The organism is Longilinea arvoryzae (assembly GCF_001050235.1).
GTDB lineage: Bacteria > Chloroflexota > Anaerolineae > Anaerolineales > Anaerolineaceae > Longilinea > Longilinea arvoryzae.
Genome location: NZ_DF967972.1, coordinates 3720352 through 3835694 on the forward strand (window position 1 = coordinate 3720352; position 115343 = coordinate 3835694).

Annotated in this window: 107 protein-coding genes, 1 tRNA gene and 1 riboswitch (1 of these 109 running past the window's edge); of the genes, 53 read left to right on the top strand and 55 right to left on the bottom strand. The window is 58.6% G+C overall.

The features are described 5' to 3' along the window. On the top strand, positions 1–213 hold the 3' portion of the coding sequence (locus LARV_RS16690; protein ID WP_075074705.1) for a hypothetical protein. The gene continues 1269 nt to the left of window position 1, outside the view; the window shows 213 of its 1482 coding nt (coding positions 1270–1482); the start codon falls outside the window, past its left edge; it ends in the stop codon at positions 211–213. Between the two features lie 349 nt (positions 214–562). Here LARV_RS16690 and LARV_RS16695 read toward each other — a convergent pair whose 3' ends face one another. Further along, the gene (locus tag LARV_RS16695; protein ID WP_236709998.1) at positions 563–1309 is read right to left on the bottom strand and encodes an RsmE family RNA methyltransferase; all 747 of its coding nucleotides are present in this window, start codon (positions 1307–1309) and stop codon (positions 563–565) included. A gap of 125 nt (positions 1310–1434) precedes the next feature. Between LARV_RS16695 and LARV_RS16700 the strand changes: the two genes are divergently transcribed. After that, positions 1435–2109 carry a queuosine precursor transporter gene (locus LARV_RS16700; RefSeq protein WP_075075279.1) on the top strand — a complete coding sequence of 225 codons (675 nt, stop codon included), beginning with the start codon at positions 1435–1437 and terminating at the stop codon, positions 2107–2109. 15 nt (positions 2110–2124) lie between these two features. Here the strand turns inward: LARV_RS16700 and rsmI are convergent, their stop codons facing one another. Continuing rightward, complete coding sequence (rsmI, locus tag LARV_RS16705) at positions 2125–2868, bottom strand: 16S rRNA (cytidine(1402)-2'-O)-methyltransferase (RefSeq protein ID WP_075074707.1); 744 nt, start codon at positions 2866–2868, stop codon at positions 2125–2127. 328 nt (positions 2869–3196) lie between these two features. Between rsmI and LARV_RS16710 the strand changes: the two genes are divergently transcribed. Continuing rightward, complete coding sequence (locus LARV_RS16710) at positions 3197–5017, top strand: PAS domain-containing protein (protein WP_236709999.1); 1821 nt, start codon at positions 3197–3199, stop codon at positions 5015–5017. A gap of 42 nt (positions 5018–5059) precedes the next feature. Here the strand turns inward: LARV_RS16710 and LARV_RS16715 are convergent, their stop codons facing one another. The 5 genes from LARV_RS16715 to LARV_RS16735 all read right to left on the bottom strand — a co-directional run bounded on the left by LARV_RS16715 (position 5060) and on the right by LARV_RS16735 (position 9286). Next, positions 5060–6514 (bottom strand): S8 family peptidase, encoded by a 1455-nt coding sequence (locus tag LARV_RS16715; protein ID WP_075074709.1) that lies wholly within the window; start codon positions 6512–6514, stop codon positions 5060–5062. Positions 6515–6576: 62 nt separating this feature from the next. Next, a complete protein-coding gene (locus LARV_RS16720; protein ID WP_083522654.1) occupies positions 6577–7359 on the bottom strand; it encodes a nucleoside phosphorylase in 783 nt (260 codons plus the stop codon). A gap of 21 nt (positions 7360–7380) precedes the next feature. Continuing rightward, the gene (locus LARV_RS16725; RefSeq protein WP_075074710.1) at positions 7381–8070 is read right to left on the bottom strand and encodes a DNA alkylation repair protein; all 690 of its coding nucleotides are present in this window, start codon (positions 8068–8070) and stop codon (positions 7381–7383) included. Beyond that, positions 8033–8905 carry a DNA-methyltransferase gene (locus tag LARV_RS16730; protein WP_075074711.1) on the bottom strand — a complete coding sequence of 291 codons (873 nt, stop codon included), beginning with the start codon at positions 8903–8905 and terminating at the stop codon, positions 8033–8035. Before LARV_RS16730 ends, LARV_RS16725 begins: the two co-directional genes overlap by 38 nt. Positions 8906–8935: 30 nt before the next feature. Beyond that, a complete protein-coding gene (locus LARV_RS16735; protein WP_075074712.1) occupies positions 8936–9286 on the bottom strand; it encodes a hypothetical protein in 351 nt (116 codons plus the stop codon). Between the two features lie 194 nt (positions 9287–9480). Between LARV_RS16735 and LARV_RS16740 the strand changes: the two genes are divergently transcribed. Beyond that, complete coding sequence (locus LARV_RS16740; RefSeq protein WP_075074713.1) at positions 9481–9741, top strand: DUF1952 domain-containing protein; 261 nt, start codon at positions 9481–9483, stop codon at positions 9739–9741. 3 nt (positions 9742–9744) lie between these two features. Here LARV_RS16740 and LARV_RS16745 read toward each other — a convergent pair whose 3' ends face one another. Continuing rightward, entirely contained in the window at positions 9745–10308 is a 564-nt protein-coding gene (locus LARV_RS16745) for a GNAT family N-acetyltransferase (protein ID WP_075074714.1), read from the bottom strand. Positions 10309–10323: 15 nt separating this feature from the next. Further along, positions 10324–10758, bottom strand: coding sequence for a hypothetical protein (locus tag LARV_RS16750; RefSeq protein WP_152031833.1), 435 nt, complete (start codon positions 10756–10758; stop codon positions 10324–10326). Between the two features lie 147 nt (positions 10759–10905). Here LARV_RS16750 and LARV_RS16755 point away from each other — a divergent pair, with 147 nt between their 5' ends. Next, positions 10906–11613 carry a cysteine hydrolase family protein gene (locus tag LARV_RS16755; RefSeq protein ID WP_075074716.1) on the top strand — a complete coding sequence of 236 codons (708 nt, stop codon included), beginning with the start codon at positions 10906–10908 and terminating at the stop codon, positions 11611–11613. Between the two features lie 75 nt (positions 11614–11688). Here LARV_RS16755 and LARV_RS16760 read toward each other — a convergent pair whose 3' ends face one another. Both LARV_RS16760 and LARV_RS16765 read right to left on the bottom strand, forming a co-directional pair. After that, positions 11689–12666, bottom strand: a complete 978-nt coding sequence (locus LARV_RS16760) for a hypothetical protein (protein WP_075074717.1) — start codon at positions 12664–12666, stop codon at positions 11689–11691. A gap of 113 nt (positions 12667–12779) precedes the next feature. After that, a complete protein-coding gene (locus LARV_RS16765; RefSeq protein WP_075074718.1) occupies positions 12780–13265 on the bottom strand; it encodes an adenosine-specific kinase in 486 nt (161 codons plus the stop codon). A gap of 127 nt (positions 13266–13392) precedes the next feature. On the opposite strand from LARV_RS16765, the gene LARV_RS16770 reads away from it, so the two are divergent. The 3 genes from LARV_RS16770 (at position 13393) to LARV_RS16780 (ending at position 17002) form a co-directional block, all read left to right on the top strand. After that, positions 13393–14316 carry a ribonuclease Z gene (locus LARV_RS16770; RefSeq protein WP_075074719.1) on the top strand — a complete coding sequence of 308 codons (924 nt, stop codon included), beginning with the start codon at positions 13393–13395 and terminating at the stop codon, positions 14314–14316. Between the two features lie 119 nt (positions 14317–14435). Then, a riboswitch (SAM riboswitch) is annotated at positions 14436–14544 on the top strand. A gap of 71 nt (positions 14545–14615) precedes the next feature. Then, positions 14616–15827 carry a methionine adenosyltransferase gene (gene metK / locus LARV_RS16775; RefSeq protein ID WP_330219128.1) on the top strand — a complete coding sequence of 404 codons (1212 nt, stop codon included), beginning with the start codon at positions 14616–14618 and terminating at the stop codon, positions 15825–15827. 275 nt (positions 15828–16102) lie between these two features. Next, a complete protein-coding gene (locus tag LARV_RS16780; RefSeq protein ID WP_075074720.1) occupies positions 16103–17002 on the top strand; it encodes an NAD(P)-dependent oxidoreductase in 900 nt (299 codons plus the stop codon). A gap of 111 nt (positions 17003–17113) precedes the next feature. On the opposite strand, the gene LARV_RS16785 is transcribed toward LARV_RS16780, so the two are convergent. The 4 genes from LARV_RS16785 to LARV_RS16800 all read right to left on the bottom strand — a co-directional run bounded on the left by LARV_RS16785 (position 17114) and on the right by LARV_RS16800 (position 20747). Then, on the bottom strand, positions 17114–17554 hold the full coding sequence (locus LARV_RS16785) for an NUDIX hydrolase (RefSeq protein ID WP_236710000.1): 441 nt from the start codon (positions 17552–17554) through the stop codon (positions 17114–17116). 57 nt (positions 17555–17611) lie between these two features. Then, positions 17612–19486: a S9 family peptidase gene (locus LARV_RS16790; protein WP_075074722.1), complete on the bottom strand. Its 1875-nt coding sequence runs from the start codon at positions 19484–19486 to the stop codon at positions 17612–17614. 247 nt (positions 19487–19733) lie between these two features. Beyond that, positions 19734–20048: a thioredoxin family protein gene (locus LARV_RS16795; RefSeq protein WP_075074723.1), complete on the bottom strand. Its 315-nt coding sequence runs from the start codon at positions 20046–20048 to the stop codon at positions 19734–19736. Positions 20049–20123: 75 nt separating this feature from the next. Next, complete coding sequence (locus LARV_RS16800; RefSeq protein ID WP_075074724.1) at positions 20124–20747, bottom strand: SixA phosphatase family protein; 624 nt, start codon at positions 20745–20747, stop codon at positions 20124–20126. A 162-nt stretch (positions 20748–20909) separates the two neighbouring features. Here LARV_RS16800 and LARV_RS16805 point away from each other — a divergent pair, with 162 nt between their 5' ends. From LARV_RS16805 to LARV_RS16820, 4 genes are all read left to right on the top strand, one after another. After that, the gene (locus tag LARV_RS16805) at positions 20910–21278 is read left to right on the top strand and encodes a DUF6504 family protein (RefSeq protein WP_152031835.1); all 369 of its coding nucleotides are present in this window, start codon (positions 20910–20912) and stop codon (positions 21276–21278) included. Positions 21279–21478: 200 nt separating this feature from the next. Beyond that, entirely contained in the window at positions 21479–21919 is a 441-nt protein-coding gene (locus tag LARV_RS16810; protein WP_075074726.1) for a DUF2089 domain-containing protein, read from the top strand. Positions 21920–21921: 2 nt separating this feature from the next. Further along, positions 21922–22314 carry an SHOCT-like domain-containing protein gene (locus LARV_RS16815; RefSeq protein ID WP_075074727.1) on the top strand — a complete coding sequence of 131 codons (393 nt, stop codon included), beginning with the start codon at positions 21922–21924 and terminating at the stop codon, positions 22312–22314. 147 nt (positions 22315–22461) lie between these two features. After that, the gene (locus LARV_RS16820; protein WP_075074728.1) at positions 22462–23793 is read left to right on the top strand and encodes an MFS transporter; all 1332 of its coding nucleotides are present in this window, start codon (positions 22462–22464) and stop codon (positions 23791–23793) included. Between the two features lie 74 nt (positions 23794–23867). Here LARV_RS16820 and LARV_RS16825 read toward each other — a convergent pair whose 3' ends face one another. The 4 genes from LARV_RS16825 to gmk all read right to left on the bottom strand — a co-directional run bounded on the left by LARV_RS16825 (position 23868) and on the right by gmk (position 28101). Then, positions 23868–24944, bottom strand: coding sequence for a fatty acid desaturase (locus tag LARV_RS16825; protein ID WP_083522655.1), 1077 nt, complete (start codon positions 24942–24944; stop codon positions 23868–23870). 117 nt (positions 24945–25061) lie between these two features. Next, on the bottom strand, positions 25062–26699 hold the full coding sequence (locus LARV_RS16830) for an aspartate:alanine exchanger family transporter (protein WP_075074729.1): 1638 nt from the start codon (positions 26697–26699) through the stop codon (positions 25062–25064). 14 nt (positions 26700–26713) lie between these two features. Then, complete coding sequence (locus LARV_RS16835) at positions 26714–27466, bottom strand: rhomboid family intramembrane serine protease (protein ID WP_075074730.1); 753 nt, start codon at positions 27464–27466, stop codon at positions 26714–26716. After that, complete coding sequence (gene gmk, locus LARV_RS16840) at positions 27463–28101, bottom strand: guanylate kinase (RefSeq protein WP_075074731.1); 639 nt, start codon at positions 28099–28101, stop codon at positions 27463–27465. The genes LARV_RS16835 and gmk overlap by 4 nt, the downstream gene beginning before the upstream one ends. A gap of 100 nt (positions 28102–28201) precedes the next feature. Here gmk and LARV_RS16845 point away from each other — a divergent pair, with 100 nt between their 5' ends. Next, the gene (locus LARV_RS16845; RefSeq protein ID WP_075074732.1) at positions 28202–28594 is read left to right on the top strand and encodes an FmdB family zinc ribbon protein; all 393 of its coding nucleotides are present in this window, start codon (positions 28202–28204) and stop codon (positions 28592–28594) included. Here LARV_RS16845 and LARV_RS16850 read toward each other — a convergent pair. After that, positions 28591–29871 carry a hypothetical protein gene (locus tag LARV_RS16850; protein WP_075074733.1) on the bottom strand — a complete coding sequence of 427 codons (1281 nt, stop codon included), beginning with the start codon at positions 29869–29871 and terminating at the stop codon, positions 28591–28593. The two genes, LARV_RS16845 and LARV_RS16850, sit on opposite strands and share 4 nt — an antisense overlap. Before the next feature lie 141 nt (positions 29872–30012). Here LARV_RS16850 and LARV_RS16855 point away from each other — a divergent pair, with 141 nt between their 5' ends. From LARV_RS16855 to LARV_RS16910, 12 genes are all read left to right on the top strand, one after another. Next, a complete protein-coding gene (locus LARV_RS16855) occupies positions 30013–30570 on the top strand; it encodes an RNA polymerase sigma factor (RefSeq protein ID WP_075074734.1) in 558 nt (185 codons plus the stop codon). Continuing rightward, positions 30563–30970: a hypothetical protein gene (locus LARV_RS16860; protein WP_075074735.1), complete on the top strand. Its 408-nt coding sequence runs from the start codon at positions 30563–30565 to the stop codon at positions 30968–30970. The genes LARV_RS16855 and LARV_RS16860 overlap by 8 nt, the downstream gene beginning before the upstream one ends. Before the next feature lie 2 nt (positions 30971–30972). Next, positions 30973–31647, top strand: a complete 675-nt coding sequence (locus tag LARV_RS16865; protein WP_075074736.1) for a hypothetical protein — start codon at positions 30973–30975, stop codon at positions 31645–31647. Continuing rightward, positions 31644–33056: an efflux RND transporter periplasmic adaptor subunit gene (locus tag LARV_RS16870; protein ID WP_075074737.1), complete on the top strand. Its 1413-nt coding sequence runs from the start codon at positions 31644–31646 to the stop codon at positions 33054–33056. The genes LARV_RS16865 and LARV_RS16870 overlap by 4 nt, the downstream gene beginning before the upstream one ends. Next, positions 33053–33748 carry an ABC transporter ATP-binding protein gene (locus LARV_RS16875; RefSeq protein WP_075074738.1) on the top strand — a complete coding sequence of 232 codons (696 nt, stop codon included), beginning with the start codon at positions 33053–33055 and terminating at the stop codon, positions 33746–33748. The genes LARV_RS16870 and LARV_RS16875 overlap by 4 nt, the downstream gene beginning before the upstream one ends. Continuing rightward, the gene (locus LARV_RS16880; RefSeq protein WP_075074739.1) at positions 33745–34974 is read left to right on the top strand and encodes an ABC transporter permease; all 1230 of its coding nucleotides are present in this window, start codon (positions 33745–33747) and stop codon (positions 34972–34974) included. Before LARV_RS16875 ends, LARV_RS16880 begins: the two co-directional genes overlap by 4 nt. A 119-nt stretch (positions 34975–35093) precedes the next feature. After that, positions 35094–35606 (top strand): RpiB/LacA/LacB family sugar-phosphate isomerase, encoded by a 513-nt coding sequence (locus tag LARV_RS16885; RefSeq protein WP_075074740.1) that lies wholly within the window; start codon positions 35094–35096, stop codon positions 35604–35606. Positions 35607–35626: 20 nt separating this feature from the next. Continuing rightward, entirely contained in the window at positions 35627–36568 is a 942-nt protein-coding gene (locus LARV_RS16890) for a hydroxyacid dehydrogenase (protein WP_075074741.1), read from the top strand. Positions 36569–36767: 199 nt separating this feature from the next. After that, positions 36768–38270, top strand: a complete 1503-nt coding sequence (locus LARV_RS16895; protein WP_075074742.1) for a carboxypeptidase M32 — start codon at positions 36768–36770, stop codon at positions 38268–38270. A gap of 13 nt (positions 38271–38283) precedes the next feature. Next, on the top strand, positions 38284–38655 hold the full coding sequence (locus LARV_RS16900) for a response regulator (RefSeq protein ID WP_075074743.1): 372 nt from the start codon (positions 38284–38286) through the stop codon (positions 38653–38655). Next, positions 38652–39524, top strand: a complete 873-nt coding sequence (locus tag LARV_RS16905; RefSeq protein WP_075074744.1) for a TIGR03619 family F420-dependent LLM class oxidoreductase — start codon at positions 38652–38654, stop codon at positions 39522–39524. The genes LARV_RS16900 and LARV_RS16905 overlap by 4 nt, the downstream gene beginning before the upstream one ends. A gap of 4 nt (positions 39525–39528) precedes the next feature. Then, complete coding sequence (locus LARV_RS16910; RefSeq protein WP_075074745.1) at positions 39529–40557, top strand: hypothetical protein; 1029 nt, start codon at positions 39529–39531, stop codon at positions 40555–40557. Between the two features lie 44 nt (positions 40558–40601). Here LARV_RS16910 and LARV_RS16915 read toward each other — a convergent pair whose 3' ends face one another. Next, positions 40602–41768 (bottom strand): L,D-transpeptidase, encoded by a 1167-nt coding sequence (locus tag LARV_RS16915; RefSeq protein WP_075074746.1) that lies wholly within the window; start codon positions 41766–41768, stop codon positions 40602–40604. A gap of 210 nt (positions 41769–41978) precedes the next feature. On the opposite strand from LARV_RS16915, the gene LARV_RS16920 reads away from it, so the two are divergent. Next, entirely contained in the window at positions 41979–42893 is a 915-nt protein-coding gene (locus LARV_RS16920; RefSeq protein WP_075074747.1) for a 1,4-dihydroxy-2-naphthoate polyprenyltransferase, read from the top strand. A gap of 144 nt (positions 42894–43037) precedes the next feature. Here the strand turns inward: LARV_RS16920 and LARV_RS16925 are convergent, their stop codons facing one another. From LARV_RS16925 to LARV_RS16935, 3 genes are read right to left on the bottom strand one after another with little or no spacing between them, the layout of a single operon-like run. Continuing rightward, entirely contained in the window at positions 43038–43781 is a 744-nt protein-coding gene (locus LARV_RS16925) for an ABC transporter permease (protein ID WP_075074748.1), read from the bottom strand. Further along, positions 43778–44539, bottom strand: coding sequence for an ABC transporter ATP-binding protein (locus tag LARV_RS16930; protein WP_075074749.1), 762 nt, complete (start codon positions 44537–44539; stop codon positions 43778–43780). The genes LARV_RS16925 and LARV_RS16930 overlap by 4 nt, the downstream gene beginning before the upstream one ends. A gap of 49 nt (positions 44540–44588) precedes the next feature. Continuing rightward, a complete protein-coding gene (locus LARV_RS16935; RefSeq protein ID WP_075074750.1) occupies positions 44589–45554 on the bottom strand; it encodes an ABC transporter substrate-binding protein in 966 nt (321 codons plus the stop codon). Positions 45555–45820: 266 nt separating this feature from the next. On the opposite strand from LARV_RS16935, the gene LARV_RS16940 reads away from it, so the two are divergent. From LARV_RS16940 to LARV_RS16965, 6 genes are all read left to right on the top strand, one after another. Continuing rightward, entirely contained in the window at positions 45821–46168 is a 348-nt protein-coding gene (locus tag LARV_RS16940) for a roadblock/LC7 domain-containing protein (protein ID WP_075074751.1), read from the top strand. Positions 46169–46233: 65 nt separating this feature from the next. Next, positions 46234–46812, top strand: coding sequence for a V4R domain-containing protein (locus LARV_RS16945; protein ID WP_236710003.1), 579 nt, complete (start codon positions 46234–46236; stop codon positions 46810–46812). Positions 46813–46825: 13 nt separating this feature from the next. Then, positions 46826–47689 (top strand): response regulator, encoded by an 864-nt coding sequence (locus tag LARV_RS16950; protein ID WP_075074753.1) that lies wholly within the window; start codon positions 46826–46828, stop codon positions 47687–47689. Then, complete coding sequence (locus LARV_RS16955) at positions 47686–48423, top strand: polyprenol monophosphomannose synthase (protein ID WP_083522656.1); 738 nt, start codon at positions 47686–47688, stop codon at positions 48421–48423. Before LARV_RS16950 ends, LARV_RS16955 begins: the two co-directional genes overlap by 4 nt. A 137-nt stretch (positions 48424–48560) precedes the next feature. Further along, on the top strand, positions 48561–49280 hold the full coding sequence (locus tag LARV_RS16960) for an AzlC family ABC transporter permease (protein ID WP_075074755.1): 720 nt from the start codon (positions 48561–48563) through the stop codon (positions 49278–49280). Further along, the gene (locus tag LARV_RS16965) at positions 49277–49606 is read left to right on the top strand and encodes an AzlD domain-containing protein (protein WP_075074756.1); all 330 of its coding nucleotides are present in this window, start codon (positions 49277–49279) and stop codon (positions 49604–49606) included. The genes LARV_RS16960 and LARV_RS16965 overlap by 4 nt, the downstream gene beginning before the upstream one ends. Positions 49607–49641: 35 nt before the next feature. On the opposite strand, the gene rsmA is transcribed toward LARV_RS16965, so the two are convergent. The 3 genes from rsmA to LARV_RS16980 form a co-directional block, all read right to left on the bottom strand. Then, on the bottom strand, positions 49642–50484 hold the full coding sequence (gene rsmA / locus LARV_RS16970) for a 16S rRNA (adenine(1518)-N(6)/adenine(1519)-N(6))-dimethyltransferase RsmA (RefSeq protein WP_075074757.1): 843 nt from the start codon (positions 50482–50484) through the stop codon (positions 49642–49644). Next, positions 50481–51863 carry a ubiquitin-like domain-containing protein gene (locus LARV_RS16975; RefSeq protein WP_075074758.1) on the bottom strand — a complete coding sequence of 461 codons (1383 nt, stop codon included), beginning with the start codon at positions 51861–51863 and terminating at the stop codon, positions 50481–50483. Before LARV_RS16975 ends, rsmA begins: the two co-directional genes overlap by 4 nt. A 97-nt stretch (positions 51864–51960) precedes the next feature. Continuing rightward, positions 51961–52033: transfer RNA gene (locus LARV_RS16980), tRNA-Phe, on the bottom strand. A 165-nt stretch (positions 52034–52198) separates the two neighbouring features. Between LARV_RS16980 and coaE the strand changes: the two genes are divergently transcribed. The 4 genes from coaE to der are packed head-to-tail and all read left to right on the top strand — an operon-like array spanning position 52199 to position 56919. Then, positions 52199–53350, top strand: a complete 1152-nt coding sequence (gene coaE / locus LARV_RS16985) for a dephospho-CoA kinase (protein WP_075074759.1) — start codon at positions 52199–52201, stop codon at positions 53348–53350. A gap of 53 nt (positions 53351–53403) precedes the next feature. Beyond that, entirely contained in the window at positions 53404–54282 is an 879-nt protein-coding gene (cdaA, locus tag LARV_RS16990; RefSeq protein ID WP_201785935.1) for a diadenylate cyclase CdaA, read from the top strand. 3 nt (positions 54283–54285) lie between these two features. Next, positions 54286–55527, top strand: coding sequence for a CdaR family protein (locus LARV_RS16995; RefSeq protein WP_075074760.1), 1242 nt, complete (start codon positions 54286–54288; stop codon positions 55525–55527). Positions 55528–55551: 24 nt separating this feature from the next. Further along, positions 55552–56919 (top strand): ribosome biogenesis GTPase Der, encoded by a 1368-nt coding sequence (der, locus tag LARV_RS17000; RefSeq protein ID WP_075074761.1) that lies wholly within the window; start codon positions 55552–55554, stop codon positions 56917–56919. Between the two features lie 57 nt (positions 56920–56976). Here der and LARV_RS17005 read toward each other — a convergent pair whose 3' ends face one another. After that, a complete protein-coding gene (locus LARV_RS17005) occupies positions 56977–60111 on the bottom strand; it encodes a GAF domain-containing protein (RefSeq protein WP_075074762.1) in 3135 nt (1044 codons plus the stop codon). Positions 60112–60347: 236 nt separating this feature from the next. Further along, complete coding sequence (locus LARV_RS17010; protein WP_075074763.1) at positions 60348–61577, bottom strand: GTPase; 1230 nt, start codon at positions 61575–61577, stop codon at positions 60348–60350. A 60-nt stretch (positions 61578–61637) separates the two neighbouring features. On the opposite strand from LARV_RS17010, the gene LARV_RS17015 reads away from it, so the two are divergent. Both LARV_RS17015 and LARV_RS17020 read left to right on the top strand, forming a co-directional pair. Further along, the gene (locus LARV_RS17015; RefSeq protein ID WP_075074764.1) at positions 61638–63122 is read left to right on the top strand and encodes a M1 family metallopeptidase; all 1485 of its coding nucleotides are present in this window, start codon (positions 61638–61640) and stop codon (positions 63120–63122) included. A gap of 226 nt (positions 63123–63348) precedes the next feature. Further along, a complete protein-coding gene (locus LARV_RS17020; protein WP_075074765.1) occupies positions 63349–63603 on the top strand; it encodes a hypothetical protein in 255 nt (84 codons plus the stop codon). A gap of 74 nt (positions 63604–63677) precedes the next feature. Here LARV_RS17020 and LARV_RS17025 read toward each other — a convergent pair whose 3' ends face one another. Continuing rightward, on the bottom strand, positions 63678–64589 hold the full coding sequence (locus LARV_RS17025) for a hypothetical protein (protein ID WP_075074766.1): 912 nt from the start codon (positions 64587–64589) through the stop codon (positions 63678–63680). 31 nt (positions 64590–64620) lie between these two features. Continuing rightward, complete coding sequence (locus tag LARV_RS17030) at positions 64621–67065, bottom strand: GH36-type glycosyl hydrolase domain-containing protein (RefSeq protein WP_075074767.1); 2445 nt, start codon at positions 67063–67065, stop codon at positions 64621–64623. 290 nt (positions 67066–67355) lie between these two features. On the opposite strand from LARV_RS17030, the gene LARV_RS17035 reads away from it, so the two are divergent. Further along, positions 67356–68966: an alpha-amylase family glycosyl hydrolase gene (locus tag LARV_RS17035; protein ID WP_075074768.1), complete on the top strand. Its 1611-nt coding sequence runs from the start codon at positions 67356–67358 to the stop codon at positions 68964–68966. A 44-nt stretch (positions 68967–69010) separates the two neighbouring features. Beyond that, positions 69011–69568 carry an ECF transporter S component gene (locus tag LARV_RS17040; RefSeq protein WP_075074769.1) on the top strand — a complete coding sequence of 186 codons (558 nt, stop codon included), beginning with the start codon at positions 69011–69013 and terminating at the stop codon, positions 69566–69568. A 208-nt stretch (positions 69569–69776) separates the two neighbouring features. Here LARV_RS17040 and LARV_RS17045 read toward each other — a convergent pair whose 3' ends face one another. From LARV_RS17045 to LARV_RS17055, 3 genes are all read right to left on the bottom strand, one after another. Continuing rightward, positions 69777–70598: an energy-coupling factor transporter transmembrane component T family protein gene (locus LARV_RS17045; protein WP_075074770.1), complete on the bottom strand. Its 822-nt coding sequence runs from the start codon at positions 70596–70598 to the stop codon at positions 69777–69779. Then, positions 70595–72346, bottom strand: a complete 1752-nt coding sequence (locus tag LARV_RS17050) for an energy-coupling factor transporter ATPase (protein ID WP_075074771.1) — start codon at positions 72344–72346, stop codon at positions 70595–70597. The genes LARV_RS17045 and LARV_RS17050 overlap by 4 nt, the downstream gene beginning before the upstream one ends. A gap of 65 nt (positions 72347–72411) precedes the next feature. Next, positions 72412–73248 carry an alpha/beta fold hydrolase gene (locus LARV_RS17055; RefSeq protein ID WP_075074772.1) on the bottom strand — a complete coding sequence of 279 codons (837 nt, stop codon included), beginning with the start codon at positions 73246–73248 and terminating at the stop codon, positions 72412–72414. Positions 73249–73397: 149 nt separating this feature from the next. Between LARV_RS17055 and LARV_RS17060 the strand changes: the two genes are divergently transcribed. Both LARV_RS17060 and LARV_RS17065 read left to right on the top strand, forming a co-directional pair. Continuing rightward, a complete protein-coding gene (locus tag LARV_RS17060) occupies positions 73398–75026 on the top strand; it encodes a PfaD family polyunsaturated fatty acid/polyketide biosynthesis protein (RefSeq protein WP_075074773.1) in 1629 nt (542 codons plus the stop codon). An 85-nt stretch (positions 75027–75111) separates the two neighbouring features. Then, complete coding sequence (locus LARV_RS17065) at positions 75112–75843, top strand: signal peptidase II (protein ID WP_172797907.1); 732 nt, start codon at positions 75112–75114, stop codon at positions 75841–75843. A gap of 12 nt (positions 75844–75855) precedes the next feature. Here LARV_RS17065 and LARV_RS17070 read toward each other — a convergent pair whose 3' ends face one another. Both LARV_RS17070 and LARV_RS17075 read right to left on the bottom strand, forming a co-directional pair. After that, positions 75856–76569, bottom strand: coding sequence for a 4'-phosphopantetheinyl transferase family protein (locus tag LARV_RS17070; RefSeq protein ID WP_075074775.1), 714 nt, complete (start codon positions 76567–76569; stop codon positions 75856–75858). A gap of 61 nt (positions 76570–76630) precedes the next feature. Beyond that, entirely contained in the window at positions 76631–84940 is an 8310-nt protein-coding gene (locus LARV_RS17075; RefSeq protein ID WP_075074776.1) for a type I polyketide synthase, read from the bottom strand. A 398-nt stretch (positions 84941–85338) separates the two neighbouring features. Between LARV_RS17075 and LARV_RS17080 the strand changes: the two genes are divergently transcribed. Then, positions 85339–85596, top strand: coding sequence for a GlsB/YeaQ/YmgE family stress response membrane protein (locus LARV_RS17080; protein ID WP_075074777.1), 258 nt, complete (start codon positions 85339–85341; stop codon positions 85594–85596). Positions 85597–85655: 59 nt separating this feature from the next. Here the strand turns inward: LARV_RS17080 and LARV_RS17085 are convergent, their stop codons facing one another. Further along, positions 85656–86411 (bottom strand): DeoR/GlpR family DNA-binding transcription regulator, encoded by a 756-nt coding sequence (locus tag LARV_RS17085; protein WP_075075284.1) that lies wholly within the window; start codon positions 86409–86411, stop codon positions 85656–85658. Positions 86412–86547: 136 nt separating this feature from the next. Here LARV_RS17085 and LARV_RS17090 point away from each other — a divergent pair, with 136 nt between their 5' ends. Together LARV_RS17090 and LARV_RS17095 are read left to right on the top strand one after the other, a co-directional pair. Then, positions 86548–87765 carry an MFS transporter gene (locus tag LARV_RS17090; RefSeq protein WP_075074778.1) on the top strand — a complete coding sequence of 406 codons (1218 nt, stop codon included), beginning with the start codon at positions 86548–86550 and terminating at the stop codon, positions 87763–87765. Positions 87766–87833: 68 nt separating this feature from the next. Then, positions 87834–88346 carry a nitroreductase family protein gene (locus tag LARV_RS17095; protein WP_075074779.1) on the top strand — a complete coding sequence of 171 codons (513 nt, stop codon included), beginning with the start codon at positions 87834–87836 and terminating at the stop codon, positions 88344–88346. A gap of 56 nt (positions 88347–88402) precedes the next feature. On the opposite strand, the gene bfr is transcribed toward LARV_RS17095, so the two are convergent. The 4 genes from bfr to LARV_RS17115 form a co-directional block, all read right to left on the bottom strand. Then, the gene (gene bfr / locus LARV_RS17100; RefSeq protein ID WP_075074780.1) at positions 88403–88870 is read right to left on the bottom strand and encodes a bacterioferritin; all 468 of its coding nucleotides are present in this window, start codon (positions 88868–88870) and stop codon (positions 88403–88405) included. Positions 88871–89014: 144 nt separating this feature from the next. Continuing rightward, complete coding sequence (locus LARV_RS17105; protein ID WP_075074781.1) at positions 89015–89413, bottom strand: OsmC family protein; 399 nt, start codon at positions 89411–89413, stop codon at positions 89015–89017. A 24-nt stretch (positions 89414–89437) separates the two neighbouring features. Further along, a complete protein-coding gene (locus LARV_RS17110) occupies positions 89438–90745 on the bottom strand; it encodes an MFS transporter (protein WP_172797908.1) in 1308 nt (435 codons plus the stop codon). Continuing rightward, on the bottom strand, positions 90738–91829 hold the full coding sequence (locus tag LARV_RS17115) for an ArsR/SmtB family transcription factor (protein WP_075074783.1): 1092 nt from the start codon (positions 91827–91829) through the stop codon (positions 90738–90740). Before LARV_RS17115 ends, LARV_RS17110 begins: the two co-directional genes overlap by 8 nt. 181 nt (positions 91830–92010) lie before the next feature. On the opposite strand from LARV_RS17115, the gene LARV_RS17120 reads away from it, so the two are divergent. Next, a complete protein-coding gene (locus LARV_RS17120; RefSeq protein WP_075074784.1) occupies positions 92011–92505 on the top strand; it encodes a Crp/Fnr family transcriptional regulator in 495 nt (164 codons plus the stop codon). Continuing rightward, positions 92502–92756, top strand: coding sequence for a NifU family protein (locus LARV_RS17125; RefSeq protein ID WP_075074785.1), 255 nt, complete (start codon positions 92502–92504; stop codon positions 92754–92756). Before LARV_RS17120 ends, LARV_RS17125 begins: the two co-directional genes overlap by 4 nt. Before the next feature lie 61 nt (positions 92757–92817). On the opposite strand, the gene LARV_RS17130 is transcribed toward LARV_RS17125, so the two are convergent. The 8 genes from LARV_RS17130 to LARV_RS17165 form a co-directional block, all read right to left on the bottom strand. Next, positions 92818–93210: an SHOCT-like domain-containing protein gene (locus tag LARV_RS17130; RefSeq protein ID WP_075074786.1), complete on the bottom strand. Its 393-nt coding sequence runs from the start codon at positions 93208–93210 to the stop codon at positions 92818–92820. A gap of 65 nt (positions 93211–93275) precedes the next feature. Further along, the gene (locus tag LARV_RS17135) at positions 93276–93959 is read right to left on the bottom strand and encodes a hypothetical protein (protein WP_075074787.1); all 684 of its coding nucleotides are present in this window, start codon (positions 93957–93959) and stop codon (positions 93276–93278) included. Beyond that, on the bottom strand, positions 93959–94804 hold the full coding sequence (gene mutM / locus LARV_RS17140; RefSeq protein ID WP_075074788.1) for a bifunctional DNA-formamidopyrimidine glycosylase/DNA-(apurinic or apyrimidinic site) lyase: 846 nt from the start codon (positions 94802–94804) through the stop codon (positions 93959–93961). Before mutM ends, LARV_RS17135 begins: the two co-directional genes overlap by 1 nt. A gap of 40 nt (positions 94805–94844) precedes the next feature. Further along, positions 94845–95840, bottom strand: coding sequence for a ribose-phosphate diphosphokinase (locus tag LARV_RS17145; RefSeq protein WP_236710004.1), 996 nt, complete (start codon positions 95838–95840; stop codon positions 94845–94847). An 18-nt stretch (positions 95841–95858) separates the two neighbouring features. Next, positions 95859–96401, bottom strand: coding sequence for a GNAT family N-acetyltransferase (locus LARV_RS17150; RefSeq protein WP_075074790.1), 543 nt, complete (start codon positions 96399–96401; stop codon positions 95859–95861). A gap of 67 nt (positions 96402–96468) precedes the next feature. Next, the gene (gene aspS, locus LARV_RS17155; RefSeq protein WP_075074791.1) at positions 96469–97788 is read right to left on the bottom strand and encodes an aspartate--tRNA(Asn) ligase; all 1320 of its coding nucleotides are present in this window, start codon (positions 97786–97788) and stop codon (positions 96469–96471) included. A 53-nt stretch (positions 97789–97841) separates the two neighbouring features. Next, complete coding sequence (gene meaB, locus LARV_RS17160; protein ID WP_075074792.1) at positions 97842–98882, bottom strand: methylmalonyl Co-A mutase-associated GTPase MeaB; 1041 nt, start codon at positions 98880–98882, stop codon at positions 97842–97844. A gap of 14 nt (positions 98883–98896) precedes the next feature. Further along, positions 98897–99307, bottom strand: a complete 411-nt coding sequence (locus tag LARV_RS17165; RefSeq protein WP_075074793.1) for a cobalamin B12-binding domain-containing protein — start codon at positions 99305–99307, stop codon at positions 98897–98899. Positions 99308–99652: 345 nt separating this feature from the next. On the opposite strand from LARV_RS17165, the gene LARV_RS17170 reads away from it, so the two are divergent. From LARV_RS17170 to pfkA, 3 genes are all read left to right on the top strand, one after another. Continuing rightward, the gene (locus tag LARV_RS17170; RefSeq protein WP_075074794.1) at positions 99653–100552 is read left to right on the top strand and encodes a hypothetical protein; all 900 of its coding nucleotides are present in this window, start codon (positions 99653–99655) and stop codon (positions 100550–100552) included. Between the two features lie 146 nt (positions 100553–100698). Continuing rightward, positions 100699–104610, top strand: coding sequence for a DNA polymerase III subunit alpha (locus LARV_RS17175; protein WP_075074795.1), 3912 nt, complete (start codon positions 100699–100701; stop codon positions 104608–104610). A gap of 17 nt (positions 104611–104627) precedes the next feature. Further along, entirely contained in the window at positions 104628–105611 is a 984-nt protein-coding gene (pfkA, locus tag LARV_RS17180) for a 6-phosphofructokinase (RefSeq protein ID WP_075074796.1), read from the top strand. Positions 105612–105860: 249 nt separating this feature from the next. Here pfkA and dnaA read toward each other — a convergent pair whose 3' ends face one another. The 6 genes from dnaA to LARV_RS17205 all read right to left on the bottom strand — a co-directional run bounded on the left by dnaA (position 105861) and on the right by LARV_RS17205 (position 112165). Then, on the bottom strand, positions 105861–107192 hold the full coding sequence (gene dnaA / locus LARV_RS17185; RefSeq protein ID WP_075074797.1) for a chromosomal replication initiator protein DnaA: 1332 nt from the start codon (positions 107190–107192) through the stop codon (positions 105861–105863). Between the two features lie 562 nt (positions 107193–107754). Beyond that, positions 107755–109053, bottom strand: coding sequence for an NAD(P)/FAD-dependent oxidoreductase (locus tag LARV_RS17190; protein WP_075074798.1), 1299 nt, complete (start codon positions 109051–109053; stop codon positions 107755–107757). Positions 109054–109082: 29 nt separating this feature from the next. Next, entirely contained in the window at positions 109083–110096 is a 1014-nt protein-coding gene (locus LARV_RS17195) for a lysylphosphatidylglycerol synthase transmembrane domain-containing protein (protein ID WP_075074799.1), read from the bottom strand. Positions 110097–110177: 81 nt separating this feature from the next. Beyond that, positions 110178–110318 carry a hypothetical protein gene (locus LARV_RS20430; protein WP_172797910.1) on the bottom strand — a complete coding sequence of 47 codons (141 nt, stop codon included), beginning with the start codon at positions 110316–110318 and terminating at the stop codon, positions 110178–110180. 99 nt (positions 110319–110417) lie between these two features. Then, positions 110418–111761: a GNAT family N-acetyltransferase gene (locus LARV_RS17200; RefSeq protein WP_075074800.1), complete on the bottom strand. Its 1344-nt coding sequence runs from the start codon at positions 111759–111761 to the stop codon at positions 110418–110420. A gap of 89 nt (positions 111762–111850) precedes the next feature. After that, complete coding sequence (locus LARV_RS17205; protein WP_075074801.1) at positions 111851–112165, bottom strand: FmdB family zinc ribbon protein; 315 nt, start codon at positions 112163–112165, stop codon at positions 111851–111853. A gap of 388 nt (positions 112166–112553) precedes the next feature. Between LARV_RS17205 and LARV_RS17210 the strand changes: the two genes are divergently transcribed. From LARV_RS17210 to LARV_RS17220, 3 genes are all read left to right on the top strand, one after another. Further along, the gene (locus LARV_RS17210; protein WP_075074802.1) at positions 112554–113948 is read left to right on the top strand and encodes a sodium-dependent transporter; all 1395 of its coding nucleotides are present in this window, start codon (positions 112554–112556) and stop codon (positions 113946–113948) included. Between the two features lie 118 nt (positions 113949–114066). After that, complete coding sequence (locus tag LARV_RS17215) at positions 114067–114522, top strand: bactofilin family protein (protein ID WP_075074803.1); 456 nt, start codon at positions 114067–114069, stop codon at positions 114520–114522. Next, positions 114519–115238 (top strand): CPBP family intramembrane glutamic endopeptidase, encoded by a 720-nt coding sequence (locus tag LARV_RS17220; protein ID WP_075074804.1) that lies wholly within the window; start codon positions 114519–114521, stop codon positions 115236–115238. Before LARV_RS17215 ends, LARV_RS17220 begins: the two co-directional genes overlap by 4 nt. Positions 115239–115343 lie beyond the last annotated feature (105 nt).

Here is a 115343-nt window from a genome sequence, read left to right on the forward strand (position 1 = left end):
GAATGGGCAGCGCGCTTCGGGCTGCGTTTCCAGAACGGGGTCTTGACGCTGGACGAAATACAATCCCAGGCCTGGCTGCGCGGCGAAGACTTGCCTTTGTCTGCCGCCCACCCCGACGGCGCCACGCTGGTCATCCGCGACGAATGGGATCGCAACCTCGGCCGCGGCCGCGTGCAGGGGGAACGCTTGAAAAATCTATATCCGAGAAGATAACCACCGAGACTCAGAGGGCACTGAGAAGAATTTTGTATTTATAGAAAGAGAAAACGCACCACTGAGTATCGCGTAGGATGGGTTGAGGGGTGGAATTGCGCGGATTCTGGATTTAAAAATCTCCCAACCCGAAACCCATCATTACGGCTGCTGCAAGGAAGTTTAGCCGGGCAGTTGAGAGCCGCGGCAAGAACTGGGGAGACTAACCATGAGACACGGAGAATGTGGAAGAAAGAAAAATTATACCTGGTAATCACCGCCGACTTCAAAAGAATTGTAAAATCACAACTTCTTTCTTTTCTTCTCATTTTCTTCGTATTTCTTCTCTGCGAGCTCGGTGTTTCTGTGGTTATCCCTCTTCCAACTCATCCAATGCCAATGCCGTAGCCACCACCGCCGCGGTTTCCATGCGCAGGATGCGCTCGCCCAACGACACCGCCTGCACACCGGCCGCGCGTCCGGCGGCAATTTCTTCTTCCGATAAGCCACCTTCCGGCCCGATCAACATGCCCAGTTTCGGCGCCGGCGCCGCTTTCAAATTTGCCAGCGCATCCCGCAGGCGCAGGCTGTGCTCGCCCTCCCAGGCCACCAGCGTCAGGTCGTTCTCAGCGCGCGCGCTGCGCAGCGCCGCCGCCCAGTTCAATGCCGGGTGCAAGGCCGGGATGCGTCCGCGGCCGCACTGTTCAGCCGCTTCGCGCAGAATGGCTTCCCAACGGGCGCGTTTGCGTTCCACTTCACGCCCATCCTGCACCAGGCTGCGCTGCGTCACCAGCGGAACGAAAGCCGCCGCGCCCACCTCGGTGCATTTTTGCAGCATCCATTCGAATTTCTCGCGCTGCGTCAGCCCAAGGTACAGCGTCAAACGGGTTCGAGGTTCACCCCGGGCCGGCAGTCGTTGAAGGACTCGGCCGCTTACCCTTTCCGGCGCCACCATTATTAATTCGATATCCGCCTGCCGACCCTGATTATCCAACGCAATCACCTGCGCGCCCGATTTCAGGCGCAGCACGCGCGCAATTTGATGCCCGATTTCATCCGGAAACTGAAATTCGTCGTTTTTCAACAATTCAGGAGGTAAAAAGAATCGATGAGTCATAGTCATTCCGCTGTAAAACGATTATACTTGCATGCCTTGAATTCGATCCTCTTGAGTGTACTGAAGAACAAAAATTGAACCAACCCTCTTCTGAAAACCGTATTTACCGCTATCTCGACCTGGTGATGGTGCTTTTTGTGACCGTCCTGCTGGTCAGCAACATTGCCTCATCGGCCAAAATCGTCGATTGGGGCGTTTCCATCTTCGGCGTTCCGCTGGCCTTCGACGCCGGAACCATCCTCTTCCCGGTCAGTTACATCTTCGGGGATGTGCTTACCGAAGTCTACGGCTTCAAGCGCTCCCGCCGGGTCATCTGGGCCGGGTTTGGCTGTCTGACTCTGGCTGCGCTGGTCTTCGCCGTCGTGCGGGCACTGCCCGGTGAAGCCGCCTGGCAGGGCTACGCCGGCCAACCGGCTTACGACGCCATCCTGGGCGGCATGAGCAGCGGCGGTATTGTGCTGGCCTCTTTGTCCGCCTACCTGGTGGGCGAGTTCAGCAATTCGGTCATCCTGGCCCGGGTGAAGGTGATTACGAACGGCAAATGGCTTTGGGTGCGCACCATATCCAGCACGCTGATCGGCGAGGGGTTCGACTCGTTCATCTTCATCCTGATCGCCTCCCTGTTCGGCGTGTTCCCCTGGGAGCTGTTCGGCACGCTGGTGCTGACCAATTACATCTTCAAGGTCAGCGTGGAAGTGCTCATGACCCCGGCCACCTACGCCGTGGTGACGTTCCTGAAACGCGCCGAGAGCGAAGACTACTTCGACCGCCACACGCGCTTCAACCCCTTCGCGCTGTAAATTCGCCCGATTCGATCAGTCGACGCCGCGCCCGCTGGACGCGGCGTTTTCATATTTATTCCTGTGTACGGGCTTTGCCGACCCCGCGGGGATTTCTTCTTTACCGGCGATGACCACGCAATATTCTCCGCGCGGCGCGTTGGCTTTGACCCATTCGATCAATTCGCTCAGGCGACCGCGCTGGACGGTTTCGAAGAGTTTGGTGAGGTCGTTGGCCACGGCAGCCGGACGGTCGCCGTAGACCGAGAGCGCGTCCTCCAAAAAAGCCAGGAGGCGAAAAGGACTTTCATAAAAGATCAAGGTGTGCGGCGATTGGCTGTCGATTTCCAAAAAGCGACGCCGCGGGCCGCCCTTGTGGGGTGAAAAACCTCTGAAGGTGAAGCTGTTGACCGGCAGCCCGGACAGGATCACCGCCATGATGAGCGCCGTCGGCCCGGGGATGGCAGTCAATTCCAGCCCCTCCGCGATCACGCTGCGCACCAGGATGAAACCCGGGTCAGAGACCGAAGGCGTGCCCGCGTCCGTCACCAGCGCCACGTTCTGTCCGGCGCGCAGCGCTTCGAGGATCTTCGGCAGCACGCGCTCTTCATTGTCTTCACGGAAGGAGAGCTGCGGTTTGTGAATCTCGAAGTGTTTGAGCAGAAAACCGGTCTTGCGCGTGTCCTCGCTGATGACCAGGTCCGCGTTCTTGAGCGTATCCAGAGCGCGCTGCGTGATATCTCCCAGGTTACCGATCGGAGTTGACACCAGATAAAGCATGGCAGAAATCCATTGGAAAGATTCTTACTTGAAAAACACCTGACGAGAGTATATCATGGTTTTATTCCCGGTTTTTTTAAAAATCGTTTGTTTGAACATGTCCCAACAGCCTTCCTTCTGGCCTGTCTTACCCGCCTGCTGTCTGGCGCGATCTGCCCAGGAACACAGCCAGTTGATTGCACGCCTGGAAAGAGCGGCTGATCTCGAAGGCAAGCATGTATTATGGATCCAAGCGGATCCTTGCAACCATCCAGACGACCGACCGCCCGGCCGGTTTCATTGTCTGAGTTTTCCCGAATTTTCCACTTTTTCACATCAAGATCTGCTGATGTTCTATCAGTCGACCTTGCCGGGGAATGTGGTCGTTCTGGCCGATTCACCCAACCTGGAGCAGGATCACCAGTTGCATTTCATGGCGGTGGCGACGGGGATCTCACCCATTTGCATTTATCGCCAGGATCAGATCGATCCAAACCGCCTGCTGCAGGTCATCGCCGAGCACCGGCATATTCTGACTCTGGACGGCTGGATCGATCAGCTTGCCGAAGATTCACGGACACTCGAAGAAATCCCCGAATTTCTCAACGGCCCGGCGCGTTTTCGTTTGGTGACCAACAGCATCCCGTATCTGCTGGCTTACCTGGACCGGGATGTTACCTATCGTTTCATCAACGATCCCTTCTGTCAGTGGTTCGGACTGCCCCGTTCAGCCATTCTGGGCCATCGCATGCGTGAAATTATCGGTGAGACGGCTTTCGAGAACGCCAGGCCTCACATTCAACTGGCGCTAGCCGGGCACAAAACCAGTCTGATCAATCACATCCGGCACGCGGATGGTTCCATTCATATCGCACGCCTCACCTACATTCCCGACCGCCAGCCGGATGGACAGGTGCGCGGTTTTATCTCCAGCATCGATGACATCACTCGCCAGGTCGAAATGGAAGAGCAACTTCGCCAGAGCGAACATCGCCTGCGTACGGTCATCACCAATATTCCCATCGTGGTCTTTACCCTGGATAAAGATGGTATTTTTACCCTTTCCGAGGGCAAAGGGCTGCAAACCCTCGGATTGGAGCCCGGCCAGATGGTCGGGCAATCCGTTTTCGAAGTCTACCGGGGCAACGAATCCTTATTGGATTGTGTCCGGCGCGCCAGTTCGGGTGAATCATTCCGGGACCTGGTGGGTGACCTGGATGGCCATATCTTCGATACATGGTATTCTCCGCTGGTGGACGGCCAGGGCCAACAACAGGGTGTTCTGGGAATTGCAGCGGATGTTACCGAACGGACGCAGACGGAACTGGCCCTGAAAAACAGCGAAGAACGGTACCGTGCCCTCGTTGAAAATCAAGACGAAGCGGTCTTGATCGTGGACGCCGAATTGCGGATCGAGTATCTCAACCTGGCCGCGGAAGGGGTTCTCCGGCGTCCGGTATCTCAAATGATCGACCAAAAGTTGACAGACTTATTTCCCCCTGAGCAGCGTGCGATTCTGCTCGAGCAATTCGACGCCCGCAAGAAGAACGAGCGCAGTACATATGAATTGAGCTATCTTTTACCGGCCGGCGATCAGGTCCATTTACTCATCACCGCCACACCGCGATTCGATCCAAACGGTAAATTTCAGGGCAGCTTTGCGGTGATTCGCGATATCACTGAGCGGAAACTGGTGGAGGAAGATTTACGTTATCGCAGTACGCACGACGCCCTGACCGGCCTGCATAACCGTTTCTTTTTCGAAGAGGAACTCTCCCGCCTGGAGGAAAACCACCGCCAATCGATCAGCATGCTGATGGTCGACCTGGATGGCCTCAAGAAGATCAACGACACCCGCGGACATTTTGCCGGCGATGAGGCGCTGCGTCTGGTGGCCCAACTGCTGCGCGCCTGCCTGCGCGGTGAGGATCTGGTAGCCCGCCTGGGGGGCGATGAATTTGCCGTGCTGCTGCCCAACACGCGATCCGCTGAAATGGAGCGTATCATCGCGCGCATGCGCCGGATGATCCGAAAATTCAATCAAAGGCGCCCCGAAATGCCGATTTCCCTATCGATCGGCGGCGCCACCGCCCTGCCCGGCGCTTCGCTGCGCAGAGCCCTCGAAAAAGCGGATCAGCAGCTTTATGAGGAAAAGAAGCAAAAGATTTAGCTTCTGCTTCTTCGGGATTGAAACCCCGGCCGGACGATTTTTTTATTTTCCAATCAGTGGAAAATAAGTTTTTTGAGTTAAAAATGGCTCCAGGATCTTAATCAGCGCCGGCACCAGGCGGATGCGAGGCTTGGTGATGTAGTTGCGCGAATCAAAGACCGGCAGCCCGGTATTGACCAGCGCAGCCTGGATATCATCTGGGGTGGCCAGTGGATTCACCGACATCAACACCGCCCACGCGCCGGCCACATGCGGAGCCGCCATGGAGGTGCCGCTCTTCATTCCAAACCCTCCGCCAGGAATGGAAGAATTGATCACTGCGCCCGGCGCCAGCAGGGTCAGGAAAGAAGCGCTATTGGAATAATAGGAAATGGCATCCACCGTTGCGCCGGAACTTCCGTCTCCGGTGGATCCGACGCTGACGGCGCTGGATATGCAGGCCGGCGCGCTCAGGGCGCTGGAATAGCCGTTATTGCCCGAGGCGATCACAGTAACGATGCCTGCCGTGCGCAGTTGGTCGATGATCAGCTTTCGATCGTCGCTGTCGCACGGTGTGGTAAAGCTGCCCCCACCCAGGCTCATATTGACGGCAGCGATATCATACGTATCGCGCAGCTCGTAGACGCGTTCCAGCCCTTTGATCTGGTCGGACGTCCAGGTCAGGGCGCAGGGTTGGGTGCTTCCGCAGTAATCGACGCTGTCGAATCTGGAAAAGATTTTTATGGCGATCAGGGTGGCATCTTTGGCCACCCCGGAAAAGGACACACCGTTTCCGGCCGCGATACCGGCCACGTGCGTCCCGTGATCGCAGCCGCTGATTTCCAGGCTGCACGGCAGCCCCGCTCCTGTATCGATCGATTCGCTCACCCCACCCGGGCAAACGCTGCTGGAATAATGAACTGCATCGGTCGTCGAGTAACAGGCTTCCGATACCACTTTACCCGCCAGGAAGGGATGGGTCTTGTCGACGCCCGTATCCAGAATGGCGATGGTCTGGCCCGCGCCGGTGTAGCCGATGGCCCAGGCAGAAGTTGCGCCGATCAACGGCGTGCTTTCGGCCAGCGTTGGCGCCACCGGAATATCCTCCTGGATGTCGCTGACCAGCCCGGACGCCAGTGCGGTTTGCAGCCCTTTGGCCGTCAGGGTGGCCGCCACTAGAGGCAGCGTCGCGAACCGGAAGGGAGAGCCGAGTGTCATCCCGGCCAAATGCGCGACCAACGCCTGCTGGGCGGCCCCGATCTGGGCGCGTTGGGCCGCAACGGCCGCTGCGTTGCTCAATAGTCCTTCCGGCTTGAACGCGCCCTTCACCCGCAGGAGAACGCGCAGGCTGCCCTGCTGCCCGGCCTTTTCCAGGAGCGGCTGGACCTGGGCGGTTAGTATTGAATCCGGTCCGTCGCCCGGATCGGACTGTGCTTTTACCGCGCTTGCGCCGGACAATGCAAATATCAGAATGATTAATCCAAACAATAAGCGCTGAAATACCGTTAAAAATCGCATTGCTACTTTAGGACTCTCCAGAACTCCATATTACTCGATTCCCTTTTTCATTTCCAGGGCTGTCATCCCAACTTGCTGCACGCCTCCACAGCCAACCAGAAGAGCGCCGTGCGGACATCGCCGCGCGCAATCCAATCCCGAAAATCCCACCCCTCCGGCGTCACCAGATCGCCGCCGTAGACCACCTGCCCGCAGGTCACGCCGCGGAATTGCGCCAGCGCGAAAAAGGCGGAGGCTTCCATCTCCACCACCAGGCAGCCCTCTTCAACGCGCCGGGTGCGCCGCGCCTTCGTCTCGCGGTAAATGGCGTCCGTCGTCCAGCTCTTCCCCAGGCGGTAATCCACCTTGCGGTTCCGCAGGGTCTCTTCCAACGCTGCCACGGCCGCGGGACTGGCCGCTGCCTCGCGGGTAGGCGGAAGATAGTGATACGAGGTGCCCTCGTCGCGCACCGCCGAGGTAATCACCACCGGGTGACCGACGGCAATATCGCGTTTGAGCACCCCGCAGCCGCCGCAGGCAATGAAGTGCCGCCCGCCGCAGGAAATGGCTTCTTCCATAAAGCCAACCGCCAGCGGCGCCCCCACCCCGGGGTGCATGACCAGCAGGCTGGTTCCGTCCTGCTCGACCTGGTAAATGGGATTGGCGCCGGCCTCCGAACGCAGCTCGCCGACCTTGCGCAGCTCGCCGGATTGAGCCAACGAGTCCAATACCTCCCTGAAAAAGCACAGCACCCAGCGTTGGGGCGGATTTTCGAGGCGCAATTTGACCTGCGGGTTGAGGATCGCCGCGGGGTCGGGATCGAATTCGAACAGCGGAAATTCAGGGTTCAAATCAGAGGGTGTCATTTGGCCGCCTTGAAAGTAAAATCATCGAATGCGTTCTGGCTTTTCGAGTTCGCGCAGCGCGTCCCGGGCAATCCAACGCGCGCTGGGAGATTCAATGGCCAGCATCTGCTGCGCGGTCTGGATGGCGCCCTGGCACAGGGCGGCATTGCGTTTGCCGATCTGGCGCAGCGCCCAGTTGATCGCCTTGCGGACGAAATTACGCTCGTCGTTCGCGTATTCTAGCATCAAAGGGAAATAATTCTGGAAAGACTGGTCCGGCAGATCCCGGCGGTGGACCGCCTGCACGGCCATCAGCACGAATCCGGCCCGGCGGACGAATTCTTCGGGCCGATGGGGCCAGGTCCGTGCCATTTCCAATCCCAGCGGATGCTCGCCGAACAGGTTCATGCACACCTGATCGCACACGTCCCACGAGTCGAAATCCTGCACCCAGGCTTCCATTTGCTCGCGGGTGATCGATTGCGGATCGTCCACCAGGCTGGCCAGGATGCGCGCTTCGTGAATACGGGTCGCCCACAACTGCAGCGCCAGATCATGGCTGCGCTGGCGCCCTTTGGCCAGCCCGCGCAGCGCCGGCATGGAGATGCCCAGTTGATGGGCCGGGCGAATGCCAAACCGCCGCTGGCCTTCCACGTTCCGCGGGTCGGCCAGCGCGTTCAGGCGCGCCAGAATTTCATCCAGCGTCAGGGGTGGTTGTTTGGGTGGGGTCATAGCCGATCCATTCGATGGCGTCGCAGCCGACGAAGCGTTTCGCCATCACCTGCAGCGCCTGGGGATTGTCGTCGATCAGGATGAACTGGCGTCCCGACTCCAGGCAGGCCGCGCCGGTGGTGCCGCTGCCGGCGAAGAAATCCAACACCACCCCGCCCTGGGGTGAGGAAGCCTGCACGATGCGGCGCAGGATTCCCAGCGGCTTCTGGGTGGGGTAGCCGGTCTTTTCGTGGCTGTTGGTCGGCACGATGGTGTGCCACCAGGTATCCGTGGGCAGCTTGCCGCGCGCGGCCTTCTCGGGTCCCACCAGCCCGGGCGCCATGTAAGGGATGCGCTCGATGGCTTCCAGGTTGTAAATATAATCGTGCGGATTCTTCGCATACCACAGGATATTGTCGTGTTTGGCCGGCCACTTCTTTTTGGTGCGTCCGCCGTAATCGTACGCCCAGATGATCTCGTTCAGGAAGGAATCCCGCCCGAAGATGCCGTCCAGCAGCACCTTGCAGTAATGTACTTCGCGGTAATCGATGTGAAAGTACAGGCTGCCGTTGGCCTTCAACAGCCGCCGAGCTTCGATCAGGCGCGGCTCGAGGAAGCCCAGGTAATCGTCGAACTGATCGTGGTAGGCGCGCTCGCCGAGCGAAACTGTGCGGTAGCTGTGGCCTTGAAAACCCACCCGATCCCCGTTCTCCTCGTCACGCACAGTCTGAATCTGGGTGCGCGCCTGCACCCGCCCCGTGTTGAAGGGCGGATCGATGTAGATCAGGTCGATGGACTCGGATGGGAGCGTTTTTAGGATGGATAAATTGTCAGCGAAGTAGATTTGGTTGGCCATGCGAGAATTTTAACACAGGAATACAAACGCTTATCCCTTCAACGCGCGTATCTCTTCCTCTAACTGCGCCACGCGCTCCATCAACCCGGCCTGCCGCGCGACCAGCCGCCCGAAGCCGAACAGCAGTCCCGCCAGCCCGCCCATCACGATCACCCCGATGATGCCGGCGTTGATCAGGACACCCTTCATGGGGCCCAGAACCATGCCCGCGATCGGTCCCAGGCCAAGCATCCCGGCCGTGGCGCTGATGTTTTCCAGCGCGCCGGGAATGCTGATCACGCCCCACAGGAGGACCAGCGTCACCAGTCCCATGATCCCGGCCAGAATGTAAAAAATGATGCTCAAAACAGAAATGTTCGACTTTCGTAAACTGGCATCCATTCCATATTTCCTTTTGAGTTCAAATGCACTTATCTGTGAATTTTAATAAATCGCCGGCGCTGCGATTTCATCCATCACCCCCATCACCGTACTTTCATTCTACTCAATGATTCTCGATTTGAGTTAGAATCTCATCCGGCCTCGATCCGATTGCCGCTCGAAGCCGGATCCTGTTCGATGAAACGCTGAAACGCATGATCGAAACCATCACTCGCGAATTACGTGGCCTGCCGGAATGGGTGCTGCGCGAATACTTTACCAAATTGGGCGGCTTGCCGCAGCCGGACGGCAGTTACGCCGGCGACGGCTGGCAGGCGCGCCTGATCCAACAGCCGGACCTCAAGCGTGGGGGAATGACTTTTTGCGTCTACCGGCTCGAGTTCAGCGGCGAGCAAGACGTTTTGCGCGTGGTCTGGCCGCAGTTCGAACTCAAGATCCTGCGGCCCGGCGGTTAATTCCTAAACCCGCACCACGCTGGCAAATCGGGCCCGGAATTCGTCCTCCAGCAGGTCCATGAGGATACCGTCGTAGGCTTTGCCGCAGATCCAGCGCGCGTCCCGCCGCCGTCCGATTTCCTGAAAGCCCAGGCTGCGGTAGCAACGGATGGCGGGCTCGTTGAACGCGAACACGCCCAGCATGATACTGTGCAGGTTGAGCAGGTTAAAACCGAAATCGAGCAGCAGGCGCATGCTCTCCCGACCGTAGCCCTTGCCGCGGCAGTCCTTTTCACCGATGAAAATACCTGCCATGGCGCTGCGATCTACCAGGTTCACGTCGAACAGCAGGCAGCGCCCGATGGCGCGCCCGCTTTCATTTTCCAGGATGGTAAACACGCGTCCCTGGCGCTCGGCCGTTTCGCGCACATCCATCTGCGCCCGTTCGGCTCCATACAGAATGTAAGCTTCGTCCCCCAGCGGAAGGGTGACTTCCGGATCGTTCAGCCATTTTGCCCACAGGGCAGCGTCCTCGGGCGCAACCGGCGCCAGAAAGACCCGTTCACCGCTTATTTTTGGATCATGCATTGCTCTTCTCCGATTTCAGTCATGCCGCATGCTATCCAGCGTGCGAATAATGCCGATCAACCCGGCCACCCCCAACCCCAACCCGGCTATCAATTGCGGCACAAACAGCGGCACGGCAAGTGCGCTTTGCAAAAGCACCCACACCGTAAAACGCTCGTGGATTCGAGATAACACGGGATAAAAAAGCAGATAGTACGCCGATCCGGATTGCCACAGTCCGATGATCAGCGCGCCCAGGCTGAGAATCAGCAGCGCGGGCCCTTTGCGGCGGTTGATATGCGGCGCTTCATCCTGTTCGACCAGTTCGATGTACGCCTCTGCCTGTTGCCAGGTGCAGCCCTCGAGCCGGCACAATTCCAGAATCAAATCGTCCCGGTTGGCGTCATTACCAAGCCGGCGGATGAGCCAGGCTGTCCGTTCTGCTTCGTCCATAGAGTTCAATTTTAGCATACCGCGCCGCATCCTCCGGCCGTTTTTGGCCTGCACTTGACAGGTGCGCCGAAGCAGGTACAATTTGTGTAGATTTTACACAAAGCACAACAACACGCTGGTCAAAGCGCCATACAGCGGATCACTACAAATCGAGGAGTCGTGAACATGTCCGAAAATCTGGAATCCACAGGACAATCTTTCCTGGCTTATTTAGATGAATGGATGTCTGCATTACCCGAGAAAACCCTGGAACAGGCTGCGCCCGTTCCAGGTGAGGCGGCGGTCATCTCGGTCGATCTGGTAAATGGTTTTTGTTCGGTCGGGCCGCTGGCCAGCCCGCGCGTCAACGACATCGTTCCCGCGTGCGTGGCCCTGTTCAAGCGCGCCTGGGCGCGCGGCATTCGCCATATCGTCCTCGCCCAGGACACCCACGAGCCGGATGCGCTCGAGTTCGAGGCCTGGCCGCCCCATTGCGTTCGCGGCACACAAGAATCCGAAGCCGTGGATGCCATCCGGGCGCTGCCGTTCTACGCCGAAATGACCACCATAAAGAAGAACAGCATTCACTCCTGGTTGAATACATCCCTGGCGGCCTGGATGGAGGACCATCCCGAGATCCAGACCTATATCGTCGTCGGCGACTGCACCGACCTGTGCGTCTACCAGATGGCCATGCACTTGCGCCTGGAAGCCAACGCCAAACACATCCAGCGCCGTGTGATCGTTCCGGCCAACTGCGTGGCCACTTATGATTATCCGGTCGACATCGCCCGCCAACAGGGCGCCCTGCCCCACCCCGGCGATTTTCTGCACGCCACTTTCCTGTACCACATGGCATTGAACGGCATCGAAATCGTTTCGAAAATCCTTTAATCCATACTCATGGGATATCAAAAGGGCTGGAGGCACTTACACCTCCAGCCCTTGTAATTTATCCTATTCCGCTGGTTATGGCTGCGGATTGTTCCAGTAGCTCATCTCTTCGATGCGGATGGTGAATTCCTTCTGCTCCTTGCCCTGCGCGGCAAAGACGCCGAAGTAACCTTCCTTGAAGGTGCTGTCCTTGACTTCCTTGATCAGTGAGCCGTTGAGATAGACCAGCAACCGGTCGCCGATCATCATCGCGCCCACCCGATTGAGTTGATCGGCGCCAGAAACGATCTTGTCGCTGGCCGTCCAGGGGATGAGCGTGGTCATCTTGCCGCTTGTGCCCTCGCGCCCGTTCCACAGGCGCAAAGAGTACTTGCCGTCGCAACTGACGCTCAACAGATAGCCCTGATCGGGATCGTTCAGATCGGGCACGCGGAAGATGATGCCGTAATAGTCATTGGAGTTGCAATTGCCCGAACGCACCGACATTTCGATGTAAGCGTCGCCGATCTTTGGCCAGGTCAACCGCCAGCCAGCGATCGTCTTCAGGGCCGTCAATTGCAGACTGCCGCCGGAAAAGTCGATCTTGGTGAAATCGCTGTCGCCCGTCGGCCAGTTATCGGAGCCGTCCATCGTATCCGTCCAGGCCGGTTTGCCCAGTTTTGCGCGTGGATCATCGCCGGAAGGCACCGCGGTTGGGGCCTGGGTGGCTCCGCCCTGCGGCGTAAAGGTCGCCACGGGGGTCAGGTTTTCGGTTGGCGTACCCTGCGGAGCCTCGGTGGTTGCGGTAGGCGCGGGCTGCGTGAGCGTGGCTACGGTAGTCGCCACCTCCAGGGTGGCCGAGGGGGCCAGAGTGGGCAGCGTTTGAGTCTGCGCGGCTTGTTGAGGCGCCTGACCGGTGACGGTCGGCATGGCGGTCAGAATACTGGCCACGCGTGTGGCCATATCACTATCCGATTCGGAAGTCGGGGCAGTGGAACCACCCGGCAAGGGCAAACCGCTGCAGGCCGAGAGGAGAAAAACCAACGCCAGGAACAGGGGTAAAACCTTCTTCATAAGAACGCTCCTTCGTGTTGAAACAATACCAGACAGGTCGGCTTGACCCGTCTTGTTTTAGACGAGCGCGATGACGCGAAAGTTCCCATGCAAGAGTCCTGCCAGATCACTGGTCAAAGTTTATAACCGATCTTACGCAGCAGTCCTTTACGCCAGGCGATCCCCTCTTCGTCTTCGATACCCTTGGGCGCGACTCCATCGATTACGCCCAGAATGCCGCGTCCCTGGCCATTGTCAGCCAAAATGACCTCGGTATCATTGGCCGTTGCGCAAAATACGTTGACCACTTCCGGCACGTTGAGGACTGTTTTGAGAACATTGATGGGGTAGAAGCCTTCCCCCAGAAAGAGGATAAAACTGTGTCCGGCGCTGATGGCCAACGCGTTCTTTTTGGCCAGCTCGATTAAATCTGCGTTCGTCCCGCTCCAGCGCACCAGGCACGCTCCGGAGGCTTCGCAAAAAGCCAGCCCGAACTGGATGCCAGGGACAGCGCCGACCAGCGCTTCATGGATATCCTCGACGGTCTTGATAAAATGGGATTGTCCCAGTATAAAATTCATGTCTTCCGGTTTTCCGATCCGGACGCTCAACACTTCCATGGCGATCCTCCTTGGGTTATTGCATCGAATCCAATTGTACACTCGCTTGGGCCTTTAATTGCTCCAACGGGCGGATGCAACTTGGGGTAAAATAAGGCACACTTCTTGAAAGGAATCATCCAAGCCCTTGTTCGAAGTCGTTTTTCTTGGCACATCGGCATCCGCGCCTTCGGCGAAACGCAATTTACCCGCGCTGGTTGTCAAGCACGATGAATACCGATTCCTCATCGACTGCGGCGAAGGAACCCAGCGCCAGATTCTGCAATCCGGCATCGGATTCAAGCGCCTCAACCGTATTTTAATCACCCACGGCCATCTCGACCATATCCTCGGGCTGGCCGGTTTGCTGTCTACCTTCATGCGTTGGGAATCGATCGAAGAACTTGAAATTGCAGGCGCCGCCAGCGCCATCGATCGCATCCGCGAACTGCTGTATGGCGTGGTGCTGCGCGGAACGCGCCCGCCCATGCCGGTGCAGCTGCATGCCATCGAACCGGGCCTGTATTTCGAAGGTGAAGATTTTACCATCACGGCCTTTCCGGTGCACCACCGCGGAGCCGAAAGCCTGGGGTATGTGTTCGATGAAAAAGGGCGCCGGCCTTTCCTGCCGGATAAAGCCGAAGCGTTGGGCATTCCGCCCGGCCCCTGGCGGCGCGACCTGGTGGATGGCCGGCCCGCCACCCTGCCGGATGGCCGGATCATCCAACCCGAGGAAGTGTTGGGGGATTTCCATCCCGGCACGCGCCTGGTGGTGATTGGCGATTCGGGCGAGACCGACAGCCTGGTGGAATTCTGCCGCGGCGCGGACGCACTGATCATCGAATCGACCTATCTGGATGAGGAAGCGGATATGGCCAAACAATTTGGCCATCTCACAGCTCGCCGTTCAGCCGACCTGGCCGTGCGCGCCGGGGTGGGCCAGCTCTTGCTCACGCACATTTCCCGCCGCTACCGCGAAAAGGATGTCCAGCAGGAAGCCCAGGAAGTGTTCGCCAACACCACGGTGGCCCGCGATTTTGATACTTTCCAGGTCAAACGCTCCGGCGAATAGGGACTTTCATCCTTGTTTCGGATCCCGGAGCCCTTTGACTCGGGCTCTTACAGCGACCTTTGACAGCCGTTGAGGTTTGTGATAAACTGCTGCCTAATCACATATAGCCCCAGATGGCGCTCTTATCCAGAGAGGTGGAGGGACCGGCCCGACGAAACCTCGGCAACCTGCTAAACCAAACGGTTTTTCAAGGTGCCAATTCCGGCAGAAAGTTCTGGAAGATGAGAGGGAAGCGAATCGATGATATAGAATTGCCCCTCCTATCCAGATGGGGCAATTCTTTTTTTGGAGGACACTGGATGAATACCTCGTTTATGAATTCGGCCAAATATCTGTTCACCTCGGAATCGGTGACGGAAGGCCATCCTGACAAGCTGTGCGATCAGATCAGCGACGCCGTGCTGGATGCCTGCCTCGAGCAGGATCCGCGCTCGCGTGTGGCCTGCGAAACCGCGACCAAGACCGGTTTCGTGATGCTGCTGGGCGAAATCACCACCAATGCGACTCTCAACTACGACCAGCTCGTTCGCCAGACGATCCGCGAAATTGGTTATGACGACAGCGCGAAGGGTTTTGACGCCAATACCTGCGCTGTCCAGGTGGCCATTGCCCGCCAGTCCGGCGATATCGCCATGGGCGTGGACAAAGCCCTCGAAGCCAAGGAAGGCGAGGTGACCGAGGCCGAGGTCGAATCCATCGGCGCCGGCGACCAGGGGATGATGTTCGGCTTTGCCTGCAATGAGACCCCCACATTGATGCCCATGCCCATCTACCTGTCGCACAAGCTCACCCACCGCCTGGCAGAAGTGCGCAAGAGCGGCGAACTGCCCTGGCTTCGCCCGGACGGCAAATCGCAGGTGACGGTGGAATACCACTTCGGCAAACCCGTTCGCGTCGATACCGCCCTGATCAGCACCCAGCATTCCCCGGAAGTATCCCATCACGACATCGAAGAAGCCGTCTTCGAGCATGTCATTGTGCCGGTCATCCCCGAAGGTCTGCGCGACGAAGGACTCAAGGTCTTCGTCAATCCCACCGGCCGCTTCGTCATTGGCGGTCCGATGGGAGATGCGGGCGTCACCGGCCGCAAGATCATCGTCGATACCTACGGCGGTATGGGGCGGCATGGCGGCGGCGCTTTCTCGGGCAAGGACCCGACCAAGGTCGACCGCTCGGCCGCGTATGCAGCCCGCTGGGTCGCCAAGAACGTCGTCGCTGCCGGCCTGGCCGAGCGCTGTGAACTGCAGGTCGCCTATGCCATCGGCGTGGCGCACCCGTTGAGCATCAACGTCGAAACCTTCGGCACCGGCGCCGTCCCCGACGATGAGATCGCTGAACTGGTCAAGAAATACTTCGACCTGCGTCCCGGCGCCATCATTCGCGATCTCAACCTGCGCCGCCCGATCTACCGCAAGACGGCCGCCTACGGTCATTTCGGCCGCGAAGATGCCGATTTCACCTGGGAACGCACCGACCGCGCCGATGTTCTGCGCAAAGCCGCCGGTCTGTAATCCTTCATTGCTGCACACAACGCCCGCTTTCACTCGAAGGCGGGCGTTTCTTTCCCAGAGCAGGTGATTTTCACAGGTCGCTTTGCGCGTGGATTTTATAGTATGATTCGCGCTGCGGAGAAGACCCCGATATCCACGAACGACACGGAACTAGAAAAAAGCTTTACAGAATAAATTCCGATTGATTCCCATCATTCTTCTTTCGTGTGTTTCGTGCATTTCGTGGTCGATAAAAAAGCCTTTTTCTCAAGTTTCATCGATAGCGTGGAGGGAATATGCTCAAGGTAGGATATATCGGTCTGGGATTGATGGGGAAATCGATCGCCCGCAACATTCTCAAGGCGGGCTTTCCGCTGGTGGTGCACAACCGCAGCCGGGCTGCCGTGAATGAACTGGTCGCCGAAGGCGCAACCGCGGCCTTCAGCCCGGCCGAAGTCGCCCACCAGGTGGACGTGGTGTTCACCAATTTACCCGATTCGCCGGATATCGAGAAGGTCGTCCTCGGGCCGGACGGGATTTTACAGGGCGCGCATGCCGGCATGATCTACGTCGATAATTCGACCATCAAACCGGCCACGGCGCGCGAGGTTGCCCGTCGCCTGGCCGAAGTGGGCGTGGCTGCTCTGGATGCGCCCGTCAGCGGCGGCGACATCGGCGCGCGCAACGCCACCCTGACCATCATGGTCGGCGGGCCGGCCGAGGCCCTGGAAACGGTGCACCCGATCTTTGCGGCGATGGGCAAGACCATCACCCACGTCGGTGAGGCCGGCAGCGGCCAGGTGGCCAAGGCTGCCAACCAGATCATGGTGGCCGCGCAGATGGTAGCCATGGGTGAGCTGCTCGTTTTAGCGCAAAAGACCGGCACCGACCCGGTCAAGGTCATTCAGGCCATCCAGGGCGGCGCTGCCCAGTGCTGGACGCTGGATGTAAAACCCCAACGTCTGTTTGCCGGCAACCGCCAACCGGGTTTCAAGGCCCGCATGCAGGCCAAAGACCTGAATATCGTCCTCGAAACCGCGCGCGAATACGGCGTCAGTATGCCGAGCACGGCGGTCAACGCCCAGCTCTTCAACGCCATGTCGACTCTGGGCATGGGCGACCTGGATAATTCGGCCGTCATTGCCATCCTCGAACAATTGGCGGACACTCACCTGAAAGAAGAAAAACCCGAATAACTGCGGATCGTTTCGCATCGATCCACCCGGATCATACCGTAAATGAATAATAAAGAGGTACCCACCGAGAGAACAAGCTTCCCGGTGGGTATTTTTACTCGATTGCCAGGTTCAAATCCTTTTCTGCTTGATCTTCTGATCGAGTTCCCATAAAGCTGTCTTATTGCTATCAAATTTGAGCAACTGAATGGCCGGAATGTAATCCACCCAGCGATATTCGCTGTGTTCCGCGGACAAAACGATATCGGTTGTTTTCACTCTTGCCGCAAATGAGTATTCGGGAATCACCAGACAATCGACTCCCCATTCTTTTCTGGATTTCGTCGAGAAGTTCTCTGTGGGGATACTGCAAGTCGATTCGAGCGGATAGAAAAAGGTGTTTTCCTTGATGCCGGTTTCTTCCCATGTTTCCCGCTTTGCGGCTTCGAGGGGTGTTTCTCCAGCCTCGCCGCCGCCCGCGATGAACTGCCAGATTAACATATCGGAACGCCGAAGAATGCAATATTTTGCTGCATCGCCTTCCTGCGTAAAAGGAATGATCAAAACCTGCATTCTTGCCCGTGACATCCAATGCCCTCCACTGGCCTCGGGATGATGTTCCGAGAAACCTTAACCTGCCAGGGATAATTGTTCAATCAGGAACCGCTCCATGCTCAAAATGAAATCCAGCCGGGTTTCACGCTTGCGGAAGCGATGCCCCTCGCCCGCATACAGACGGTACAGGTGCGGCACGTCGTTGCGCCGCAAGGCAGCGACGATTGCCTCCGATTGGCTCTTCGGCACCACCCGATCTGCATCCCCCTGGAAAATGGCCAGCGGGTCTCGAATGGCGTCGGCGTGAAACTCGGGCGACCAATCGTAATATTTCGAATCGGCCTGCGGTCGCGGACCGATCAGGCGCGCATTTGAATAACGCTCGAATTTGTGGGTGTCCTCGTCCAGTTTGAACAGGTTGCTGACCCCATAGGCGTCGATCGCCGCGTGAAACCGGCCCGGATAACGGATTAGGGTATTCAACACGGTATATCCGCCGGCGCTGGAACCATACAGCGCCAGCCGGTTTCCGTCCGCCAGGTTTGCCGCCGCCAATCCGTCTCCGGCTGAAATTGTGTCCAGCACGTCCAGCTCACCCCAGCGGCCGTTAAGCGCACGCTGGTAGGACCGCCCATAGCCCGTGCTGCCGCGATAGTTGACCTCCAGCCACCCAAAACCGCGCGAGGTGAAATATTGCGCCTCCTCGTTGAATTCCGCCACGGCCTGCAGGGTCGGGCCGCTGTGGACGCGGATAATGGCCGGGGGCAGCCCTTCCCAGGTGAAATCCGGGTTGGTCGGCGGGTAATACAGCCCGTGAACCACGCCGCCATCCATACCAATCCAATCCAACGGCCGGGCAGGCGCGAAATAATCGGTTTGAATCGAATCGGCGCCGCCCGTCAGGACCTGTAATCCGTTTGAATCAATGCCCACCAGCCGGGCGGGGTACGCGGAACCGGAGGCAACCAGCGCAATCTTATCTTCCTGAAGGCAGACGCTCAACTGCGCGGCCCAGGTATATCCATCCAGGTTCACGGCCTGACTGTTCCCGCTCAAATCGACAATATTCAAGGAATGGATGCCGGATTGGTTTCGCAAATAGGCCAGACGCCGGCTGTCGCCGTACCAGCCATAGGAGCGGAGTCCCTGCACCCAGGCGGGCGGGACCAATGCAACCCCATCTCCCGATACCAGTTCGCGGCGCTCACCGCGCGAAAGATCCACCAGCACCAGTTGGTCCCATTCGCCGCGATTCGTCAGGCAGCTCAACCAGCGCCCGTCCGGTGAAAAGGCCGGCTGCCCGGCCGGCGCGTCGCTGCCGCCGGCCACCACACTGGATCGGACGATCCTGGGCGGTTCACCGGCCAGCTCGGCCAGGACGACTCTCGAGCCATCCCATGGCATGTCCGGATGATTCCACTCGACCCAGGCCAGACGGTCGCCCGCGGGATGCCAGACCGGGTCCATGTAAAAATCCGCGCCCCAGGCCAGCCGGTCAGGCGCCTGCTTGCCCTGCGCATCGACCCGGTAAAGCGCGTCCATTTCGCCGTCGCTGGCAATGAATACCACCCACCGGCCATCCGGTGATAGCGCCGGGGAGGCCACCGCACCCAGCGGGGGTGTGATCGACCGCGCATCCCCGCTGGCCGTATCCAACCGGAAAAGCTGCCGCCCCTCCCCGACGAAGATCACCGTTCCAGCCTGCACATCGAAGTCGCCCCCGCCGTAGCCAACCCCGCCGCCGATTTCAAATACGGCGCTCAAGATTCGTCTCTCTCCGCCGGCCGGCAGGATCATCAATTGCGTCCCGGCCGGGCCGCGTTCCAGCCAGACTAGATCGCCGGTCTGTCTGTCCCAGCGCACGTCCTGCAAACGGATGCGCCCGGCGCGCGCTTCCGCGGAGAACGGGCTTTGCCACAGGCCAAAGGGTTTCTTTTGAGCCGCCATCATTCCACATTTCCTTCCAGGAGCAGATGGGAAATACGTGCCACAGAGATCACAGAGAGCTCAGAGGAAGAGGAAGATAAGAAAATTGAGAGGGTTAAGTAAAACATCATCCATTTCATATCTTATCGATCGTTTCTCTTCCTTCGAACATTCCTCTCTGAGAACTCTGTGTCCTCTGTGGCTATTCTTCTTCGTTCTCGAATGTTAAAACAAAAATCGAGGCCTCTATTCAACCTCGATTTTCGATGGATCAAAGGTAAGCTTCGAATTTCTGCACCAGGCGATCCATGGGCTGATATCCCATGGCGCGTTGTTTGGCTTCCCCGTTGACGAACAGGATGATCGTTGGAACGCTCATCACATTCATGCTGACCGCCAGATCGCTGCTCTCGTCGATGTCCATATGAACCAGGCGCACGCGATCTTTCCATAACTGCGCCAATTTCTCCAATTCCGGTTCCATGCGTTTGCACGGCCCGCACCATACCGCGCCGAATTCCACCATCACCGGGATGCTGGATTTCAGCACTTTTTCATCGAATTGTTCGCGATGAATGTTCTCCATACGACTTTTCAATTCCCCTTCTATTCGGATTCCGAACGAATGGATTTAAGCTTTATTCATCCTGTCGAATCCGGATTATTTTTTCGAACCCGTGTTCTTTCCTTTCGAGCCCTTGCCGTTCTTCTCTTTGCCTTCCTTGACTACCTTCTCTTCCTTTGCCGGTTTAGCAGTTTTGTCTTCCTTGGCCGGTTTGGTTTCTTTTTCTTCCTTCAATTCACGCGGTGTCCAGAGGGCAATCAATTCACCGGGATCTTCATGGGCCCGGATATCTTTCCAACTGTGGATCGGAAGCGAAAGGTAGGCTATGGCTGCGGTGGGTAGAGATTCGACGCGCCCGCTGAGGATCTGCAGTAATCCTTCCAACCCGGGATTATGCCCAATGATGAGGATGCGTTCCAGATCATCCGGCATCAAGGACAATAATTCCAGATAAATTTCCGGTTCTGCCATATACAACGAATCAAGAAAGGATACCTCGCCACTAAAACCTGTCGTTTCGATGACCGCAGCGACCGTCTCGCGCGACCTTTCGGCGGTGGAGGTCAGAATCCGTTGCGGCACCAGCTCATTGTCGACCAATAGTTTGCTCATCCGCGGCGCATCTTTCTTCCCGCGTTTATTCAGGCCGCGTTCGTGGTCTTTGACCTCGGGATGTTTCCAACTCGATTTCGCATGGCGCATCAAAAGCAATGTTTTCATACGACCCATCCATCGTAATTGGCATCAGAAAATGAAGGATTACATCACTTGTCTAAAAGTATATCACAACTGAAACGCGCTCATCCCGGTCAGACACGGAATTTTGTCTGGGTCTGGATTCTCCGGGTTTTCAAAATCCGAAAAAAATTCTACAATGAAACCATGAACGATCATCCATTGCATTTTATCGATGAGCCTATCGAAGTGCGCTACGACCAGCCGCCTTTGCTGGAGAAGAAACCCGACTGCCCTCAGGGGTTTTGCTGGCGCGGCGAGGATCTTCGGATCATCGAAATGCTGGCTGAATGGCAGGATTTTCGCCGGCGTGGCCGTATGTCGCGCAACATGATCCCGGCTCATCTTCAGCATGCCTCGCGCGCGGGTTCGTGGGGCGTCGGACGATTCTTCTTTCGCGTTCGGGTCCAGGATGGGCGGATCTTCGATATCTATTACGACCGCGCGCCCGAGGACTCACTGCACCGGAAAGGGAACTGGTTTGTATTTTCAGAGCGGGATAAGTCCGACCAATAAATATTGAAGTCAAACATTAATATTATTCAATAATTTGCAAAATAGTTGAATAATATTGAATTTATATATTGACATTTCTGGAATTCGTGCTAGAATGACAGCGAAAGACGAAAAAGCTTCCCGGAAGGGCCTGGGCTCATTCACCCCGGCTCGTTCCCCCAGGTTCCGGCTGCTGATCGTTTGACCAGAATGGAGAACGCATGAATTCAATTTTGACAAAATGCCCGATCTGCGGCAACGAACTGGCCGTGACCCGCCTCTACTGCCCGCAATGCGATACGACCATCGAAGGCCATTTCAGCCAGGGTCGCAATCCCTTTGCCAACCTCACCACCGAACAGATGCAATTTGCGCTCACGTTCATCCGCTGCGAAGGGCGCTTCAACCGCATGGAAGAAGAGCTCAGCCTCTCCTATCCGACGTTGCGCAACCGGCTCAACGAAGTCATCCGCGCGCTGGGTTTTGATCCCGGGCGGGAAGAACCGCAGCCTGCGGTGACGCGCCTGAGCGCGGAAGACCGGATGCGCATTCTGGACGACCTTGCCCAGGGCAAAATTACCTCGGAAGAGGCTCAACAACAGCTTCGCGGCGTCAAGACCGCCGATAGCGTTGAGCCCAATCCTGCTGACAGGAAGGCATAACCATGGTACAGACAGAAGAACGCCTGCGTGTTTTAAAAATGCTTCAGGAAGGCAAGATCTCCGCGACCGAGGCGGCGCAGATTCTCGAAGCCCTCGAAGAAATTCCTTCCCCCAGCGCGCCCAAGACGCCCGCATCGGCGTCGATACCCAGCCGGCCCGGAAAGTGGTTTCGCGTTCAGGTCACAGACACCAACACCGGCAAAACCCGCGTCAATGTGCGCCTGCCGCTGAACATGGTCTCGGCGGGTGTGAAGATGGGTATGAAGTTTTCGCCCGAGGTCGAAGGCCTGGACGTGAACGAGTTAATGGCCTTCATCAATTCCGGCGAGGTCGGCCAGATCGTCGACGTGACGGATATTGAAGACGGCGAGCACGTCGAAGTCTTTATCGAATAACCTTCCCGGATCATTCCGGCTGCCGGTCAGCCGATCAAGTCAAGCACACAATCGATCGAAAGGATAATAGCCCCCGGGCTCCCGTAGCCAGACTGGACGCGGCTGTGGAAGTGATCTCCCGGTTTGGATGGCTTTGGTTTTAATCCGATGACGAACACAGAAATTCCTCAAACTTCAAAAGAATCAAAGGGCTGGCTGAAGTTGTTTGCCCCCATCTGGATCGGGCAGGCCTTCTCCCTGTTTGGAAGCGCGCTGGTGCAGTTCGCACTGGTGTGGTGGATGACGCAAAAAACCGGCTCGGCGGCCGTGCTGGCGACGGCATCGATGGTCGCCATGCTGCCCGAAGTCTTCCTGGGGCCATTTGCCGGCGCGTTGGTGGACCGCTGGAACCGCCGCCGGGTGATGATCATCGCCGATGGCAGCGTTGCATTGGTGACGCTGGGGTTGGTCTTACTCTTCGCCACCGGTCATGTCGAAATCTGGCATGTCTACGTGGCGCTGTTCCTGCGTTCGCTGGGCGGATCCTTCCATTGGCCGGCCATGCAGGCGTCGGTAAGCCTGATGGTGCCCGAGAAGCATCTCGCCCGCGTCTCTGGCGCCAACCAGGCGTTGCAGGGCCTGCTGCGCATTGCAGCGCCGCCGCTGGGCGCCTTGCTGCTGATGGCGCTGCCCATGTTCGCCGTGCTCATGATCGACATTGTCACCGCCGCCATTGCCATCCTGCCCCTGGCGCTGGCGCATATTCCGCAGCCAGTACGCTCGGACAGCGAAGCCACCGTCACTCCGAGACAGGTGCTGCGCGACGTGAAGGAGGGCATCCGTTATCTGGTTGCCTGGCCCGGATTACTGGGAGTCATGCTGCTGGCCTGTATGATCAATTTCTTCCTCTCCCCCACCGGCGCTTTCCTTCCGCTGCTGGTCACCGACCACTTCAAGGGTGGCGCGTTTCAACTCGGCTGGTTGGAATCCGTTCAGGGAATTGGACTGCTGGCCGGTGGACTGCTGCTCAGCGTTTGGGGCGGTTTCAAACGTCGCATCATCACCAGTCTATTGGGAGTGATTGGCGTTGGAGCAGGGATTCTTCTGGTCGGGTTGGCGCCAGCCAATCTGTATGTGCTGGCGCTGGTCGGCCTGGCCATCACCGGTGTGATGCTGTCGCTGGCCAACGGACCGTTGTTTGCCATCTTCCAAACCTCCATTGCGCCTGAAATGCAGGGACGCATGTTCACCCTCATCACCAGCCTGGCCGGGCTCATGTCGCCCCTGGGCATGGCCATCTCAGCCCCCATTGGCGAGTACCTGGGTGTACGCTCCTGGTATATACTGGCCGGCGGGTTGACTGTCTTTATGGGCGTGGTGGGGTTGATGATCCCCACCATCCTGAAGATCGAAGAACAGGCCAGGGACCGTATCCAAAACGCGAACCTGGGGCTGCAGCCGGCCAGTGAGAAGGTCGCCTCCCAACCAGCCGCCGATTAATTCGCAGCCTGTGATGTAAATGACCGGGGCAGCAGTCGATGGATTGCCGCCCCATTTGCTTCTATTTTTATGCGTTAGAGCATATCGTGAAAGCTGAGCATCCGGTTGCGGTTACCCTCATCGATCAAAGCCAGGCGTACGGTTTGAAACCCGTCCCGGAAACGGATGACCTGCGAATATTTTTGGATCAGGGGATTCTCGCGGTAGCAAGCCTCCAGGTTGTAATTGGGGATGCGCGGGCTGAGATGGTGAACCTGGTGGAAGCCGATGTTGCCGGAGAGCCATTGCAGAACCCGGGGTAATTTGTAATAGGATGCACCCAACAGCGCCGAAGCGACATAATTCCACTGGTCATCTCGCGCCCAGTAGGCGCCTGCGAACTGGTGCTGGATGTAAAACATCCAGATGCCGCCCATGCCCGCGATCCACAACACGGGTAAAAAGATTCTGGCGTAATTCCAAAAGCCACCCAACAGGAGACTGCTGACCGCTCCGACCGCCACGATGGCCAGGTCAGCCCATAGTACGTTCATGTTTTCTTTACGACCAAATCTGGGTATGGGGAAACGGTGCAGGATGAAAAAGGTGAAAACCGGTCCCAGGCCGAACATGATGAGCGGGAACCGGAAAAGCCGGTAGCCGATGCGCTGAATCAGCGGCAGGGCGCGGTATTCTTTCACGGTCAGCGTGGTCACATCGCCAATACCGCGTTTATCCAGGTTGCCGCTGGTGGCATGATGGATGGCATGCGCGTGCCACCAATGCTCACTCGGCGTCCAGACCAGCACGCCCAGCAGAAACCCGACGATTTTATTCGCCTGGCGGGAGGGCAAAAACGAGTTATGCCCGCAGTCGTGAAAGAAAATGAACAGACGCACCAGTAAACCGGCCGTTGGAATCGCCAGGCCCAGGGTGAGCCAATAAGAGAATTCCAGGCTGCGATACATTGCGTACATCAGGGCATAGAAAGGCACCAGGGTATTGACCAGTTGCCAGACGGCCTTGCGGGTGTCGGCGCGCTGGTAAGGTGCCAGGAGCGGCGCAAGCTCCTTCATCGTTGGCAGCGCCGGAGTTGCTGGCGCGGTTGGTTGTGGATCAGGGGATACCTCTTCCACCCGGGGTGGGATCGTATCAATAATATTGTTTATCATAAATATCTCCTTATTCGTTACTTAGTGTAACGAAACAGGCTGCCTGACAAAACGCCCCGCCTTCACATTCGCGGGGTGTCTTTGGGCCTGGGAGACTGTGAGGGTCACATGACCCGGTTACAGAAAAAGGATCAACAGCACCTGCGCCAGCAGGATCTTCACGATCATGGCCACCGGATAAACGGTGGCGTAACCGATATTGGGGAGTTCATTCCCGCTTTGTTCCAGGCCGAAACCCAGCACAGCCGGTTGGGTTTGCAGCCCCGCCAGCACGCCCACCATCAGGCTCATCGGAATGCGCAGCACCTTGTGCCCCATCCACAGGGTTGCCAGCCCGGTGATGCAGGTGATTGCCGCGCCGGCTCCCAAAACCAGCCAACCGTCGCCCTGTCGCAGGGTCGAAAAAAAAGCGTAACCGGCGCGCGTACCCACGCCGGCCAGGAACAGGACCAGGCCCACCTGGCGTAGGGTCAAGTTGGCGCTGTAGGGAATTTCCCACATAATCGGGCCGGTGCGTCCCAGCGCGCCCAGCGCCAGCCCAACCACCAGCGTTCCGCCGGCCAGTCCCAGGCGCAGGGTCACGCCCCCGGGCAGTGGAATGGGAATCATGCCTACCAGCAATCCGAGCGCCACCCCGAGTCCGAAGGCCAACACATCGATCTCACTGACAGCCCGGTAGGAATCCCCGAAGAAATTCGCCACCGGCGTCAACTGGTTGTGCGGCGCCAGGATGCGCACCTGATCTCCCAGCGCCAGCAGGGTATCACCGTGCGGCAGAATCTCCAGATCGCCGTGCCGCACCCGGCTGACGATGGCGCCGAAGCGTTCACCCAGGTGCAAATCACGCAGTTTGCGGCCGGCCACCTCCGGATCGGAAACAAAGACCCGCCGCCGGTCGAAAACGCGCATATCGAATTCGAGCCGCTCTGCCGCCGGTTGGCCCAGTACCGCCGCCACCCGTTCCAATTCGTCGCGCCGTCCCACCATACTGATCAGGTCGCCCACCGCCAGGTGGTCCTGGCCGTTCACCAGATGCACCTGTCCGGCATGTTTCAGGCGGCCAAATATGACATCCCAATCGTTGCCAGAAACCAGTTCTGCGATGGAAGCCTGTTGATCGGCCTGCACGCGCACCGTGCAACTGTCCAGCGGTTCAAGATCCACGCCGAATTCATGCGCCCGCTCCATTTCGGCGTGATAATCGATCCTCCATAACCGCTGCAGCAGGTAGATCACCAGGATCATGCCCAGGACGCCCATCGGGTAGGTCAGCGAATAGGCGATCACCGGCTCGGCGGTCATCTGATCGACCAGGGCAGCCGGCGCGGTCGCGCGCACATGCTCCAGAACGCCGGCCAGCGCCGGCGTATTGGTCAGGCTGCCGGCGAACATACCGGCGGCCAGGGGTGTTTTGATTTGAAAAATCACCTTTGCGGCGGCGACGAGTCCGCCGGCCAGCGCCAGCATACCCGCCACCAGCAGGTTGGTCTTCATGCCCTGCCGGCGCAGCGAACCGAAAAATATCGAACCGCTGCTCAAGCCGATCGTGTATACAAAAAGCACCAGTCCCAGGTTGTACACGACCTCGGGCAGTTTCAGATCGGGATCCAGCGCGCCGAATGCCAGGCCGACGAACAGCACCGCGGCTACGCCCAGGCTGGCGCCGCCGACCTTCAACCGGCCCAGCGGGTAACCGATGGCTGCCACCAGAAAGAGCAGCAGCAGCGGATTATCGCGTAATATTTGAAGGAACATACCAGAAGGTTCGCTTATTTGATCAGAAACGCCATGACCCCGAAGAGCAGCGTCACTGCCGCTCCGACCAGGATCGTCAGGTTGCTGTCGCGCTGGTCCACCAGTTCGAACCCACCCGGGATCTCGGTCACTTTCCAGAGCGGACCGCCGAACCACGCCAGGAGGAGGCCGCCCATCAGCCCGCCCAGGTGGCCGTTGTTATCGACGCTGCCCATCAACCCCATGGCGAGGTTGATCACCACAATGACGATCGTGTTCGCCAGCATGGCCCTGGCATTGCGAAACAACTTGCGGTTCTGATAGATGAAAATTCCTTCGGCCGCGACCAGGCCGAAAATGGCCGTGGAAGCGCCCAGGGAGGGGTTTGCCGTGAGTAAGAACGACATCACGTTCCCGGCAAAACCGCTGACCATGTACAGGATTGTGTAGCGCAGGTGGCCGTATTGTTGCTCGAGCCCACGCCCGATGGCAAACAGCGCGTACATATTGAAGAAGATATGCGCCACCGATCCATGCAGCCACATGGGTGTAATCAGCCGCCAGTACTGTCCGGCCACGATATATTCATTGATTTTCATGCCGTACAGCGCCGGAATATCATATCCGGTGAGCGCTTTGGCGATCACCTGGGCCAGATAAACCAGGACGCAGGATCCGATCAAGAAATAAGTCACGTACGGTTTTTGAGCCGGTAAACGCCAGCGAACGATGGGTTGAGGCGGGGGGTTGACCGGGCCTTCGCTTGTTCCCGAATAAGGGTTGTTCATAAATTGACCTTCCGGTGCGGATTGCGCATATGCTCGCTGGTGATGATCGAAATGATCTTATCCACCGTCTCGCCCAGGCAGCAGCGCTTGTTGGTGACGATATAGTCGAAAATTGGCAGCAGGGCCAGCTCCCCCGGCGCGGCCGTGATGCGGCGTTCGATCTGCTCGGGCGTATCGGTCCGGCGCCCCAGCAGCATCTCGCGCCAGTCCTGCTCGTTGGCCGGCGTGATGAAGATGAGCAGCGCTTCCGGGATCAATTCACGGAACTTGCGCGCACCCTGCACGTCCACCCGCATGATCACATCCAGGCCGCTGGCCATGGCATCCTGAATCTGCCGGCGTGGAACGCCCTTGTAATCGTTGTACACCAGGGCGCATTCAATGAGTTCGTTGTTTTGAATCATTTCCTGAAAACGTTCTTTGGTCAGAAAATGATAATCCACTCCATCGCGTTCGTTGACTCGCGGCGCGCGCGTGGTGGCAGTGACCACTTTATGCAGGGGCATACCGCGCTTGAGCAGTTCCTCGATCACGGCATCCTTCCCGACCCCGGACAGCCCGGAGATTACGATAAAAAGCGGTTGCGGTTTTTGCAGGTTGAAATCCAGGGTCGCCTTGCTCGCGTTTGATTCCATAAGTGAAAAGCGCCGGCTCCATCTTTCGAAAATCTACAAATTTCTAACAGTAGCATGATTATAATTGATTTAGGGACGAACAAATATCGGAGGATTGTGCATGCCGACTTATGAATATCGTTGTCTCGATTGCCGCAGGCGCTTCGAGCTCTTTATGAAGTTTTCTGAATATGGGACGAAACCCGTCACCTGCCCGCACTGCCAGAGCAGCCACGTGGAACGGCGCATCGGCAGGGTTCGCGTTGGGCGGTCGGATGAAAACCGGCTTTCCAATCTGGCTGACCCGGCCAACCTGGCCGCCATCGATGATAATCCACGCGCGCTGGGGAAGATGATGCGCGAAATGAGCCATGAAGTCGGTGAAGACATGGGCGGTGAATTCGACGAAGTCGTCTCGCGCCTTGAATCCGGGCAAAGCCCGGATGATATCGAACGGGAATTGCCCGATCTGGGCAGTGATTCCGGCGGCGGCCCGGGGGGCGCCGATCTCTAATTCGAGTTTGGCGTGCTTTTCACCAGACTTTGCAATTTACCGAAGGACGTCAGCCAGGATATCCGGTTGAGAAAATCGGCCAGGGTCGATGATTCGGCGCGCAGTTGGTTCACCGCCGGGCCAACCGGATCGCGACCAAAAGCCCCCACCGGCGCATCGGCGTAAGCCCCGTGGAAGGCAAAATAGGCCTGATTCAAACGCCGGATCTGGTAGCCGTGATCCCAGAAGAAACGCCGCCGCAGTTCCATGTATTGTTCGGCTTCATCGATCTTCCCTTCAGCCAGCAGTTCATCCACCCTGACCCGCGTGGTGTGCATTTCGGCGCGGTAATCAAAAGTCTGAGTCACAGAACTGGATCGCATCCAGGCCGGCGGTGAAATTTTTTCGACAAAATCCAGTTGTGGAACCTGATCGGGATAATATTCACGCATGACCAGCCGCCCCACCTCGCCGCCGACGATCGAAGCCGTCGTTTCATTCATCGTACGCAGCTCGGAGGTCGTCGAATAATTCCAACCCAACGGGCGGAAATCCAAAAAATTATGGGTCCATTCGTGGATGATCGTATCGCTCACCCAGGCCAGGTCGGAGGTGGATTGCACCATCGGAGGGTAGGTGCCCATCCCGCCAATTTCGGTGACCAGCGCTGAAACACCGAGGTTCTGTTCCACACGTTTTTCGAGCTCCGTGATCTGTTCCAGCGTCAAATCCGGCAGCAGTGAAATGAGGGCATCCTGATGGATGGTGTTGCGGGGCGAAATAATCAGGGCCAAAGGCAGGGGAGAAACGTGATACAGCAGCGGTGGCAGGGTTTGGCCGCCAAGCGTCAATCCCATTTCGGCCAACGCCTGACTGGCTTCTTCCTGGAGGATCGATTCGCAGATGGGTTCGAGTTTCCGGCGGCGAGCCTGCAGCTCGGTTTGTTGGATGACCAGATCGTGGGCAGTCTTTTTCGGGTCCGTTACTGTGGGATCGGCGTAGATCTTTTCGATTTGACTTTGGGTATCGTCCAGCTCGGAGATTAACGACATGCAATCCTGCACCGTGCGGGATTGATCGGCGACCGAAAGGTAACGCTGCGCGCCGAGCGCGCTCTGTTCGAGTTTTAGGAAAATCGCGTTCCATTCCCAACTTGTATAATCGAACTCGATGCCGCGCGTGAAACTGCGCACACGTTCGGTAAAATCCGCCGGCATATACACGCTGTTGGCCAACGTCAGGATGCACAGCACGCCTGCCAGAAGGACCGAATCGAAGTAACGCAGGAAGATTTTCATGCGAAGGTGATTATACCTTATGCCTCTTTACCGGTAACCCGCACGGAAATGATATGATAGGGTTATCCAGGCTGTCCTTTTTGATGACTTTTTCAACAGGATGTAACTTTTTCGCCGCGGCTTCGTGTAACAGGTAGACCTATGTCGTTAAGCCTCGCCGCCGAACAGGAACTGATCCACCGGGCCCAGTGGGGAGATGATTTGGCTTTCGAGGAATTGATCGAGGCCAATTCCCCACGCCTTTTTCGTACCATCCGGCGGCTGTGCCAGGATGACGGCGAAGCCGAAGCGGTGCTGCAGGAGACTTTTTGGCGGGTCTGGCGCAATTTGGCTCATTATCATGACGACCGGCCGCTTTTTCCATATCTGGTGACCATCGCGGTCAACCAGTTGCGCGATTCGTGGCGGACGCAACGCTGGCTGGACGACACCGGGCTGGATGAGTCCGCCGACCAGATTGCACAGGATGCGCCATCACCTGAGGGCCAATTGCTGGCGTTGCAGGACCGCGAACAGCTCGCCCGTGCGCTGCAGCAACTGACACCGGCCTATCGCGCAGTGATTGTGCTGCGTTACCAGGCGGATATGAGCTATGAAGAAATCGCCAGCGCGCTGAAATTGCCCGTCAACACCGTGCGCGTTCACCTGCACCGGGCGAAAACGCTGCTGCGCCAATCGATGGAGAATGAGAATGGATGATCTCGACCGTCTGCTCAAATCCCTGCCGCAGACCGATCTGCCGGGCGGGCTGGCCGGTCGCGCGTGCGCCAATTTCAAGCGCCGCCGCCAGCATCAGCAACGCCTGCACGTCGCTGCCAGCCTGACGCTGCTTGTTGTGGGCCTCTGGCTGGGCGGGCCGGCGCTGCTTACCCTGAGTGCCCAGATTCAATCCGGCGCTTCCGGTCCGGGGTTCTTGAACGTGCTGTATGCGAGTCTGTTCGATGCCGGCACGGCGCTGGCAGCCTACACCCACGGCAGCAGCAGCGTTCAGGCGGCGCTCAACAACTCCCTTGGGCTGACCGCCTGGGTCGGAATACTGGCGTTGGCCGCCGGTGCACTGCTGGGCATCAGTGGGATGGTATCGCGTTCTTTGAGGTGATGATGAAACAAAAACGATGGCTTGCCTTCTTATGGTTCGCGGCGGACCTGGCCATTCTGGCTGCCTCGGCGCTGTTCAAATGGCAGCGCTGGGTGGAGCTTCCGCAAGGTTCGTACCTGCCAACCCTCATGCGCGAGCACTGGGCCGGCACACCCGTTCTGGTGACCAATCTGGCGGGCATGCTCAGCTTTTTCCTGACCAGCCTGGTGATCTATTTTCTCTTGCCGCGCACGCTGCGTTCCATCGGCGGCGCACCCGCCAGACGCGGGGGTGTGATCCGGGCGGCTTTATTGGGATTGTTCACCGGCTTGCTGGTGTTCTTCATTGTTCTCAGTTCCGCCGTGGGCAGCGGCACCTTCCCCTTTGCCATGGTCGTTCTCGCGCTGGTCTTACTCGCCAGTGTGGTCGGTATGGTGGCGCTCGAGCTGCGCATTGGCGCCTGGCTGGCCGCTCTGGCCGGCTGGCCGGAGAGCTCGCCGGCGATTCATCTTCTGATGGCCGTCCTCGTGCTGTATCCGTTCACCATCCTGCCAGCCATCGGGGGCCTGTTCATGGTGATCTATGTGCTTTTCGGCCTGGGTACCGTGGTGCTGGCCCGGGTGAATGTACTCTATCCCTGGAATCACGAATTACCGCATTCGAATGAAAAACAGTTGGAAAAGGAATTAACGGAATGAAACGCAAAACCGTCATTACCCTCGTCATTATCGCGGTTGTGCTGGTCGGGGCTCTTCTCTTCTACCGTAGCTATCGCAATGCCCAGGCAGCCGCTTCGCAAAATTACCAGACGGCAGTCGTCGAACGCGGCAGCCTGACCGCCATCGTCGGCGCCACCGGCACCGTGCGCGCCAATCAGAGTGCCGTGCTGGCCTGGCAAACCAGCGGGCAGGTCGAATCCATCAAGGTCAAACTGGATGAGAAGGTCAAGCAGGGTCAGGTGCTGGTATCCCTGTCCAAGGGCTCGCTGCCGCAAAATGTCATCCTGGCCGAAGCGGATCTGGTCACGGCGCAGCGCAACCTTGAAGATCTGAAAAATTCCAACGTGGCCGCCTCGCAGGCTGAAATGGCATTATTGAACGCGAAGACCGCGCTCGAAGATGCTCAGAAAAATCGAACCAGCAAACAATATGGGCGGGCCTCTTCCGACACCATCGAAGCCGCGCGCGCCAGTTATTACCTGGCGGAAGATAAGGTGAAAAAAGCGCAGGATTTCTACAACCTGTTCTCCAGCAAGCCCGATAACGATCTCGGCCGCGCCAACGCGCTCACACTGCTGGCCGGCGCCAAACGCGATCGCGACCACGCGCTGGCCAACCTGAACTGGCTGGTCGGGCTGCCGGATACCGAGGAAGTGACCAAAGCCGATGCGCAGGTCAAATTGGCCGAAGCTCAGGTGGCAGACGCTCAACGCGCCTACGACCGCTATAAGGACGGCGCTGATCCAGACGAAGTCCGGGCAGCCGAAGCGCATGTGGCAGCCCTCCAGGCGACCATCGACCTGGCGCGCCTGGAAGCTCCATTTGCCGGAACGATCACCGAATTGAACTCCATGGTTGGCGATGAGGTCAGCATGGGCAGCATGGCCGTGCGCATCGATGATCTCAGCCATCTGCTCGTCGACGTTCAGGTCCCTGAAATCGACATCAACAGCATCCAGGTCGGCCAGGAAGCCCGCCTGACGTTCGATGGCATCCCCAACCAGGAATACACCGGCAAAGTGACCCAGGTGGGCCGGGTGGGCACCGATGTGGCCGGCGCGGTGAATTTTAATGTCACCATCGAGCTTACCAATGCCGATGAGGCGGTTCGACCTGGCATGACCGCGGCCGTCAACGTCATTGTGAAACAACTCAATGATGTCATCACGGTCCCCAACCGCGCCGTGCGCCTTTTGAACGGCGAGCGCGTCGTCTATAAACTTGTCAACGGCAAGCCGCAGGCGGTCAAAATCACACTGGGCGCCACCGCCGACACCAACAGCGAAATTGCCTCCGGAGATATCAAGGAAGGCGATACAGTCATTCTCAACCCACCCAGTTCGTTCCTGAACAACATGTCTGGTGGTGGTTTTATGAGGGGACAATGAGCGACAACGAGGTCGTCATTCGCGCGATCAACCTTACCAAGACCTACCGCATGGGCGAAATGGAGGTGAACGCGTTGAACGGCGCCTCCCTGGAAATTCGCCGCGGTGAGGTGGTCGCCATCACCGGGCCATCCGGTTCGGGCAAATCGACCATGATGAACTGTCTCGGCTGCCTGGACCGGCCAACCAGCGGCGAATATTATCTGGATGGCGAGCTGGTTTCCAGCCTGAATGATGATCAGCTGGCGACCGTGCGCAACCGGAAAATCGGTTTTGTTTTCCAGAGCTTCAATCTTCTATCGCGAACGACCGCACTGGCCAACGTCGAACTGCCGCTGCGCTACGGAGGCGTTACCCAGGGCCGCACCGATCGCGCCCGGCAGGCGCTGGTGGCAGTCGGCCTGGCCAATCGCATTCATCACCGGCCGACCGAGCTTTCGGGTGGGCAGCAGCAGCGCGTCGCCATTGCGCGCGCCCTGGTGAACGATCCGGCCATGCTGCTGGCGGACGAACCCACCGGCAATCTGGATTCGCACTCCGGCAAAGAAATCATGGAATTGATCCTGACCCTCAACAAAGAGCGTGGCACGACGGTGGTGATCGTCACACACGATCCCGCCATCGCCGCCCAGACCCAACGCACCATCCGCATCAAGGACGGCAAAGTGCTCGAACCGGAGGCGGCGTCATGAACTTCTTGCAGGCAATTCACGAGGCCGTCGAAAGCCTGAGCGCCAATAAGATGCGCTCGGGCCTCACCATGCTGGGCATCATCATCGGTGTCGCGGCCGTTATCGCCATGTTGGCGGTGGGCGCCGGCGCGCAAAACACCATCACCGGTTCGATCAGCGGTATTGGCTCGAACTTGTTGTTTGTCTTCTCCGGCAATACGCAGGGGAATGTCCGCAACCAGCAACCTCTGACCCTGGAAGACGCCGATGCGATTGCCGATCCATTTCAGGCTCCCTCGGTCGCGGCGGTCGCGCCGGTCATCCAGGGGAATGCCGAAGTAAGCTTCTCCGGTGAGACGACCAATACCAGTATCATGGGCATCACTCCCGATTATCAAACAGTGCGCAATTACGAACTGACCGAAGGCGATTTCATCAACGAAGATGACATGCTGGCCCGCGCGTCAGTGACTGTTTTAGGTCCCGACCTGGCCGATAAACTCTTCAGCCGGCACGATGGTATTGTCGGCGAGACCATTCGCGTCGAAGGGCAGCCCTTCCGGGTGATCGGCGTGTTGCAATCCAAGGGCGGCAGCACCTTCGGCAGCCAGGACAATGTATTGTTAACGCCCATGACCACTGCCACGGCTCGTCTCATCCGTCGCACCAACCGCGACCGGGTGGACGTCATCTATGTCCAGGCCACCAGCCCGGATACGGTCCAACAGGCCAGCGATGAGATATCGGAGATCCTGCGCCAGCGCCACCGCACCCAGCTTGGGGAGGATGATTTTACAGTTTTCAGCCAGCAGGATTTCGTTACCACCGCCAAGACGATCACCAACGTGCTGACGATCTTCCTGGGCGGCGTGGCGGCGATCTCGCTGCTGGTGGGTGGAATTGGCATCATGAACATCATGCTGGTCTCGGTGACCGAACGCACCCGTGAAATTGGCCTGCGCAAAGCCATCGGTGCCCGCCGGCGCGATATTCTGATCCAGTTTCTGACTGAATCATCCCTGCTGAGCCTGGCCGGCGGCCTGGTGGGCATCGGCCTGGGGTATTTGATCGCCTTCATCGTTGGACGGATCGCAGCCGCCAGCGGAACACCTTTCACCCCCCAGGTTGGGCTGGGTTCCATTTTGCTGGCAACCCTCTTTTCGACAGCCGTCGGCCTCTTCTTCGGCCTTTATCCGGCCAACCGCGCTGCGGGGCTGGAACCCGTCGAAGCGCTGCGCTACGAATAGTGTCCGCCGGTTTCTTCCGGAGTTGAATTGTCAGGCAAATACCTTACACACGGCATGGAATAAACTCACTTGAAAATGTGACCTCTTCTATGGCACAATAGAAATAATCGGAGGACTCGATGAGGCTTTCGGTGGGCGCAGATGAACGCAAACCCGTTGTCGATGCGGTGCTGAAACTGCTCAAACGCGATGGACACCGCGTGATCTTCTACGGCCCAACCGGACGATCCAGCGTTCCCTGGCCGGAAGTGGCCGCCTGCGTGGCGCATGATGTGGCCGGCGGGGCAGCCGATGAGGGCATCCTTTTTTGTTGGACTGGGACCGGCGTCAGCATGGCCGCCAACAAGGTACCCGGCATCCGGGCCGCCCTGTGCGGAGACGCGGAAACCGCGCGCGGGGCACGCCAATGGAACGACGCCAATCTGCTGTGTCTTTCGCTGCGCACCACCACCGAAGCCCTGGCGCAGGAGATCATCGAAGCCTGGTTTACGACCCAATACCGGCCAACCCCCGAGGATGAAGCCTGTCTGGCCGTGCTGCGCCGGCTGGAATACGAAGCCAGTCACCCCGAAGAAGTACCCGAACACCGCTGTGAGGGGGAAGGTACCCCACAAGAAACCCAAACCAAGTGAAACGATAAGGAGACATTGGTATGAGTGCATGGAAAGTCCTGTTGACGGATGGACTCGAAGAAAATGGGATCGCCATTTTACGCGCCTCGGCCGAAGTTGCCGATAAGAAGGGCATTTCGGCAGACGACCTCCTTCAAATCGTGGGCGATTACGATGCCCTGATCGTACGCGGTCGCACCAAGGTCACCCCGGCGGTGTTCGCTGCCGCCAAGAATCTCAAGGTGGTCGGTCGCGCCGGCGTTGGTGTGGACAACATCGATTTGAAAGCCGCCAAAGAAGCCAAAGTCACCGTGGTCAATTCGCCGTTGGCTACCACTGTCTCCGTCGCCGAATTGACGATGGGCCTCATGCTGTCGGTGGTGCGTGATATCCCGCGCGCCGACGCCACCATGAAGGAAGGCAAATGGCTGAAGAAAGAATTCGAAGGCAGTGAGCTCTACAAGAAGACCCTGGGTGTGATCGGTTTCGGCCGCATCGGCGTGGCCGTAGCGAACCGCGCCAAAGCCTTCGAAATGGACGTCCTGGGTTACGACCCGTTGATCCCGGCGGACGAAATTCAGAAGCGCGGCGGAACGCCGGCGACCTTCGATGAACTGCTCGCCAAATCCGACATCATCACCATGCACATTCCGCTGACTCCCGATAGCCGCGGAATGCTCAACGCAGACGCCTTCGCCAAGATGAAAGACGGCGTGCGCATTGTCTGCGCTGCGCGCGGCGGTGTGATCGACGAGGATGCCCTGCTGCATGCGCTCGAAACCGGCAAGGTTGCCGCGGCCGGCCTGGATGTTTTCACGGCTGAACCGCCCGGCCTGACCGCCCTGGTCAGCCACCCGCACGTCGTCTGCACGCCGCACGTCGGCGCGCAAACCATGGAAGCCCAGGGTCGGGCTGCCCATGACATCGCCACCGAAGTCGTGGCTGCACTCAAGGGCGAAACCTTGCGCTGGAAAGTAGCCTGAGTCACCAAGTTCTCGATCTGAAAGAAGGCGGGCGGCAAATGCCGCCCGTTTTTTTTACCTTATAATTGTGCTATCTCCCCGGCCGGCCTAAAAATTTGCATACCGGGATCGATTTGGAATAAAATAGCTCTTATCCTTGCCAAAACAAATTTCTGGCAAGGCATCGTCAGGTTCATTTTTTCTAAAAGGACTGCTCTCGATGCAACCTCAACTCGATCAATTGAAAAAAATCCTCAACGAAGTCGCCGACCTGTCCGCCGCCACCAGCGTTTTGAGCTGGGACCAGCAGACCTACATGCCGGAAGGCGGATCGGAAGACCGTGGCGACGCGCTGGCGACGCTTTCGGGTCTGGCACATACGCGCTTCACCTCGGAAGAAGTCGGCAAATTGCTCGACGACCTTTCTACCGGTATCGACCAACTCAATCCCGATTCAGACGAAGCCCGCCTCATCAAGGTGACCCGCCATAATTACGAGAAGAATACCCGCGTCCCCAGTGAGAAGGTGGCCGAGTTCGCACGCGTCACGACGGTGGCCCAGAGCGTGTGGGCCCGCGCCCGCGCTGAGAACAATTATGCCCTCTTCATGCCCCATCTGAAGAAAATCATCGAACTGCGCCAGGAATACGCCGGGCTGTTTACACCGTATGATCATATCTACGACCCTCTCCTGGACGATTACGAGCCCGGTTTGAAGACGGCGGATGTTCAGGCCATCTTCAACGTGCTGCGCCCGCAGCAGGTGGCCCTTTTGCAAGCCATTCATGAGCGCCCCCAGGTCAATGACAACTTCCTGCGCCAGAAATTCGACGAGGAAAAACAATGGCATTTCGGCGTGGATGTCATCACCCGCTTTGGCTACGACTGGAAACGCGGCCGCCAGGATCGATCGGCGCATCCTTTTACCATTGCCTTTGGCACCGGCGACGTCCGCATCACCACCCGGTTCGAGCCGGAATACGGCGGTTCGGCGCTCTTCAGCACCATGCATGAGTGCGGGCACGCCTTGTACGAACAGGGCGTCAACCCGGCCTACCGGCGCACCCCCCTCAGCGGAGGCGCATCGATGGCCATTCACGAGTCCCAATCCCGCCTGTGGGAAAATCTGGTTGGACGTTCGCTGCCTTTCTGGAAATATTTCTACCCGAAATTTCAGCGGACTTTTCCCGAAATCCTCGGCAACGTCGATTTGATGACCTTCTACAAAGGCATCAACAAAGTGGAGCCTTCGTTCATTCGCACCGAGTCCGACGAAGCCACCTATAACCTGCACATCATGCTGCGCCTGGAGCTGGAAATTGCGCTCATCGAAGGCAGTCTGGATGTCAAAGACCTGCCCGAAGCCTGGAATGAACGCATGCATGAGTATCTGGGCATCACCCCGCCCAACAACAAAGTCGGGGTTTTGCAGGACGTCCACTGGGCCGGCGGAATGTTCGGTTATTTCCCCACCTACGCTCTGGGGAACCTGGTTTCGGTCCAGTTGTGGGAATGCATCCAGCGCGATCTTCCCAATCTGGATGATCAGCTCGCCCGCGGCGAATTCAGCCAACTCCTGGCCTGGCTGCGCAAGAACGTCCACGTTTACGGTTCCAAGTACGAACCCCAGGAACTGGTGCAGAAAATAACCGGGTCCAGGATCAATCCGCAGCCTTACATCCGCTATCTCCAGACCAAGTATGGAGAGATTTACCAGCTCTGATCCAAGGTGAAGTATGACCCTGGTCCTCTATGTCGATGATGACGCGATGTCGCTGAAATTGTTGGAGAAAACCTCGCTGTTGCTGGGCTACGAGGTGTTGATCTGTCCATCTCCCAAGCGGTCCATCGCGCTGGCATGTGAAAAGCAACCGAATGTCATCGTCGTAGACATGAATATGCATGAAATGGATGGGGTAACTCTGATCCGCGCGCTGCGGAATCAGGCCGACACCCGGCATATACCGGTACTGGTATTGTCGGCCACGGAAACGGCCGTGGGACAACCCTCCTCCATGGCCGCCGGTGCAAATGGTTATCTTTCCAAACCGGTCGACTTCGATGAGCTCAGCCAGGCCATCGACCGCGTGCTGGCGATGCAAAAATGATGAAATTTGGTGTCGTGTTACCCTCTTATGGAGCCCATTCCGGACGCCTGGCCACGGTGGATACCACCCTGGCGGCGGAAGGAATGGGCTTCGATTCCGTCTGGACGACCGATCACATCGCGCTTCCCAAAGCCGATGCGGAACGCTTCAGTCCCCTGCTCGAATCGATCACCACGCTGGCCTACCTGGCGGGCTTGACCTCTCGAATACGCCTGGGCGTGTCCTCCCTGGTGCTGCCGCAGCGCAATCCGTTAGAAGTGGCCCGCCAGATGGCCACGCTGGACGTCTTATCCGGCGGGCGCGCCATGCTGGCCTGTGGGGTGGGGTGGTCGCGCGGCGAATATGAAGCCCTGGGGAGCGATTTTTCGAACCGCGGCCGGCGCATGGATGAATCGATCCGGGTGCTGCGCTCCTTATGGCGCGGCAGCCGGACGGTGTCTTTTCAGGGAGAGTATTACAACTTTCAAGATATCGATTTTGCGCCCGCGCCCATTCAACCCGGCGGTCCGCCCCTATGGGTGGCGGGTGATTCACCCGCCGCGGCCCGACGCGCCTTTCGGCTGGCCGACGGCTGGCATCCCAATCACACCTCGCCGGAGAATCTGGCGAGCCTGCTGCAGCCCATGCGCCCCTTCATCGCCGCGGGCAGGCCCTTCACCGTCTGCCTGCGTTTGAGCCTGAGCTTCGGCGATTCACCTGACCCAGCCACACCGCTTTCCGGCAATCCCGCCCAGGTCGCCGCGCAGATCCGCGCTTATCGCGATGCCGGAATGAATTACGCCTTGATCCATTTTCTCGCTCAAAGCCAGGCCGAACGGGAGCGCGCCATGCGCACCCTGATGACCCGGGTTGCGCCGGAAGTAGACTGAACCCATGAAACCATCCTCAATCCTTCGAAAAAGCGGCTGGATCCTCCTCATCACGGCCGGGCTGGTGCTGGTTGCCGGCTGCAACGCCAACCGGCAGGGGGCGCCCTTGCTCACCCCGCCGGCCCTGCGGACGGAAATCGCGGCCCAGACCCAAAACGCCGGGTATCTGCCCCAGGCAACGGATGAAATTTCCAGCTCCACATCCATTCCGGAAGATCCGTCCAATCCGGATCCGGCCGTCGCGGAAACCGCCACCCCTCAGGCCACGGTCCCGCCGGCTGAAATATTGCCCCCGACAGACGGTCCCACCCCGACCAAGACCCCCTGGCGGCGGCGGACACCGACCATCACGCCCACTCCCCAACCACCGGAAGCCGTGATGTTCATCCACCGCCCGGGTCTGTTCTCGAAGGTCAAATCGCCGCTGACCATCAACGCCAGCGCCATGACGGGCGCGGACGGCATGGTGTGGGTTGAACTGATCGGCGAAGATGGCCGCGACCTGTTTCAAACCCGTTTGAATTTCAGCGCTTACACCGGCCGCAGCATTTCCATCGCGCCGGAGATCACCTTCGAACTTCAGGCGCCCGCCGAATTGGCCCGGTTGGTCATCAGCACCCGCGACCAGTTCAACCGCATTTCTGCCTTGACCTCCACCGATCTCATCCTGATTCAGATGGGCGACGATCAGATCTTTCAGTCCGGCTATTCGCGTGCGGCCTACATCGTACGCGCGCCGCTGGAAGGCCAGGTCATCAGCGGCGGGGTCCTGCAGGTGACGGCCCTGGTGCGCCCGGTCAACGAGAATCCGCTCATCCTCGAGCTGGTGGATGAGCAGGGCAATGTCGTGGGTTCGACCTCTCTGGACCTGGTCTTCCCGACCGGCGACCTCAGCCATACCCCATTCGACGTCGCCATTCCCTACACAGTCAGCCAGCAGACGGATGCCCGCCTGGTGTTGCGTCAGGAAAGCACCGGCCGCATCCCCGGCACGGTGGCGCTGACCAGCCTCGAATTGACGTTACAACCCTAGAGTCTAAAAAGTCGCGGGCGGTGAATTCACCGTCCGCGTTTTTTTCAAGCTCCGCCGGCGCCATAGGCAGCCGGATCGGTGGGCGTTTGCCCGGATGGATCCCAGACGTACACCCAATCGCCTTCATTGGCCCAGTTGAACAGGTAATGGGCGTCGCCAATCGAAAGATTCACGCAGCCGTGCGAGCCCGGGTAACCAAACACGGCCCGCCAGTAGGCGCCGTGCAGCGCGCGGGCCTCGTCATAATACATGGTCCAGGGCACATCCTGCAGGTAATAATAATCCGAGCGGTCGCTTTCGAACGCGCCGCGCATGGTTTCGCGTTCCAGCTTCTTGTAGATATGGAACAGGCCCGGACGTGTGTAGAATGGCTCCTGCCCGCTGGTGATCAGCGTTGCAAATTTGAGTTGGCCGTTATCGTACACCGATAGCGTTTCTTCGTAGAGATTGACTTCGATCCAGCGGTTGTTATCCACGCCCTCGGGCGCCTGCGTGTTGACGGTTACGATCCGAATGTAGCGCCGTTCGACCCACTGGCTGAGTCCGATGCGGTACCATTTCGTACCGTCCTGCTCCACGATTTCGTACACCTGCACGACCGTTTCACGCGGCAGGCTGATGCCGGTTTCAGGGGCTGCGTAGCCCGGTCCGCTGCGCACATCCGCCATGTCGATGATCCAGCCGAAATTGTTGCGCGGTGTGGAACGAAATTCCAGGCCCTGGAAGGTGGAATAGCGTCCGCGGCCGGCGCGCACCCACTCGCCCGTGGAAAGCTGGACGAAGGTCCTGTCATCCACGTCCTGCGAGTTGATGTACGAGACGTAGCGCAAGAATCCCGGTTCCATGTACCGGGTTGGATTCGATTGTGCAACTGCATCCTCGAGCGTGGCATACACCGGGGCCGGTTCGCTGTTTTCCAGGTTGATCCTGGCAAAACCGATATCCACCGTGGTCAGGCCGGGATCCGGGTGGGTCGCAGGCAGCGGGCGCAGCGGGATCGACAGACCCTGTTGGTCCAATTGCGTAACCGTCTGGGAAGGGCCCATCGAAAGGCAGTTGCTGCCATTTTGCGAATAGGCCTCCGGCAGACATAAAGGATCACCCATAAATGTTTCATCTGCCGGGCCGGATTGCGCCGCCGCCGGTTTGATCCACACGGATAAACCGACCAGCGCCAGCACAATTCCCAGCAGCAAGTTCAATCTTCGCATCAAAATCCTCTCTTAAGCGCGCGGTCATCGATCGCCGTTCTGGTTTTTACGCCCACCCATTGTAATCCACTTCAGCCATTTCTGCACACACGCGGTCAACGTTCTATTTAATCCTTGCACCCGGTAATTGTTAAGAGCACGCAAAGTCAACCTAAACAAACGGAATCCAAACAGCGGTATACTTTACGCGTATTTGTCGGAGTCGCCCAAATGGAAATCTCTGCGAAACCCATCCCAAAATTCAAAGTCTGGCTTCTCGCCGCCCGTCCGCGTACCCTGCCGGCAGCCGCGGCGCCGGTCATCATCGGCGCCGCGATTGCCTTTCAAGAATCCACTTTCCGGCTATTGCCCGCATTGGGCGCGCTGGCCGGGGCGTTGCTGCTCCAAATCGGCGCCAATTTTGCCAACGATGTCTTCGATTATCAAAAAGGCGCCGATACGACCGAACGCATGGGGCCCACGCGTGTGACCCTCTCCGGCATGCTCTCGCCCGCGGAAGTAAAAGCCGGCATGTGGACCATGTTTAGCCTGGCTGCCCTGGTCGGCGTCTACCTGACCCTGGCCTCGGGTTGGCCGGTGATCGCCATCGGCCTGCTTTCCATTGCTGCCGCCATCCTCTACACGGGCGGCCCATTCCCATACGGCTACCGCGGATTGGGCGAACTGTTCGTCTTTCTCTTTTTTGGTCTGGCGGCAGTGGTCGGCACCTACTACGTGCAGGCGGTTCGGGTGAGCATCCATGCCATCATCGGATCCGTCCCGGTCGGGCTGCTCATCGTGGCCATCCTGGCGGTCAACAACCTGCGCGATCTGCCCACGGACCGCGCCACCGGAAAGACAACCCTGGCCGTGCGGCTGGGTGAACAGGGCGCCCGCCAGGAATTTATGCTCCTGGTGCTGCTGGCCTACCTGGTTCCGCTGCTGCTCACGCTTTCCAAAGTCGATTCGTGGTGGATGCTCCTGCCGTTCCTGACCCTGCCCATGGCAATCGAGCTGATCCAGTATGTCAATAAGAATTCCGGCAAACCGCTCAACCGGGCGCTGGCGCGAACCGGCCAGCTCACTTTGCTTTTCAGCTTCACCTATGCGGCCGGTGTGATCCTGTCGCGCCTGCTGCCGCTCTAATATCATGGTTCACCAAGATGCCGCGTCAGACCGACGCGGCATCTTTTTTATCCTCACCTTCTTTTCCCTGCCAGTAATTTTTGCTTCTTTTTTTCGCGTGTTTCGCGTTTTTCGTGGTCGACTTCTTCACGCCTGAAACCCACTTCAAGACTTTGTTTTCCAGGGGCACAGGCGGCGTTCCAGTAAATCCACCCCGAAATACAGCCCCAATCCCAGCAGGCTCATCATCACCACCCCGCCGTACATGGCCGGGTAGTTGAACAACGTGCTGCCGTTGAGATAGATGTAATACCCCAGCCCGCGTTGGGTGGCAAAGAGCTCGGCCACGTACAGCACCGCCACCGCCGTACCCACCGACTGGCGCAGCGCGGTCAGAACCGCCGGCAGGCTGGCGGGCAGGTAGACGAAGCGGAACAATGCCCGTCGTCCGGCGCCCAGACTGCGCACGCTTTGAATCAGCTCTGGGCGCAACCCGGCTGCCGAATCACGCACCAGTACCAGAATCTGGAAAAAGAGGATCAGGAAGATGATGATGATCTTCGGCAAATCACCAATGCCGAAGAAAAGCAAAACAATCGGCACCAGCACGACCTTGGGGATCGGGTACAGCAAATAGATTACCGGAGAAAACAAATCGTTCAAACGCTTCGACTGTCCCAGCAGCATGCCTGCCGGCGCGGCGGTCAAAACCGCCAGCAGCGTGCTGGCGAGCACCCGCCACAGGCTGGCGAGGAAATGAAGCGTGAGGTTGCCGCGCAGCAATTCGGTCCCCAGGGTAGCCAGCACCGCCAGCGGCGTTGGCAGGATCTGTCGGTGAATCAACACGGCCAGGATTTCCCAGATCACCAGCAGCGCCAGGGTGGCCAGCAGCAAATCGCGGCGTTTCATGCACCCTCCATCTGCTCGCGCAACGCCCGCACCCTGCGAACGTAAGCGTCGCTCTCCCGAAAGTGCACATCTGCCGCGCCCGGATTCTCGATCACATGCGCGACCCGATTGGGGGCTTTCTTCAAGAGCAAAATCCGCTGGCCCAGCACGGCCGCCTCCTCGATGGAATGGGTGACGATGACCATCGTCAGGGCCTGTTCGGCCCACAATTCGAGCATCAAACGCTGCAAGCCCTCGCGGGTGGGCGCATCCAGAGAGGAAAAAGGTTCGTCCATCAACAGCAGATCCGGCCGCAACGCCAGCGTGCGCGCGATGGCAGTGCGCTGGCGCTGGCCGCCCGAGATTTGCCCGGGATATTGCCCGGCCACTTCCAGAATTCCCAGGCGATCCAACCACGGATTCACATTCAAAGAGGAATCATACGAACGCGGAGCATGCGTGCCATCCGGGCCGTAGAAATTGCGCACCCGCAGCCCGAGTTCGACATTCTCGCGCACCGTCGACCAGGGTAAAAGCCCATAATCCTGAATGATCAGGCCGGTTTGCGGACGCGGCCGGGTTAAGGGCAGGCCGTCGATACAGACCTGCCCGGAAGAGGGGAACACCAATCCGGCCAGCAGAGAGAGCAGCGTACTCTTGCCGCAACCGGAAGCGCCCAGCACGGCCCAGGCTTCTCCGCGGCCCGCCTTCCAGGAAAAATCCTGAAAGATGGGCGCAGAGCGGACATAGCCGAAAGTGACCCGATCCAGTTCGATCATCAGCACTCACCGGGTAAAAAGACCAGGATGATCCGCTCCCGAAGAGCCCTCATTTGGGTAGATATTGTCCGTCCACACAATCCGAATAACTCACATCCTGGGTGAGCAGACCTTTTTCCCTGGCCCAGGACAGCATATCCTGGAACTGGTCTTTGGTGGGCACGCCGGCGGTGGCGAACTGCGGCACCTTGAAGCTTTCGAGCAGGGGCGCCGGCACCAGGTTTTGATCAGAGAGCAGGCTCGTCCAGCGGCTGCCATCGGCGTTGATCAGCGCCACGGCGTCTTCCCAGGCCGCCAGAAAATTGCGCACGGTCGTCGGATTGGCATCCAAAAACGCCTTGCTGAAGGTCAGGGTCGAAAAGCTGTATTCGGGGTGGCTGGAATCGGCCAGAATCACGGTTGCGCCCTGTTGAACCGCCAGCGTCGAAAGCGGATCCGGCAGCATGGCGGCTTTCAACTGGCCGCTGCTCAACAACGCCATGCGGTCGGTGATGCTGGGCACCGAGGTGGTTTGAATCTCGTCGGGGGCGAAGCCCTCGGCCTGCAGCAGCCGCTCGGTCAGGTAAGCGATGATCGTCCCATCCGAAACGCCCACCGGCACGCCTTTCAACTGATCGAGCGTGGTGATGCCCGAATCCTTGGAGACCAGAATGCGAAAAACCGGCGCAGTGGCGGTGGCCGTGCGCGCGTAGCGAACCGTTTGCATTTGAACCGATTGCTTGTTGGCGAACATGGTGGAAAGGACTTCGTTGATCATGGCATCGGCCTGGCCGGCGGCGATCAACTGGTCGCGCTCCGGCGCCGAAGCCACCGGAATAATTTCGACTTTCACGTTGTGTTTCTCGAACAGGCCTTCCTGCTGGGCCACATACAGCGGCAGGGTATCCAGGACAGGAATTCGAGCCACGCGGACCGTGGTGGTGGCGTCCTTCGCGGCCGGCTGGCAGGCGGTCAAAATCGCGCTGAAGATCAGCAAAACAACAGGCCAGGCGGCGCCAACTTTGCGATGGTTCATATGCTCATCTCCTCGTGTGGATGTTTCAATGATCGATGGATGTGATTATAACCTGTCCGCCGTCCGCCCCGGATGACGATGTCGGGATGCTTTTCAATCTCTTTACAATCGCGCCCCTTAGAGCCGTCCTTCGCTTGACATGCCCTTACCCCTGTGCTAAATTAGACTGAGTTTCTTTATAAGAAGATTAAAACCTCGAGATTTCCATCTCTCAAATTATCCTCAGAATAAGGAGTGCAGCCTTGACGAAGACACGAACTCAGTTAATGGTTGAGCGCCTGCGTGAACTACAGGCTTCCTCACCGGATATCGAAGCAAGCGCGATCGTCAGCGTCGACGGTCTGACCATTGCTTCCGCACTCCCCCAAGGCGTGGAAGAAGATCGTGTTTCGGCGATGTCGGCGGCCATGCTCTCGTTGGGTGAACGGATCGCCACCGAATTAGGCCGCGGCTCACTCGAACAAGTTTACATTAAGGGTGAAAGTGGTTACGTCGTTTTGATGTCCGTCGGCGAAGACGCGGTTTTGACTGCTCTGGCTCGTGAACAGGCAAAACTCGGTCTGATTTTTCTGGACATGCGCCGCGCAGCCGAAGCATTGACAAAACTCATCTGAGGCGCAAAATCATGCAACCCATCCCCAAAAGTGGACTTTATTATCCAAACAAATTCGGGAGAATCATGATTCTCTCCCTCGAAGATGTCATGGGGCGAAACGGTGTCAACGCCATCCTCAACCTGGCCAACCTGCCGACGATGATGGATAACCTTCCGCCCGATAACCTCGAGAAGGAATTTGACTTCGCAGATTTGTCCGCCGTCATGGGCGCGTTGGAAGAAATGTATGGTCCGCGCGGCGGGCGTGGGCTGGCGCTGCGCGCGGGTCGCGCCACCTTCAGCGACGCATTACGGAACTTCGGCGCGCTGGCTGGTGTGGGCGATCTGGCCTTCAAGGTGCTGCCGCTGCAGGCCAAACTGCGCATCGGACTGCCCGCCATGGCAAAAATCTTCAGCCAGATCAGCGACCAACTCTCCACGGTTGAAGAAAAAGACGATCATTTTATCTATTCCATTCACCGCTGCCCGGTCTGTCACGGCCGCCACAGCGATAAACCGGATTGCTACATTGCCGCAGGTTTGTTGCAGGAAAGCCTGAAGTGGGTTTCGGGCGGCAGCGAATTCCGCGTCAACGAATCCAAATGCATTGCCATGGGGGATCCAGCCTGCGATTTCATCATCTATAAAGAACCGATCGGTTAGGACACTTTTTCCCGTGGAAGAGAAAAATACGCTGCTGATCGTCGAAGATGATCTGGATATTGCGGACATGCTCAATGCCTATTTTCGCGGCCAGGGCTACGAAGTCTTGACCGTCAATTGGGGCGAAGACGGCGTCCGTGCGGCCCAGACGAACCTGCCGCAACTCGTCATCCTCGATATCCGCCTGCCGGATATCGACGGTTTCGAAGTCGCCAGGCGCCTGCGCGAAAACCGCCGCACACGGGATATTCCGATCATCTTCCTGACCGAAAAACGCGAACGCAGCAGCCGGCTGCGCGGTCTCGAACTGCGCGCCGATGATTACATTACCAAACCCTTCGACATCCAGGAACTGCGCCTGCGGGTGCAGAACGCCATCGATCGCGCCGGGCGCACCTCTCTCACCGATCCGGTCACCCAGCTCCCCCAGGCCAACCTGGTGGAGGAGCAGTTGGAAAATTGCCTGAAAAAAGGCCAACAGGCGATTCTTCTGGTATCATTACAAAATATCGATCGTTTCCGTGAAGTCTACGGCATCGTCGCAGCCGACGACCTGCTGCGCGCCACAGCTCGCATGCTCCAGGAACTGGCGCGTGTCGATGGCCAACCGGACAATTTCGTGGGGCAATATGACCGTTCCAATTTCATCCTCCTCACGTCATTGGCCGAAAGCGCGGTCCTGACCGAAAAGATCCGGAAACACATCGAGCAATCTTTTGCTTATTTTTATAGTGAAGAAGACCGGACGAAAGGTCGCTTCGAAGAGAAGGGATTAATGTTAAAGGTACATCAGCTTCAAGCTTCTGCCTTTGGTAAACAGGGTTTGACCTCACTGAAGGCAGAGTTGGGAAGGCTAGCCCAACAGAGGTTATCTTGAAAACAATCATTGTCATTCCCACCTATAACGAAGCGGAGAATCTACCCAAAATAGTCTCCGCTTTATTTGCTCTACCGGACGCCGCCGTAGACCTGTTGATCGTCGACGATAACAGTCCGGATGGAACGGGAGCCATTGCCGACAAATTGTGCATCGAGACTGCCGGACGCGTTCAGGTGCTGCACCGCGCCGGGAAAATGGGACTGGGTTCCGCCTACATTCAGGGTTTCAAACGCGCCATCGAACTGGGCGCCGATGCAATTGGGCAGATGGACGCCGATTTCTCGCATCCCGTGGAAAAGATCCCCGAAATGATCCACACCCTGTCCGGCTGCGATGTCGTGCTGGGTTCGCGGTATGTCGCCGGCGGCAAGCTGGATGAAAATTGGCCGTTCTGGCGTAAGGGCCTTTCCGCTTTTGGCAATTTCTACTCGCGCACTATTTTGGGCCTGCACATCCTGGATGTCACCGGCGGTTTCCGCATCTGGAAGCGCGAGACGCTGCAGGGTATGCCGCTCGAACGCATTCGCTCGAACGGTTATGTCTTTCAGGTTGAAATGGCCTACGTCGCCACCCTGCTGGGCTATCGGTTCCAGGAAATTCCCATTTATTTCGCCGATCGCCGCTGGGGACAGTCGAAGATGTCGTTCCGCATCCAAATCGAAGCCGCCCTGCGCGTCTGGCAGCTTCCGGGCATGTACCACGATCTGAAGAAGAACGTCGCCTTAACCTGAGACTGCACGCTAAATGAATCTTCTGGAGAAGGGCAATTTTGTTTATAATTGCCCTTTCTTTTATTACCGGATTTGCCGGCCCGCAGGGCAGCCCATTCCCGGCTGCCCCCGTATTCAGGTCCTTAATGGTGTGAGTATTGGAAACGGAAGAACGAATTAATCCTTCAAACAGACCCTTCTCGACGGGCATTCGCGACTGCCTGCCGGTGGTGCTGGGTTACCTGGCCATCGGTCTGGCTTTCGGCGTGGTGGGCCGCACGGCCGGACTGAGCGTTTTGGAAGTCTTCTTACTGTCGACTTTCCTGTACGCGGGTTCGGCCCAATTTATTTTCGCCAGCATGGCCGCCGCAGCTTCTCCGTTGGTTGTCATCGTTCTGACCATATTTCTGGTCAATATTCGCCATTCGCTTTACAGCGCGGCCCTGGCGCCGCATCTGGGCCGCCAGTCCCTCTGGAAAAACATCCTCATCGGAGCCGAAACGACCGATGAAACTTTCGCCCTGACCACCAGCCTCCTGGCCAAAGGCCGCACGGCCGATCCGGCCTGGCTGTTCGGCATCAACCTGACCGCGCAGTTTAGTTGGGTGGCGGCCACCACGCTCGGCGCTCTGCTGGGGCAGACTGTCTCGAACGTCGGCTCGCTGGGCCTCGATTATGCGCTCACCGCCATGTTCGCCGCGCTGATGGTGCTGCAAATTGCCAACCATCCGCGGCTGCGCACGGCGGTGGTAGTCGCGGCGTTGGCCGCGCTGGTCGCCGTAGGCGGTTCGCTGCTCATCCCCGCTGGTTGGGCCATGCTCATCGCGGCCCTGATGGCCGCCAGCGCTGGCCTGGCGTTGGAAGGAAAAAGCGCATGAGCGTTCGCCCCTGGATTTTGATGCTCATTCTGGCTTCCGCGGCGGTGACCTTTATTCCGCGCGTGCTGCCGCTGGCGCTGCTCAGCCGTTTCAATTTACCAAAATGGCTGATCCGTTGGCTGGGTTATGTGCCCATCGCCGTGCTGGCCGCGTTGCTGGCCCAATCGGTGCTTTTGGCAAACGGTTCGATCGATTTGTCATTCCATAATCTGGCCCTGGTGGCCGTGGTACCCACCCTGCTGGTGGCGCTGCGCACCCGCAGCCTGATCTGGACGGTGCTGACCGGCGTGGCGAGCATGGCGCTGCTGCGCTTATTCCTGGGGTAAGAAGAACGGTACGGTCAAATAAACGCGAACGAAGATTATTTGGCTGTTTCGCGATAGACGCACACCAGCCGGGCCCATTCCGCCAGGCTGAGGGTTTCAGCGCGCCGCATCGGGTCGATTTCTGCGGCCGCCAACATCTGGGCGGCCTTTTCAGGCGCCCAATGCAGCCCGGCCGAAAGGGTGTTGCGTAGCGTCTTACGTTTTTGCGCGAAACCCATCTTGGCCAGGCGAAAAAAGTCGTTCAACTGGTCATTCGGGATGCGGGGTTCGGGATACAAATCCACCCGCAGGACCATCGAATCGACGTTGGGCGGCGGGTAGAAAGCGCCGGCCGGAATGCGCGCCACCGGGCGCGGTTCACCGTAAACCTGCACGCTCAAAGCCAGCAGGCTCAAATCGCCGGGTTTGGCGCAAATTCGATCGGCCACTTCCTTCTGCATGGTCAGCACCAGGCGGGAGGGCCTGACGGGCGCCTCGAGCAGGTGACGAATGACGGCGGAGGTAATGTAGTAGGGAATGTTGGCCACCACAAGGTAACCGGGATCGCTCACCAGCGCGGGAATGTTTTGTTCCAAAATATCCCCGTGGAGAATGGTCACATTTTTCTCCGCCGACAACACTTCCTGCAGCGCCGGGATCAGATTCTGATCCAATTCGACGGCCACAACCCGGTCTGCCGCGCGCGCCAGATGGCGCGTCAGGCTGCCCAATCCGGGCCCGATTTCCAACACGGTTGCCTGGGCAGGGATCTCCGCCGCCGCGACGACCTTTTCCAGGGCTGCTTCGTCCAACAAGAAATTCTGTCCCAGGCTTTTCCTGGCGGATAGGCCGTACTTGCGCATCAACGCCGGAACGGAAAGTTCCGCTGATTTCGTCATGGAAGCCTCACAGGTACATAGGATGGCACCGGGGTCAGAAAATACATGGTCACATTTTGCGACCAGGGCACATAATCGGCATCGCTGTAGGCCACGTCCACCCAGTAGCCGGTCATGCCGCCCGTATCGGCCACAACGGCCACGCCGTAGCCCGGAATATACACGCGCGCGCCGACCAGCAGGCCGTACCAGGCCCGCGGCACGGCGATGACGCCTTTTTGCACTTTCATGCCGCTGGCCGTGCCCGAATAACAACGGGTGCCGCCCGACCGGCAGGGCGAATACGAGGTCACGTAAACGTTGACCGCGCGGTAATATTCCAAATTACCTTGATCGGTCTGGACGGTCTTGATCTCGATCTTGGTGCCCAAACCAACGGTTTGTTCCTGGGCCTCCTGGGCCACCCACTCGCCATCTGAATTGCGCGCGACTTCCTGACCGTCCTCGAAGCGCACCCGTTCGCGGGAGACTTTTATACCCAGCACGCCCGGCACGATGACCTGGCGTTGGTCGAGCGCCACCTGATCGGAATTTTCATACCGGGTGGTATACGGAATCGACGTTTGTTTCAAATCCAGCTCTTCGCGGACGCGTACCACGCGCAGGTTCCCGTCCGCGGGCAGAGGTTGGTCTTCGGCAGGTTGGCTGTAATCCAACCCCTGCAGGGAGATGCCCGCTTCCGCCAGCGCGTCGCCGACGTTTTGGGCGGCGGAGCGCGCGATGACCTCATTTCCATCCACCTGGATGGTCAATTCCATCGCACGGCGCAAAACAGCGTCGACTGGGCCGTTCAGGGGTGTTTCCGCCGCCGGCGTCAGCCGGTCGGCCGGTTCCAGAAGGATGCCGGCCTCAGCCAGGGCTTCTCCCAGCGTCGCCGCGCCGGACGTGATTTGCTGCCGCGAAGCGTCGATCTGAAGATCAATGGTCTGTGCGCGGCGCACCTGCAGCGCCAGGTTCGCGCCCGGCGCCAGTTTCTGCTGCGGCTGAACCTGTTCGCCGTTCGCCCAAATTCGATCCTGCGCGTTCAACGGCACGCCCGCATCCGATAACAAATCCGCCGCCGTGAGATCAGCCGAGACCCACTGACTTGTCTCGCCGCCGGGCAGCACCTGAAGGCTGATATCGCGCGCGCGGGTAATTTCGATCCGGGCGCCCTCTTTCAGCCATGTTCCTGTAGAGGGTTCCAAGACATCGCCCTGCGCGAGCGTGATTCTGGCAGCCTGCAATGCCCCACCGACCGTCAACGCCCGCACCCGGGCCGGATGCTCTTCTCCATTGATGACAAAAGTGACCCGCCGCTGCGCCCCCAAAAATAGAATCAGAGCCGCCGCCAGCGCCACGCTAATGACTGTGAGAATGGTGATCTTTTTATGTCTCATCTACGCGGCATTGTATCAGAAATATCCGATTCGTGCCCGCCAAGGCGGCCGCGCCCAAAACTGAAACAAAAACGCCCCGTTGATCGGGGCGTTCGTGTGCCGAGACACAGAATCGGACTGTGGACACTGCGATTTTCAGTCGCATGCTCTACCAACTGAGCTATCTCGGCTTGCTCTTTGCAGAACGTGGAGGAATTTTACCACGCTCCCCCCGGTTGTCAAGAAAACTAAGCTTTTTGTAATGGCCGGCGGCAATCAAATCCTTTGACATAATTCAGGCGCACGGCTAAAATGAATGGGGAAGGTTGTCAAACATCCGCCCTCGGAGTAAACAGGTGACGAAATGGGCTGGTAAGTATGTAATTGGTCTGACCGGTAATATCGGTACAGGCAAAAGCGTGGTGCGCAGGATGCTGGAACATCTGGGTGCTTATGGCATCGATGCTGACGCGCTCTCTCATCGCGCCATCGCTAAAGGCGCGCCCGGTTACCAACCCATCCTTTCGGCCTTTGGCAGTTGGATTCTGATGCCCGACGGCGAGATCGACCGCGTAAAATTGGGCCGGCTGGTCTTCAATGATCCAGACGCCCTTGTGACGCTCGAACGCATCATTCACCCTCTGGTGAACCAGGCTGTGGGTTTCCTGGCCAAACGAGCCAGCCAGAAGGTTATCGTCATCGAAGCCATCAAGCTGCTCGAGTCGGCTCTGGTTGCAAACTGCGACAGCGTCTGGGTAACGTATGCATCTCCGCAGATTCAAATCGCCCGGCTGGTGCAAAAACGGCACATGACCGACGCCGACGCCCGCCAGCGCATCGCTGCCCAACCTCCCCAGGAAGAGAAGATCGCCGCGGCTACGGTCGTCATTCGCAATGAACTTGACTTCGAAGATACCTGGCGGCAGGTGTCGAATGCCTGGCAGAAGTTCATTCCCGAAGACCTGCAGGCCGCGCCAGCCCCGGCTCAGGAAGCCCGCCCTGCTGCCCGCCTGCAAGGCCAGATCAGCGTCCGGCGCGGCCGCCCGCGCGATTCCGAAGAGATTGCCGCCATCTTCAACCGCCTGAGTAAAAACGGCACTCAGTTGACGCGCGATGATATCATGGCGGCTTTTGGGGAAAAGGCCTTTTTGGTGCTGCAAACCGGCAATCAGACTGCTGGAGTGATGGGCTGGCAGGTTGAAAATCTGGTCGCCCGGGCAACGGACATTTACATCGATCCCGCCGTGCCGGCCGAACAGGCGATCTCCGCCTTTATCAAAGAAATGGAACGTTCCTCGCGCGATCTGCAATGCGAGGCATCGCTGGTTTTCGTCCCGAAAGAACTCGCCACGCTCGACAGTGTCTGGCAAAGCCTGGGCTACGAGCCGCGGGAAGCCTCGAGCCTGGGCGTTCAGGCCTGGCAGGAAGCAGCCGAAGAAACCAAAGTAGCCAACACCGTGTTGTTTTTCAAGCAGCTCCGCCAGGACCGCGTTTTGAGGCCAATTTAGTTCCCCTTATCTGTGAAATACACCTGTTTATTTTCGAATGAAATGAGTAGCAAGTGGCTGACCTGCTGAATGAAATTATCTTTATTTTTCAACGCCTGACCTGGTTGAGCCTGCTTGACCTGGCCCTGGTCACCCTTGTGTTTTTCGTCATCTTGATGGTGCTGCGGGATACCCAGGCCAACGTGCTGATGCGCGGCGTGGTGCTGGTGGTCATCTTCCTGACCGTGCTGACCAGCCTGGTCAATCTGCCCGCATTTTCCTGGCTCATCAAGACCACCCTGCCGGCTTTGCTGCTGGCTATTCCGGTCATTTTTGCGCCTGAAATCCGGCGCGGGCTCGAGCGGCTTGGCCGCGCCGGTTACAGCAACCTTTTCAACCGGCGGGATGAAGCTGCCGTTCAGGCCATGCAACAGACCATCAAAGCCGTTGTCACCGCCTGTGCCCGTTTATCCGCCCGCCAGCATGGCGCTTTGATCATTCTGCAGCGCGCCGACGGCCTGCAAGAATACGTGCGAACCGGCGTTCACCTCAGCGCGCGCGTCACGCCTGAATTGCTGCTGCAGATCTTCTATCCCAACACCCCGCTGCATGATGGGGCGGTTATCATCGCTGACAACCGCATCGTAGCCGCCGCCTGCGTCATGCCGCTCTCCTCCAGCGGAATTCTCAACCGGTCTCCCGAACGTCAGATGGGCCTTCGTCACCGGGCTGCATTGGGCAGTTCCGAAGCCTCGGACGCAATCTCGGTGGTGGTGTCCGAACAAACCGGCGCCATTTCCATCGCCCACAACGGCCGCATGATCCGCCGCCTGGACAGCGAACGCCTGGAGAACATTTTGCTGGCGTTCTACCAACCTTCCGAAGAACAGGGCGTTTCCCTGTTCGTACGCATTTCGCATTGGCTGGACTTTCTACGCCGTCCGGAGGATTAAGCGGTGACTGTATTGCAACGTTTGTTAAAATACTTCCCCACCTTCCTCACCGCGCTGGTTCTGGCCATGGCGGTCTGGATCTCCGCGGTTACCTCGACGGATCCCACCGAGGAGAGCCAATTTTCACAGCCCATTCCCATCGAGGTGATCGGCCTCGATCCAGGATTGATGATCACCAACGAACCGGCGGATCAAATCAATGTGATTCTGAGCGCGCCGCGCTCGATCTGGAACGAATTGAACGCGGATCCGTCCGCCATCCACGCGGTCGTCGATCTGTCCGGTCTCGAACCGGGCAGCCATTCGGTCGCGATCCAGGTCCAGGTCAATCTGCGGCCGGTTAAAATTGTATCCAGCACTCCGCGGTCCGTTACGGTCACCCTTGAACGTCTCACGACGCGGAGTGTCCCCATTAACCTGGTCACAAGCGGCGACCCTGCCATCGGGTATCAGGCGGGTCTGCCCACGCTCAGTCAAACTAGCGCGGTCGTCAGCGGCCCGGCTTCGCAGGTCGAACGCGTCCAGAAGGTCGAAGCTACGTTGGATCTGTCCCAGGTATTCGAGAACATCAATCGCACCATCACCCTGCAAGCGTTGGATGCCAACGGCTCGCCTATCGGTGGATTGACGCTGACCCCCGACCGCGTGACGGTCACCCTGCCCATCAACCAGAAAGGCGGTTATCGCAACGTGGTGGTCAAGGTGGTGACGAGCGGTGAGATCGCCAGCGGGTACCGGCTTACCAATATTTCTGTGTTCCCGGCCGCGGTCACCGTTTTCTCCAGCGACCCGACCGTGATCTCCAACCTGCCGGGTTACGTGGAAACCATGCCGCTCGATCTTTCGAACGTGAAGGACGATCTGGATATCTCCCTGCCGTTGAACCTTCCGGCGGGCGTTACCGTGGTGGGCGACCAGACCGTGTTGGTGCGGGTGGGTATTGCCGCCATTCAAAGCAGCCTGCCGCTTTCCAACCAGAAGATTTCCGTCGTTGGACTGGCTCCCAATATGAAAGCGACTCTCTCACCCGAGACTGTCGATTTGATTCTCTCCGGACCACTGCCGCTGCTGGATGCACTCAAGGAAGGGGATGTAACCATCAGTTTGGATGTAACCGGATTATCCCTGGGCACTTACCAACTCGAACCCAAGATCGAGGTCTCGATCGCCGAAATTAAGGTAGAATCGGTACTCCCGGGGACTATTGAAGTGACAATTACCTACGCGCCCAGATCTACCCCGTAGCGTCGATAGTGAAAGCAGGAAAAAATGAGGAAACCCGTTGTGGCATTGGTCGGAAGACCCAATGTCGGAAAAAGCACGTTTTTCAACCGGTTGGTCGGCGAACCACTGGCCATCGTAGACGATACCCCCGGTACGACACGCGACCGGCTGTTCGCCCAGGGCGAATGGCTTAACACCGTATTCGATCTCATCGACACCGGCGGCATCGACCCATCCAAGACGAAGCAAGGCGAACCCCTGTCGGTCGGTTCGGCTGATTTCATCGACCAGATCCGCACTCAGGCTCAAATCGCCATTCAAGATGCGGATGTGGTGCTTTTCATCGTGGATGCCATGAGCGGGGTGACTCCGGCGGATCAGGAAGTGGCCGAAATATTGCGCCGCAATCAAAAAGTCATCGACGGCAAGCCGTATCCCCCGGTGCTGCTGGTGGTCAACAAAGCCGACAGTGATCGCTACCGGAACATGGTTCCCCAATTTTACGAACTCGGCATGGGCGATCCGTATCCCATTTCGGCGTTACACGGCACGGGCACCGGCGACATGCTGGACGCGCTGCTGGCCGCCTTCCCGGAGCAGGTGAAAGAGGAAGAGGACGATTCGATCAAAATCGCCATCGTGGGCAAACCCAATGTCGGCAAGTCCAGCCTGTTGAACCGTCTCGTCGGGCAGGAACGCTCCATTGTCAGTCCCATTCCCGGAACCACCCGCGACTCGCTCGATACGCACATCGAAGTGGACGGTCTGCCGGTGACCCTGATCGATACCGCCGGCATTCGCCGCCGGGGAAAGATCGAACCCGGCGTCGAGAAATACAGCGTCGTGCGCTCGCTGCGCTCCATCGAACGCGCCGATGTGTCGCTGCTCGTGGTGGATGCAACCGCCGGGTTGAGCGTGCAGGATTCGCACATCGCGGGTTTCATTCTGGAGGTGAACAAGAGCGCGGTCATCATCGTCAACAAGTGGGATGCCGTCGCTAAAGACAACTATACCATGCAGGCGTATACCGAACAGGTGCGGCGTGAGCTGAACTTCATGCCTTACGTACCGGTGCTCTTCATCTCCGCAAAAACCGGTCAACGCGTCGACCAGGTGTTGCCGATGGCGCTTCACGTTCAGGAAGAACGTCTGGCGAGATTGAACACCGGACAGATCAACCGCATCCTGCAGAACGCGCAGGAGGTTCACATGCCATCCTCGAAATCCGGACGTTCGCTGAAGATCTTTTACGGCACCCAGGTACGCAGCGACCCGCCCACCTTTCTGATCTACGTCAACGATCCAAAGCTGGTTCACTTCACGTACCAGCGGTTTCTGGAGAACCAGATTCGCCAATCCTATCCTTTCACCGGCACCCCTATTCGCCTGGTGTTCAAAGGACATCACGACTAGCGGCGATCAAGCCATACCCAATCCGGGGCTGTCTATTAAAGACGGCCCCGTTTTTTTTTATTCTTCTTCTTTTCTCCCGGCAGCTTCCGGCAAATCCAAAGGCGCTTTACCGTGAGCGGGTTCGTGGTCGATCATGTCGAAGAAAGCCGTGACCACGTGCGGGTCGAGTTGCTTATTGGCCAATTCATGGATGTAATCCCGGATTTTTTGCTCCTCCCAGGCTTGCTGGTAAGGCCGGTCCGAAATCAATGCGTCCCAGACGTCCACCACGGCGAAAATGCGCGCGGCCAACGGAATTTGCTCGCCCTTCAAACCCAGCGGATACCCCGTGCCGTCCCAGCGTTCGTGGTGACTGTAGGGAATCTCCAATGCCGGCTGAAGGTAGGCAATTGGCGCCAGCAACTGGTAAGCATGGACCGGGTGCAGGCGCATGATTTCCCATTCGCGCTCATCCAGCAGGCCCGGTTTGAACAGGATACTGTCGGGAATACCCATTTTCCCGATATCGTGCAGCAGCGCCCCGCGGCGAACGTGAACCAGTTGGGCGTCGCTGAAGCCCATCCGTCTGGCCAGACGCACGGTCATCTCGGTGACCCGGCGCGAATGGCCTTCGGTCTCCCGGTCGCGTAATTCCAATGCGCGCGCCCATCCTTCAAGTGTGGATTCGTAGGCCTGCATCAATTCCTGGTTGCTCTGCTGCAATCGTTCGAACAGTTCCGTATTATTGATTGCAATCGCCGCCTGCACCGACAATGCTTCCATCAGTTGCAGCCATTCGTATTCGGGATCCAGGGGGGAGCGGTGGAAGATTTCCAGCACGCCCATCAACTGCCCTTTGGCAACCATCGGCAGGCCAAAGTAAGATTGGATGCCTTCCTCGGCGAAGAAACCTGAACGGGGATACGGCGCATCCTCAGCCATGAAGTTCAATACTTTAAGGATCCGGCGTTCCTGAGCGACCTTCCCGGCGATATCTTCTCCCAGTTGGAAGAAGCGCTGCGGCACGGCGCGCGAACGAAATCCCAGACCGGCGGTATATTCCAACATCTGGGTTTCGGGTCGGAAGAGCAGGATGGCTGCGGCATCCACGTGCAGTTGCACCATGACCTGATCCAGGATGATGTGCAGCGTCACGCGCAGACTCATATCCGCGGTGATCGCCATGTCAATGGTGCGAAGACTTTGCACCTGGCGCAGCCGGCGTTCGGTCTGATCGAACAGGTTGGCGCGTTGAATGGCGCTGGCGACGATATCGGCGATGGTCTCCAGGATGTGCAGTTCATCTTCCGAAAGCGCCAGGTTTCGGCCAATCGCCAGCGTTCCAATGACCTGTTCCTGCGCGATCAGCGCAACCCAGGCCAGGGCCTGCAAACCCGCCGTCAGGCGCGGCGAATCATCGATTTTGGTCCCGGCCAGATCGTTGTTCAGGACGGATTTCCCTTCCGAGACCACCTGACCCATCAAGCCTTTCTCGATCGAAAATCGCCGCCCGGTCAGCGGAATCCAGGCCCCACGCCCCAATTCCACCACCTGGTCCGAAGAGAGCATGTCCTTCAGGGTCATCATCGCGCCATCCGCCTGGAAGAGTTTTACCAGACTGTCCAGTATGATCGGGACCACTTCGGACCGGGTCAACGCTGAGCGCAGGTCGGTGGTAATCTGCACCAGCATCTCCATTTCATGCGTCCAACGGTGCGTATCCTCGAACAGGTGGATGTTCTCCAGTGCAACGGCCATCTGATCGACCAGCACGCCCACGGCTTCGAAATCCGAGCTGTCGAAAGCGGCGGTTTCTGCCGATTGCAGGTCGACCACCGCCAGCACCCGATCGCCGCTTTTGACCGGAAATACCAACTCCGAACGCGTCTCCGGGAATCCTTCCCAGGCAACATAACGCTCATCCTGAAACACATCCGGCGACAGGATGGGCTTTCCCTGCTGGGCGCTGGTTCCCACCAGACCCTGTCCGGGGGCAATGATCAAACCAGCCGGACGGGGATTTTCAAGGTCGCCGCCCGTGCCGGCTTCCCAGCGGAACTTGCCATCCTCGGCCATGAAAACGTTGGCGGTGTAGCAGGATGTGGCTTCCTGCAGGGAATCGACCACCTGCTCGGCCAGGGCGTGCATGTTCAACTGCGCCGTCAGGTTGCTGGCCGAACGTCCGATGACCCTTAATTTGGTCGCCAGGCTGTTGATTTCGCCAGCCGTTCGTTTTCGGTCGGTGATATCGCGAACGGCCCCCAACAGGCGGGGTTCTCCATGGATGAAAATTTGCTTAAACACCACCTCGACCCAAAACGGCCGCCCGCCGGTATCCTTGGCCAGCCATTCCACGACTTGCGGGCCTTCGGAGAGGGTCTTCATGACCTTGCGGCGCAAGGCCTGGATCGTAAAGTGCGAATCCGTGGAAACCAGATCGACCGTGGTCATCTGCAGCAATTCTTCGCGCCGGTAGCCCCACATTTCGCACATTTTGGCGTTCACATCCAGGATGGCGCCGTGGATTGGGTCGTGAACGAAAATCGCATTGGAAGCTTCCTGGAATAGAGTCCGGAAGTAATCGGAAGAGTGTTGCACTGTTTTGAACGCGTCTTCCTGTTCGGTGGCGTCATCCGCCAGCACCGAGACGCCGTCCGGGGATGGATGTGCCGAAAATCGAATCCGTCGCAGGGACCCGCCCACCGAGCATTCAACGGTATTGCGCTGAACCTGCTGATTTCCCAGGGCTTCGAGACACATTCTTTGCAGTTCGGCAGCCAGACCGGGCAGGGATACCTGCGCCAGGGGTTTTCCGATCATGCTGGCGCCGGTATCCTGCAAAAGATCAATGCCGTTTGGATTCCACCAGGTCACGAACAAATCGGTGTTCAAGGCGCATAGAAGCGGATTCAGGCGCTCGACGATGGCGTGATCCGAATTCGCCCGGCTTTGCAGGGCGGCGAATTCGACATCAGAGGCTGAGTGATCCGTGCGCAGAACCTCGAATTTTCTTCCTCCGGCAGCAAACCGGTAACCTCTCCAGGCAGCCAGAGCCACGATCAGCCCGCCCAAAATCCAGCTCCAGATATTCGCTGCCGATCGCAGCAAAATCAATAATAAACAAACAACCAGGCCCGACAGGCACGCATTAAACAGCGGCCGTTTCGTCCAGCTACTGACGATATTTACGATCCTGTCAGGAAAAGGGTTCATTGGAACAAATTACTTTCCTGTGCAACGTCAAACAGAAAATGAATGCTCCATTATTGGAGGAACATCATTGGACATTTTCATCTTGATGCAAGTTATGAACCAATAAGATATACAGGTTTCCCCTCTACAGAAGGCCTTTTCATATTATAGTGAAAAACGAATGACCAACAAACTAAAAATAGGTTAATTTTCCTAACAGTTTTAAAACCAATTTACAACAACAACTGGATGATTGGTTATTCTTCTTCCGCCTGGGAACGATCGATCTCGATTTCTTCCAGCGATTTCTCGATTTGAGCCTGCAGCGCCTTGCGGGCCGGTTTTCGGCTGCCCAGGTTGCGCAGTCCCTGCAACAGCGATTGGGTCACCTGGCCGGATAACTTCTTGAGGGCATCCGACGAGAGTTTCTCACCCTTTTCGAACCAGCGCACGGCGGCGTACCCCATTGCGACCGTGGTGGATGAGGCCACTGCGGCTGCCAGCACCCAGCCCGGAATGCCGCCCAGTTTGCTCAGCTCGTAGAATAACGTGCGGCCAAGAAAGCCAACCCCGAAAGCCGCCACCAGCTCGCGCGCGCGTTCGAGCGTGATGCGATAGTTGTAGATGCGCGCGATGCTCAACACCATCAGCGACTGCGTCGCGATCAAAGGCACAAAATCGATTACCGGCAGCGGCGTGAGCGCAACCCCCGCCGAAATGGTGGCCGCGCTGACAATCGAGCGCCAGGCCAGTTGCCAGCGGTACTGCGGCAGGGCAGCGCCTAACGCCGCCACAATCGAAGGTTCGGCCATGGCTACCGCGGCCAGCAGTTGGTTCAGATTTTCACCCGACCGCGCGGCGATGGGGATGACCTGCTCGACCTTGAGCTGCAGGCTGCCAGCCGTTTGCTCCACAATCGCCTTTTTTTCCTTGCGCACAAGGTCGATCTTATTCAGGGCAACCACATGCGGTTTGCGCAGCGCCTTGAGCTGGGTATACAGTTCCAGTTCGGTCTGTTTCACGCCCTGTATGGCGTCGAACACGATAATGAGGATATCCGCTTTCGCCGCGGCTTCCAGGGCCAGTTTTCGTTCGCGTTCGCCCACCTCACCCACTGCGTCCGCGCCGGGCGTGTCCACCAGTGCAAACAGACCGGCATCCGTTTCCTGATTTTCACGGGTGGTCCCGGGTAACGGGCTGACATCGGCGCGCTCGGCCGGAACGCGCACGAACTGGTTGTACAGCGTCGATTTGCCCACATTGGCCGGGCCAACAATGGCCACACAATGTTTGCGCCCGAATGCCAGTTTGAGCTGGTTTTCAGCGAGTTGCACCAACGACCGGCTGATTTGCGGCTTTCCGGGCAGGCCTTTCATCAGGCTGGTCAGACTGGCCTGTTCTTCAGGCGTCAGGGCATCCCAGATCTCTCGAAAACCGCGGGATTCAGGGATCGAAGGTTGCGTCTCGGCAGCAGGTTCATCCGTCATGGTCCACCTCGTATTTGAGATCAAGCATATCATATTCCGCCGCTGCCGTATAATCAAGCCATGCCTAAAAGCGGATGGGTTCGCCTCCTTCCCTTTCTGATCGTCTGCCTGCTGGTGTCGGGCTGCCTGCCGGCCACGCAAAGCCTTCCTCGATCAGAGCCGGCGCCCACGACGCCGGCCATCCCCCCCACCGAAATTCTCAGCCCGTCCGCCACCCCTTCCGCGCTACCGGAAACCCCGCTGCCGGCAGCCCCGGAAAGACCCCATTACCAGATCGATGCCCGTCTGGCGGAAGATCTGCGCACCTTGCAGGTTCAGGAAGAAATTCGCCTGACCAACCCGACCGACGCAGCGCTGGAATCGCTGCCGTTGGTGGTGGAAGCCAACGGCTTTGCCGGGGCTTTCGAATTGTTGAAGGCTTCCGCGTCGAACGGCATCGAAATCCAGGAGAAAACGATCAAAGACAACCAGCTCAAATTGCAGCTTCAACCGGCCCTGCCCGCCGGAGAGACGCTTACCCTGGCCCTGGAATACAACCTGCACCTGCCGCCCATTCGCCCCGGGGAATCTCAAGTATTCGGCTATACGCAAAAGCAGACCAACCTGGCGGACTGGTATCCCTTTCTACCCGCCTTCACGACTGAAGACGGCTGGCTCGTCCACCCTGCGGCTGAAGTTGGCGAGCACACCGTCTACCCGGCAGCCGATTTCGATGTCCAACTGCATCTTCCACAATTGAATCCCGCGCTGGTCGTGGCCGCGTCCGCGCGAGCCGAAACCATTGCCGATGGCTACGCCTACCACGTCGAGGCTGCCCGAAATTTCACCTGGTCCGCCTCACAGGATTACCGGGTCAGCACCCGGCAGGCCGGGCCGGTCACCGTGACCAGTTATGCCTATCCGGCCACCGAACTGCAGGCGCGCGCCGCGCTCGAATATACCGTCCAGGCGGTCGATTATTTCACGAAACAATTCGCCGTTGAGCCGCCTCACACCCAATTGAGCATCGTCCAGGCCGATTTTCCGGACGGTATGGAATTCGACAGCCTGTATTTCCTCTCCCAGCGCTTCTATTACGGTTTCGACGGCTCGCCGCGCAGCTATCTGGCGCTGATCGCCGTGCATGAGACGGCCCATCAATGGTGGTATGCCCGCGTGGGTAGCGATCAGGCGCTGGACCCCTGGCTGGACGAGGCCCTGTGTACCTACAGCGAGCTGCTGTTCTACGAGAACCTGAACCCGGAATTGGCCAAATGGTGGTGGGGATTCCGCGTCGAGCCCTACGCTGCGTCCGGAAATCTTTCGATGACGATTTACGATTTTTCGGATTTTTTGACCTACCGCAACTCGATCTACCTGCGCGGGGTCAAATTTCTGCAGGCCGTCCGCCAAACGGTCGGGGACGACGCCTTTTTCAGCGCGCTGCAGGCCTATGCCAACCTGAATTCGGGCCGGATCGCCAGCAGCCAGGATCTGCTAAACACCTTCACAGCCTCCACCCACCTCGACCTGGGCGAACTGGAAAGCGAATATTTTCAGCCTTGAAAAATCACCCTTCAGCAAAGGCTGGCTTCCCCGGCGGGTTGCATTCGCGCTTCGAAAGTCTATAATGAAATCAACTTAACCCGTTTGCTCCGCCAGCGTACCGGCCGAGCCTCCCTCCATCGCCCAATCCGAACACCGCGCCGCTCCGCCTGTCGCTGACCCGGGAGCGGTATTTCCTTTCTTCGAATCGGATCATCCGGCCTTTGGTGCGGATTGGAGGGCGACCATGATGCGAGCTGTTTGTCTGGCCTGTGGCGCCATCAAAGAGGACGCGTTCGTTCCCTGTCCCAAATGCGGCCATTTGCCGCGCACGGACGATGACAAAGCCAGGCACCTCATGCTGACCGAATGGTATTTTTCGATGGGCAAGCTGGAATATTTCGCGCAGAAAGTCAAGAACGGCGAAAGGCTGGAATTCAACGAGACCATTCTTGGCCGATTTATCGGTTATGTGCAAAACGGCCAATTGCCTTCCGAATAATTCTGGATTGGGAAAGAATCCAGGAGAGGCCTTTGAAAAATCAACGGGCTGACGATGACAGCCTGTTGAGCGTTTTATGGACGAGCCAGGCCGATCAGGGCGGCGTCGATCACCTCGAGCCGGCTATAGCGTTGGATGATCGGCCGGGCGTCCTGCAGGTCGGCCGCCCGGCCCAGCAGGGTGGCGAATCGGGTCGACTCGCCGGGCGGCAGTGCTCCCAGCCGCAGCAGCAAGGCAGCGATGGCATCCTCGCGCAGCATTTGATGATTGCCCAGTTCGGCATCCTCCAGCGCCAGCGGATGTTGCCAGCTTCCATAACCATTGGCGCCCAAAAAAGCGCGTCGATCCGTTTCGAATGAACTGTTGGTGACGCTGGCGGTGAAATAATTGACCGGGCGCTCGCGCGAAGTCGCCGGAGACTGAAGCAGCACCGTGCGCCCATCCAGCGTCTGCGCGCTCGATTGCATGGGCAGCGGCGAATGATCGGCGGTGTGAAATTGCAGCCCATCCGGATAAGCGTATTCGACCACGGGGACGGCGTCCACCTCGACGGTGTCGTCACGCAAGTTGGTAATGCTCACATCCCGAATTTCGACCGGCGCGTCCAGGGGAATGAATACGGTCACCTCGCAACACAGACCTTCCACCTCGGTCCGCCAGCGCGAATATCCCTGGCCGACGCTGCATTCGAAATGGTCCATCGGGGTCAGTGTGGGAACGAAAAAAGGCGAGAAAATCAAGCGTCCGTCGCCCGAATGCATCCGCAGGTACAGGGTTTCGCCCTTGAAATCCGAATCGGGCAGCTGTGAGATGTACTGGGTGATGCGGTCGAGTCTCGGATCGCCCGTGCAAATCAACGCTCCACCGGTGTGGTCGACAAAACCGCCAAAGGCCGGGGTGCCGATGGAATTGATCCACTTCACAGGGATGAGTGGATCCGTAATGACATATTCGCGATGCGCATCGTCAAAAAAGCCGAAGTTCATCCAACCCTCTCCTCACGCGCCAGGGAACGGTTCACAGCAGAAAAGCGGTTACCTTTACCTCGCGCACTCCCACTGCCGGGATGGGGATCACATTGCCCTCCACGCCAGCGCCGTTCACTTCCAACCGCACCCGGTTACCCCGCCCGCGGCGTTCGATCCGGATGACGTAGCTCACCCCGCGATACAGGCGCCGCGCCTCGAACCCCTGCCAGGCAGCCGGAATGGCCGGAGCAATTTGCAAGCCATCCAACGTGGGGCGAATACCCAGAATCCACTGCGTGATGGCCACAAAATTCCAGGCCGCCGTCCCGGTTAACCAGGAGTTCTTGGCCTCGCCGAAGGACGGAGCATCCTTTCCGGCGATGGTCTGCGCGTAAACGTACGGCTCGCTGCGGTGAACTGCGCTGATCGCCTCGCGGGCCGAAGGATTGATGCGCATGTAATAGTCATAAGCTTGATCGCCGTGCCCCAGGCTGGCTTCGGCAGCCATGATCCAGGGGTTGGTATGGCAAAAGACGCTCGCATTTTCCTTGGTTCCCGGCGGGTACGAGGAAATTTCCCCCAGGTTAAGGTAATAGCGGGTGAAGGCGGGTTGGAGTAAAACGATGCCATGCTGCGTTGCCAGCCGCTCGCGCACCGACGCCAGGGCTTTTTCCGCGCGGCCATCCGTAGCCCCCAGTCCGGCCAGGACGCAGATGCCCTGCGGTTCGATGAAGATCTGGCCTTCCGGGCAGTCCTTCGAACCCACGCGCTCGCCCAGGGCGTCGTAAGCGCGCAGGAACCATTCTCCATCCCAACCGTGCTCCATGACCGTGGCGCTCATCTTCTGGGCCGAGAGCCGGTAGAAATCCGCGTCCGCGCGCCGGCCATACCGGCTGGAAAGCGCCGCCATTTCATTCGCCGCCAGCGCGAAGAGCCCGCCGATGAAGACCGATTCGGCCACTTTCCCCTCCCTGTTGGTGGTGGTTTGGAAGGATTGGCCGGGAGTATCCGAAAAGCAGTTCAAATTGAGGCAGTCGTTCCAATCGGCGCGCCCGATCAACGGCAGCCCATGCGGTCCCAGCCGGTCGATGGTATACCGCAGGCTGCGCTGCAGGTGCTCATAGAGGGGTTGTTCGCTGCCCGGTTGATTGTCGTAAGGGACGCGTTCATCCAGGACGCCCCATTCGCCGGTCTCCTTCAGGTAGGCCGAAACGGCCAGCACCAGCCACAAGGGGTCGTCGTTGAAATCGCCGCCCACATCGTTGTTCCCGCGTTTGGTCAGCGGCTGGTATTGGTGGTAGGCGCCGCCCGTGGGAAGCTGGGTGGCGGCCAGGTCCAGGATGCGTTGGCGGGCCTTGGCCGGGATCATGTGCACGAAACCCAGCAGGTCCTGGTTGGAATCACGGAAGCCCATGCCGCGGCCGATACCGGATTCGAAATACGAAGCCGAGCGCGACAGGTTGAAGGTCACCATGCACTGGTAGGCGTTCCAGATGTTGACCATGCGGTTGGTGTGCTCGTCGGGGGTGTTGACCTGGAAAGCGTCCAGCAACTGGTTCCAGTAGTGCTGAAGCCCGTCGAAGGCCTTCTCGACTTCATCCGGCTGCAGGTAGCGCGCGATGATCGGATGGACAGACTGCTTGTTGAGGGTCTGCGATCCGACCGGGTCGAATTTTTGCTCGGGCGGGTTCTCCTGGTAACCCAACAGGAAAGTCACTGTGCGGCTCTCGCCGGGCTGCAGGCGCAAATTCACCTGGTGCGAGCCGATTGGCGCCCAGCCGTGGGCGATCGATTCGCCGGATTTGCCCTCCTCCACGGCGCGTGGCCGGTCCCAACCCCGGTATGCGCCCAGGAAAGCCTCGCGCTGGGTGTCGAAGCCGGTTAACGCTTCGGAACAGGCAAAATAGGCAAAGTGGTCGCGACGCTCGCGGTATTCGGTCTTGTGATAGATGACGCTGCCTTCCACTTCGACTTCGCCGGTGTTGAAATTGCGCTGAAAATTGGATGCGTCGTCCAGGGCGTCCCACAGGCAAAACTCGATCGCCGAGAACAGCGAGAGCTGCGCGGGGCTGGACCGCCGGTTGGTGATCACCGCCTGCCAGACCTCCAGCGTCTGCCCCAACGGGACGAAATAGCGTACGCTGGCTTCGATGGCGCTGTATTGGGATGCAATGATGCTGTAACCCATGCCGTGCCGGCAGGAATAAGCTTCCAGTTCCGTGCGGGTCGGCTGCCAGGTGGGCGACCAGAAGGCTCCGGTGTCGTCGTCGCGCAAATAGAGATACCGCCCGCCGCAGTCACCGGGCACGTTATTGTAGCGGTAGCGCGTCAGGCGCCGCAGGCGCGCATCGCGGTAGAAGCAATAACCGCCGCCGGTATTGGAGATCAGCCCGAAAAAATCCTCGCAGCCCAGGTAATTGATCCAGGGCAGCGGGGTATCGGGATGCTCAATGACGTATTCACGCCGGATATCATCGAAATGGCCAAATTTCATAGGGTTACCTGAATGAGGAAATAAACCGGAGAAATTGCGATTCCGGAGAATTTATTCATTTTTCCATTTGTGGAAGCGCTCTCAATGTTGATTATACTCAAATTCTGCCAAAATACTATATAAAAATTGGGAGAAATGACTTAAAGTTTGTCAGGAATATTTCAAGGACATTTCCAATCAGCCCAAATACCTGTAAGGCAAACGAAACGATGTCGACAGCGCCGGGTTAATCATTTCTGGAGCCTGCCCGCGGGTATTTCCAAAAGGTATAATACGGGCAGGAGAATACAATGCCATCGAAACCTGCCTGGCTGGAAACAGCCGTCTTCTACCAGATTTACCCGCAAAGTTTCTATGATTCCAACGCCGACGGGATCGGCGACCTGCCGGGCATCCTGGCCAAACTGGATTACATCCAATCCCTGGGCGTCACCGGCGTGTGGATCAACCCGTGCTTCGTCTCGCCCTTTCAGGATGCCGGCTACGACGTCAGCGATTACTACCGCGTTGCCCCGCGCTACGGCACAAACACCGACCTGCAAAAATTGTGCGCCGAAGCCAACCGGCGCGGCATGCACATCCTGCTCGATCTGGTGCCCGGGCACACCTCCATCGAACACCCCTGGTTCCAGGCCTCCTGCAAACATGCCCGCAATCCGTATTCGGATTGGTTCGTGTGGACCGATTCGGTCTGGACGCCGCCCACGCCGGGTTTGCAGAACGTGCGCGGTTACGCCGAACGCCACGCCGCCTACATCACCAATTTCTTCTACTTCCAGCCCGCGCTCAATTACGGTTTTTCCGCGCCGCAGGAATCCTGGCAGCAGCCCGTGGACGCCCCCGGCCCGCAGGCCGTGCGCAAAGAAATTCGCAACATCATGCAATTCTGGCTCGACCAGGGCGTGAGCGGCTTTCGCGTCGACATGGCCGGTTCGCTCGTCAAGGGCGCGGGCGGCGACAAAGAAACCGCGCGCTTCTGGAGTGAAATCCGCGCCTGGCTGGACATTGCGTATCCCGAAGCCGTGCTGGTCTCCGAATGGGCCCAACCCGCCACGGCCATCCCGGCCGGCTTCCATATGGACTTCATGCTGCCCTTCGGCACACCCGGCTACATCGCCCTGTGGCGCAAGGAAGCCGGCGACGGCCCCAACAGTGATCCCTACGGCGCCAGCTACTTTGATCCCTCCGGGCGCGGCAATTTGGACGAATTTCTGGATAACTACCTGTTCCATTACAACCGCACCCGGGGCCAGGGGCACATCGCCATCCCGACCGGCAACCACGATGCCGGCCCGCGCGTGGCCACCGGCCGCAGCCTGGCGGAGACCGAACTGATCTACCTGTTCCTGCTCAGCCTGCCCGGCACGCCGTATATCTATTACGGCGATGAGATCGGCATGCGCTCACTGGAAGGGCTGCCCTCCAAGGAAGGCGGCTACCAGCGCACCGCCATCCGCACGCCCATGCAGTGGGACGCAACCGCCAACGCCGGTTTTTCAAGCGCGCCCGTCGACCAGCTCTACCTACCCATCGACCCCGATCCTTCCCGCCCGACCGTGGCCGCCCAGGAATCCGATTCCACTTCGCTGCTGCAGTGCGTGCGCAGGCTGGTCGCGCTGCGCAAGGCGCACCCGGCGTTGTGCGCCAGCGGCGATTTCGAAGTGGTCTACAAGGGCCCGGCCGGTTATCCGTTCGTCTTCCGCCGCGAGGCTGAGGGGGAGAGCATCCTGGTCGCGCTCAATCCATCCGCCCAACCCTGCGAGGTCGTGCTGCCGGCTGCAACGTTTAGCGCGACGCCCGAGGCGCTGCACGGGCTACCTCAACCCTTCAGTCGCACCAGCGACGGCTGGAAGCTCAGCCTGCCGGGGATTTCCGGGGGCATGTACCGCCTGTCAAAATAAACCCACTGACTGCCATTCTGTGTTTGATTTCTCTGGAGGAGAAGATGCCGCAAAATTGGACCCGTAAGATTGCCGTTACCGGTGCATTGAGCGCGATCGCCATTGTTCTCGGGATCACCGGCTGGGGACTGCTGCCCTGGTTCAGCGGGACCTCGGTAACCATCATGCATATTCCGGCCATCATCGGTGCGATTATCGAAGGCCCCATCGTGGGCGCCGCCATCGGCCTCATCTTCGGGATCTACTCGATGATCCAGGCTGCCGTCGCGCCCGGCGGCGCCGGCGACGTGATCTTCACCAACCCGCTCATCTCGGTCCTGCCGCGCATTCTGTTTGCCCCGGCTGCCTGGTTGGTGTGGCGCTCGCTCAAGCGCTGGCCCGTGGTGGGCATGATCGCCACCGGCGCAATCGGCAGCCTGCTGCATTCTGTCCTCGTGCTTGGTATGATCGGCCTGCTGGGGCTCTTCCCCTGGGCGTTGATCGGCGCGACCTTCGTGGCCAACAGCCTGCCGGAGATGGCCGTCGCGACTGTGCTGGTCACGGCCGTCACCGCTGCCTGGATGGGCATCGCCGTGGGCCGCAAGAAGGGCGCAGATTTGTAAATAAATGGAACGCGAATAAACATTCACCCCATAGAAACAGAACTCCTCTCACGAATTCTCGTTGAGAGGAGTTCTTCATTTCCTATTCAGGTATACCCGGATTCGATAATAGGCGGTTTGTTCTTTATCGCACGATCAGCATTTTCCTCCAAATTCAGCGCCTGCCCGCGAAGAGGATTCAACATTCAGCATTCTTCATTCAGCATTCTCATATCAGAATGATCCCCGCCGCCAGCGCTGCACATACGCTGACCGCAACGACGTCCCATCCGGTCAGTTGCGTGGCCATCATCATGCTGCGCTTGCGCGTGCTGCCGTAACCGCGCGCGTCCATGGCCAGCGCCATGCGCTCGGCTTTATTCAGGCTGGAGACGAACAGCGGCACCAGCAGCGGCAGGACCCGTTTGGCGCGCTGCACGAGATTCCCGGACCGGTTGGACCAGTCCACCCCACGTGAAGCCTGCGCCTTGACGATGCGCTCGGCGGCCAGGGCCATGAACGGGATGAAGCGCAGCGTGATCTGGGCCATCATGGTCATGTCCTGGGTCGGAATGTGCAGCCAGCGCAGCGGTTTGAGCAGCGCGTCCACCCCGTAGATCATTTCCGAGGTGGAAGTCGCCAGTGAAAACACGCTGATGCCCAGGATTAACACCGCGAAGCGCAGCAACAAAATGGCCGCTGCGATCAAATCCGAACCATAGATCTGCACCACGCCCCAGTGAATCATCAGCAATCCCTGGTTGGGCAGCGTATTGAAGAAAATGCGCAGCAGCGCCAGCAGCGTTAGAAAAGGCAGGGGTGGAACCAGACCGCGCAGCAGGTAACCCCACGGCAGGCCGGAAATGGCGATGACGACCCCGGTGGCAGCCAGGGCCAGCCCCAACCCGCCCAGCCGCGGCGCGAAGGTGGCTGCGCCCAAAAGCAGCAGCGCCGCCAGCAGCCTGGCGCGCGGATCCATGCGGTGCAGCGGCGAAACGCCCGGAACATACTGCCCGATGGTGACGCGGTTGAGAAACTCGAATTCGCTCACACCGCCTCCCTGGCCGTCAACCCGGCCATGGCCGCCACCAGCCCCTCGGTGGTGATGGCTTCGCGCGGCACGGGCCAACCCCGCGCGCGCAGCCGGTCGGCCACCTGCACTGCAATGGGCGCTTCGAGCCCCCAGTCGTGCAGCGCCTGGCCCTCGCAGAAAATTTCTGCCGCCGTGCCGGTGCGCACATCCCGGCCCTCTTGCAGCACGGTCACCCGCTCGGTGAGCCGCGCCAGATCGCCCATTTGGTGCGAAGAAAGCACTAGCGTCATTCCCTGGCGCTGAAATTCCTGCAGATGGCGCAGCACTTCGCGCCGCGAAAGCGGATCCAGACCGGCGGTGGGCTCATCCAGCACCAAGATCTGGGGCTGCAGCGCCAGCACCGAGGCCAGGGCCACCTTGCGCCGCTCGCCGCCGCTGAGCGAGTAAGTCAGCCGGTCCTTGTAGTGTTCGAAATCCAGGCCAACCAATTGCATGGCCCACTGCACGCGTTCACGCAACGCCGGCCGGTCCAGAAGCGGGCGCGGTCCGTAGGCGATCTCGTCGCCGATGTATTGTTCGACAAATTGGGCCTCCGGGTTTTGAAACACCAGCCCGACCACCTGGACCATCTGCTTGACGGTGACATTGGGATCGTTGAGGGAATGCCCTGCCACCTGGACGCTGCCCTTTTGTGGGCGTAGCAGGCCGTTGAAATGCTGTAAGAGCGTCGATTTCCCCGAGCCGGTCGCGCCGATCAGGCCGTGCACGGCGCCGCGCCCGGCGGTCAGGTTCACATCCACCAGGGCGGTGTGCGTCAGAGGGGTGTCTTTCATGTAGATATGCCCCAGCCCGCGCACTTCAATGGCCGCGTCGCGCTGCGGGTGGGTTTCGGGTTCGGGTAGGCGGCGCATTCTTTCGGCATCCTGCGGGTCGGGTATGGCGTCCGCCAGTTCTTCCGGCGTCAGAGCGCCCACCGGCACACCTGGGAACAGCTCTTCCAGCCCCTCGGCCAGGGCGGTCAGCGGTGGCAGCTCCAACCCCAGTTCGCCCAGCCGTCCGGGATCCGAAAAAACCTCGCGCGGGCTGCCGTCCAGGGCGATCTGCCCGCGGCTGAGCACCACCACGCGCTGCGCCAGGAGCGCCTCCTGCATGTAATGCGTGATGTACACGATGGTCATGCCCGCGCGGTTCAAACGCTGGACCATCTCCATCACATTGCGCCGGCCGGCCGGATCGAGCATGGCGGTCGTTTCATCGAAAACGATGCAGCGCGGGCGCATGGCCAGCACGCCGGCCAACGCCACCCGCTGCATTTGTCCGGCCGAGAGCAGGTGGGGCGGGCGTTTGCGTTCCTCCCACATCTCCACCGCGCGCAGGGCTTCATCCACCCGGCGGCGAATCTCATCCGAGGGCAGCCCGGCATTTTCCGCAGCGAAGGCCGTGTCGTCTTCCACGGTCGTCGACACCAACTGGTCTTCCGCCGATTGAAACACCATGCCGACGGTGGAACGCACGGCCGGCCAGTTTTTTCGTTCCCGGGTATTCAGGCCCATCACACGCACGCCGCCCTGGGTGGGCAGCAGCAGCGCGTTCATGTGGCGCGCCAGGGTCGTCTTGCCGGAGCCGTTCGCGCCAATCAAGGCGATGAATTCGCCGGCTTCGATGCGCAGTGAAAGGTCGCGCAAAGCCGGTTCGGCCGATTTTTCACGGCCGCTGTGAAAGAAGGTTACGTGATCGATCTCGATCAACGCCGGTTGGCTCGTCATGAGAAAGAAGGGAGTTCTCCAGGAGGTTGAATTCGCGACGGTGCGGCCGCCGCGTTTTCATTTTACTACGCCGCGGGCTGCAAAAAGTCCGGGAGCGCTGCCCGATTTACCCAGGCGCGCACGGTTTCCGCAAAACGCTCCGGCGCGGTCAGGCACCAGTTGTGCTCGGACGCCAGGGTTGCGTTTTTACCCAGGTCCACCAGCCGGACCGTCGCCTGGGGCAGGGCCTTCCCGAGGTCCAGGGCGGAGGCGCGCATGGCAGGGTATTCTTTCATTCCGGCCAGCGCCAGCACCGGCAGATCGGCTTTGTCCAGCCCCTGCGGCAGCCGGAAACGCTGGTTTTCCAGCAGCACGTTCGTGAAGCCAGCTTCGGTCATGGCCTGAAAATCGCGCTTGAACTGCGGAAAATAGGCTTCGGGCACGCCGGCGGCGTATTTCATGTTCAGGCGAATCCAGGCGTCGTTATTGCGAAACGGCGGCACCGAAACGCGGTACGACCAGCGAATCAGCCCCGGCGTGAGCATCCAGCCCCACCCCAGCGGACGCAACAGCGCGCTGCTCACGACGGCCGACGCCATCACCTCCGGCGCGCTAGCCAGCATGGCCACGGCTACCTGCGCGCCTTCCGAAAGCCCCACCACGTGCGCCCGGCCGCCCGGGATCCGGTTTCGGATCAACTCGGCCATCCGGCCGGCCGCTTCGGCAATGCTGAAGGGTTTGAGTGCGGCGCTGCCGCCGTGTTCGGGTAGATCCGGCGCCAGGCAGTGGAACTCGCTCAGTCTCTCGATCACCGGATGCCAGGTCCACGCTCCGGCTCCGCCGCCGTGCAAAAAGAGGATCGCGGGCGCATCCTGCGGTCCGTTGGTCTCGACGTGAAGGCCGTTAAAAGTGAAACTTTCCATGCTGTCAGCCTCTTTTTTTCTCGAAATAAAGCCCTTCGGTGATGAGATTGTAACATAAGCGCCCGCTAAACGACGCAACCATCCCATGGTATGCGGGTTATCAATGGATATCGTTATCCCCTTTACACGGATAGGAATCGCATATTCTCATGACATCGCAAACTTTCGCACCCCTTGCCCGGACCGGCGGTTTGAAAGGCCTGGCCTGGCAGGGATCACAGGACGTTTTGAAATTCGATGATAACGGCTGCGTCCAGGCGTTGTTAGCCCTGGAAAGCCCGGTCTGGGCCGTTTCGGCCAATGGACACACCGCCCTGACCGGCGCAGGCCAGTTGACCGTCGAGTCCGGCGACGCCGATTTGCTGGCACTGGCGCCGGCTGTGCCGCTCGAATCGTTGGGCGATCCGGCTTTCTGCACCACCTACGGCACGCGCTACGCGCTCTACGGCGGCGCGATGGCCAACGCCATCGCCTCTCTCGAGATGGTGGTTGCGTTGGGCAAGGCGGGCATGCTGGGTTCCTTTGGCGCGGCCGGGTTGTCGCCCGAACGCGTCGAGGAAGCCATCCGCCAGGTGCAGGCAGCGCTGCCGGATGGGCCGTATGCCTTCAACCTGATCAACAATCCTTTCGAACCCGCCATGGAATTGCGCGCTGCTGAACTCTACGTGCGCTACGATGTTCCCGCGGTCGAGGCCTCGGCCTATCTGGATATCACGCCCGGGCTGGTACATTACCGGGCTTCGGGCCTGGCGCGCAACGCCGATGGCAGTATCGCCATCCGGCATCACATTATTGCCAAGCTTTCGCGCAAGGAAGTTGCCCGGCGCTTCCTCTCCCCTGCACCGCAGGAGCTGCTAGCGAAGCTGGCCGCCGAGGGCAAGATCAGCCCCACGCAGGCCGAACTGGCCCGCCAGGTGCCCATGGCCGATGATATCACCGTCGAAGCCGATTCGGGTGGGCACACCGACAACCGCCCGCTGGTCGGGCTGCTGCCCAGCCTGATCGCCCTGCGGGATGAGCTGCAGGCCCAATTCCAGTATCCCGCGCCGGTGCGCATCGGCGCCGCCGGCGGCATCAGCACGCCGTCCGCCGCGCTGGCCGCCTTCATGATGGGGGCCGCCTACGTGGTGACCGGCTCGGTCAACCAGGCCTGCGTCGAAGCCGGTTCCTCGGCCCACACCAAGGCCTTGCTGGCGCAGGTCGAAATGCCGGACGTGACCATGGCGCCCGCCGCAGACATGTTCGAGATGGGCGTCCGGGTGCAGGTGCTCAAACGCGGGACGCTCTTCGCCATGCGCGCCTCGAAGCTCTACGAACTGTACACGCGGTATAACGCCTGGGAAGAGGTGCCCGCCGACGAACGCAAGAAGCTGGAAACCAGCGTATTCAAACGCACCTTCGAGGAGATCTGGTCGGATACGGTGCAGTTTTTCCGCGAACGTGACCCACGCATGATCGAACGCGCCGAGAAGGACCCGCGCCAGAAGATGGCGCTCGTATTCCGCTGGTACCTGGGACTGTCCTCGCGCTGGTCCAACCGCGGCGAGCCTGGCCGCGAGATGGACTACCAGATCTGGTGCGGGCCGTCCATGGGCAGCTTCAACGACTGGGCGCACGGAACCTATCTGAGCGAGCCTGCCAACCGGCATGTGGCCGATGTGGCGCTGCAAATCCTGACCGGCGCCGCCTACCTGGCGCGCCTGCGCGCGCTGGCGCTGCAGGGCGTGCATTTACCGGCCAATCTCGAACAGTACCGGCCGCAGGGGCCGCTGGCCTGATCCTTCCGGCGAATTTGGTTGAAAACCGGCGTGACATATGTGTGTCATGCCGGTTTTCTTTCAAAAATCGGTTATGATCGAGTCCATGCGATTCTGGCAACGAACCAAAACCATCCTCGTCTTTCTCATCGAATGGAGCACCTTCCTGCTGCTCGAAGCCGTTCTGGGGCGTCTTTTCCGGCCGTACGCGCTCGTTGCGGGCCTGCTGGCGCTGATTTTCTTCCTGCTGGCGGGAATATTCTTTTCAGGGCTGGCGCGCCGCTTCCAGGGAAGGTACAGCCTGCTCGCCCTCGTCCCGATCGGCGTCGGCCTGGCCGGGTTGGATCAGATCTGCAAGCTGCTCGTCAACGCCCATCTGGCGGAAGGGGGGCGCATCCCGGTGCTGCCGCCCTGGATCGCGCTGGGCCACGAACGCAATTACGCCAATTCCTGGCTGCTCAATTCACTGGGAGTCGAAAATGTAAATAAAGCCTGGCTGATTCTTTTCAGCCTGGTGATCCTGGGACTGATCGGTTTCTTTTATGATTATTACATCGCGCAGCAGCGCGGCGGTTTCTGGCCGGCGGCTGCCTTTGTTTTCCTATCCGGCGGGGTGCTCAGCGCGCTGGTCGATCAAACCATTTGGGGGTTTGCACTCGACTTCGTCGGACTGACCCATCTGGTGACCGCGGACCTGAAGGACATCGATCTCACCCTGGGCATCGGCTGCCTGCTGGCCGAGGCGGTCAGCAATCCGCGCATTCGCTGGCGTCTCGACCCGCACCAGGATCTGCGCGACCTGCGCGCCTATCTTGAAAGCCGCAAACGCCCGTCCTGAAACGAAGCCGGTTTACTCCCATTGGATCTCTTCGATCCGGGCCGGCTTCGGGTCAAAGTTCGGTGCGCAGGCCGCCAGCGTGCAGACGAAATCGCCCGCTTCAAACCAGCCGGCCCACCAGTTCAACCCCACACCCCTCGCGCTGCGAATTTGCAGCCCATTCCAAATATCAGCATCCTGATGATTGGCTATGCGCAAAATTTCAACCGCGCGCGTATCCATTCGTAAACCCTGCCCAAGCGCCTTGAGCATGGCTTCCTTGGCGCTCCACACCAGGACCGTATCGCGTTGGCGCTGTTCACCCGCAACCAGCGCCTGCTCGGCCGGCGTGAAATAATCCCGCACAAAGGCTTCCGTGCGCGGCTCGACCTGCTCCAGGTCGATGCCCAGCCCGACGTCAGAGGCGGGCGTCCAGGCGCAGGTCGCCCGCCCACTTCGGTGACTGATCGATAGGCAGCCCGCCAGGCGAACGCCGTCCAGACAGGCAAAGGGCTGGCCGTTGGCCGCGTTGGCCACGCTCCAATCCTTCAGTGGAAGCCTCGCCAGCACGCTGTGAACCTTCCGCAGCAGCTTCTTGGCCGTCCAGCGTCCCAGCAGCCATTCTGCCCGCCGGCGTGGGAAACGCATTCCCGCCAGCCGCTCCAGTTCCGCAGCGGACAGAAACTCCTCCGGCGGCGGGGGTGGGGTGCTTGCCTGGGCCCAATCGATTTCAATGGATTCGGACATAAGCAGGTTCGAGAGGCCGCCGCAGTCGAATGACCGCGGCGGCCCAATGGATGGATCTCGGTTAATTTCCCTGAACCAGGGTCTTGAAGGGCTGGATCACCTCGTCCTCCGCGTGGTATGGCAGTGGGCTGGTGCGGTAATTTTCGACCTCAAGATAGACGTGTCCTTTGGCATCCACCACCCGCGCGTCGAAGGACAGCTCGCCCTCCGGAGACTGAATGGGTGAGACCTCGGCATAGATGGCCGCGCCGTTGGTCTTTCGTTTGTAGATGCGCAGTTGCCCGATCGAACTTGGCAGCGCCAGTGTGCCGGTCAGTCCGGCCTCCCACGCGCCGGCGGTTTGCAGGCACAGCTCCAGCAGAATGGGCGTGCTCGACAACGCGTCTTTTTGTAAGGTGATGGGCGGCAGGTCGCGTTGCAACTTGCCCAGCACAACCTCGCCCGAGCGCTGCACACCGGCCAGCACCTGGAAGGACGGCCCGTGGAAGTAGAGTTTATAGATCTCCTCGGCCGGTACGGTATAGGCTCCGTTCCAGTGCGGGGGTTCGGTGTTCAGTTCGTCTACCGCTGCCAGCGGCTGCAGGATGACCCGGCCGGAAAAGTGGCGCATATGCTCGACGGTCTGATTGTGCAGCAGCATATCCGATTCCAGCACCACCTCGGCCACCAATCCCTCCGGCACGCGCACGGCCCGCGCTTTCCAGGTCGAACGGCGGGGTTGGTTGCGGTAGAACTTGAACGGCGCCAGGAACTGGATATCCTCCAGGCGGGTCACATCGAACCCGGCCCTGGCCGATCCGAGCACCGAGGCGATGTGTTTGGCCGCCACCGTGAAGCCTTCGATGCCCATCACCCCCGGCAGCACCGGGGTGCCGTTGAGCGCATGGTCCTTCAGGAAAGGCTCACTCGTTGGATCCAATTCCGCTTCCAGGAGCACGCCTTCATTCAGGCTCATGCCGGCCACCCGGCTGAGCATGGTGTGGATGGGATCGCCGGCCCGCAGCGCAATATTGGCCTGTTCGAGGTCCAGGCCGCCCTCCACACTCTCAGGCGTTTCGAGTGCGCCCAACGAACCGGCCAGCACCACCTCGCTATCGGCGCCGGCCAGCAATTCGGCGCGCACCAGCGGAGCAGCCTGGCGCGGATCGAGCATCTCGATGCCAGCCATCTGCATCAGACGCGGAATATAACCCCGGGATGCCATGCCCACCTCAGCCCAGGCGCCCCAATCCAGCGCCGCAGCCCGGATTTCGGGATGCTCGGCATGGATGGCCGCCGCCATGCGACCGGCCAGGTCATTGGCCGCGCTGTAATCGGTCTGCCCGGTGTTGCCAAAACGCCCGGCCACCGATGTAAAGACCGCCACGAAGCCCGGCAGCGCTTTGTGAGCTTCCAGCGTCTTCCACAGGTTGAAGAAGCCGCCGGCCTTCACCGCCACCACCTGGCGGAATTCATCCGCCGGTTTGCTCTCCAGCTTGCGGCTGTGATCGATCCCGGCGGCGTGCACGAGCACGTCCACCTTGCCTTCCGCGGAAAGCACCTGCTGCACGGCCTGCTCAACTGCCTGCGGATTCGTGACGTCGCAGGCAAGATAAACGGCCTTGCCGCCCGACTTTTCGATCTGCGCCATCGTCTCCAGCGTGGCAGCCGCGCGTTCGATGGCCGCCAGTCTGGCTTCGACTTTCGAAGGCGTGGCGCGTTCTCCGGACTCACTCAGCCGGCGCACGATCTCGCCCTTGAGGGCTTCGCGTCCGGAACGCAGCAGCGTCAGCTCCGGATCCTGGGCCGAAGGCAGGGCCGAACGGCCCAACAGGTAGAAATGTCCGCGGTTTTCCCGGGCCAGATCCTGCAGCACCGGGGCGGTGATGCCGCCGCTGCCGCCCGAAATGACGAACACGCCATTTTCGGGCAACCGGGTTTGAGGTTCAGGCAGCGCCTGATCCACCAGCGCGACCCCGAAGCGCAGGTCGCCTTCCCAACCCACCTCGACGACAGCCAGATCGCGCAGGGTCTCCTCGATCAGGCAGCCGGCCACGGCCGCCGGGCTGCGGTCGCTTTCGAAATCGACCACCTTGACGGCCATCGATTCACGTTCGCGCGCGATGGCCTTGGCCAGTCCGCGCAGCCCACCGCCGGTCACGGTTGCCATTTTTTGCGGGCCATAACCGTGCAGCCCGCCCAGGCGCGTGCCACACACCAGGAAAGCCGTCTCGGGCAGGTTACGCAGCAGTGTTTCCAACGTGAACAGGCGCGATTCCAGGTGCAGATTCCAGTCTTTCAGCCCCATTTCGCTCAACGTCGGTTCCACATCCAAACCCGGCAGGAAATAAACGCCGCTGAAAGGACCCTGCGCTGAGAGCGCGGTTACCTTCCGCTGCATTTCCTCAGCCGAGGTAGCCACCAGCCGAGTCACGTGCACCTTGAGCGCGCGCAACTTGCGCGCCAGCGCATCCGCGACGCCGCTCCGGTCGGCCACCACCAACACCCGGCTGTCCTCGCCCAATTCGACACCTGTCGGCAGGCACAGGCCCGGTTTCGGGCGCAGCACGGGGACAGGGACGCGGCGGCGGAGTGAAGCGGGAGGGGTGATGTCTGAGACGCGAGTCGGGACGCGTGACTCGTGATTCGCCTCATCACTCATCCCCTCATCACTCTTCACCTCTTCACTCTTCACCCCCTCTTTCACAAAGTTCATCACTTTTGCCAGGGTGTTGTAGTCCGACAGGCGCAAATCTTCGCGGCGCGGGATGCCGTAATGCTCGCGCACCGCGGCAAACAGTTCAGCCTGCTTGACCGTGTCAATGCCCAGGTCGGCTTCCAGATCCAGGTCCAATTCCAGCATCTCGGTCGGGTAGCCGGTTTTCTCGGAGACGAGTGAGAGCAGGTAGGTTTGAATATCCGAGTCGACAACAGGTGACGGTTCTTCTTCGTTCTGAGTGACTGGGTTCTGAGTTGCAGTGGAAGACAAAACAGTTTTCTTTTCTTCCTCCGAACGCATCGACACCGAACTCAGAACTGCTTTTCCCTCCTCACTCTTCACCCCCTCTTTCACAAAGTTCATCACCTTGGCCAGGGTGTTGTAGTCCGACAGGCGCAGGTCTTCGCGGCGCGGGATGCCGTAGTGCTCGCGCACTGCAGCAAACAGCTCGGCCTGCTTGACCGTGTCGATGCCCAGGTCGGCTTCCAGGTCCAGGTCCAACTCCAGCATCTCGGTCGGGTAGCCGGTTTTCTCGGAGACGAGCGAGAGCAGGTAGGTTTGAATATCCAAGTCGACCATCGGTGCCGGTTCTTCATTGTTCTGAGTGACTGGGTTCTGAGTTGCAGTGGAAGACAAAACAGTTTTCTTTTCTTCCTCCGAACGCATCGACACCGAACTCAGAACTGCTTTTCCCTCCTCACTCTTCACCCCCTCTTTCACAAAGTTCATCACCTTGGCCAGGGTGTTGTAGTCCGACAGGCGCAGGTCTTCGCGCCGCGGAATGCCGTAGTGCTCGCGCACTGCAGCAAACAGCTCGGCCTGCTTGACCGTGTCGATGCCCAGGTCGGCTTCCAGGTCCAGGTCCAGTTCCAGCATTTCGGTCGGGTAACCCGTTTTCTCGGAGACGAGTGAGAGCAGGTAGGCCTGAATATCCGAGTCGACAATGGATGATGGTTCTTCTTTGTTCTGAGTTACTGAGTTCTGAGGTGCGGTGGAAGAAAAAACAGTTTTCTGTTCTTCCTCCGAACGCATCGACACAGAACTCAGAACTGCTTTCTCCTCATCACTCTTCACGCCCTTCGCCGCCCACAGCGTCGGGCCCTGACCGAACTCCCACTGTGATTTACGAGGTTCCTGTTTCGGCTGGCCCTGATCGCGTACACGCAGGGTGTGCTGCACGATTTCGGTCTCGACCTCCGGGTACCCCGCCACGGCCGCCATCCACCGCCGGTGAACGGACGCATCGATGCGCTCGCCCACGCCCGGCACCCTGCGCAGCAGCGACATGGCGATTTGTGAGCCAAAGCCGGCTCCCAGCCGCAGGGCATATTCGGGTTCGTACTTCCCGCCGTGCGAGAGGTTTAGATCGCCCAGGTCGGGGTCGGGCTCGAAACCGTCCCCGATGTTCGCGATCGGCGGCACGATGCCGGTCTGCAGCGCCTTCGCCGCCACCACATCCTCGACGCCCACGCCCATGGTGTGACCGGTAAACCCCTTGGTGTTCGAAATGATCACCCGGTTGGCTTGCGCGCCAAAGGTGCGGCGCAGCGCCCAGATCTCGGCCGACGCGGATCCCCCCCGCGCCGGGGTGTAGGTTTCATGCGACATGAACATCAACCGGCTGGCCATCTCGGACCGTTTCAGGCCAAAGCGCCGCTCGGCCATCGCCACCAGCCGTTCCATCACCTCGCTGATGTGTTGCACGTTCAATCGCGAGCCGTGGTAGGCGCTGTTCGCAATCTGAGTGGAGAGCACTTCGCAGATCGCGCGCACGCCGCGTTCGCGGGCGGCGTCTTCACTTTCCACCACCAGCGCGGCCGCACCCATGCCCATGATCATGCCATTGCGCCGCCGGTCGAAGGGCAACGCCGCCAGGCGCAGACTCTCTTCGGTCGTCGTGGCGCCGCTGGCGAAAAGGCCGGTGCCGATCCAGTTCACCGCGTTGCCGTCCGTCACATCATCCCCGGCAATGACCACCACCCGGCGGCAGCGCCCGGTGCGGATCCAATCCTCGGCGATATTCACGGCATGCGTGGTGGTGGAACAAGCCGCGTTGACATAGGTGTTCGGTCCGCGCGCGCCGATATACTCGGCAAACTGCGAATGTCCCATGGCCAGGATGCGGAAAATGAAACGCCGGTCGAAATGATAATCCAGCTTTTCAAGCTGCGCTTCCAGTTCCTGCACGCGCCGCGCCAGGGCCTGCTGCAGCTCGGCCTGCGCCGGGAACTTGCCCTGCAGGTCGCGCAATTCGGTGATTTGATTGTTGAGGGACTGGTACTCGGAGAAGCGTGCCGATTCTTCCGCCAGGCGTTCGATGCCCGGAAACGCCGACGCGAAAATCACACCGGTTTCATCCGCCAGCGGTTCCGGCAGCATCCAGCGGTCGGGCAGCGCCGAGCCGGTGCTGGTACGCTTATAGCGCATCACCAGTGGAATACCCGCGTCGCGCAATGCCTCGATGCCGGCGGCGATGGCCAGTTGGGTGGAAATGTCGGTCGCCTCCACGCGGTCGCGCGGCACGCCGAATTCCTCCGCCAGGTCGAAATCACCGCTTTGGCCGGCCAGTTTGATGGTCTGGTCCAGCGAATCGATGGTCACCATCTGCGCGCCGGCTTCGCTCTTCACCAGGCGGGTGACGCGCCGTTCGAGCATGCCCCTGCGCTTTTCGTCCGACAACGGCTCGATGAACTGGTCGCCGCGCAGGATGCGGTCGACATTGTCCGCTTCGAAAACGTGCTTTCCACGCCCCGGCAGGCCCAGCCCGGTGCCCGTGATGACCACCGAACCGGTCAGCGGCAGGCGCCCGTCCGAAATGATGGCCGGCTGCGGTTCCGGCGCAGCCGTGATCTCCACCGGCAGTTCGCGTTTTTCAGCAGAAGCGCGCGGCCCCACGCCCGCCGCATACAGCCCGCACAGCGCCTCATTGAAACTGGTGCGTGCGCCCTTGCGCGGATGGTTGGTGGCCACGATGGTGACATCCTCTTTGCCCTTGAGAATATCCGTCGCCAGCGCGTTCAGCACCCGCTTGGGGCCGACCTCGGCAAACACCCGGGCGCCCTGGTCATACATCGTTTCAATGCCGCGGATGAATTGGACCGGCGAATAGACCTGTTGGGCCAGGGTATCCAGGATTTCTTCCTTACCGGTCGGGTAAAGCCCGCCCGTCACATTTGCAATCACCGGCAGGCGCGGCTGCCGGATATCCATGCGCGCAATGACCCGGCGCAGCGGGTCGCTGGCCGGCGCCACGATCTGGGTATGGAAGGCATGCGAGACCGGGATCTTCACGGCCTGGAATCCGGCCGACTGGAAGGCTTCCAGGGCGGCATCCACCGCGGCCGTCGCGCCACCGATGACGGATTGCTGCGGGCTGTTGATGTTGGCCAGCACCACGTAACCGTCAATGGTCTTGAGGATGCGTTCCACCTCGCTCAGCGGCGCGGAAACAGCCGCCATGCAGCCATTATCGGCCATCGAGACTTTCGTCATTTCCCGCCCGCGCGCGCTGACCACCTCCAACGCTTCGGCAAAGGTCAGCACGCCGGCTGCCACCAGGGCGGCGTATTCGCCCAGGCTGTGGCCGATTACCAGGTCGGGTTCGAAGCCGAACTTGCGCATCAGCCGCAGCAGGGTCACGTTGGCCGTCAGCACGGCCGGTTGGGTGATCTCGGTGTTCTTCAGGGCATCTTCAGCGCGCTTGATCGCCTCCGGGTCGCCGTCCACGTAGATATAGCTGGTCAGCGGCTTCCCCAGGATGGGCGTCATGACCTCGTCCGCCTCGCGGAAGGTCTCGGCGGCCAGGGGCTCGACCTCACACAGGTCCTTCAGCATGTTGACATACTGGCTGCCCTGACCCGGGAAAAGGAAGGCCAGTTTACCAGCCTTGCCGCTGCCACGGTAGACGGCGTGCGCGCCCAGGGCGTTCCAGGCCATGGGGGTGTCGTTTTCGAAGGCCTTGAGCGTTTTCTCGGCGCGCTTGATCAGCTCTTCGCCATTTTCAAAGTCCATTGCCAGGCGCTCACTGCGGGCCAACGCCTCGGGAGCGGGAACATTCTGCCCGGGGAGTTTCCCCTGGCGGGCATCTTCCAGCGTCTTTTCGAGGGCGGTCCTCAAATCAGCCGTCGAATCGGCGCTCAGGAAGAGCAGACCGCGGTAAAAGGCCGGCAACGTTTCCGGCGCGGCCGGTCGAGCTGCTTCGGCGGGCGTTTTTTGAATCTCGACCGCGGGAAGGATGATTTTGTCGCTGGTCAACATGCCGGGGATATGCTCCTCCACAACCAGGTGAAAATTCGTTCCGCCGAAGCCAAACGAACTGATGCCCGCCCGGCGCACATCTCCGGGCTTTTTCTCCCAGGGGCGCGCCGTGGTATTCACCCGAAATGGCAGGTGAGCGAAATCGATATTCGGATTGGGATGCTCGAAGTTGACCGACGGCGGCAGCACCTGTTCGTGCAAGGCATAGATCATCTTGAGCAGGGCGGCCGCGCCGGAGGCGCTTTTCAGGTGTCCGATGTTGGATTTGACCGAACCCAACGCGATTTTGCCGACCGGCAGTTCCAGCGGACCGAACACCGCATTCAGGCTGCCCACCTCGACCACATCCCCCACCCGGGTGGAGGTGCCGTGGCCTTCGATCATTGCCGCTGTGCGTGGGTCGACGCCGGCGTTCTTCCAGGCGCGTTCGATGGCGCGCTGCTGTCCGATCGGATTGGGCGCGGTGATGCCTTTGCCCTTGCCGTCGCTGCTGCTGCCCACCCCGCGGATGACCGCGTAGATGCGGTCGCCATCCCGTTCGGCGTCCGCCAGGCGTTTGAGCAGGAAAATGGCCGCGCCTTCGCCCATGACGAACCCATTGGCTCCGTCAGCGTAGGGGCGCGATCCATCCGGGCTGAGTGCGCCGATCTTGCTGAACTTGACGAATGCCTCGGGCCCCATGTTGCGGTCCACACCGCCGGCCAGAACGGCGTCGAAATACCCGGCCGCCAACCCTTCCATCGCATTTTGGATGGCCGCCAGCGAGGAGGCGCAGGCCGCGTCGGTGACGTAGTTGGCCCCCGAGAAATTGAATACGTTGGCAACCCGCCCGGCGATGATGTTGGATAGCTCGCCGGGCATGGTATCTTCGGTCACCGGCCGCAGGCGCGCATCGATCTCGGCCCTCAGGCCTTCGAGCAGCGCACGCTGGACATCCGCCGGCAGGCTGCGAAAGGCTTCCGTCTGCGTCAACGCGTCGGTATACTCCGGCACGCGGATGCGAAAGCTGGACATATAGTGATATTCGCCCGCCAGTGCGTTTCCCAGAATCACGGCCACGCGCGCCGGATCCAGCGGGCGCTGCGGGTAGCCGTAATCACTCAGGGCCTGGTGACTGGCAGCAATCGCCCATTGCTGGGCCGGGTCCATCTGGTCCAGCAGGCGGGGCGGGATGGCGATGCCCATTTTGAGCGGTTCGAGGTGGAAATCACGCACCCACGCGCCAATCTTCGAGTAGGTCTTATCCGGCTGGTGCGCATCCGGATGATAATACAAATCCACCCGCCAGCGTTCCGGGGGTACTTCGGTGATTGAATAACGGCCCGCCTGGATATTACGCCAGAAGGATGCCACGTCCGGAGCATCCGGCAGGATGGCTCCCAGGCCAACGATTGCAACTGCTTTGGGGTCGAGCATGAGTTTTCCTCCGTGCGGTCAGCGCACCGCAGGATCACGTGCGCCGGGGATTGGCTTTGCGATTCCACCCGGGTTCCAAACTGAAGCAGGTTTCCAGCAGAAACAGGTCTTCCCTCCAATCTGCCCCCATAGCAGGTTGGTTCGAGGACGATCCGTTCGATTCACGATCCAAATTTGGAACCGGCTGTGCCCGAAGATCGGATTCGATCGCAGAATGGAGCCCAGCAGGTGGCAGGCAAGTCTCTAGAGAGTGTAAACACCGCTTTTCGCCGGAGGTTGCTGGTTGATATGGGGCTTTCAGGTTAAAGAAATACTTTACTTTAATCTTCGAATGCTACAATTAACCCAATTGATCCTTCAACGGAAATTGCCGTACAGTTGGCAAAAGGAGGTAAAGGATGGGCCTGTTATCCTGGGTACTTTTTGGCGCACTGGCCGGTTGGGTCGCCAGCATCGTCACCGGACGCAATTCGCGAATGGGCTGCCTGGCCAATATCGTCATCGGTGTGCTGGGCGCCATCATCGGCGGGTTTCTTTACACGCTGCTCACCGGAAACGGAATTTCTTTTGGTTTCAACTGGCTGAGTTTCATCGTTGCAGTCATCGGCGCTTCGCTGCTGCTGGTCATTACCGGCTGGTATGGGCGCCGCCGCTGAACGACAATTCAAAACGAAGACGTAAAACAGCCGGCTCATCGCCGGCTGTTAGCTTTTGACTAACCCTGCACAATCGTGAGTCCGAGCCTGCGGTAGTCGTCCAATACCGGTTCTGGAAGCCCGGTTTCCGTGACCAGATGAGTCAGCGCGCTGATCGGCGCAACTACAAAAGGAGCAGCCGTGCCCAACTTTTCCGCCGAGACCAGGGCGGCAACTTCGGCCGAACTCTCGATCATGGCGCGCTTGACGTAGGCTTCTTCACTGTCAGGCACACTCAAACCCACTTCGGGGTGCAGGCTGCACACTCCCAGCATGCACAGGTCGGCGCGGATTTGTTTGATCGTTTCGATGGCTGCGGCGCCAATCGCGACCTGCGAGGATTTGAACAACCGTCCACCGACCACGATCACCTCGATGGCGCCGTACGCCGCCAGGGCTGACGCCACCGGCGGGCTGTTGGTGACGATGGTCGCGTGCAAATCCGGGGGCAGGTTTTGAGCCACCAGCAGCGTGGTCGTTCCCCCGTCCAGGATGATCACCTGGCCGTCCCGCACCAATCCCGCAGCCGCGCGGGCGATGGCCAACTTGGCCGCGGTCGACTGCTGCTGGCGGGCGCTGAAAGGAACCGTCGCCGGCGAAGCCGGCAGGGCGCCGCCGTGAACCCGTTGCAGCAGTCCGGCTGCGGCCAGTTCACGCAGGTCGCGCCGGATGGTATCTTCGGATAGTTCGAGGTCGGCGCTCAACTCCACCGCAACCACCTTGCCATCCCGGTGCAGCCGGTTGAGGATATATTGCCTTCTTTCTGCTGCCAGCATATTTTCGCGTTTTTGCATTGATCTCTGATAACCTCTTGATTAAAGCTCGATTTCGTGCAATAATGCGCACATACATGCAAATTCGTGCAACCTCATTTTATAATCCCATTTGCTCTTTGTCAATAGCGAGGCGCGTTTGAAAAACACACAATCCATCGGCATCCTTTCGCTGGCATGCGCGAGCTTCTTCGGTCTGGGCGTTATCACCGCAGCGGTTGGCCCGTCGCTGCCCAACCTGGCGGGCAACACGGCCAGCACGTTGAGCGCGGTGGGCAGCCTTTTCACGGCGCTGTTCTTTGGCGCGTTGGCCGCCCAAAGTTTCACCGGCCTTCTGCTCGACCGACTGGGTCCGCGCTGGCTTATCCTGAGCGGCCTGCTGGTCATGGGCACAGGCATCCTGGGGGTATCATTGGCCCGTTCCCTGCCCCTGGCGCTGGCCTGCGCCGCGTTTGCCGGTTTCGGCCACGGCATCATCGATGTAGTGATGAACGTCTCCATATCCGACCTGTTCCCGCAAAAACGAGCCTCGGTGCTCAATTTACTGAACGTGTTCTACGGCATCGGCGCTTTCATCGCGCCGGCCGTGGCCGGCTACTTCCTGCGCCTCTCCAACAATTCACTGCCGGCGCTCCAACTCGGCGCCGGTCTCGAACTGGCCTTGATTCCACTGTCCGTGTGGCTCTTTCGCGCCCCGACCTTCGCCCGATCCACCGCCCAATCCGCGCAAAGCAGTCAGAGTCTCCTAAGGTCGCCCGCGCTCTGGCTGCTGGGAATGCTGCTGCTGCTTTACGTCGGCACCGAAAACGCCGCCGGCGGCTGGGTCAGCACCTACCTGCAGCAAACAACCTTTCTGGCAGCGGCTACCGCGGCCCTGGGCGCATCCGGCTTCTGGCTGGCGCTCACCATCGGACGCGTGGTCGGGACTATCCTGGGCGCTCGCTGGCAGGCGCGCAGCCTGCTCGCCGCCAGCCTGGGGGTTGCCTTTTGCGGCGGACTGCTGATCAGTCTCAGCACCGGTCACGTGGCGCTTTCGGTCCTGGGTTTCCTGCTGCTCGGTTTTGGCTTTGGGCCGGTCTTTCCAACCACCCTGGCCATCACCACCGCCGCGTTCAGCCAATCCTCCGGCGCAGCCGCCAGCCTGGTGGTGGCCATGGGCAGCATCGGCGGCATGATCATCCCCTGGCTGCAGGGCATCCTGCTCGAGAACAGCGGCCCGCGCGCCGGGGCGCTGCTGCTGCCATTGGGCGGGCTGCTCATGCTGGGTTGCACGGCCGCAATCCGCCGCGCCCGGGGAAAAGCGGGGTTTTCCTCTTCATCGTTCGCCAATATATCGGGTGGGGATAAAATGGATTAGGATGGAATCGATTCCATCTTTAAGGTCGTTTTTTACCCGAATTTCCCGTTCACTTTGTGAGGAATCCCATGCAAGTTTCTGAAGCGATCCGACTCAAACGCGCCGTGCGCGAATTTCAACGCGTACCCCTCGAGGCCGAACACGTTCACGCCATCCTCAATGCCGGACGGCGGGCGCAGTCGTCCAAGAATTCTCAGCCCTGGCAATTCATCGCCATCCAGGACCACCAGACCCTCCTGGCGCTCTCGAAATTGGGCCCCTACGCCGGGCACCTGGCCGGAGCCGCGTTGGGTGTCGCCATCGTCCATCCGGATCCGGCCGAGCGTTTCCAGATCCTGTTCGATATTGGCCAGGCGGCCGCCTATATGCAACTGGCGGCCTGGGAATGGGGCATCGGTTCCTGCCCGGCCAGCATCTACGAACCCGATCAGGCCCGTGAGCTACTCGGCTTTCCGGCAGAGATGCACCTGCGCTTTTGCATTTCCTTCGGCTATCCGTTGGAAAGTGAGCGCTTAACGCAACCGCCCAGACCCGGTGGTCGCCAGACTTTTGAGCAAATCGTCCATTGGGAGCGCTGGTAAATGCAGGCCTGCGCCGCTGAAAATTTCAGCGGCGCAGGATTTACTTCAAGAAATAATTATCCCATCTGCTGGGCCAGGTAGTTCTGGATACCCATTTGATTGATCTGGTCGAGCTGGGCCTCGATCCAATCGATGTGGGCCTCTTCGTCCTTCAAGATCGATTCGAACAATGCGCGTGAGCCGTTATCCCCCAGACTGGCGGCCTGTTGGACAGCCGTATTGTAGGATTTAACCGCGCCCAGTTCCGCGACGTGATCATTCTGAAGCTGATCGAGCACTTCGGCGCCGACATGCATGGGATTGAGTTTGCTCACCACCGGCTTCCCTTCCAGGAAGAGGATGCGGGCGATCAGCATTTCAGCATGCCGCATCTCCTCGATGGCCCGTTTTTCGATTACATTATGCAGGCGATCGAGGTTCCAGTTGGCGCACATTTCCGAATGGACGATATACTGGTTCACCGCAGTCAATTCTTCCGCCAGTTGCTCATTCAGCGTTTCCAGAATTTGATCGTTGCTTTTCATCCCGCACCTCCTTTTCCGGTAGATTAAATCCAGTATAACGATCCATAGATGAAGTGTCAATTTTTATTGGATTTTTCTGATATCCATACTCAAAAATCCCCTTCTTTTTAATAAAGAAGGGGATTTTTTCGGAATACCGCTAAATTATTCCACGACCTGAGTAAAAACATTAAATCGGGGTGGATTCTCGAGCGTCTTTTTTACCTTACATTGATCGGCCGCGCGGATCAAAGCGTCGTAATATTTTTGCGGAAAGCTGGGTGGAACCTGGATTTCAAGGTCGATGATATCCGCCATGCCGTTCATTGGATTGGAATGGACGCGCTCGATGATCCGAATGCCTTCCGTGGGCAAACCCCGCTGCTGGCAAAAACCCAGCACGTAAATACCGGCGCAGGTGCCAATGGATGAAAGGAAAACTGCGAAAGGCGTTGGCGCTGATCCGGCCCCGCCGCCCATGGGAGGTTGGTCCGTTTTTACATCATACGGCCCAAAGTGAGCGTCAACGCGGGCGCCGCCGGGGAAGTCGATTGTCATTTCCATGAATTCCATCTCCTGAGTTGATGATCACTTGATTGGATGCTCGACCTTCAAGAAAGTGACATTTTGTTCCGGTTTCAGCTCCGGACTGCGTCGCAGGAAGAAGCTCCAATACAGGAATATAGATACCGTGTACAGGATAATTGTACCCAGGTAAGTGGGTCCAAAGCCGTAATTAACCTGAATCCAGCCCGAAAGTGTCGGGCTGAACGCCCAACCAAAATTATTGGCCATGCTCACCAGGCTGGCCACCGTGGCGCGCGCTGAAGGGCCGACTTTTTCCAGGACATAGGTCTGGTAGACCGGGCCGTTCATGTTCATCAAAGCCAGGCGGAAATAGTATGCCACGGCCGCAAGACTGAACCAGGGCGAAAATCCCAACATCACCAGGAAGGGGATGGAAAGCCCCTGGGTGATCACGACGAATTTGATCTTTCCCCACCGGTCAGCCAGCGGCGGCGCCACCAATAAACCCAAACCCATCGCCAGCGATCCCCAGGCAAACAGCGTACCGATGACCGAATCGGGTTGGTGGTGCACCTGGCGGAAAAAGATGTTCATGAAGGGCATGATCAGCCCCGCGCCGATCGACGTGACCAGCATGGGCAGAATCAATTTCCCCAGCAAAGCGGGCTTTTGACGAAAGAAAGCGATCGGTGCGAAGAATGACCGTTGTTCTTTGTTCAATCGCGGGGTGCGCATGAACAGCATGGGCACAGCCGCCATCCCCGCGCCGGCCGCGATAACCATCAAGGATGCACCGTAGGCGCTTGTGCTGGTCGGAGAAACCCCCTGGGCGATCCCCAACCAGGTCGGCAGGTAACCGCCAATCCAATTGCCCACAAATTGGGAACCCGTTTGAAAGCCCGAGGCGAAACTGAATAAATACGTCCGTTCTTTCTCGCCTGAGTTTTCCATCAGGAACGGTCCCATCGTCACCCCTGCTAGGCTCTGGGCAAAGCCCAAAACCACATTCATGGCCACGAAGACCGGCGTCGATGGGAAAAGAACCATCATCAACACCGACACGCATGAGAGGCTGGCCCCACCGATCAGGGATGCCTTGCGGCCCAGGAAATCGGCCACATAGCCCATCGGCAGCGCCATCAGCAGGGCGGTGAAACTGGTGGCGGTCACCAGGTTGCCGAGCAATTCCTGATCGTAGCCCAGGCTGAGGACATAAAAATTAAACAGGAACCGGAAAACACCCATCGAAGCGCCCGAAATCACGGCGCTGACCAGGTACAGGCGCGCGTTGGGATGGAAAGCCGCCAGCCGGTCGGCGTAAGTCGCCATTACCTGACCGAAGCGGCTCATAAAATTCGATCTACTCAATCCGTCCTCCCGATTTTTCAGGTGCTTCAGCATCCGGTAATTCACCTGCCAAAAATTCTTCCAGTAAATAATTCATGCTCTGCAGGGCTTCGCGCCGCAGCGCGTAACGTTTTTCGCCCTCCACTTGAAGCGCGACCTGCACCAGCCCCGCCAGGCGCAGGTCTTTCAGGTGATGCACCACGGTGGGCGCGCGCAACCGCAGCCTGCGCGAAAGCTGGCTGGGCGTCGAGGGTTCCTGTGAAAGGTAACGAAGGATACGCAAACGGGTGGGGTCGGCCAGCGCCTTCAGCATCTCCACCAACCCGACGGGCACGTTCTCACCCGGCACCAGGCCGGCCGGATCGGGGCGAACCCCGTACAATAACTGCGCGCGGCCGGGTCCGGTCGGATTGTAGAAGATCAGGGGGCTCGACCAGTAGGAAGGCGCCAGATCCAGCTCGACCAGCTCATTTAATTTCGGTAACTGAACGCCCCGCGACAGCCTTTCGACCAGTTCGGCCGGATCCAATCCGACGGCCATCCGGCGGGCTTCTTCCATGCCTTTTTTCAAGACCGGACGGATACGCTCTTCCTCTTCGGCAAAAAAAGCCTGGTAATAGCTCTGCAGCACCTCTACATATTGCCTGCCGAATTGGGATGCCTGCGCGCAGGCGTCGCAAAGATGGGTTAATGCTTCGCCGTGCAGCGCCGAATAGCGCCGGGCATAGACCGATTTCACAGCCTCCAGGTCGGCGACATTCCACTGACCCTTCGACGAAATGCTTCGAATGATCTGAACCAGATCGGCGGGAGCGTCATAGGGCGCCAGCAGGATCTCGAGCCGTTTTTCGGGAGAGAGATCCCCCAGCGCTTGAATGACATCCAGCGCGTCGCGCTTTTCCAAAGGCAGCGATGCAAGCCAGGTCAGGGGCACATGCGCATACCCCTGCGCGCGCTCGAGAAATTCACGCTGTTCGGCGGGCAGACGCGAGCGCACGCCGGCCGCCCAGGATGGGCGCAGACCAAATTCGTCAGGATGATGCAATACGTACAGGCTGACGAAAAAATCATATCCAGTGCCAGAATGCCAGTTGAGTGTGACCATAATCTGAGTAGATAAATATCTAACGTGTTAGATAATAATCTAACATTGTTTTTCGGTCAATACCTTCGAATATCCTGTCATACAGCCGTCGAAAAGGTGTAATAACCTCAAGGAGCTTTGTCCTACCGAATAGGATGTTTGCCACTACAATCCCACCCCCCGTTTCATTAAGATACCTGAAATGTTCCGACAACAGTTCGCCGGCCTTTCCTTTTTCCAGGGTTTTACACCCGAGCAAATTGCTGAAATTTGCCCGATTATGGAAGCGATCCCCTGTGAAAAGGATGCCGTCATCTTCCAACAGAATCAGCGCACCGATTATCTGTACATTCTGGAGGAAGGCGAGGTCGTGATTCAATATAAACCCTACGATGGACCTCCGATGGTGATTGCCCGCATTCATCCCGGAGGGGTCTTCGGATGGTCGGCGGCGCTCGGGCGGGACGTTTACACGTCCGGCGCTCAGGCGCTCGCGCCGGGCCGGGCCATCCGCATGCAGATAGATTCGTTACAGCAGTTTTGCAGCCAGCATCCAGAAACGGGTAAAATATTATTGGAACGGTTGGCCAGTGTCATCGCTGAGCGCTTGAAGAGCACTTACAATGAAGTGCTCAACATTCTGACCAACGGACTGGATCATACCGGAGATTGTTGGCGGAGGATAGAAAAGCCATGAGCGAACAACCAGTTATCCCCAGTTTCCCCATCGAAGATCAGATTCGCGGACTGGTCGAACAATTGGACGCTTACATCGCCCATTATCACGGCGGCGGTGTGGAATTTGTTTCTTTCGATGGGAAAATCGTTAAGGTGCGCCTGGGCGGCGCCTGCCTGGGCTGTCCGCTTTCGCCCATGACCCTGAAGGGGTGGGTGGAAGGGACAATCCGGCAATTCTTCCCGGAAATCGAGGCGGTCGAAGCTGCCTGATCAAAACAAAACGGTCGGGGCGATTCATGAATCGCCCCGACCGTTTTTTTATTAATAAGTACTATTCCAAAAACACTTCGACGCGCTCGCCGTCCTGTTCGTCGATCACATCCAAAACCTGGCCGGTTGCCCCCGCCTGGATGAGTTCCATCAACTGGTTCATGTCCAGGCCTTCCACTTCAGGAGAAAAACGCGCCCCCATCTTCATGCCGGCGCTGAGCACATTCACCGGCAGGCGCACGTTCACGCGCGTCTTCCCGGTGGAGGTATCCGTCACGCGCACCCGAAACCAGCGCGCGCCCCGCCCGGTCACCTGACTCGTTCCGGCAGGCTTTCCGGCGGCTGCCTGTGAGGCTGAGTCCAGGCTTTCCAGCAGCCGGATTCCTTCTTCGGCTGAGATTTTCCCATCCTGGATCAACTGGAGCACTCGCAGACGCTCTTCTGAAGTTGGCATGCAATCTTTCCTTTCAAATTTCTCAAGGGCATTTTACCCTGAACGGATAAAATTGACCACCGTGCCTATTTGGGGGTCTCAGAACGTCTTTCCCATTCCGCCGCGGCCGCTCGAATGAGCTTCTTTACGTCCGGGTCAGGCACCTCATCCACGCCCACGTAACGCCCCCCATCCAACCACACAATGATCCCCTCGCGTAGATCCTGGGTAATTTTCACGGAATGCTGCAACCGGGTGTGAACCAATCCTTCCTGCAGGATATCGTTGATCTGATCGACCATCGACCCGCCGCCGTCCGGCGTTTTAACCAGAATTCCGTTATCAGGATTGCTGTTCGGCATTTCCGGCTGGTGTGGAACGACGACCGGCTGAACGACCGGTTTCTCTGCGGGAGCAGGCTGCGGTTCGGGTTGTGCCGCGGGCCTGGTCACATTCAGGCGCACGCCCAACCAGTTCTGCCATTGGTCGGTGATCTCTTCGAGTTCTAGACGCTGCGCCGTACTGGCCTGCTTGATATCCGTCAGGATCCGGCCGCGCAATTCGGTCACCAATGCGCCATCCGCGTCCCGCCACAGGCGCAACCTCTGGGTGTACTGCTCGCGATCGATGCCTTCGGGCAGCAGGTCGCCTTCGCTGCGCATTTGTTTCTTTTCACGTTCGGAAAAAAGAGTCGAAACTAACGCGCCGCCGATGAAGCCGACGATTACACAAATGACCGCCAGGATGAGATATACGCTTGAAGGTTGCATCAATCCCTCCCAGAAATGGTTTCTGCACCCGCCAGGACCTGACATTTCGGGCAGAAATGCGTGCTGCGTTGGCCCACCACAAGGCGGGCGATCGGAGTGCCGCAAACCGGGCAGGGCAGCCCCTTGCGGCCATAGACTCGAAACGTGTTTTGGAATTCGCCGCCGCGATAGACCCAATCGATGCTCGCGCCGTTGGTCCGGATGCCCTGGGTCAACACCTCGCGCAGCGCTTGAAGAAGACGCTCGGCCTGTTCCCGGCTGATGTGGGCGGAATTTTGCAGCGGGTGAATCCTGGCCAAATGCAAGGCTTCATCGCTGTAGATATTCCCCACCCCGGCCAGAAAGGTTTGATCCAGCAGTAGAGTCTTGATCTGGCGGCGGCGCTGCGCCAGGCGACGGTAGAATTCATCCCCGGATAAAGCCGGATCGAAGGGTTCCGGACCCAGCCCGCCCACGATCGTATCCGGGTCCGGCGTCAACCAGGCCCGCCCAAATTTGCGCGCGTCATTGAAGACCAGCCGAAGGCCATCCGTGAAATTCAAAATGAGCCGGTCGTGCGGCTGAAGCGCTCCGCCCGGTTCGACCCGCAAATCGCCGCTCATCCGCAGGTGAATGAGCAGAAAATCACGGCTAAGTCTCAGGATGACGAACTTTCCACGCCGTTCGACATTCACGACCTGCTGGCCCGGCAGACGCGCTTCGAATTCCGCCGGCAGGGGTTCGGCCAGGGTTCGGCTCCACAATAAATCGACGGATTGAACCACCTGGCCAACGATGGAAGGTCCGCCGCGCCCGCCGTCGCGCAGCGCTCTGACAATGGTTTCGACTTCGGGAAGTTCAGGCATAACCGGTGCTCAGCCAGGAATCGCGAAAGTGCGGTCTGAATTATTCGTTGAAGAGTTCACCCACGCTGCGGCCTTCGTTTGCGCGCCGGATTACCTCGCCAAGCAGCGGGGCAACCGAAAGAATGCGCAGGCGATCGCCGAATAGGGCGCGCTTTTCAGGAGGGATCGGGATGGTGTCGGTGGCAATGAATTCGGTCACCGGCAACGCCGCCAGGCGATCGGCCGCATTCAATGACAAAACCGGGTGGACGAAAATGACATATACATTGCGCGCGCCGTTGTCCTTGACCAAATTGACGGCCTGGGCAATCGAACCGCCGGTATCCACCTCATCATCGACGATGATCGCATCGCGGTCGTAGACATCCCCGATCAGGGTCAATGCCTGGGCCTTGGCGTCGTTCCCCATGCGCCGTTTTTCGATAAAGGAAAGTGGGATGTTCAGGGATGCGGCGTAGTTCCGGGCTTTCTTGGCAAAGCCCAGGTCGGCGGTGACCACCACCGGCGACTGCATGCGATCTTTGATCGAACGCAAGTAATCAATGTGAATGTAAAATGCCGTCAGTACATCTCCGGGGATGGAGAAAAAGCCTTGAATCTGTCCGGCGTGCAGATCCATCGTGACATAGCGGTCCGCTCCGGCCACCTCGATCATATCGGCCACCAGGCGGGCGGTAATGGGAATGCGCGGCTGGTCCTTCTTATCTGACCGGGCATAGCACAGGTACGGAATCACGGCCGTGATACGGGCAGCCGAATCGAGCCGCAGCGTTTGGATCATGATCAATAATTCCATCAGGTTGCGATGGACCGGCGCAGACGTGGTCTGGATGACGTAGCAATCCTGACCGCGGACGCTCGAATGCAATTTTACGAATAAGTTGTCATTCGGAAAAGTCACCACATCCCGGTCACACAACGGGACATTTAAATAATTCGCGACACTCGCCGCCAGATCCGGGCAAGCTGTGCCAGTGTAAAGCTTGACATCCCCGAAATTCATGCGTTCGTGTCGAAAACGAATAGCAGAGGGCATTTTTCACCAACCTTTGAATCAAATATCTCGATCAGACCATTCGGAACGCAGCACGCTCATCACCAGCATGTCGATATAGCGCCCATCCTGGAAAATTGCCTGCCGCAGACGACCTTCGTGAACGAAACCAGCTTTTTCATAACAGCGAATTCCGCGTGGATTGGTTTCAAAGACATTAAGAAAGATGCGGTTTAAATTCAGGGAGTTGAAGCCATACTTCACCAGTAATCGTAAAACTTGCGTGCCATATCCTTTGTCCCAATAATCCGCATCGCCGATAAAAATACCAATTTCAGCGCTGCGATTGCGTGAATCGATATTGCCGAACCCGCAGTTGCCCACCAATTTCCAGCCTGCGGGGGTCTGCGCTTCGATTCCCAGGGGTTGTTCTTCCAGGGGAAGCTTTAAAACGCGCTCGAACCAGCCGTCTTCCTGGGCCTGCGAAAGCGGCACCGTGACGAGCAAGTTCCGATTCACATTGGGATCATTCAGCCATTGGACAAAGTGAGGCAAATCCTGGCGTTCGATTGCCCGCAGGCGAACGGTAGAGCCGGTGATCATTTCAAGCGCATCCTTTGATCGAACGAGACACTTCCCTGAGGGGAGCCCCCCAGGGAAGTGTTGAGCGTTACGGGATTAAGCGAGTTGGGCCGCGGAAGAGGAAGACCGACTCACGAATGTTGTTCAGTCCGAGCATCACCATCAACAGACGGGAGAGTCCCAGACCGAAACCGCCGTGGGGCGGACAGCCGAAGCGGAAGAAATCCAGGTAGAACTGGATGGGCTCGAGGTGCAGGCCTTTTTCCAACGCCTGCTTCTTGAGAATTTCGGGCCGGTGCTCGCGCTGTGCGCCGGTGGTAATCTCAAGGCCGTTGGCGATCAAGTCGTAGCTCATCGTCAGGTTGGGATTATTCGGATGGCGCATGTGATAGAACGGGCGCGCCGTGATCGGCCAATCGGTCACAAACACAAAATCGTGATTGTATTTTTCCTTCACATAAGCGGCAATTTCGCGTTCGCCGCCCGGATCGATATCGCCCTTCTTATCGGCCGGCAGTTGATAACCGCGCTGCTTGAGGATTTGAATGACTTCGGCCATTGGGATGCGCGGGAAGGGCAGGGTCGGAACGACGATTTCGTGATTGAATACTTCCCGGATTTGCTCGCCGTGCACATCCTTGACGCGCTGGTAAATGTGGTTCAACCAGCGTTCCTGGATGGCCATCACGTCTTCATGGGATTGAGTCCAGGAAATTTCCATGTCCACGCCGGTGAATTCGGTCATATGGCGTGAAGTGAAGGACGGATCGGCGCGGAAGACCGGGCCGATTTCGAAAACGCGTTCGAAGCCAGCGGCCATCGCCATCTGCTTGTAGAATTGCGGAGACTGAGCCAGATACGCCTTGCGATCGAAATATTCGATGGTAAAGAGTTCAGCGCCGCTTTCGCTGGGGGCGCCCACGATTTTGGGGGTGTGAATTTCGACAAAACGATTCTGCTGGCAGAATTCGCGCATGGCGAATTCAGCGGTGGTTTGCACCTGGAACAGCAACAGGTTTTCCTTGCGGCGCAGATCGAGATAGCGCCAGTCCATGCGGAAATCGAGCTGCGGGAGCGTATCGCCGTAGGGTTCGAAGGGCATGGGCGACTCGGCCAGGTTGTTCACTTCCAGTGAAGCCAATTGAAGTTCCAACCCGCCCAGTTTGACGACCGGATTATCGACCACCGTGCCGGTGATGGTCAATGCGCTTTCCGTGGTCAAGGTCGAAATTTGTTCCGCCAGTGCAGCATCGTTGCCCTTCCAGAATGCAACCTGGACGGTGCTGGTGGTATCCCGTACGACCAGAAACTGCATTTTCTTCTGGTCGCGCAGTACTTGCAGCCAACCCTGGATTTTGACTTCTTCACCAATATGTTGGCGAAGATCAGCGATAAAAGTTCGTTCCATAAAAATTATCCTTACCTCTCCTCCAAAATGCTCCACCCTTTGGCGGGGTGTTTTTATACTTTGTTCGGGCTCTCTGCCAGGTCCAGCAATTGCTCGGCGGCCTGGTAGGGAGAGAGATCACGGTCCTGCAAGCGTGAGACGATGTCCTGCAGTTCGGCGTCGCTCACGCCTTCGCGCCAGCGCGCCACCAGAATGGCCTGAAGCAGATTGTTCAGGTCGCTCTCCAGACGTTCGCGCTCACGAGCCTGCCATTCGCCGGTTTCGCGAAGGTGAGCCGCATGGCGCTCGATGGCGGCCAACACTTCCTGGGTCCCGCTCCCCTGCATGGCGACGGTCCGCAGCACGGGGGGAATCCAGATTTGATCTTCCAGCGCCGGAAGGGTGCCGGTCCTGGGTTTATTGCCGTGCCCTCCGCGACCGCAACTGCCCATTTGCATTTGCTCCGGATGGGCCAGCTCGAGCATCGAACGCAGCGCTCGTTCGGTGTTCTCCACTCCCGGGCGGTCTGCCTTATTCACGATCAATATATCGGCAATTTCCAGGATGCCAGCTTTGATGGCCTGAATGTCGTCGCCCAATCCCGGCGCTTCGACAACCAGCGTGGTATGCGCCAGGCGGGCGATGTCCACTTCGGATTGCCCCGCGCCAACCGTTTCGATGAAGATTTTATCGAATCCAGCCGCATCCAGTACCTGCACCACGGCCGCAGTGCTGCGCGAAAGCCCGCCCAACGCGCCGCGCGAGGCCATCGAGCGCACGAACACTCCCGGGTCTCCCGCCAGATCGCGCATGCGCACCCGGTCGCCCAGCAGCGCGCCGCCCGTAAATGGGCTGGAAGGATCGATGGCCACAACCGCCACTTTTACCGGCTGCCGCCCATCCATCGGGTGGCGGTAAGCGCGGGCCAACTGGTTCACCAGGGAAGATTTACCCGTCCCTGGCGATCCGGTTACGCCAATCAGATGCGCGCGCCCGGTATACGAAAAAAGCCTGTTGAGCGCATCGCGCCCTTCAGGCGAACCATTTTCGACCTGAGTGATCAACCTGGCTAACGCCAGTCGCTCACCTGCCAGCACACCTTCGACTAAATTCATCCAAACCGCCCCGCTCAGGCAACAGTCGCGCCCAGCACAGCAGCCCGGATATCATCGATATACTTGCTACTTGGTGTTCCTGGACCGTAGACAGCCATCACGCCCATGTCCAATAGAGGCTGCACATCCGATTCGGGGACGATACCGCCCACAAACACATGAACATCACCCTGACCATTGGCGCGCAATAGTTCCAAAACCCGCGGCACTAACGCCATATGTGCCCCAGAGAGGATGGAAAGTCCGATTGCATCGACATCTTCCTGCAAGGCAGCTTCGGCAATCATTTCAGGCGTTTGGCGCAGGCCGGTATAAATTACTTCCATGCCCGCGTCGCGCAGCGCGCGTGAAACCACTTTGGCGCCGCGGTCATGACCATCGAGTCCCGGTTTGGCAACTAAAACGCGAATTTTTCGCTCGGCCATCTTCTTCTCCATTCAGGTTTGTGATCGATTTTAATTATACCGCGCATTAAGCATCCTTCCGATTACGTAATTCGTCACTATGTGAACAGGCAAATGACGCGGCTCGAAAAATCCTAAGGCGCGAGGAATTGCGTTTCTTTCTGGCTGGCGCCTTTTCATAAATGGCGATATATTTACTGAGTCCCCCCATTTCCCCTCGCCGCTTCGCCATGGAAAGATCAGAATGGTCATGAATTTTCGTATATTTGACCCAATTACCAGTTGTTTTAATAAAATATTATGCGTATAATATTCTCTATGAAGAGGGGAAAACTTCTACTATCTATATTACTGGTTCTATTAATCTTGCCGAATAGCGTCGGCATAAGCCACGCGCAGGCGGAGGATGAATTATATTTCCCGGAGACGGGTCACACCATCAGTGGGCCGTTCCTGGAATTCTTCAATAGCGCCTCCGACCCGCTCTTACTCTTCGGTTATCCGATCACCGATGAGTTCGAACATCCCATCACTCACGTGCGCGTGCAATATTTTCAAAAAGTACGTTTGGATCTGGTCCGGGGGGGCTCAGGGGAGGAGGTTCAACTCGCTCCTCTTGGAGAGGATCTAAAGGACGATCAGGCGCCGCTTGCCAACATACCCACCGATAGCCCGGCTTGCCGGAAGATCAGCGGATATTCGGTTTGTTACGCCTTCCTTCAATTCTATGATGCTTATGACGGTGCGCACTTCCTGGGCGATCCGATCTCGGAAGCCCAGATTTACGAAGGGCGCATCATCCAGAATTTTAAATACTCGCGCCTGGAATGGCGGCCTGAGATGCCCACCGGACAGCGCGTCGGCGTCACCGATCTGGGGCGCATCCACTACGATCGCACCCTGGGCGACACGGCGCGTTTGCTGCCCAATGAATCATCCAATATTGCCGGCCGGCTGGTCCAACCGCATGCCTATGCGTTTGTCAACCACCCGCTGCTGCCGGCCAACTCCGACCAGACCATCTCGGTCATCGTACTTGACCAATCCCTAGATCCCATTTCCGGCGCCATCCTCAAGATCGAAGTCTTGTGGCCGGATGGCAGCACGGGCATCTACCGCCCTTCGGACACGAACAAGAGCGGCATCAGCCAGATGGTCCTTAACAGCGGAGATTACGAGGCCAACCAGATTGTCCGCATCAAAGTCACCGCCGCCTACATGGGAGAAACCAGCGAGACTTCAACCTGGTTCCGGTTGTGGTGGTAGGATCTTAATTTATCTGCCCGTCCATCAATGACAGGCATCCAGATTTTTCGCTCACGGCGCCGGGCCTTAAAAGGTTCAAAGCGCCGTGATCTTTTAAGAGTGCGGGGCGGGGCAAGTGCTATAATTTGGCATTAGTAGAAAAACTTATGAGCTTCGTCCATCTGCATGTCCACACCGAATATTCCCTCCTCGACGGTTTCAGCAACGTCAAGAAGCTCGTCAAACGCGCCAAGGAAATGGGAATGCCGGCCGTGGCCATTACCGACCACGGCACCATGTTTGGCGTGGTCGATTTTTACAACGCGGCCATTGCCGCCGGAATCAAACCCGTTATCGGTCTGGAGGCTTATCTCGCCCCACGCCGCATGGGTGAACGCGACCCCAAGCTCGACAAGCAGGCCTATCACATGCTGCTGCTGGCGGAAAACGATACCGGGTATAAAAATTTACTCCAGATTGCCAGCGCCGCCCAGTTGGACGGCTTTTACTATAATCCCCGGGTCGATCACGACTTTCTGGCGGCCCATTCCGAAGGGCTGATCGCCACCTCGGGCTGCATGGCGGCTGAAGTTCCCCGATTGATCATGGATCGGGGCGAAGCCGCGGCGGCCGAGAAGTTGGATTGGTACTATTCCGTTTTTGGACCGGACCGTTTCTTCCTCGAGCTTCAGCAGCACAATATCAAGGAATTGGCGACCATCAACCAGACGCTGCTGCGCCTGGGAAAACGGTACAATTCCCGCTTCATCGCCACCAACGACGCGCATTACGTCAATCCCGAAGATGCGCGCCTGCAGGATATTCTGCTGGCCATTCAAACCGGCTCGCTTCTCAGCGATCCCAACCGCTTCCGCATGAGCGACAATTCCTATTACCTGCGCTCCCCGGAAGAGATGAGCGCGCTGTTCAAGGAAGTGCCCGAATCGATCTCCAACACCCTCCTCATTGCCGAACGCTGCAACGTCGATCTTTCCCCCAAGGGATATCACCTGCCGGTCGTCGACGTGCCGGAAGGTTTTACCACCGAGACTTATCTGCGCAAATTATGCGAAGAAGGCCTGCTGAATCGATACGGTGAGCATGCCGCCGATCCGAAAGTGCGCGAGCGTCTGGAATACGAACTATCCGTCATCCACAAGATGGGCTTCGACGCCTATTTCTTGATCGTGTGGGATCTTTGCCGTCACTCGCGCGAAAATGGCATCTGGTACAACACGCGTGGTTCCGGGGCCGGTTCGATCGTGGCTTATACGCTCGAAATCACGACCGTGGAACCGCTCGGTCATGATCTGATCTTCGAACGCTTCCTTAACCCGGGGCGTATTTCCATGCCCGATATCGACCTGGATTACCAGGACGACCGCCGTTCCGAAGTCATGTCTTATTGCGCCAGCAAATACGGCTCGGACAAGGTCGCCCAGATCATCACCTTCGGCACCATGGGCGCCAAGGGCGCCATCCGCGATGTTGGCCGGGTGATGGATATCCCGCTCAGTGAGGTCGACCGGGTCACCAAACTGCTCAATACGGCCACCAATAAGACCATCACCATCCAGGAAGGGCTCGAGACTGTCCCGGAATTCAAGCAGGCTTACGAAAGCGCGGACTACTTAAAAGAATTGATCGATACCGCCAGCGGCATGGAAGGCGCCATCCGCAACTGCGGCACACACGCCGCCGGCGTCGTCATCACGGATAAACCCATCGTCGAATACGCGCCGCTCCACCGCCCTACCAGCGGCTCGGAAGACAGCCCCATCAAGACGGTTGTGCAGTTCGAAATGCACGTCGTCGAAAACCAGGGCCTGTTAAAAGTCGATTTTCTGGGACTGGTGACGCTCACCATCATGCAGCGCGCCTGCAAATTGATCCAAGAGCGCCATCAAACTGATTTCAATCTGAACAACATTCCCATCGACGATCCGGAATCTTACGAGTTGATGGGCCGCGGTCATACCGCCGGCGTCTTCCAACTGGAAGGCACGGGCATGACCCGCTACCTGGTGCAGATGAAGCCCCGCGACGTGGATAATGTCATCGCCATGGTCGCCCTTTACCGCCCGGGCCCATTGGAGTTCATTCCATCGTATATCAAGCGCATGCATGGCGAGGAACCCGTCACCTATCGCCATCCCTCGTTGGAACCCATCTTCAAAGAGACGTTCGGTATCCCAATTTACCAGGAACAGATCATGCGCGCGGCGGTGGATCTGGCCGGGTATACGCTCTCCGAATCGGACGATCTGCGCAAGGCGATTGCCAAGAAGCAGAAGGAAAAGCTGGAAAAGCACCGCGACAAGTTCATCAAGGGCGCGGTCGAACACGGCATTCCCCAGGAAACCTGCGAAGCCATTTTCAACGACTGGGAAGAATTCGCCCGCTACGGCTTTAATAAATCCCACGCCGCCGATTATGGCACCATCGCTGTCCAGACGGCTTATTTGAAGGCCCATTATCCGGAAGAGTATATGACCGCGCTGCTGTCGGCCTCTAAAAACGAGACCGCCAAGGTCGCCTATTACATTGGCGACTGCCGGGCCATGGGCATCGACGTACTGCCGCCCAATGTCAACTTCAGCGGCTGGGATTTCGAGATCGAAGATCGGCCCGAACAGCGCCCGGCCATCCGTTTCGGCCTGGGCGCCGTCAAGAACGTCGGCCAGGGCGCCGTCGACCTGATCCAGCAGGCCCGCAAACAGGGCGGGCAGTTTAAAGATCTGAACGATTTTGCGCGGCGCGTCGATTTGCGCGCCGTCGGTAAACGCGCTTTGGAATGCATGATCCGGGTGGGCGCGATGGATGAATTTGGCCAACGCCGTTCATTACTCGAAGCGCTCGACCGCATCATCTCAGTCAGCTCGAGCAATTTCAGGGCTGCAGAGTGCGGCCAGCTTAGCTTTTTCGGTTCGATTGCTGGCATCGAAGAAGAAATCATCCTTAACCCCAGCGATTCGCTGGATCGGCGCGAACAGCTCGAATGGGAACGCGAACTGATCGGCCTGTATGTGTCGGACCATCCCATGAACCCGTACATGCCTGCCTTGAGGCGCAAGATCACTCATTATTCTTCGCAATTGGCCGAAGTGGGCAACAAGGAAAAGGTCATCGTCGCGGGCATGGTCACCCGTTTTCGCCAGCACCAGACCAAAGACGGCAAACCCATGGGCTTCGCGACCATCGAGGATACCCAGGGCGTGGTCGAGATGGTGCTTTTCCCGCGCACCTGGGATAAATATCACCGGTTGTTGGCCATGGATGCCATATTGATCGCCGAAGGCAAAGTCGATTCCGAGAATGGCGATCCCAAGCTGCTGGTGGATAAGCTCACCCAGGCCGATGTGGAACCGGTTGCCGAAGCAGCCGGCAGTTCTTACTACGACGGCTCCACATCCACCAGTTACGATTACGGTTCTCCGGACGGCGCGGATTTTGAACCGACCGTTCCAACCATGATCGCCGAATCACCCTCCGGCCCGGCCGAACCGCCCCAGCCGGAACCCTGGGACTCGGACGATGAATCCGGCGCGCCAATGCCGCCTGAGCCGGACGATTGGCATCTGATCCAGCCTCCGCCCAATGATGAAAAGTGGCAGGCCGCGCCTCAACGCGCGCCGGCCGAAGCTCCGGTCGCTTCGGATAAGCCAGTCGAACCCCCAAAAAGCATCCAGCCGGCTCCAGAGAGCCCGGTCGTTCCATCGGCTCCGGTAGCCGCGCCAGCCGGCGCTTCCCTGCCGGTGACGCCGATCCAGTACATCATGCCGCCGGCTGAACGCACCTCCAGCAATCCGGCCGAAACTGGCGAATTGCGCATGATTACCATTGTTTTACGGGCTGGCGGTGACCGCCAGCGAGATGTGCGCCGCATGCGCCGCGTTCTCGGCATGCTCAAATCTTGCCCGGGACGCGATAAATTCGCGTTGCAAATTTTCGAAAACGGCAAACATTTCTTACTCGAATTTCCGAATGACACCACCGGCTTGAATTCCGATCTGCTGCGCGATTTGAAAGCGTTAGTGGGTGAAGATAATGTCCGCGTGGAGATTATTAAACTCCAATAGGTCGACAGGTCTTTCATATGGTAGCAAAGAAAACAATTCATACAATCGGGGTTATGACCTCGGGCGGTGATGCGCCGGGCATGAACCCCTGCATTCGCGCAGTTGTACGCACCGCATTGGTAAATGACCTTCGCGTCATAGGTGTTGAAGATGGTTTTGAGGGTTTGATCCATGGGCGTTTTCGAGCGTTGGGCGCGCGCGATGTCGGCGGCATCCTGCAGCGCGGCGGCACCATCCTGCAAACCGCCCGCAGCACCGATTTTCGCGAACCTCGCGGCCAACGGGAAGCGATTCGCCAGATGAGTAACGCCGAAATCGATGCCCTGGTTGTCATCGGTGGCGACGGCTCCCTGAACGGGGCTATCAAACTCGCCGAACAGGGCGTCCCGGTCATCGGCATCCCCGGCAGCATCGATAACGATATCTACGGCACCGATATGTGCATCGGCGTCGATACCGCGCTCAATACCATCGTCGACGCCATCGATAAGCTGCGCGACACCGCTTCATCGCACAACCGCGCCTTTCTGGTCGAGACGATGGGACGCGAATCGGGCTATCTGGCCGTGCAGGCCGGTATCATCGTCGGCGCCGAAATGGTGCTCATTCCCGAGGAAAGCGTCTCCGTGGAAGAAGTGGCCAAGACCATCGAACGCGCCTACCTGCGCGGAAAAACCCACGCCATCGTTGTGGTGGCCGAAGGGTTTACCCCGCACACAAACGAGTTGGCCGAAAAGATCAACGCCCTGGATATCGGCTTCACCATGCGCGTGACCATCCTGGGTCACATCCAACGCGGCGGCAAGCCCTCGGCGTTCGACCGGCTGCTGGCTTCCCGGTTCGGTTATCACGCCGTGCAGTTCCTGCTCAACGGCCAGACCAACGTGATGGTTGGTTTGGATGGCCGGGATATGGTCCCCGTTCCGCTGCAGACGGTCGTATCGAAACGCAAGACCCTGTCCGTCGAACACATGCAGATGGCCAAGACACTGGCTCAATAAGCCAACCCGATCCGCTTGACAATCACCCTGGATTTTTATGATCCAGGGTGATTTTTTAAGGTTAACCCCCTGGTCAAACAATGTTTATTTGATATAATCTAAGTATACTCTTCTGTGTATCCGCCGCTTTCCTGCGGGGATGGGCCTTGAAGGGACTGACCGGGCAAAACCTGTCAGTCCCTTCTATTTTCCCGGGTTAAATAAACAAACCCCTTTGGAAGGGGTTTGTTGTGAGTCAATTTCGGATGGTTATGCAGCCGCGTGGCTGTAAAGCTGTTCGCGGATCTGGAGCACCTGACGGCGCAGCCGGTCGTCGCGTTCCATCAAATCCGCCACCTTCTCACAGGCATACATCACCGTCGAATGGTCACGCCCGCCCAGGGCAACGCCAATTTGGGGCAGCGAAACGTTGGCTTCTTCGCGCAGAATGTACATGGCCACCTGGCGCGGCAAAGCCACCTCGCGCGATCGATCCCGGCCCAATAACTTTTCGGCTGTCAGACCGAACGTGGACGCCACCAGCTTGACCACCTGGCGCGGCTCCAATGTGCTGCGTTGCGGCAGCAAATCGGCCAGGGCAACCTGCACCAGGTCGGGCGTCAGGGCTTTGCCGCTTAAATCCGCATAAGCCAGCACGCGTGTCAATGCGCCTTCCAATTCGCGGATGTTGGATTGCACCTGGCGCGCGATCGAATCCAGAATTTCCGGCGGCACTTCGCGATTGGCGCGTTCGGCCTTGCTGCGCAAAATGGCCGTGCGCATTTCCAGGTCGGCGGGTTGGATATCCACCGTCAGGCCCCACTCGAACCGTGAACGCAACCGTTCCTCCAGGGTCAACATGGCCTTGGGCGGGCGATCCGAAGAAATGACGATCTGCTTGTCCTGCCCGTGCAGGGTGTTGAAAGTGTGAAAGAACTCTTCCTGCGTTGACTCTTTCCCGGCGATGAATTGGATGTCGTCGATCAGCAAAACATCGATACTGCGGTACCGGTCGCGGAACGCCTGGGTGTTATGAGTGCGAATGGAGTTGATCAGGTCGTTGGCAAATTCCTCCGATGAAACATACAACACCTGCAGGCCCTGCTTGATGGCCGAATTGCCGATGGCCTGCAACAGGTGGGTTTTCCCCTGGCCAACGCTGCCATACAAGAAAAGCGGATTGTAGGCTCGTGCCGGGTTCTCGGCCACGGCCTGGCTGGCGGCGTGCGCCATGCGATTGCTGCCGCCCACCACGAAGTTCTCGAAGGTGTAGCGCGGATTGACATTGGTGTTCTGGCGCGAGGGCTCGGGCGCGCGGACCTCGGCGGGTTCGTCCGAACCGGCGGCTTCGATTTCCTTGTGCCAGACGTTGAACTGGACTTCCTGCCGCGTTCCCATCATACCCGAAAGAAGTCGCGACATTGTCGGACCCAGCCGGTCGTCCAGCCAGTCGCGCGCGTAAGCGTTGTGTACGCCTACCACAAAAATGTTTTCCTGATATTTGATTAATTCTGCGCTGCGAACCCAGGTATCGAAGGATGCCTTTGGCATTTCGGATTGTAGTTGGCTTAATGTTGCCTGCCAGGCTTGTTCAGCATTCATTAGGAAAGCATCCTCCTACGATGATCAGAGATCTAGGCCAGAAGGCCGGCGAAGACAGCAATAGAGAGACAAGCCCACTGCGGTCTGCAGTGGGAGAGTCGATGAGATTCAACTGTAGTCGGTGTAATCTACACCGGGAAATCGATCCAGTAAAAACCTTTTGGGTTCCCCCCGGCCCCTAAGTAAAAACATTCTAACAGATACAGACGGGGGAAACAAGTTGACAAGCCTACGCCTGCCTAAAAATGTTCCAATCTTTAAGCCTTCTCACCTTAAGGAATAAGCGGAAAACCTAAGATTTAAGACTGTGTTCCATTGACACGTTCTGCCGTATTTATGAGGCTTTTTTTGCCACCCTACCCCCATATATAGCGTTTCGATAAATTCCATCAAATATAATTCCACCCTTGGGGGTAATGGTCTAAAAATTTCCAGGGCTCTACAAAATGCCAGAATCGAATTTGAAAGGTCGATTCTGGCATCTCAAAGGGTTGCTATTTTATTGCCTAAGATTAACGGATTTAAGGTTCTTAACATCGGTAAAAATAACCGCCGGAATCGGTTAGTTTTCCGTCAGCATCCGTTTTGCCGCCCGGCGCGCCAGCAGCACGGCGTAATTCGTCCCGCGGTCCATCGGGTACACCTGGCTCATACTGGCGTAATAAAGCCCGGGGATGGGTGTTTTCAAATCGGGAATGTTCCTGGAATGGTTCAAGAGCGGAACCGGTTGGGCATAATTCGTCTTCCACACCCAGCTCTTTCGCACCCAATCCGGTTTGAAATTGGGATTGATGCGTTCCAGCGCCGGCAGAAAACGCTGCAGCAATTCCTCCTGGCTCAGGCGGAAGTACTCGTGGTCTGTTTCCAGGTAATCGCCGCAGTAAACGATATGATCGCCGCCGTAGTTTTCTGCAGGCAGGTAGTTGGTATGCTCGACCAGGGCCAGGAAGGGAAAGCCGGCTTTTTTGGGCAGGTTGTACCAATAGTAGCCCTTTTCAGAGAGCTGGTGGCGCAGCGCCAGCACCATGACCACCGCGCCCATGCTCTTGAGATTAAGCAGGCCCTGCAGGTAATCCGGCGCCAGGGACGGCGCCATGCGCGCCATCACGGCCGGGAATGTGGTTGAAAGCACGCGGTCGTAGATCTCCACGCCCGAACCCGCCACGTTCAGCGCCAGGCGTCCGTCGGGTTGGGCTTCGATGTGTTCGATCACCGTCGAAAGCCGGATCTTCGCGCCGCCCCGCCGCAATGCGTCCGCCAGGTCGTCGGCAAATTGCTGAAAGCCGCCCTGATAAGTGCCCAGGCGGGTGGTGCGGGATTTCAAACGCGCCCACAGCCAGGCCATGTTCACTTCCTTGGCGTAGCGTTCGCCGAATTTTCCCACGACCATCGGCTCCCACATCTCTTCGTAGACCTTATCGCCTGCCCACTTGCGCATCCATTGGTCCACCGTCACGCCTTCCAGCGGTTTCCAGTTGTTGGTCAGGCGCAGATAGAGGCCCACCAGCCCAAATCGAATCTTGTTGATCCCATACCCCAGGCCGGGATACAGGATGGCCGCCGGGATTGAATCAAAGGGATAGAACTTGCCGTTGTAATACATGACTGTGTAGGGCCGCGGAAATAGAACGCGATTTTCCCAGCCCAGCTCACGAATCAACCCCAAAATCGCCGCATCGCTCTGGAACCAGTGATGGTAGAAACGTTCCACCGACCACTTCCAATTCGGCTCCTTGAAACCCGCGGCCAATCCGCCCACATAATCGGCCGATTCCAGCAGGGTGACTTCATGCCCGGCGGAAAGAAAATCATACGCAGCAGCCATGCCGCCGATTCCGGCGCCAATCACGGCAATTTTCATGTTCGCTCCTTGGTCAAACCGCAGCGGTTTCAGGCTTCGCTGCGCAGCGTTTCCATTTGTTTACCCCAGCGCAACGGCTGGCGTACGTAGTAGTAAGCTCCCAGCAGGGTGATCGGGAACCACAATGCGGCGTGCAGCACCAGCGTATACCCGGCGGCAATGGCCTGCGGAATGCTGTAGGCAACCAGCAGGGCAATTCCGGGCGCGTCGAACGTGCCGACATAACCCGGCGCCGAGGGCAGCGTGGTGGTCAAATTGACGATGCCGTTCATCAACATCAGGGCGAAGAAACTGACCTCGAACGGGAAGGCGTGCATCACAAACCAGTATTTGCCGGTTTCGAGCAGCCAGATGATCACGGTGGTAAAGAAGATCATCAACGCATCCGCCGGCGAACGCAGGCTTTCCAATCCGGTCAGGAAGCGCAGGGCAAAGCCGCGCACCTTTTCACGAATGCGGATCGGAACCAGATGATCGGCGCACCAGTTGACGATCCGCTCGGTCACCCGCGGGAACATGGCCGCCAGCAGGAAAACCGCCAGTGCGCCAATGAAAACCACCGCGCCGATGATGGCGACATCACGAATGTTGAGGTTGCCCACCACGCCCGAATTCTGCGTCAGACGCGCCAATTCGGGCAGGTTAAGGAAGACGAACGCCAGCATGACCACGCCGTCGAAAATGCGCTCGACGATCACGGTCGCCAGGGAAGCCGAAATGGGCACGCCCTCGCGCTGCTTGAGCACCGCGGCCCGCAACAGTTCACCGGCGCGCGCCGGGTAGATGTTGTTGCCCATGTAGCCAATGGCCACGATCGGGAACATGCTGCGGGTGGAAATCTTCTTGAGCGGCCTTAACATGTAATGCCAGCGCCACGCTCGCACCCACACGCCGATGAAATAAACCGCCACACCCGGCAGCAGCCACAGGTATTTGGCGGTTTTCAATGTCTGCCAGAACTCGTTTAAATGCATGCCTCTCAGCGTCAGGTAGAGAAAGACAGCGCTGATGAATATCCCGACCCAAAATTGCCAGCGTTTCATAGGTTGAAATGTGTCCTGCGGATAGGGTAAACGGGCGCATCATCCCCGCCCGCGTCCGATACGAAATGAGATATTACTTTTTTATAGCGAAACGAGCAGTGCAGCGATCCACGAAATGATGAGCAGCACGGAAAGAATGATAAACACCTTCTGCTGCCAGCTCTTTCGGTTTTCGCCATGTTTCGACGCACTATCCCGCCGGCTCAAAGCTTGCTTGGTCATCTTGCACAATCCTCCGAACGGACTGATTTTACACGCTTTCAAACGGCAATGCAACCTTGGCAGCCCGGGGCCGATTAGAATATTCTCATCCACCCACCGTCAGGCAATTCCCCATACCAGGGACGGCTTCCTGGGGAAGAGCGCCTCCAGCAGCAGCCGCCCCGGCTGGTTAGCCCAGCAATCTGCAAAGGCGTAGCGCAGCTCTTCCAGGGTGCGATAGCCAAAGAGCAGCTGTAAGAAAACCTGGTTTGGGAATGCGGCATCCGCGTTGGACCAGGAGGTCGGCTGGTAGGCTTCCACGGAGGTGATCCGGCCGGATTCGAATTTCAACACCAGACCGTTCCGGTAGAAGCCAAGTTTGAGTTCTCCATCGAAACCCGCGGCCGGCGACGCCTCCAACCGCGCTTCCAGGACCGGCACAATCGATCGCAGGAAAGCGATCAGGTCCGGAACACGCACGTAGTAGGCATACGCCTTGCGCTCGATGGGCAATTGTTCCTTGAGCACATCATAAATGGGATGTGCAGTTCCCAGTGAAAAGCCCACCCGATCGCAGGTCTTCTTCAGGCCGGCGGCTACGCTTTCACCTTCCTGGCGCAGGAAGCGCAGTAAACCCGGCGCCACCTTCTGCCAGGACGCCCCGTTTTCCAACTCCACCTGGGTGCAGACCCCAATCGTCCCACCCAACCAGGGCTCGGTCGGCATGCAGAAAAAGCCAACCGGTTTGCCGGTTCGATCTTCGATGACGAACAACTTCGAGCCATTCGCGCTGTCCGGTCGGCGGCCGTTGAGCTCGAAAAGCCAGGTCGTTCGATCCCGGACCGCGCTGATCGCATAACGCCGGCTGCCGCGTTGATAGAGCGACGCGATCCATTCCAGGTCTTGCTCGCGCGCCGGTCGAATGGGAAAGGGCTCACTTTCGTCTTCCTTCAGCTCTTTGACGGCGGAACTCAGATATCCGGTGTGCATCCCACCCAGCTCAAGCCCCATTTCATAGCCGTACTGGCGGTAATAAAAGGGAATGCCGGTGATCGCCTGCATCGATTCGCCGCGCGCCTGACCCCAGGCGTGCACGACCTCGAACTGCCTGCGCACCAACCCGCGGTTGCGAAACTCAGGATCCGTTCCGACCAGCTCCGGCCGGCCGACCTTTAACGGGATGCCTTCATAAGTCCAGATTTGCGGGATCGAGCACAGGCTCGAGACGATACGCCCGCTGGTGGCTTCTTCCACGACCGTGAAATCCTCCGGGCTGACCGTGGGGTGGCGTCCCGAAAGAAGGTCGCGAGTCCAACTGTCCAGGCTGTGTTGGGGCTCGGCCGGGTTGTCGGAATGAATGCGCACATTGAATGCCGCCAGGCGGTCGGCGTCCGCGGCCGTGCTGCGCCGCAGAATCAAGCCGTCGCCAAGGTCAAGCGGGAGGGAAATTGCGTCAGGGTACATGGAAGGCCTCGTTGTGATAAAAAAAACCGCCCGGAGAAGATCTCCGAGCGGAACACTCAAATCTCATGCCTGAACTGCGGACGAAATACTCAGGATTTTTCCTTACCCGTCGTCGGAGTCGCGGGGGTCGATGCGGAATCTTTTTTGGCTTCGGCAGGTTTGGCAGTGCTTTCACTTTCCTTGGGTTCGTTGTGGCTGCTGGTAGTTCGTCCAGCGCCGGAAGGGGAGCGGTTATCGGTGGAGTAAAAACCAGGACCTTTAAAGACGATACCGACGGGTTGGTAAACTTTGTTCAAAGCCTTTTTCCCACATTCAGGGCACCACTGTAGTGGCTGGTCGCTAAATTTCTGCTTCTTATCAAACTGCACACCACAATTTGCACACCGATAGGTATAAATTGGCATTTTTTCTCTTACCTTTCACGTACGAAAAGAAATCTTCCTCAACCTTTGAATTATACATCATATACAACACTTTTCAAGATCAAAGGGTACGTTTTTGACCATTCTTATGAAAGATTTGGGATTATCTCCTTGACATCCCTTCCATATGGGAGTATGATCCGGCCCAACATGGACGCAGTCCGTTCCCACTTCTTGTTTACCCTTTATATTTATCATCTTCCCGCTATGCAATCCGGTGGAGATCTGGCTGCGCATACCTCGTAAAGAACCAGCTTGAAGATCAAAAGGAAGTAGAACTCCCCGGAAAAACCCGGGGAGTTTTTTTTACCTGACTGCATTCCGGGAAACCGGTCCCCTGCAGAATTATCGTTTTAGAGGAGAGAGTGTTATGGAAGAAGTCAGTTCGATAAAGACCCTGCCCGTAAAAACCGGTTCTGTTCGCGCCGGTGAGATTTTTAGCTCCCGGCTGGGCGTCCTGACGGCCACGCTGGGTTCGGCGGTGGGTCTGGGAAATATCTGGCGTTTCCCCTACCTGACCGGCAGCAACGGTGGGGCAGCGTTTCTGATTATCTATTTGATTTGCACGGTACTGGTGGGCATTCAGGTGATGGTCGGCGAGCAAATGCTGGGACGCGCCGGCAAGGGCAACGCCATTGCTGCGTTGCGTGCGCTGGCTCCCGGAAAAGCCTGGTGGCTGGTCGGCGCAGCCGGGGTCATTTCGGCCTTCCTGATCATGGGATTCTACAGCGAGGTTGCCGGCTGGGTTTTCGCCTACATCTTTAAATCGCTATCCGGCAGTATCCTCTCGACCGACCCGCAGGTCACCACCCAGGCGTTTACATCCCTCATCGCCAACCCTACCCAGTCCCTCGTCTGGCAGTGGATTGTGTTGGCCGTCACGGGCGGTATTCTCCTTTTTGGCGTTACCAAGGGCATCGAACGCACCACCAAGACCCTCATGCCGGTCTTATTCCTATTGCTGATCCTGGTCGGCATTCGCAGTCTGACCCTCCCCGGCGCGGCCCAGGGCCTGACCTACCTCTTCAAGCCGGATTTCAGCGTCATTACCGCTGACACCTTCCTGGAAGCGCTCGGTCTTTCCTTCTTTAAATTATCCGTGGGTATGGGCTGTATGATGACCTACGGTTCCTATTTCCGCTCCGATCAAAACATTCCTACCACCGCGACGCGCGTTGCCCTGGCGGACCTGATGGTCTCCCTGATGGCAGGCATCGCCATCTTCCCGGCCGTGTTCGCCTTCGGCTTCAAACCCGAATCCGGCCCATCCCTGCTGTTCATCACCATTCCGGCGGTTTTCGCCTCCATGCCGCTGGGCAACGTGTTCATGGTCGCTTTCTTCGTGCTGACCGCCATCGCCTCGATCGGCGCCATGCTTTCCCTGCTCGAGGTCATCGTCACCTTTTTCAACCAGCAGCTCGGCCTGAACCGCAAGCTCAGCGTCGTGCTCACCGCGGCGGCTCTGGCTGTGTTCGGTTCGGCAGCCGCGCTTTCCAATTCGACCCTGGCCAACGTCAAAATTTTAGGCCTGACCTTCTTCGACCTGTACGATTACATGTCCTCGAATGTGCTCATGCCGCTCGGTGGATTGCTGATCTCGGTATTCATCGGCTGGATTTGGGGTTACCCCAACATCCGCAAGGCGCTCAGTAATGAAGGCATGCTCAAGAACGAGCGCGTCATCGGCATGTTCTTCGGTCTCATCAAGTTCGTCACGCCGGCCTTGATCGTCATCGTGCTGCTGAACAAATTGAACATCCTGTAATAAATCTGCTCATCCAGATTTTCCTGCCCGGAGACGCCCAAAAGGCGTCTCCGATTTTATACCCCCATACCGACCGGTATCGAGTAGAATTACGCTCAAGCAAACCAAAGGAGATCGCATGTTTCGAAAGAATACTCAGCCGATTCCATCCAGCATTGCGCCCGTCGAACGGGTGACCTCGGTTTTGGGACCCGGCATTAACTGGCAGGGAAATTTGCACGGCAGCGGCGGCGTGCGCATCGAAGGCGCCTATGAGGGCGAAATCGCCATTCGCGGCATGGTGGTGATCGGCGAAACCGGCCGGGTCACCTGCGAGAATCTGCGCGCCAACACAGTGATTGTCGCCGGCGCTGTTCACGGCAATATCACCGCCGAAAAGCTGGAAATCCGTTCCACCGGCCGGGTGTGGGGAGACGTGACGGTCACCGCTTTCGCAACCGAAGAGGGCGCCTTCTTACGCGGGCAGGTGCGCATGGAAGACAAGGTGGAACTGGAACTTGAACAGCCCGCTGAAGGCAGCGCTGATGCCGCCGAATCCGCCGGCACCGCTCCCGAAAGCGAGGAAACGGCTTGAGCCGGAACGATCTCATCCTTCTGATCGCCGAAACCATCGGCGTCATCGCGGTCGTCATGCTTCTCGGCCTGAGCCCGCGCGTGCGTGCCAAACGCGAAGTCAAGTTTATCTATCCCCGCCGCGAGGGGCTGTTTGCGCTGGCCGGTTTCGCGGTCATTCTGGCTCTGGCGGTCATCTATTATGCAAAATTGAGCCACACCGGGCTGCAGGATGATTTGATCCTGGCTGGCCTGAGCGCGCTGCCGTTTGTCGCTTTTCTGCTGGTTCGCCGCCAGCCCATGCGCAGCGCCGGTTGGGGGCGCGCCAACCTGAGCCTGGGCCTTCAATTCGGCCTGGTTTTGGCCATCCTGGCGCTGTTCATCTACAATCGCATCGGTACCATCCTGGGCGGTCTGAGCGGCGCCCAGATCGGCAGCCTGCTCTACTGGCTGGCCATCTGCCTGCTCGAGGAAAGCATTTTCCGCGGCTATATGCAGCCCCGCTTATCCGCCTGGCTGGGCGGCCTGCCGGGCTGGATTCTGTGCGCGGCGATGTTCGCGGTGTGGCGTTTGCCCCTGTGGCTCTCGGCGGGTGGGACCTTTGTTTCGGTCCTCCCCAACCTGGGGCTGGCCTTGATCCAGGGCCTGGTCCTGGGATACATCCAACGCAAGAGCGGCAGCGTGCTGGCGCCGGCATTGTACCGGGCCGTGTCGACCTGGGCCAGTCTGCTGGGTTAAAGCCTGGCTGTTTGACCATTCCCTTCCAGGAAACTTCATGGTAAATTTCACGGCATGAACAAAGTTTTTTCGATCGTCCTGATGAGCGTTATGGCCGAACTGCCG

Coding starts and splice junctions, on each gene's coding strand:
- LARV_RS16695 (WP_236709998.1), bottom strand. CDS start 1,309: ATGACTCATCGATTCTTTTTACCTCCTGAATTGTTGAAAAACGACGAA.
- LARV_RS16700 (WP_075075279.1), top strand. CDS start 1,435: ATGGTGCTTTTTGTGACCGTCCTGCTGGTCAGCAACATTGCCTCATCG.
- rsmI (WP_075074707.1), bottom strand. CDS start 2,868: ATGCTTTATCTGGTGTCAACTCCGATCGGTAACCTGGGAGATATCACG.
- LARV_RS16710 (WP_236709999.1), top strand. CDS start 3,197: ATGTTCTATCAGTCGACCTTGCCGGGGAATGTGGTCGTTCTGGCCGAT.
- LARV_RS16715 (WP_075074709.1), bottom strand. CDS start 6,514: ATGCGATTTTTAACGGTATTTCAGCGCTTATTGTTTGGATTAATCATT.
- LARV_RS16720 (WP_083522654.1), bottom strand. CDS start 7,359: ATGACACCCTCTGATTTGAACCCTGAATTTCCGCTGTTCGAATTCGAT.
- LARV_RS16725 (WP_075074710.1), bottom strand. CDS start 8,070: ATGACCCCACCCAAACAACCACCCCTGACGCTGGATGAAATTCTGGCG.
- LARV_RS16730 (WP_075074711.1), bottom strand. CDS start 8,905: ATGGCCAACCAAATCTACTTCGCTGACAATTTATCCATCCTAAAAACG.
- LARV_RS16735 (WP_075074712.1), bottom strand. CDS start 9,286: ATGGATGCCAGTTTACGAAAGTCGAACATTTCTGTTTTGAGCATCATT.
- LARV_RS16740 (WP_075074713.1), top strand. CDS start 9,481: ATGATCGAAACCATCACTCGCGAATTACGTGGCCTGCCGGAATGGGTG.
- LARV_RS16745 (WP_075074714.1), bottom strand. CDS start 10,308: ATGCATGATCCAAAAATAAGCGGTGAACGGGTCTTTCTGGCGCCGGTT.
- LARV_RS16750 (WP_152031833.1), bottom strand. CDS start 10,758: ATGCTAAAATTGAACTCTATGGACGAAGCAGAACGGACAGCCTGGCTC.
- LARV_RS16755 (WP_075074716.1), top strand. CDS start 10,906: ATGTCCGAAAATCTGGAATCCACAGGACAATCTTTCCTGGCTTATTTA.
- LARV_RS16760 (WP_075074717.1), bottom strand. CDS start 12,666: ATGAAGAAGGTTTTACCCCTGTTCCTGGCGTTGGTTTTTCTCCTCTCG.
- LARV_RS16765 (WP_075074718.1), bottom strand. CDS start 13,265: ATGGAAGTGTTGAGCGTCCGGATCGGAAAACCGGAAGACATGAATTTT.
- metK (WP_330219128.1), top strand. CDS start 14,616: ATGAATACCTCGTTTATGAATTCGGCCAAATATCTGTTCACCTCGGAA.
- LARV_RS16780 (WP_075074720.1), top strand. CDS start 16,103: ATGCTCAAGGTAGGATATATCGGTCTGGGATTGATGGGGAAATCGATC.
- LARV_RS16785 (WP_236710000.1), bottom strand. CDS start 17,554: ATGCAGGTTTTGATCATTCCTTTTACGCAGGAAGGCGATGCAGCAAAA.
- LARV_RS16790 (WP_075074722.1), bottom strand. CDS start 19,486: ATGATGGCGGCTCAAAAGAAACCCTTTGGCCTGTGGCAAAGCCCGTTC.
- LARV_RS16795 (WP_075074723.1), bottom strand. CDS start 20,048: ATGGAGAACATTCATCGCGAACAATTCGATGAAAAAGTGCTGAAATCC.
- LARV_RS16800 (WP_075074724.1), bottom strand. CDS start 20,747: ATGAAAACATTGCTTTTGATGCGCCATGCGAAATCGAGTTGGAAACAT.
- LARV_RS16805 (WP_152031835.1), top strand. CDS start 20,910: ATGAACGATCATCCATTGCATTTTATCGATGAGCCTATCGAAGTGCGC.
- LARV_RS16810 (WP_075074726.1), top strand. CDS start 21,479: ATGAATTCAATTTTGACAAAATGCCCGATCTGCGGCAACGAACTGGCC.
- LARV_RS16815 (WP_075074727.1), top strand. CDS start 21,922: ATGGTACAGACAGAAGAACGCCTGCGTGTTTTAAAAATGCTTCAGGAA.
- LARV_RS16820 (WP_075074728.1), top strand. CDS start 22,462: ATGACGAACACAGAAATTCCTCAAACTTCAAAAGAATCAAAGGGCTGG.
- LARV_RS16825 (WP_083522655.1), bottom strand. CDS start 24,944: ATGATAAACAATATTATTGATACGATCCCACCCCGGGTGGAAGAGGTA.
- LARV_RS16830 (WP_075074729.1), bottom strand. CDS start 26,699: ATGTTCCTTCAAATATTACGCGATAATCCGCTGCTGCTGCTCTTTCTG.
- LARV_RS16835 (WP_075074730.1), bottom strand. CDS start 27,466: ATGAACAACCCTTATTCGGGAACAAGCGAAGGCCCGGTCAACCCCCCG.
- gmk (WP_075074731.1), bottom strand. CDS start 28,101: ATGGAATCAAACGCGAGCAAGGCGACCCTGGATTTCAACCTGCAAAAA.
- LARV_RS16845 (WP_075074732.1), top strand. CDS start 28,202: ATGCCGACTTATGAATATCGTTGTCTCGATTGCCGCAGGCGCTTCGAG.
- LARV_RS16850 (WP_075074733.1), bottom strand. CDS start 29,871: ATGAAAATCTTCCTGCGTTACTTCGATTCGGTCCTTCTGGCAGGCGTG.
- LARV_RS16855 (WP_075074734.1), top strand. CDS start 30,013: ATGTCGTTAAGCCTCGCCGCCGAACAGGAACTGATCCACCGGGCCCAG.
- LARV_RS16860 (WP_075074735.1), top strand. CDS start 30,563: ATGGATGATCTCGACCGTCTGCTCAAATCCCTGCCGCAGACCGATCTG.
- LARV_RS16865 (WP_075074736.1), top strand. CDS start 30,973: ATGAAACAAAAACGATGGCTTGCCTTCTTATGGTTCGCGGCGGACCTG.
- LARV_RS16870 (WP_075074737.1), top strand. CDS start 31,644: ATGAAACGCAAAACCGTCATTACCCTCGTCATTATCGCGGTTGTGCTG.
- LARV_RS16875 (WP_075074738.1), top strand. CDS start 33,053: ATGAGCGACAACGAGGTCGTCATTCGCGCGATCAACCTTACCAAGACC.
- LARV_RS16880 (WP_075074739.1), top strand. CDS start 33,745: ATGAACTTCTTGCAGGCAATTCACGAGGCCGTCGAAAGCCTGAGCGCC.
- LARV_RS16885 (WP_075074740.1), top strand. CDS start 35,094: ATGAGGCTTTCGGTGGGCGCAGATGAACGCAAACCCGTTGTCGATGCG.
- LARV_RS16890 (WP_075074741.1), top strand. CDS start 35,627: ATGAGTGCATGGAAAGTCCTGTTGACGGATGGACTCGAAGAAAATGGG.
- LARV_RS16895 (WP_075074742.1), top strand. CDS start 36,768: ATGCAACCTCAACTCGATCAATTGAAAAAAATCCTCAACGAAGTCGCC.
- LARV_RS16900 (WP_075074743.1), top strand. CDS start 38,284: ATGACCCTGGTCCTCTATGTCGATGATGACGCGATGTCGCTGAAATTG.
- LARV_RS16905 (WP_075074744.1), top strand. CDS start 38,652: ATGATGAAATTTGGTGTCGTGTTACCCTCTTATGGAGCCCATTCCGGA.
- LARV_RS16910 (WP_075074745.1), top strand. CDS start 39,529: ATGAAACCATCCTCAATCCTTCGAAAAAGCGGCTGGATCCTCCTCATC.
- LARV_RS16915 (WP_075074746.1), bottom strand. CDS start 41,768: ATGCGAAGATTGAACTTGCTGCTGGGAATTGTGCTGGCGCTGGTCGGT.
- LARV_RS16920 (WP_075074747.1), top strand. CDS start 41,979: ATGGAAATCTCTGCGAAACCCATCCCAAAATTCAAAGTCTGGCTTCTC.
- LARV_RS16925 (WP_075074748.1), bottom strand. CDS start 43,781: ATGAAACGCCGCGATTTGCTGCTGGCCACCCTGGCGCTGCTGGTGATC.
- LARV_RS16930 (WP_075074749.1), bottom strand. CDS start 44,539: ATGATCGAACTGGATCGGGTCACTTTCGGCTATGTCCGCTCTGCGCCC.
- LARV_RS16935 (WP_075074750.1), bottom strand. CDS start 45,554: ATGAACCATCGCAAAGTTGGCGCCGCCTGGCCTGTTGTTTTGCTGATC.
- LARV_RS16940 (WP_075074751.1), top strand. CDS start 45,821: ATGGTTGAGCGCCTGCGTGAACTACAGGCTTCCTCACCGGATATCGAA.
- LARV_RS16945 (WP_236710003.1), top strand. CDS start 46,234: ATGATTCTCTCCCTCGAAGATGTCATGGGGCGAAACGGTGTCAACGCC.
- LARV_RS16965 (WP_075074756.1), top strand. CDS start 49,277: ATGAGCGTTCGCCCCTGGATTTTGATGCTCATTCTGGCTTCCGCGGCG.
- rsmA (WP_075074757.1), bottom strand. CDS start 50,484: ATGACGAAATCAGCGGAACTTTCCGTTCCGGCGTTGATGCGCAAGTAC.
- LARV_RS16975 (WP_075074758.1), bottom strand. CDS start 51,863: ATGAGACATAAAAAGATCACCATTCTCACAGTCATTAGCGTGGCGCTG.
- der (WP_075074761.1), top strand. CDS start 55,552: ATGAGGAAACCCGTTGTGGCATTGGTCGGAAGACCCAATGTCGGAAAA.
- LARV_RS17005 (WP_075074762.1), bottom strand. CDS start 60,111: ATGAACCCTTTTCCTGACAGGATCGTAAATATCGTCAGTAGCTGGACG.
- LARV_RS17010 (WP_075074763.1), bottom strand. CDS start 61,577: ATGACGGATGAACCTGCTGCCGAGACGCAACCTTCGATCCCTGAATCC.
- LARV_RS17015 (WP_075074764.1), top strand. CDS start 61,638: ATGCCTAAAAGCGGATGGGTTCGCCTCCTTCCCTTTCTGATCGTCTGC.
- LARV_RS17020 (WP_075074765.1), top strand. CDS start 63,349: ATGATGCGAGCTGTTTGTCTGGCCTGTGGCGCCATCAAAGAGGACGCG.
- LARV_RS17025 (WP_075074766.1), bottom strand. CDS start 64,589: ATGAACTTCGGCTTTTTTGACGATGCGCATCGCGAATATGTCATTACG.
- LARV_RS17030 (WP_075074767.1), bottom strand. CDS start 67,065: ATGAAATTTGGCCATTTCGATGATATCCGGCGTGAATACGTCATTGAG.
- LARV_RS17035 (WP_075074768.1), top strand. CDS start 67,356: ATGCCATCGAAACCTGCCTGGCTGGAAACAGCCGTCTTCTACCAGATT.
- LARV_RS17040 (WP_075074769.1), top strand. CDS start 69,011: ATGCCGCAAAATTGGACCCGTAAGATTGCCGTTACCGGTGCATTGAGC.
- LARV_RS17050 (WP_075074771.1), bottom strand. CDS start 72,346: ATGACGAGCCAACCGGCGTTGATCGAGATCGATCACGTAACCTTCTTT.
- LARV_RS17055 (WP_075074772.1), bottom strand. CDS start 73,248: ATGGAAAGTTTCACTTTTAACGGCCTTCACGTCGAGACCAACGGACCG.
- LARV_RS17060 (WP_075074773.1), top strand. CDS start 73,398: ATGACATCGCAAACTTTCGCACCCCTTGCCCGGACCGGCGGTTTGAAA.
- LARV_RS17065 (WP_172797907.1), top strand. CDS start 75,112: ATGCGATTCTGGCAACGAACCAAAACCATCCTCGTCTTTCTCATCGAA.
- LARV_RS17070 (WP_075074775.1), bottom strand. CDS start 76,569: ATGTCCGAATCCATTGAAATCGATTGGGCCCAGGCAAGCACCCCACCC.
- LARV_RS17075 (WP_075074776.1), bottom strand. CDS start 84,940: ATGCTCGACCCCAAAGCAGTTGCAATCGTTGGCCTGGGAGCCATCCTG.
- LARV_RS17080 (WP_075074777.1), top strand. CDS start 85,339: ATGGGCCTGTTATCCTGGGTACTTTTTGGCGCACTGGCCGGTTGGGTC.
- LARV_RS17085 (WP_075075284.1), bottom strand. CDS start 86,411: ATGCTGGCAGCAGAAAGAAGGCAATATATCCTCAACCGGCTGCACCGG.
- LARV_RS17095 (WP_075074779.1), top strand. CDS start 87,834: ATGCAAGTTTCTGAAGCGATCCGACTCAAACGCGCCGTGCGCGAATTT.
- bfr (WP_075074780.1), bottom strand. CDS start 88,870: ATGAAAAGCAACGATCAAATTCTGGAAACGCTGAATGAGCAACTGGCG.
- LARV_RS17105 (WP_075074781.1), bottom strand. CDS start 89,413: ATGGAAATGACAATCGACTTCCCCGGCGGCGCCCGCGTTGACGCTCAC.
- LARV_RS17115 (WP_075074783.1), bottom strand. CDS start 91,829: ATGGTCACACTCAACTGGCATTCTGGCACTGGATATGATTTTTTCGTC.
- LARV_RS17120 (WP_075074784.1), top strand. CDS start 92,011: ATGTTCCGACAACAGTTCGCCGGCCTTTCCTTTTTCCAGGGTTTTACA.
- LARV_RS17125 (WP_075074785.1), top strand. CDS start 92,502: ATGAGCGAACAACCAGTTATCCCCAGTTTCCCCATCGAAGATCAGATT.
- LARV_RS17130 (WP_075074786.1), bottom strand. CDS start 93,210: ATGCCAACTTCAGAAGAGCGTCTGCGAGTGCTCCAGTTGATCCAGGAT.
- LARV_RS17135 (WP_075074787.1), bottom strand. CDS start 93,959: ATGCAACCTTCAAGCGTATATCTCATCCTGGCGGTCATTTGTGTAATC.
- mutM (WP_075074788.1), bottom strand. CDS start 94,804: ATGCCTGAACTTCCCGAAGTCGAAACCATTGTCAGAGCGCTGCGCGAC.
- LARV_RS17145 (WP_236710004.1), bottom strand. CDS start 95,840: ATGCCCTCTGCTATTCGTTTTCGACACGAACGCATGAATTTCGGGGAT.
- LARV_RS17150 (WP_075074790.1), bottom strand. CDS start 96,401: ATGATCACCGGCTCTACCGTTCGCCTGCGGGCAATCGAACGCCAGGAT.
- aspS (WP_075074791.1), bottom strand. CDS start 97,788: ATGGAACGAACTTTTATCGCTGATCTTCGCCAACATATTGGTGAAGAA.
- meaB (WP_075074792.1), bottom strand. CDS start 98,882: ATGAATTTAGTCGAAGGTGTGCTGGCAGGTGAGCGACTGGCGTTAGCC.
- LARV_RS17165 (WP_075074793.1), bottom strand. CDS start 99,307: ATGGCCGAGCGAAAAATTCGCGTTTTAGTTGCCAAACCGGGACTCGAT.
- LARV_RS17175 (WP_075074795.1), top strand. CDS start 100,699: ATGAGCTTCGTCCATCTGCATGTCCACACCGAATATTCCCTCCTCGAC.
- pfkA (WP_075074796.1), top strand. CDS start 104,628: ATGGTAGCAAAGAAAACAATTCATACAATCGGGGTTATGACCTCGGGC.
- dnaA (WP_075074797.1), bottom strand. CDS start 107,192: ATGAATGCTGAACAAGCCTGGCAGGCAACATTAAGCCAACTACAATCC.
- LARV_RS17190 (WP_075074798.1), bottom strand. CDS start 109,053: ATGAAAATTGCCGTGATTGGCGCCGGAATCGGCGGCATGGCTGCTGCG.
- LARV_RS17195 (WP_075074799.1), bottom strand. CDS start 110,096: ATGAAACGCTGGCAATTTTGGGTCGGGATATTCATCAGCGCTGTCTTT.
- LARV_RS20430 (WP_172797910.1), bottom strand. CDS start 110,318: ATGACCAAGCAAGCTTTGAGCCGGCGGGATAGTGCGTCGAAACATGGC.
- LARV_RS17200 (WP_075074800.1), bottom strand. CDS start 111,761: ATGTACCCTGACGCAATTTCCCTCCCGCTTGACCTTGGCGACGGCTTG.
- LARV_RS17205 (WP_075074801.1), bottom strand. CDS start 112,165: ATGCCAATTTATACCTATCGGTGTGCAAATTGTGGTGTGCAGTTTGAT.
- LARV_RS17210 (WP_075074802.1), top strand. CDS start 112,554: ATGGAAGAAGTCAGTTCGATAAAGACCCTGCCCGTAAAAACCGGTTCT.
- LARV_RS17215 (WP_075074803.1), top strand. CDS start 114,067: ATGTTTCGAAAGAATACTCAGCCGATTCCATCCAGCATTGCGCCCGTC.